Source organism: Phytoactinopolyspora halotolerans, from assembly GCF_010550675.1.
Lineage (GTDB): Bacteria > Actinomycetota > Actinomycetes > Jiangellales > Jiangellaceae > Phytoactinopolyspora > Phytoactinopolyspora halotolerans.
Map to the genome: position 1 here is coordinate 1 of NZ_JAAGOA010000014.1, position 115,343 is coordinate 115,343.

Below are 115,343 nucleotides of genomic sequence, written 5' to 3' on the forward strand. Positions count from 1 at the left end.
CATCCAGATCGATACGACGAATGTGTTGTTCATTGTGGGTGGGGCGTTTGCTGGGTTGGATGAGATCATTCAGCAGCGGGTCGGTTCGCGTGGGTTGGGGTTCGCGGCGGATATCGGTGGTAAGTCCGAGCGTGATGCGGCGGATGTGTTTTCTCAGGTGATGCCTGAGGATTTGTTGAAGTATGGGTTGATTCCGGAGTTCATCGGTCGGTTGCCGGTGTTGACGACGGTGAGTCCGTTGGATCGGGATGCGTTGATCCGGATCATCTCCGAGCCTCGCAACGCCCTGGTCAAGCAGTTCGAGGAGCTGTTCCGCATGGACGGTGTCGAGCTGGAGTTCACCGACGACGCGCTCGGCGCCATCGCTGATCAGGCGCTGCTCCGCCGTACCGGCGCGCGCGCCACCCGCGCCCTGCTCGAAGAGGTCTTGCTCAACGTCATGTACGAGGTGCCGAGCCGGGAGGACATCGGCCGCGTCGTCATCGACAGGGATACCGTCCTGGAGAACGTCAATCCGACCCTGGTGCCGCGAGGCCGGCGGATGCGGATGGGCGGCGCGCGCGAGGAGTCCGCGTAGGGACTTGACTCGGCTCCGGGGGTTTCAACCGGCCGCCACTGGCTACCGATATCAGCGTAGCCATTCGTCAGCCGGGAGGGAGCACCGATGAGCCTGCTTGTCGGTTCCAAGATAGACGAGGTCGACACCGCGATCGCCGCGCTCGTCGAACAGCGACTCAACTGCACGGACCCCGTTGATGCCTTGCTGACCACGGAGAGCATCGATCGGCTTCTGGATGACCGGCTCCAGCTCATGCAGGCCCAGGAGGACCATTGACCGAGCCGAGCGAGGACCGGCCGCGGGTGTCGGGCGAGGAGATGCCCGCAGCCGACGAGCGGCACCGTGACCCGGGCGCCGATCTCGAAGCGGAAGGGGTCCCGGACGTCGCGGACGATTCGACCACGGGCAAAGGTGAGGTACCGGAACCAGAGGAGCCGGTCGCGCCCGCCGAGATGCCGACCGTCCGCACCGCGCGGGAGATGAGCGCGCGGCCGGAGAACCCACCGCGTGGAGTCGAGGAGCACTGGGCCGCGGAACGGCCCGAGCCGGATTCCCGATCGGCCGAAGCCACACCCGAGGATTACCTGGACGTGGACCGTCCTGAGCCGGACACCCAAGTCGCCGGGGCGGAGGACGAAGGCAAGCCGGCCGAAGAGGCAGCTGTCCGGCTCGAGGAAGAGCCGGAGGAAGAGTGAGCTGAGCGGCTCGGGCGGCGCCGACCGGCTGTTTTATCCGGCGCGCGACACCAGCGTCGCCCGCCCCTCGTGCATCGACCGTTCCACCGCGTCGATGAGGTGCTGGATGTCGAGTCCACGATGCACGTCGCATGTGTGGGGTCGACCGTCGGCCGCCGCCGCAAGCGCGGATCTGATCGTCGCGTGGACCTGTGCGGGCTCGCCGCCGTCGACGTCGTACCGCTGGGCGCCGGCCGGCCCGAACAGCTCGATCTCGAAACGTCCGCGCTGCACGCCCACGGAACAGCTGATGCTGATATCGGATGCGGCTCCGCCATGGTGGTCGGCGTGGATGCCGAGCCAACCGCGCGAGGTACCCCGCGCGTGCACCCGCTCGATCGGGCCGACCGCCGCGGTGAGCAGGTCGAACACGTGTGGCCCCACGTCCAGCAGCGCGCCGCGCTCGCGCCGCCAGGCCGACTGTGCGAACGGTCCGTCCAGGAACGCCGGTGTGAGCATCGCGGCGCGAGCCCCGGCCACATCGATCGAGCCGGCCCGTTCCAGAAAGCTCTTCGTCTCGGCGGAGAACCGTGAGGTGAACATCACCAGAGAACCGATCCCGGCGGCATCGCAGGTGTCCGCCAGCGCCCGCGCGTCGCGCAGGGTATCGGCGATCGGCTTCTCCAGGACCAGGTGCCGGCCGGCCTCGGCGGCGCGGATCGCCAGTCCGGACTGGACGTCCGGGGGCACGCAGAAGGCGACCGCGTCGGAGCTCTCCAGCAGCTCATCGAATGAGGTGACGGCACGGGCTCCGTGTGCTTCGGCGACGGCGCGCGCGGCCTCCGGACGGCGTGCCCATACTCCGGACAGCGTGGTCTCCGGCCCGCCGGACCAGACCGGCGCATGGAACATCGACGCCCACGGGCCGGCGCCCACCAACCCGACTCGGAGCGCGGTCAACGATCGACCACGTTCACGGTGGGCCCGTCCGGTGCCACATCGGGCAGGCCGTAGCCGCCCATGATCTCCGCGTACGTTCCGTCGGCCGCCAGCGCGGCCAGGGCCTCGGCGAGCGGCTCGGCCAGTCCGTGCTGCTTTCCGGAGATGAATGCGGTCGCGCCCTGCCCGGTCACGTCACCGCCCAGGGTGAGGCCGGGTGTCTCGTCGATGAGGATGGCTCCGACGATCTCACCGGCCGGCGCCGCGTCGATCTCGCCGGCCGCGACCGCGTCGGTGGGGAAGTCGTCGTCGGTCGACTCGAATGGAACGATCTCCAGCGGGTCGCCGGCCGCGTCACATGCCGCGGAGACCTCGGCGAAGTAGGCGCCCAGAGCGGGTGACCCGTGCTCCGGCTGGTACTGCCCGACCCGCAGTCCGCACAGATCGGTGGGGTCGTCACCGATCTCCAGCCCTTCGCGGAGCAGAAATCTCTCGTCATACTCGGCGAAGGTGACCACATCGGCGTCGTCCACGGGGAATCCCCACGGCGAGGCCGCGACCAGGAACACGGCCGGCTCGCCGTCGATGTAGGAGTCGTGCAGCTCGTCCCCGCTTTCGAACGGGCGCTCCTGCGTCGGCAACCCGAGCCGGTCGGCCGCCGCCCGCACGAGATCCGGCAGCGGTCCGGTGACGGCACCGTCCTCCTCGCGCAGATAGTGGTCGGTGCGCATCTCCTCGGGCGGGATCGCCAGAATCAGCGTCCCTCCGGCCACGTCCTCCGGGAGTAGATGGCTCAGCGTGCCGTAGGTGTCCGGTCGCTCTTCGGCCGCCGTGGAGGCGTCGGCCGAGGGTGTCTGCTGTGCCTCGGCCTCGACCGGCGGGCTCTCTTTCGGCTGCGCCGATCCGCTCGGGCGCGCGGTCGCATCCTGGTCGTCGGCGGTCTCGTCGCCGGACGAGCAGGCCGCCGTGGCCAGGACGACTGCGGCGATGCACAGGGAGCGCAACGTGATCGGGGTCATGGGCCTTCCAGTGAGTCGGTACCGGTGGCTGGATCGTCCGGACACTGGAGTGTAACCAGGCCCGTCCGTTCTCCGGACGCGGCCTCCGCGGTGTCATGATGCGGGTATGGCGGACGTGGAGGAGCGGGACGGGGACGACGACGGCGCGGGTGCCGTGAGCCGGTTGCGCGATGCCTTCGACGACGGGGTGACCCGGCCGTTGCCATGGCGCGCTGATCAGCTGCGGGCGGTGGCACGGATGCTGACCGAGGGATCCACACTGCTGGAGCGGGCCCTGTATGAAGACCTCGGCAAACCGGCCGCCGAAGCACAGGTCACCGAGATCCGGGTGGCGGTGGCCGAAGCCACCCATGCCCTCCGGCACCTGCGCCGGTGGATGCGTCCGCGACGCCGGCGGCTGCCGCCGGTGCTGTGGCCGGCCCGGGGCTGGGTGGTGCGGGAGCCGCTCGGAGTCGTGCTGATCATCTCCCCGTGGAACTACCCGGTGCAGTTGTCACTCGTGCCGCTGGTAGGTGCGGTCGCGAGCGGCAACGCGGTCGTGCTCAAGCCCAGCGAACTGGCGCCGGCCACCAGTTCCGCGGTGGCCGGACTGGTGCGGCGGTTCATGGATCCGCGTGCGGTGGCGGTCGTCGAGGGTGGCCCGGAGGCCGCGTCGCACCTGCTGGAGGAGCGCTTCGACCACATCTTCTTCACCGGGAGCACCCGGACCGCGCGGATCGTGGCGGAATCCGCGGCCAAGCGGCTGACGCCGGTCACGCTGGAACTGGGCGGCAAGTCGCCGGTCTGGGTGGATCGCACGGTCCGGCTGCAGCCCGCGGCGGATCGCATCGCGTGGGGCAAGTTCGTCAACGCAGGACAGACCTGCGTGGCCCCGGATTACGTCCTGGCCACGCCGGACGTGGCCGATGCGCTGATACCGGCGCTGGGGCGGTCGATCAGGCGGTTCTTCGGGGACGACGCCGCCATCAGCCCGGACTATGGACGGATCCTGAACCACGGCCACCACGATCGGCTGGTCGGCCTGCTGGACGGAGCGTCGGTGGTGATCGGCGGCCGGCACGACCGTGCGTCCCGGTACCTGGAGCCGACCGTCGTCGATGACGTGACGACGGCGGATGCGCTCATGAGCGAAGAGATCTTCGGGCCGATCCTGCCGATCGTGCGGGTCCCGGATGCCGGGGCGGCGATCGAAGTGGTCCGATCGGGGCCCAAGCCACTGACGCTCTACGTGTTCTCCGACGACCGGGACGTCTTACGGGCGTTCGCGCACCGGACGTCGTCCGGAGCGCTCGGCGTGAACGTGCCCCTGGCGCATCTCGCCGCACCGGAGCTTCCGTTCGGGGGCGTGGGAGCGAGCGGCACCGGCCGGTATCACGGCGAGGACTCGATCCGCACGTTCAGCCATGAGCGCGCGATATTGTCCAAGCCGCTGGTGCCGGACACGGTCCGGATGGTCTACCCGCCCTACGGACGGCTGGCCGACTTCGTCGCACGCAGACTGATGCGGTGAGCAGGCCGGTCAGGGGTGGTGAGGATGTCTGGTCAGGACGTCTGGCCAGGACGTCTGGTCACGAGGTCGGCATGAGCTGCTCGGCGCGGCGCCATAGCTCCGGCAGCGCCGCCTCGGTACGGTCGGCCCGGCGCCTACGCTCATGGAACGTCGCCGCGCCGAGGTCGGCCAGCAGCGCGCGGAGTCCGGGTTCGTAGGAGGACGTCGCGACCCCGGCGGCGCTCAGCTTCGACAGGCAGCGGCAGTACGAGGCCACGATCCAGAAGACGGCTTCGCGGTGCTGCCCGTCGGCGATGAGTTCTCTGCTGCCCTCGATGGTCGTCGGTCGAGCCGTCTCGGTGATGTCGCTGTCGAACGGGTACGACGGCGCCTGTACCTGTGTGGCGACGGCGAAGACGGCCTCCAGCCGCTCCAGCTGATGTTCGACCTGTGCGCGGGTCAACCTGGCGCAGCCGAGCAGGTCGAGCAGACGCTCGTGGTAGTCGAGCTGCCCGTGCTCGGCCAGCAGCTCGCGCACCGCGGCGTATCTGCGCCGCACGGTCGGATTGCGCAAACCCGCCACAAGCAGCACGTGAGTGGTGACGCCGGTGCCGAACAGCCATGCCGTGGCCTGCTCCGCCAGCGGATCGGACTCGCGCATGCGCGCCAACCAGGCGCGGACCCGGTTCATCGCCTGGTTGCCGCGCGCGCTGACCCAGCGTCGCTGCGCGAAGGCGGCAGCCACCTGATGCTGGAGGCGGGTCAGGTGACCGCTCGGGTCGGCGATCACGGTCGGTGACCGGAAACAGCCGGCCAGGTGGTAGTCGCGTAACACGGACTCCGCCGACGCGAGTGCGTCCATCGGCATGAACGAGACCTCGAGCAGCGTGCCGCCATAGCGGAACTTGCCGCCCTTGGCCGGAGCGGTTGGGCCGTGATGTACCACCATCACGTCCACATCCGAGGTCGGCGGCAACACGTCGTCGTCCTGTGCCCATGCCGTGGAGCCGGTATGGAACGCCCCCGCGAAGCCGGTCAGGTGGGAACCGGTCTCGCGTATCCACGTGGCCGCGGCCTCCTTGCCGTGCCTGACCAGCATCGAGCCTCCCATCGCGGTGGGATGTTCGGCCATTGTGCCGCATCGTACGGCCCGGCGTGACCGGTTGGGAGGAAAACGAGCGTGTCGTTCGGCAGGCGGCGGCCGGGTCAGGGGCGGGCACGATCCGAATGACCGAGGCTGCGGCCGGGCGCGATCCGGTCCCGTACCATCCGTTTGAGCTCGACCAGTTCGGGGTGGCCGCCCTGGTCCTTGCGGGACCAGATCGTCTCGTCGTCGAGCCGCACGTCGAACACGCCGCCGGTACCCGGCACCAGCGCCACCTCACCCAGCTCAGCCTGGAACGTCGTCAGCATCTCCTGCGCCGTCCAGGCCGCACGCAGAAGCCACCGGCACTGGGTGCAGTATTCGATCTCCAACCGCGGCTGTCGCATCGTCACCCACTCAGTATGCGGTGCCGATCCACAAGGTCCGGCCGCGTGGGTGCCCGAGCGTTCTCTTGCTGTTCAGCTCCATGTTTGGGGCGAGTACGCTACGTGGGCGATGATCGCCTCACCACCAACCTGGTAGGAGAGGACCGCCGACATGTCCGCACCCTTGACCCGACGGGCCGTGCTCGCCGGAGCGTCCGCCGCCGGCCTGGCTCTGGCGGCACCGGGCCTGGCACTGGCACAGGAGCAGGCGTACGCGGCATTCCGGATCGTCCGGGCACGGCCCGATGAACCCGACCGGCCGGAGATCAGCGTGCCCGAGGGCTACGGCATCGTGCCCGGCGACCGGTATTCGGTGGCCAGCCGGGCCGAGTACTACACGTTCGTCCAAGGGCCGAGAAGCGCGGCCGGAATCGAGGTGGACGTCCGCTGGCCCGGCGTCACCGTGGAAGCCGTCATCCACCAGGAGAACCGGCTGGAGATCCGTCGTGACCCGGCGGAGCGCGACCGGTTCCGATTCACGTTGCCGATGACGCAGCCGACGATCGACGCGAACCAGCCGACCATCCAGGTCTGGAGCTATCCGGACATCTCGCCCGGCATGTACTGGCGTATCGAACACAATGACCCGGACCGTGTCGCCGGCCCGTGGACCACCGTCGCCTGGCCGGCCGGTCAGGTGCGGTCGGTGATCCACCAACTGGTCGCGACCCATGCCATCCTGCGGGACGCGGGACTGGTCACGACCGCCGCCGGCAAGGGGCACCGGTTCGTGCTGATGGGCTTCGAGACGAACAACACGTTGCACCCGGACAACCCGCCGCACTGGCACATCTCCTACAACTCCGGGCCGGACTTCGGTTCGCCCACGCACAACCCGCACTTCTGGTTCGATGCCGAAGGCCGCAACTACTACAACGGCATGGACGTGACCGGCCTGGGCAGGTTGAGACACTACGTCGGCGAGCCGGCCGGCATCTACGACTTCATCGGTGACGCGAACGGCGGCCGGGGCAACCTGGTCGTCACCATCACGATCCGCGAGGACGGCGGGCTGGACATCGAACCGCCGGATGGACCGGGCTACGCCATCGCCGCCGGGCGGGACGGCACGCTCCTGGAGGAGGTCACGGTGCTGCGCGGCGGTGACCCATGGCTCAGGGTCAGGACAACGGACCGGGTCCGGTTGGGCGTGCTCACCATCGGTGTGGACGGGCTGCACGATCCCGCCGAAGCCCGGGCGGAGGTGCAGCGGTACGACCGGCTGACCGGCGTGCTGCGCTGAGCGCGCGGCGCCGCCGCGACATGGGCGGCTCGAGGTGTTCGACCGGCCGCGCGCCCGACCTTCCGGTCCGCGATGTCCGGGCTCAGGGGACGAGCATGCCGAAGAATGCGCGGATGTCGGCAGCGTGGGCGTCGGGCACCTCCATCGCGACGAAATGATTGCCCGGATTCCCCTCCGGCCAGTGCACGACCCTGTTATCCCGCTCCGCCAACCGTCGCATCAACGCGGACCCACCGCCGTAGACGCCGGTGGGCACGAGATCCTGCCCGGTGGGCCAGGCGAAGCCGTCCTTCCCGAGCCCTTCGTACATCGGCCAGGACGACGAACCCACGGTGCCGGTGAACCAGTACAGGCAGACGTTGGTGAGGATGTGATCCCTGTCGATCACGTCTTCGGGCACGTCGGCCATCGGGGTGAACTCATTGAACTTCTGCAGCATCCAGCTCAGAAGCGCGACAGGGGAGTCCTGCCAAGCGTGGGCGAAGGTCTGCGGGGCGGCCCGGAGCAGCGTGTGGTGGTCGACGCCGCCGGTCATCCACTGCTGCATCATTGCGTACTCGGCTCGCTCGTCGTCGGACATGCCAGGCACGTCCGCCTCGGTGGGAAAGCCGATCCCACCGTCGATATGCACGCCGACGACGTGCTCGGGCGCGGCCGTCGCCATGGCCGGAGCGATGTAGGCGCCTAGATCACCACCCTGCGCCCCGTAGCGGTCGTAGCCGAGCCGGCTCATCAACTCGGTCCACATCCGCGCCACGCGCTCGACGCTCCAGCCGGTCTCGCGTGGCTTCGCAGAGAAGGTGAATCCCGGAACCGACGGCACGACGACGTGGAACGCCGGACCCGAGGTGACGCCGTATGCTCGCGGATCGGTCAGCGGGCCGATCGTCTTGGTGAACTCGACGAACGAGTTCGGCCATCCGTGTGTAAGCAGCAGCGGTAAGGCGTCCGGCTCCGGGGAGCGTACGTGCAAGAAGTGGACGTCGTGCCCGTCGATGGTGGTGACGTACTGCGGGAACCGGTTGAGTTCCGATTCGTGTGCACGCCAGTCGTAGCCGCTGCGCCAGTGTTGAACCCAGTCTCTGAGATAGCCGGTCGGAACACCACGACGCCAATCGTCGCCGGGAAGCTGTTCCACCCAGCGTGCCTGAGCGAGCCGCGAGTGGAGATCGTCCAGGTCGGTCTGCGGAATGTCGATACGGAACGGGCGGATGTCAGTGCTCATGATGCCTGCCTTCACGTGGGGCGGACGGACATGGTGCACGCTAGACGGCGAGTAGGTCAGGTCATGTCCTATATCACTGGCATGCTGAGTTCTGTGACGAATACTCCCGCGCGCCTGCTCAGGCTGCTGTCGTTGCTCCAGTCGCCCCGCGAGTGGCCCGGCAGCGAGCTGGCGGCGCGGCTCGGAGTGAGCACACGGACGGTCCGGCGGGACATCGACCGGCTGCGCGAGCTGGGCTATCCGGTGGAGGCCGCCATGGGTGCCCTCGGCGGGTATCGGCTGGTGGCTGGGGCCGCGATGCCGCCGCTGCTGCTCGACGACGACGAGGCTGTCGCCGTGGCGGTGGGCGTCCGTACCGCGGCGGGCCTCGCGGTGGACGGCCTGGGTGAGGCGTCGGTACGGGCCCTGGCCAAACTCGAGCAGGTGCTTCCCGCCCGACTGCGTTACCGGGTACGCATCATCAATGCGGCGACCGCGCCGCTGAGCGGGGACGGGCCGGAGGTGGACCCGGAGACGCTGACCGGGCTGGCGGCATCGGTGACGGCGGCTGAGCGGGTGCGGTTCAGCTACCAGGCCAACGACTCCACAGTGACGAAGCGGCTGGTGGAGCCGGCAGGACTCGTGGTGAGCGGCCGACGCTGGTACCTGGTGGGCCATGACCTCGGCCGTGCGGCGTGGCGTACCTTCCGGGTGGACCGGATCCGGGATGTTCACCGTACCGGCGTGCGGACCGCCCCGCCCGAGCTGCCGGCAGCCGATGCCGCCGCGTATGTGCAGGGCAGACGGTCCGACTGGGGAACGCCGACGGTCCACGTGCGGGTGACGTTCGATGCCCCCGTTCACGACGTGGCCGGCCGCCTGGGCGATGTGCCAGGGCAGGTGGTGGCCGTGGACGACCGCTGCTGTCGGCTGGACGGCCGGCGGGACGACTCCATGGCATGGCTGGCCGCTCGCCTGATGACGTTGGGGTGCGACTTCGTCGTGGAAGAGCCGCCGGAGCTGATCGAACAGGTCCGGGCGCTGGGTGCCCGAGCCCTGCGAGCGGCCGGCTCGCCGGGCACTCGGCCCGTGTGACCGGCGCGTGCGGCCCGGCCCAACGTGACCGGCGCGTGCGGCCCGGCCCAACGTGACCGGCGCGTGCGGTGTCACCGTACCGTCACGAGTTCGCAACGATGGGCCCCAGGTAGTGTGCTTTTGAGTCGTTTCAGATACGTTGCGGAGAGCGCTTTCCGAGGCGCTTCTCTCGTCACCGAGCGACATTCCCTACTTGGAGGCCAACTATGGTCCGAACGTTCACCAGGCGTTCTGCGATGGCGGGCGCCGGCGTCCTCGCCACAGCCGCGCTCGTCCTCTCTGCCTGTGGCAGTGACGACTCCAACGACGGCGACGCCGGCGGCGGCGACAGTGCCGCGCAGGGGTTCGACCCGAATGAGGAGGTCACCCTCAACTTCACCTGGTGGGGCAATGACGATCGGGCCGAGCGCTACAACCAGCTGATCGAGGCGTTCAACGAGGAGTACCCGAACATCACGATCAACGGCACGTTCACCGACTTCCCCGCGTACTGGGAGAAGCGCCAGACCGAGGCGGCAGGCGGGGGCCTGCCGGACGTGTGGCAGTTCTCGGATTCTTACCTGCGGCAGTACGGCGAGAGCGATCTGCTGCTGGACCTCGGGCCGTACGACGAGCACATCGACTTCAGCGCCTTCGACGACGGGCTGCTGCAGACCGGGCAGTTGGAGGGGACCCAGTACTCGTTGCCGACCGGTTACAGCGCGTGGGCGGTGTTCCAGAACGACGATCTGCTGACCGAGCTCGGCGTCGAGCCGTATGAAGGCGGCACGGACCACGCCACGTACGTCGACTGGATGGCCGACGTGACCGACGCCGGCGACGGCAGTGTGTACGGTGGCAGCGACTATACGCAGCGTATCCAGGGTCTTGAGATCATCCTGCGCCAGCAGGGCAAGAACCTCTACACCGAGGACGGCCAGCTCGGATTCACCGAGGATGAGCTGCGAGACTACTGGAACTCGACGGCCGACGTCCGCGACGGCGTCACGGTGCCGCAGAGCCAGCTGGAGGAGATCATGCCGATCTCCGGCTTCGGCGGCAACCTGACCGCGAGCGAGATGAGCTGGAGCAACTTCATCGGCGGCTATCTCGCCGACTCGGGGGCGAGCAGCATCACGATCGCCGCACCGCCGACCGAGAACCCCGACGCCAAGGACCTGTACCGGCAGGCGGGACTGCAGATGGCGATCTCGAAGTCGACCGAGCACCCGGAGGCGGCGGCGCTGTTCCTCGACTTCGTGGTCAACAGTGAACAGGCCGGCGAGATCTTCGGGACGACGCTCGGCTTCCCCGCCTCGTCCACCAAGCTCGCGGGCGCCACCCTGGAAGGGCCGGACGCCCAGGTCGCCGACTACCTCGATTCGGTCGCCGACCGCATCGGCGACGCTCCTCCGGTCCCGGTCGACGGCTACGGCTCGCTGGAGCAGACCTTCTGGGATCTCGGCAAGGCCATCGGCCTCGGTGCCATCTCGGTGGACGACGCGGTACGGGACTTCTTCGATGAGGCGTCCGTCGTTCTCGGCTGAGGTTGACGTGACGGATCAATCCGTGAGTACAGAGACGGGCGTGAACCTGTGAACACCACACGCTCCACTATCGACGCCCGGCCCGTGGACGCCGTCCGCGGGCCCGGCGGCGAGCCAGTTGCGCGGTCCCGGCGGCGGCGCTCCGAGACGATCGCCGGGTACGTGTTCCTCTCGCCGTGGATGCTCGGCTTCCTCGGCCTCACGCTGGGGCCGATGCTGATCTCGCTGTATCTGGCGTTCACCGACTACGACATCTTCACCAGCCCGCAGTGGATCGGCCTCGGCAACTTCGAGCGCATGATGGACGACCAGAAGTTCTGGGACTCCGTCCGCATCACGCTCATCTACGTGGTGGTCGGTACGCCGGTCAAGCTGGCCGCGGCGCTGGCTGTGGCGATGCTGTTGAACTATCGCAGCAAGGGCACCGGGTTCTTCCGTTCGGCGTTCTATGCGCCGTCGTTGATCGGAGCCAGTGTCAGCATCGCGATCGTGTGGCGGGCCATGTTCTCCACCGACGGCCCGGTGGACGGGACGCTGAGTTCGATCGGCATCGACGCCGGCGGATGGGTGGGTGATCCGACGCTGGTGATGCCGATGATGATCCTGTTGGCCGTCTGGCAGTTCGGGGCGCCGATGGTGATCTTTCTGGCCGGCTTGAAACAGGTTCCGGGCGAGCTCTATGAGGCGGCGGCCGTGGACGGTGCCGGCCCGTGGCGGAAGTTCCGCAGCGTGACGTTGCCGATGCTCTCGCCGGTGGTCTTCTTCAATCTGCTGCTGGAGATGATCCACGCTTTCCAGATCTTCGCGTCCGCGTACATCATCGGCTCCGGCACCGGGGGTCCAGCGGGTGCCACGAACTTCTACACGGTGTATCTGTACACCCGGGCGTTCGCGAACAACCAGATGGGCTACGCGGCTGCGATGGCGTGGGTGCTGCTGATGGCGGTCGGGGTGCTGGCCTTCATCATGTTCCGCACGTCCAAGGGCTGGGTGCACTACGGAGGTGACTCACGATGAGCGATCTCGCGGCCACAGCCACTGACACCCGGCCCGCCGCCGACACGCCGCCCCGTGCGCCCCGGCGGCCGCGCCGCAAGCACGTCACGACGGCCGTCTGGATCGTATGCCTGGTCGTCTTCACGGCGGTGGTGCTCTACCCGTTGGTCTGGATGGGCTTCGCGTCATTCAAGCCCAATCACGAGTTCGGTTCCAACTCCGGGCTGCTGCCCGACGACGCGACCATCGACAACTACGTCAAGGTGCTGGAAGGCGTCGCCGGCATTCCGCTGTCGCGGTTCTTCCTGAACTCGTTGATCCTGGCCGTCGGGTCGGTGATCGGCATCGTCATCTCGGCGTCGATGGCGGCGTACGCGTTCGCGCGGATCGCGTTCCGTGGACGTGGGCTGTTCTTCACAGTGATGATCGCCACGCTGCTGCTGCCGTTCCACGTGCTGATCATTCCGCAGTACATGATCTACCGGAACCTGGGCCTGGTCGACACGTTCGTGCCGCTGCTGGCCGGCAAGTTCCTGGCCACAGAGGCGTTCTTCGTCTTCCTGATGGTGCAGTTCATCCGGAACCTGCCCCGAGATCTCGACGAGGCGGCCCGTATCGACGGCTGCGGTCACCCGCGCATCTACGTCATGATCACGCTGCCGCTCATCAAGCCGGCCCTGATCACGTCGTCGATCTTCGCGTTCATCTGGAGCTGGAACGACTTCCTGGGGCCGCTGCTCTACCTGAACTCGCCTGAGAAGTACCCGCTGCCGCTGGCCCTGCGCATCTTCAACGATCAGACCAGCGTGTCGGACTACGGGGCCACCATCGCGGTGTCGGTGCTGGCGCTGCTGCCGGTGCTGCTGTTCTTCATGATCTTCCAGCGGTTCCTGGTGGAAGGCGTGGCGACGCAAGGGCTGAAGGGTTGACCGTGCTGTCTCGTTCATACGCTCGTCGGCCGACCGCCCGGGATCGCCGGGCGGCCACCGCCGACGGCTCGGCGCTGCGCTGGCCGGGCGCGGCCGACACCTTCGCACTCCTGGCCGAAGCGCTCTGGGTGGGTGTGCTCGTCACGGCCGTGGGGTTGCCGATCGTGACCCTGCCGGCGGCGCTGGCCGCGGGCGGCCGTCACCTCGGCCGGTTCATCCGGGCGGAGGACGCATCGCTGCGGCTGTTCTTCGCCGACCTGCGCGCGGGGTTGCGCGGGGGTGTCTTGGTGGGCTGCTGCGCCGTCGTCGCGGTGGCGGTGTTCGGGCTGGATCTGGTGATCGGGGCGTCCGGGGCGCTGCCGGGTGGCCCGTTGGTGCTGGCGGTAGGGACGGCCGGGCTCGTCGCGACCGGCGTCGTCGTGGTGCAGGCGTCGGCGTTGTGGCGACCGGAGACCGGTTGGACCGCGGCGATACGAGCCGTTCCGTCATCGCTGCGGGCCGACGTGTCCGGTGCGGCATTGCTGGTCGCGGCTCTTGGCCTCACAGTGCTGGCCGCATGGCAGCTGCCGCCGCTGATCGTGCCTGCTCTGGGTTGCCTGGTCTTCGCCGCGCAGGTATTGGGCGAACGTCGTGCTCTGCGACGCGACGCCGGCCGCGTTCGACGGGCGTCCGTCCATCGGCGGACAACCCGTAGGGACCCGGCATCCGACACGTCATCTGGGTGGGTGTGACCATCCTGACCAGCGTTCCCGAAACCAGATCGGCACATCGTCGAGCCCACCACACCCACCGGACATACCTACCGGTCGAGCCCGCCTGCCGCGCCGGGTGCGAGGAGACGCCGGAACCAGAAGCGTCGTGATCGAGTATCCACATTCCGAGCAACCCTATGAATCATGCCAATTAAGTAGGTTATGGTGTCGGGATGGACTTCGACCTGCCCATGGCCGTCGGCGCGTTCCTGGTGGCGATCGTCGTCGGTATGACCGGTATGGGCGGCGGCGCCCTGATGACGCCGATGCTGGTCACCTTCTTCGGCGTGCCCCCGCTGACCGCGGTCTCCAGCGATCTGGTGGCAGCCGCCGTCATGAAACCCGTCGGTAGCGTGGTGCATCTGCGTCGCGGGACGGTGAACCTCAGTCTGGTCCGTTGGCTGTGTGTGGGGTCGATCCCCAGCGCGTTCTCCGGCGTGCTGATTGCTCGAGCGCTGGGGCACGGCGAAGAAGTGGAGTCGGTCATCAAGACCGCGCTGGGCGTCGCACTGCTGATCGCCGCCGGAGGGCTCGCCGTCCGCGGATACCTGGCACTCGTGGACCGGGCCCAGCACCGGGTGGCCGACCGGAGAACCGCGGCGCCGGGAGAGCCGGCAGCTGTGCGGGCACCGGACGTGCAGGCCCGTCCCGTCCCCACGGTCATCGTGGGCGTCATCGGCGGCCTGGTGGTGGGGATGTCATCCGTCGGCTCGGGCTCGTTGATGATCGTCGCGCTGCTGGCGCTCTACCCGATGCTGCGCGCGAACCACCTCGTCGGAACCGACTTGGTGCAGGCGGTCCCGTTGGTCATGGCGGCCGCGCTCGGGCACATTCTGTTCGGCGACTTTCAGTTGGAGATCACCACGGCGCTGCTCGCCGGGTCGATCCCCGGGGTGTACCTGGGGTCTCTGGTCTCGTCCCGGGCGCCGGGCGGCCTGGTCCGGAGGGTATTGGCGTTCGTGCTGCTAGCGTCCGCGCTGAACATGTTCGGCCTGCCGAACGTCGCCGTGCTGTGGGCGATGCTCGGCTCCGTGGTGGGCGTGTCCGTGGTGTGGATGCTGCTACGCAAGTATCACGGACTGTCGCCCGTTCCCGAGCGCGGCGAGTCGCGGGACGACGAGCCGGAGGCCGCACGTCCCGCCCGGAACACGTACGTGAGGTAAGGGAGCTCGAACTCCGGTTTCCCGGCGAGATCCGGATGCTCGGCGCAGAAACCGCGTACCGCGGCGTCAAGCCGGTCCTGCTCATCCGGCGGGGAGACGAGGTAATAGGAGCGGGAGCGGATCAGACCGACCAGACCCTCCGGAGTCATCCGCACCGAGTGGGAGAACGCGGCTTGCTCCGGCACGTCGAAGAGCGGACCGAACGAGTCCACCAGTTCCAGTACGTGGCTGGACCCATCATGGCTGAGGTCCGCGGCCGCGGTGAGGGCCGTGACCCATGGAACACTCTCATCGCGGAGGTTCCACATCGGCGCGAAGACGCCACCGGGACGGAGCACCCGGGCGATCTCCGCGTGTGCCGCGTCGGTGCGGAACCAGTGGTAGGCCTGGCCCGCGACCACGGCGTCGACGGAACCGTCCGGCAACGGGATGCTCTCCGCCGAGCCGTTCACAGCCTCCACGCCGGGGGTGGCGGACACCAGGCGGGCGTGCATCTGCGCGTCCGGTTCGACCGCCACCACGTCATGGCCGAGCGCATCGACGATCCGGCTGAGAATCCCGGTTCCCGCGCCGAGGTCGAGCACGCGTCGAGGCGACGGGCCGAGTGCCCAGGTGACGGCTTCCGGCGGATACGTGGGACGGATGCGGTCGTAATCGTCGGCGATCTGTCCGAAGGACTGGGCACGATTCGCGGCGGACATGACCCAGAGCCTAGCGTTTCCGCCCACCACGGAATGATGGGAGCGTCAACGCGTCGTGAGTACACCAGCTAAGGAGCGTTCCGTGGCACAGCCTCCGGTCCCGGACCATCTGATCGAGATTCTGAAGAAGCCGAACCCCGCGGTCATGGGTACCGTCCGCCCGGACGGTACGCCCGTGACGGTGGCCACCTGGTACCTGTGGGATGACGGGCGGATCCTGCTCAACCTGGACGCCGGCCGCAAGCGGCTGGAACACATCAAAGCCAACCCGAAGGTCTCGCTCACTGTGCTGGACGGCGACTCGTGGTACCGGCACGTCAGCGTGCAGGGCACGGTGACGCTGCAGGACGATCCTGACCTGGTGGACATCGACCGGCTGGCGCAGCACTACGGCAATGACCGGTATCCGAACCGCGAACGGCCCCGGGTCAGCGCATGGCTGGAAATCGAGAGTTATCACTCCTGGAACGTGACCTGATACGGCTACGCCGCTACTGTGGTGCTGATCTGCTTCGCTGAAGGGGAGAACGGTGCGACGTTCCGGGGCTCAGCTCCGTCGCGGGTGGCCGGCATGCGCGGTCGCTGCCGTCGTGACGCTCGTGGCGGCCGTGGCGCCGGAGCTGTCCACCATGCCGGTCGGGGCGGTGACGGACGCGTCGCTGACGGACGTCGGCGTGGCCGGCGGCACGTGGCAGGCCGAAGCGATGCGCTTCGATCTGTTGCCGGGTGACCCGCCCGGCGACGGGGTGGAGATCGCCACCATCGAGAGGGGCGGCGTGGATGCCGATCACCCGTCCCTGGCCGGGGCGGTGCGGAACGGCCACCACGTCGACTATTGGAACCTGGCCGTGGACGAGCAGCCGACGGCCGTGTCCGCGCAGAACGGCGTCTCGGACCCGGCGGCGCATGCGACGGGCGTGGCATCGCTGATGGTCGGACAACCGTCCGGTGCGGTACCCGGGATCGCACCCGGGGCGACCGTCTACCCGATCAACATCGGCGATGGCCGCGAGGACGACATGATCCGCGGGATCATGTGGGCGGTCGACGCGGGCGTGGACGTCGTCAACGTCTCGCAGGTGCTGGGATGCAGCTCGATCCTGGTCTTCAGCAGCTGCCCGGGCGACGTCCGAGAGGCGACGGACTATGCCGAGCGGAACGGTGTGGTGGTGGTCGCCGCGGCCGGAAACAACGGCGGCGGCGACGGCTGTACCGGAAAGACCGATGCCGACCAGTGGCCGGCGGTTCTGGACACGGTGATCTCGGTCGGCGCCTATGAGCCCGGCGGGGAGGTGTGGCAGTGCACGCCGCGCCGCGCGGACGTCGACGTCTTGGCGCCGGGCGTGCGGCTGTTGCTGGCCGACGTCGGTGGCGAACACTCCATCGGAGAAGGGACGTCCTTTGCTGCGCCGCTGGTCAGCGGATTGATCGCGGTCATCCTCGCGGAACGCCCCGACCTGAACCCGGCGGAGATCCGGCGGTCGCTGCCGAACTGGCTCGGAGCCGACGGCCGCCTCGATGTGCCGGCCGCCTTGGCGGCGGCCGGCGTCCTCGAACCGGGCGAGCGCGAGCACGTGCGCTGACGGCCGATCGGGCGTGTGCACACGTACTGTCGATGTATGCCCTCCGTCGCCGCCACGCCGTGGAGTTCCGCCGCTGCCGACCGGCCCGCCGTGAACGACTGCGAGGTGTTCGGCGACGGCTTCTGGGGCCAGCCGGTCAACGCATTGACCAGCCTCGCGTTCGTTCTGGTCGGGCTCGCGATCCTGATCGGGTATCGGAGAGGGGGCGCGACCCGGGTTGTCTACGGCGCACTGGTGGCCGCCACCGGTGTGGGATCCGTCGTCTTCCATGGTCCCGCACCGTCGTGGTCCGGGCTGCTCCACGACGTTCCGCTGGTGGCACTCGTCGCGTTCGTCGGGGTGGACGCCGCCTCGGACGTGGCCGGCCGCAGACTGTCCCCGCTGTGGTGGGTCCTGCCGACCATCGTGGCCGTGACGGTGAGCGAGATCGCGGACGCAGCGCGACCGGCGGCGCAGGGGGCGGTCGCCGCGCTGGCCATCGGTGCATGCGTGGTGCGCTGGTATCGACGCCCATTGCTGCGCCAGACCATGGCGACCGCGCTCGCGCTACTGACCGTCGGGGCTCTGATCGGCACGCTGTCCCGGAGCGGCGGGCCGCTGTGCGATCCAGACAGCGTGCTGCAAGGCCACGCCTTCTGGCACGTGCTGGCCGCCCTCGCGGTGTGGACGCTGACGCCGGTGATCTCCGAGCGCACCGGCTCGGTGCAGGTGGTACCTCAGGACCGCTGACGAGGCGGTGTGTACAACGCACGACGGTGCGCGGTGGGGGTGGTCGACAGGACGCGGCGGAAATGCTGTCGCAGGGCAACGGCCGATCCGAACCCGGAGCGCCGCGCGATCTCGTCGACGGTGAGGTCGGTCGTCTCCAGTAGTTCCTGTGCACGCTGGAGCCGACGCCGGATCAGCCATTGCATCGGCGTGGTACCGGTGCGAGCGCGGAACCAGCGGTTGAGCGTCCGCACGCTCGTCGAGGACTGGTCGGCGATGGTGGCGAGACTCAGGTCGCGGTCGAGGTGATCTTCCAGCCAGCGCAGCAGCGGCTCGAGGCGGTCGCCGCGCTCCGCGGGCGCGTGGTCCACGATCTGCGCCTGGTCGCCTGAGCGGTGGAACGGCAGCAGGGCGTGCTGGGCCGTCTGTGCGGCCACCGCGGAGCCATGATCGTGCTGGACCAGATGCAAGCACATGTCGATGCCCGCGGCTCCGCCCGCTGTGGTGACGATGTCACCATCGTCGATGTAGAGGACCGCGGCGTCGACCCGCACCGCCGGGTACCTGGCCGCGAACTGCGCGGTGTGGGTCCAGTGGATCGCGGCGCGGCGGCCGTCGAGCAGACCTGCCTCGGCGAGGACGGCGGCACCGTTGCAGAACGACATGATCCGGGCGCCGCGTTCGTGTGCGCGACGGAGCACGCTCACGATCTCTGCGGGAATCGAGGACGTGAGCGTGGTCGGGCTGAGGACGGCCACCGTGTCCGCGTCCGCCGCGTCGTGCCACGTGTGCGTCGTCCCGACCGTGAGTGCGGTGGTGCCTCCCAACCACAGCGAGGGACGCGTGTCCGAACCGCCGCAGAGCCGGATGTCGTAAAGCGGCGCACTGCCGTCAGGGATGCCGAGCGGGTATGCGGACCCGAACACTTCGGTGACCACCGACAGGTCGAAACCGCGGACCGGATCCCAGATCAAGACCGCCAGCGTGGACATGGCCAGAATCTATCGAAGAGCGGCATCGCCGGTGATCGCCGCCGTCGCACGTCTCGGCGAGCATCGACGATGTGTCCGCGATCCTCGCCGTACTGGTCCCAGCCGCCGGCCTGGCTCTGATGGTCGCCGCCGGCCGGCTCGTCGACCGCGGTGTCAGCCCGTATGCACATCGGTGGGCCCGGGGCCTTCTCGCGCGTGCGCACGAACGAGACGCGGAGACCAGGAACGGTCCAGGCCGGGCGTCCGGGCGAAAACCGCTCGCGTGGCGCCAGCGGCGTCCAGCACACTTAGGCCCCATGACGGTTCGCATCCAATGCCTCTGCATCGACTCGCAGGATCCACGCCGCGTGGCCCAGTTCTGGCAGGACGCGCTCGGCTGGCGACGTACCTATGACTCCGACGACGAGGTGGCCCTCGAGCCGCCGGCCGGGAGCCGTGAGGACAGCGTGGTACCGGACCTGCTGTTCCTGCGAGTGCCCGAGTCCAAGACCGTGAAGAACCGGCTCCACCTCGATCTGCGCCCGGACGACCAGAACGCAGAGGTGGAGCGGCTCATCGGGCTCGGCGCCACCCGGGTGGACGTCGGCCAGGCGGACGACGTCTCGTGGGTGGTGCTGGCCGATCCGGAGGGCAACGAGTTCTGCGTGCTGGCGCCGCTGCGGCCCGAACACCAGGCCGAGTGGCGAGCGGCATACGAGTCGTACCAACCCGCTCCATGATCATGAACAGTAACCGTTCACGTGGCACGGTAACTGTTCATGATCATGGGGACTGTCAGCCTTTGACGGCACCGGAGACCAGGCCCGAGGTCATCCTGTTCTGAACGAACAGGAAGAACACGATCACCGGGATGGCGATCAGCGCGGATCCTGCCATGATGCCGGCCCAGTCGCTGGCGCGGTTGGCGTCGGTGAACGTCCGCAGCCACAACGGCAGCGTCATGTTCTCCGGGCGGGTCATGATGACCAGCGCGAGCGTGAACTCGTTCCACGCCTGCAGGAAGGCGTACACCCCGCTGGCGACGAGGCCCGGCGCCAGCAGCGGGAACGTGATCCGGAAGAAGGCCTGCGCCCGGCTGCACCCGTCGACCAGCGCGGCCTCCTCGAGATCCCGTGGCACGCCGGCGACGAACCCGCGCAGCATCCAGATGGTGAACGGCACGACCGCGGCTATGTACAGCAACGACAGCCCGACGACGCTGTTCAACAGCTGCCAGCCCTCCAGGAGCTTGAACTGGGAGATGAACAGCCCTTCGGCGGGGATCATCTGGATGACCAGCACGGCGAGGACGAAGGTCCGGCGCCCGCGGAACCTGAACCGGGACAGCGCCAGTGCGGCCAGGAACGCGAACAGCAACGCCGCCGCCACCGTGATGAGCGTGACCATCAGGCTGGTCCGGAGCGATGCGAGAAAGTCGCTGTCGAAGACTCGCTCGTACGCGGACAGCGTGCCGCCCAGCGGGATGAACGTCGGGTCTGGATTGCGGATCCGGTTGAACGGCAGGAAGGAGCTGTTCACCATCCAGTAGACGGGAAACGCCCAGATGAGCGCGAGGACCACCGCGAGCGCGTTCCACATCCGGCGACGGCGGCCCGCGGCGGTCTTCCTCGCTCTCAGCGCGGGGCGCTGCGTTGTCCAGGTGGCATCGTCGGTATGGCGGGTCGCGGCGGCCGGCCGGGTGCCGCCGGTGTCGAGCACGCTGCTGTCGGGGTGCCGTGTCGTCATCGCGTCAGCTCCTCGTCGTCGCGGATCAGCACCCGCACGTAGTACAGGCTCAGCCCGACCGTGATCAGCAGCACGAACCAGGAGGCGGCCGCGGCCAGCCCGAACTGTCCCTCGCCGAGACCCAGCCGGTAGATGTAGGTGCCGATCAGGTTCGTCTCCCGGGTGACGCCGCCCGCGTCCTGCAGCACGAAGATCTGGGTGAAGACCTTGAGGTCCCAGATGATCTGGAGCAGGCCGACGATCAGCAGGACCGGCTTGACCAGGGGGACGGTGATCAGCCGGAACCGTGCCCGCGCGGAAGCGCCGTCGATGGCCGCCGCCTCCTCCAGCTCGACCGGAACCTGCATCAGGCCGGCGTAGACGGCGAACGCCACGAACGGCACACTCATCCAGACCACGACGACGCCGGCGACGATGAAGAATGACAACGGCTCGATCAGCCACGAGTGCCCGGCGAAACCGTCCAGGCCGATGCTGGTCAGCAGCCAGTTGACGATGCCGTACTGGGCGTCGAACAGCCATTGCCACACGGTCAGCGACGCCAGGTGCGGCATCGCCCAGGCCAGCAGCAAGGAGATCTGCAGGGCCAGCCGGACACCTCGGCTCACCACGGTCATCAGGACCGCGAGGGCGGTCCCGATCACCATCGTGGTGGCCGCGACGAGCAGGCAGAACGCGATCGACCTGGCGATGACCGTCCAGAGGTAGGAGTCGCTGAGCAGCCGGGTGTAATTGTCGACGCCCACCCACTCCGGCGGCTGGCCGAACTGCTGAGCCAGGCCGTACTCCTGGAATGACATCACCGCCTGCCGGAACAGCGGGTATCCGAGCGCTGCCAGGAGCACGGCCAGAGCCGGGACGAGCAGGACGTAGGGCATCGTTCGGCGGCCGCTGCGGCGGCCCTTCCGGCGGGATGCCGTGCGTCGGCGGGCGGCGGTGGAAGGCCCCGGGTCCTCCCGCCGCCCGCCGTGGACGGTCACAGGCGGCGTCACGCCGTACCTCCACTGGGTTGACGGATCAGCATCCGGCCGCGTCAGTCGAGTTGCTCGGTGATGGAGGCGTCCGCATCCGCGGCCAGCTGCTCGACGTCGCCGCCGTTGGCGATCGCGACGAAGAGGTCTTCCAGCACCCGCGAGCCCTCCACGACCGCCCAGTTCGCTGCGGCCGGCGTGAGCTTGGCGTTGGTCACGGCCTCGATCGATGCGGTCGCGAACTCGTCGTCGCCCAGTCCGTCGGCGAGTGACATCTTGGCCGGGGTGAGCCCGTTCTCCGCGTACTGCGCCTGGAAGTCGTCGCTGAGGATCAGCTCGACGAGGCTACGGGCCAGCTCCTGATTCTGCGAATTGGCCGAGATCGCGATGTTCGATCCGCCGAGCAGTACGGGAGCGGGTTCGCCGTCGCTTCCCGGCATGGCGAATACGCCGACGTTCTCCATCATCTCCGGGCAGCCGATCTCCTCGTTGTCGATGCTCCAGCGCACCCAGCCGGGAGCGGAGAGCATGCCGACCTCACCGGCGCAGAACGGAACCTGGGGGTCGGCCTCGTTGCCGTCCTTCGGGGCGCCCGACGCCTCGGTGAACAGCTGCTGGGCGCGCTCCAGACCTTCGATCGACTCCGGCGTGGACAGGGCTCCGTGCCACTCGTCGCCTTCTTGCACAGCGAGCTCGCCGCCGGAGTCCCAGAGGAAGGTCACGCCGTTGCGCCAGTCCTGGCCGGGGAACCAGAACCCGGAGAAGTTCTGCATGTCGTCGTTGTCCTGCTTCAGCGTGACCGCGGCGTCGACGAACTCCTCCATGGTGGCCGGCACCTCGAGGCCGGATTCGGCGAAGAGGTCCTTGCGGTAGAAGACGTACTTCGACCCGGCGTACAGCGGTACGGCGTAGGTCTGGCCGTCGACGCTGCCGGCGTCGACGAAGCCTTGGAGTAGGTCGTCGCCGCCGAGATCGCCCAGCATGTCGGTGAGGTCGGAGAAGGCGCCCACCGTGGTGAATGTCGGTGCCTGCGTGTTGCCGATCTCCACGACGTCCGGTGTCTCCGAGGCGCTGCCGAGGGACGTGGTGAGCCGGTCGACCAGCCCTTCCCACTGCTGCTCCTCGATCACCAGCGTGGAGCCGGGGTTCTGCTCCTCGAAGGCCTCGATCAGCCAGTCGCGCATGGTATCCGGTGTGTCACCGCCGTTGAGCCAGAGCCGGATCTCGGCGGGCTCCGGCGCCTGTGCATCCTCACCGTCGTCGCCCGACGTGTCGTCGCCCGCGGCGGCCTGGGCCTCGTCGGTGGAATCCGTGTCGCCGCCGTCGTCCCCGCCGCAGGCGGAGAGTGCGAGCGCGGCCGTGGCGAGTCCGGTCAGCAGGATTCGTGTGGTCCTCATGGTTGGTCCTTCCGGGAGGTGTCGGGCATGAACCGGCACGTCAAGCACTACTGGAAAGATTCCTATCAGTAGTTGGACCTCTAAAGTAAGGTTTGTTTCCAGTTTTTCGCGTCACAGTTGAGTAACACCGGGTGTGCAGTGTGATCGGCCGACCTTGTCCGTGCCTGGGGTTAGCCTCGTGATCATGGCGGATGCGCGCTCGGGCCGGGCAACGTATGACGGGTGCCTGGTCTGGTATCGAATATCCGGCAGCGGGCCACCGCTGGTGCTGATCCGGCAGAACCGGGTTCCGAAGAATGACCAGCAGCTCGCTCTGTTCGCTGGCCGGTTCACCGCCATTCAGGTGACGCCGGTCGGCTTCGGGGCCAGTGACCGCCCGGTTGGCTATCGCCCGCCGGGTGGAATCGCACCGTCCATCCTTGCCGCACTTGACCAGGAAGGGATCGACCGGTTTGTGGTTCGGGGATATTCGCAGGGCGGAGCGATGGCGGCGGTGGTCGCTCAGGCGACACGGAGAGTGTGCGCGATGATCGCGGATGGCTCGCCCGTCATCGGGGTTCCCACGCCTGGAACACTTCGCCGGTTGGATAAGGAACCCCGGCTCCCGGTGGGGGCGCACGCGTTCTGGCACTACTACGCCGGCTTTGAATGGGATCGGGAGCTGACGACAATGGAGTGCACCAAGATCGTATATTTCGGATCGGAGGATCGATCCACGGCGAGCCAAGTCCGGCGGAGCCGGGAGCGATTGATCGCATGCGGCGTGGATGTCTTCGAGTTCTCCAGCCTTGACCATCGAACCTGTGGAAGCGGCACCGACGCGGAGCGCCGCGTCGTGCCGACGCTGCTCGACGCGCTTGATGCTGCTCTGCCTTCGGGCTGGTGATGACCTCCCTTGGGACCGTGCCCGAGCTCGGGTCAGCGCTGGTCGGCGAAGATGGACATGCGCGCCTTCTCTACGGCGGTGAGCGTGGCTCCACGCAGGACAGGGGCATCGGTCACGAGCGCGGGGACGACCTTGGGATGAACGGGCGCGATGTTCTGCACCGCGGTGGCGACCATGTCGCACAGTGGTTCGCCGCCGGCTGCGCCGACGTCACCGGCGACGACGACGAGCGCCGGATCGACCACCGCACACACCGCCGCGACGCCGAGCGCGAGCCGGTCGGCGAAGGCGTGTAGAAAGTCGTCGGCGGCCGTGTCTGACGTCCGCACGAGCGCGGCTCGCACAGCCTGGGCGGCGCCATCGGCGACCATGCCGTGCTCGCGGGCGAGGTCGGAGATGGCCGCTGCGCCGGCGAGTGCCTGGAACCCTCCCTTGGCGGGCACGTCGATGCTGGCCGGCGACGGTACGCCGGGCACCGGAAGGTAACCGATCTCTCCGGCCGCTCCGGTGGCGCCGCGGTGGATGTGCCCGCTCAGCGCCACCGCAAGGCCGACGCCGCGGCCGACCCAGAGCAGGACCATGTCGTCGACGTTGTGGCCGGCGCCTTCGGAGCGTTCGGCGACAGCGGCGAGGTTCACGTCGTTCTCGAACGTCAGCTCACACCCCAGGTCGGTGGCGAGGGTCTGGCGGAGTCCGTGGTGCCAGCCCGGAAGATCGAAGGAGAGCTCCACATCGCCGGTCACCGGGTCCACCACACCGGGAATGCCGATCACCACGTCGTCCACCTGATCCACGGTGATGCCGGCGTCCTCCGCGACCCTGACGACCGTCGTGTGGATCAGTGCCTGTGGATCGTCGGTGTCGCTGACCGCTCCGTCGATCCGTCCGACCACGGTGCCGGTGACATCGGCGACGGTGGCGCGCAGTCGGCCGGGGTTGAGCTCGACGCCGATACCGTAGGCACAGTCATTGCGCACCGCGTACAACTCCGCGCTCGGTCCACGCCCCGCCGACTGGCTGCCCACCACCTGGACGAGATGGCGTTCCTGTAAGCGGGAGAGCAGTTGCGAGGCGGTGACCTTGGACAGACCGGTCCGGCGACCCAGGTCCACGCGGGTGAGCGGGCCCTCCCGGAGCAGCAACTCCAGAGCGCTCTGATCGTTCAACGAGCGCAGAAGACTCGGGGTGGCGGGGCGTCGGGGCATGATGACTCCGTATTGGAAACAATATTTCCAGTAAGCTTCTCGTGGACAGAGTACCGCCTGCGGAGGAGGTTACGCGGCTTCGGCCATCCGAAGGCGGCTGCCGCGCTCGAATTCGGCGACGAACTCGGCGTCGCCGACGGCCTGCCGGATGCGTGCCGAGATGCGGTCGACGTCGAGCCGCTCACCCGCGGGCAGGGGAGCACCGACGGACTCCCGCGCGGCGGACGCGGCGCCGAGCAAGCGCGCGGCGTGTCGATGATCGCCGGCCAGCGAGGCCGCGCCGGCCAATCCCTCCAGGCTGAATGCCTGTGCTCGGATGTCACGGGAGGAGCGCGCCGCGGCGAGGCCCTGCTCGTGCAGCGCGCGGGCAGCGTCGGCGTCGCCGCGCAGCTCCGCGACGAAGCCGAGCTGAACCATGATCAATGTCATCCCGTAGTCCGCCTCGAAGCTGCGGTTCCAGTCGTGCCAGCGGCGCAGCAGCGCCTCCGACTCGTCCAGCCGCCGCTGGTGCCGGTAGCTGATCGCCAGGCCGATCTCGGCGAACTCCTGACCGGAGACGTTGGAGTGCTGGGCGGCGATCTCCCGGCCACGTTCGTGCAGCCGGTCCGCCTCCGGATAATCCCCCTCGAGCAGGGCGATCCGGCCCAGCCGGGACACCATCCAGGACAGCTCCGCCCACAGCTCGAAGTCCTCGGCGATCCGCACCCCTTCCCGCAGCACCTGCGTGGCGCGGGCGTACTCTCCGGTGATCTCGAGGTACGTGCCCAGCGACTCCAGTGCCTGTAAGCGTCCCCAGCGATCTCCCAGCGCGTCGAACAGTTCCAGGCTCTGCTCCGCGTGGCGTAGCACCGCGGGTAGATCGCTGCGGAAGATCGCTTGGTTGGCGTGGAGCGCGTGCGCCGCGGCGATTCCCCACCGGTCACCGAGCGCCTGGAAGCCGGCCATCGCCGCGTGGGTCAGCTCGGTACTCGCCTGGAGGTTGCCGAAGCTGAACTCGGCCAAGCCGAGCACCCACTGCGCCTGGGCGAGGCCGGCCGGATCGTCGGCGTCGTCGAAGAGCTTCAGCACCGCTTCGGTCGGCTCCACCCGCCGGAGGTCCTCCAGCAGTGTCATGCCGGCGTGCCAGCTCCGCGCTCGCGCCGTGACCAGAGCGGGCGACCGGCCGGGAACGGACAGCGCCCGCGCCAGCGACCGCCACGCCTCGCTGCGTCGGCCGCGCAGGAACCAGTACCAGGTGAGTGCGCCGGTGAGCCGCTGCGCTTGCTCGGCGTCGCCGATTTGGACCGCCGTGTCGAGGGCGCGTCGCATGTTGGCCGACTCCGTGTCCATCCGGTTCAGCCATTCCTGCTGCTCCGGGCCGCGCAGCCGGACCTCGGCATGCTCGGCGAGCTCGGTGTAGTACGACAGGTGCCGGCGGCGTGCATCTGCGGTCTCGCCGGCATCGTCGAGCCGGTCGAGCCCATAGGCCGCGACCGACTCGAGCAGCCCGTAGCGCATCTCGGCGGCCGGAACCGTCACCACCAGCGAGCGGTCGACCAGCCTGGCCAAGATATCCGCCACCTCGGTGCGCCGGACGCCGTCCCCGGCGCACACCGCCTCCGCGGCGGCCAGCGTGCAGCTGTCCGCGTGCACCGCGAGCCGGCGCAGCACCGCACGCTCCTGCTCGCTCAGCAGCTCCCAGCTCCAGTCGATCACCGCGCGCAGCGTGCGCTGGCGGGCCGGCACGCCCCGTTTGCCGGCGGAGAGCAGCTGGAACCTGTCGTCCAACCGGTGCGCCAGTGCACGCACGCCGAGACCGCGGACCCGGCTCGCCGCCAGCTCCAAGGCCAACGGGATTCCGTCCAAACGGCGGCAGACGTCCGCGACCGCGGACGCGTTGTCCGCCCCGAGCGCGAACCCGCCGGTGGCGGCCGCGGCGCGGGCGACGAACAGCCGCGCCGCGCTGGACTGGCGGACCGCCTCCGGGTCGTCGACGGCAGGCGGCAGGCTCAACGGGGGCACGGGCCATACGACCTCGCCGGACGCGCCGATCGGCTCCCGGCTGGTGGCCAGCACCCGTACCTGTGCCGCGGCGGAGAGCAGCTGCTCGACCGCGTCGGCCACCGGCTCGACGATGTGCTCGCAGTTATCGAGAACCAGGAGCATCCGGCTGTCTCGAACCGCGGCGATCAGCTTGTCGAGCATGCTCCCCGCCTGGCATGCGGGCGCGCCGGTGTCGAGGGCCTCGTCGGCGCCGGACGGATCGCGCCGGGGGGCCCGGCGGCGACGCGGCGGCGTGTTGCGCAGGCCGAGGGCGGCGGCGACAAGGTGCGCGACGTCGTCGATGACCGACGCCGCCGGCTGGTCCGTGTCGATCGACAGGCCGGAGAGCTCAACCAGCCAGACTCCGTCCGGCCACCTCGAGGTGTCGGTCCCGGCCGCGGCGGCGACGGCGAGACGGGTCTTGCCGACCCCGCCCGGTCCGGTGAGCGTCACCAGGCGATGTCTGCGCAGCAGCTCGTCGATCTCGGCCAGCGCGCCGTCGCGCCCGATCAGCTCGGTGGGCGGCGACGGCAGATTACTCCGCACCGCCGGCCGGGCCGGCTCGGCCGCAGGTGTCAGCGTCGCGGACTGCCGGAGGATGTCCTGGTGCAGCGAGACCAGCTCCGGGCTGGGGTCGACGCCCAGCTCATCGGCAAGGCGAGTGCGCAGCGCCTGGTAGCCGTCCAACGCCTCGCTCTGCCGTCCGGCCAGGTAGAGAGCGCGCATATGGGCGGCTCGCAGCCGCTCCCGGAGCGGGTACTGAGTGACGAGATCGCCTAGTTCCGCGATGACGAGGGCATGCTCGCCCACCTCGATCCGGGCCTCCGCGCGCTCCTCGACCGCGGCCAGCCGCTCCTGTCCAGCGGCCGACGCCGGCCTGCGCGAACGGCTCGTCCTCGAAGTCGGCGAGCGCCGGGCCGCGCCAGAGGTCCAGCGCCTGGGTGAAGTGGCCGGCCCGTTCCCAGGCGCGGGTGGCTGAGCGAGCCTGCGCGAGCAGCGCGGTGAAGCGGTGGGCGTCGACGGCGCTGGGTTCGATCTGCAGCTGGTACCCGGCCGGGCCATAGGCGAGCACGGGCGGGCTTTCCGGCTCGGCCGTCCGGAGCACCCTGCGCAGCTGGGACACCTTGGTCTGCAGGGCGTTGGCGGCCTTGGACGGGGGAGCGGCACCCCAGAGGTCGTCGATCAGCCGGTCCGCCGACAGCGGCCGCCCGAGGTGAATCAGCAGATCGGCCAGGAGCGCCCGGACCTTGGCCTCGCGCACCGCGACGGGACGCCCGTCGTCGGTGTGCACGGCCAGCGGCCCGAGGATGCCGAATCGCATGAGGTCACGTTAGTCCACCGCACCGACAGCCCAAGCCGCCTCGGGTTCCGCCAACAACCGGCGCATCCGCTCGCCGGTGTCCGTACCGACCCGCGGCACATACACGATGACATGCACGTCCGGAAGGTCCGACGGTGCGAGCCGGTGATGTTCGAAGACGAGGTCGCCGACGGCCGGATGCCGGAACGTCCGTTCGCGGGAGGCGAACCGCTCGACGCGATGCTCCGCCCACGCCCGCGCGAACTCCGGACTCCGCCCGAGCAGCCGGTCGATCAGCGCGACATGGACCGGGTGGCCCAGCGATGGCCCGGCCTCCGCCCGGTACTCGGCGAGGAAATGCCGGCTGGTGACCTCCCAGTCTGGAAGCATCCGGCGGATGGTCGGATCCGTGTAGATCAGCCAGAGCAGATTCCGGTCCTCCGCCGGCACGGTGTCGACGTTCGGGTAGAGCATCTGGTAGGCACGATTCCACCCGGCGATCGCCCAATCCGGCGGGATCGCGAACGCGGGCGACGCTCCCTGTGCGTCGAGCAGCCGCTGCAGGTGTGGCGGTACGGACGCGGCGTCGCCGGCGTCGTGGGCCTCACCGGTGTCGGGCGGACCGGTCGCGGCGTAACCGGCGAGGGAGAGGACGTACTCGTGCTCCGCCGCGGACAACCGCATGTTCCGCGCGATCGCATCGAGGACCTGCCGCGACGGGTTGGTCCGGCGTCCCTGTTCCAGCCACGTGTACCAGGTCACGCTGATCCCGGCCCGGTACGCGATCTCCTCGCGGCGCAGCCCTCGGGTCCGGCTGCGGCCGACGGGAGGCAGGTCGAAGTCGGCGCGGACGAGCTCCTCCCGTCGCTTGCGGAGGAACGCGCCGAGTTCCTGGCGGCGATCGGCGTCCTGAGCCACGGCTGAATTCTATTACTGGCACTACTAGTAGCAGTACCGTCTTCCGCGCGGATACCGGGCGATGCGCCAATGGTGTGCATGCCTGCACTCCGATCTCGGACCGTGACCCACGGCCGCAACATGGCCGGCGCTCGCGCGCTGCTCCGCGCCGCCGGCGTCGACAGCGCGGACTTCGGCAAGCCGATCGTCGCGGTGGCGAACAGCTTCGCCGAGTTCGTTCCCGGCCACACGCATCTGCAACCCGTCGGCCGGATCGTCTCCGCGGCCGTCCACGCCGCCGGCGGTATCCCGCGCGAGTTCAACACGATCGCGGTGGACGACGGGATCGCGATGGGACACGGCGGGATGCTCTACTCGCTGCCGTCCCGGGACCTCATCGCCGATTCGATCGAGTACATGGTCAACGCGCACTGCGCCGACGCGCTGGTGTGCATCTCCAACTGCGACAAGATCACCCCGGGCATGCTGATGGCCGCGATGCGGTTGAACATCCCCACGGTCTTCGTCTCCGGCGGGCCGATGGAGGGCGGGAAGGCGACGCTCGTCGACGGCACCGTCCGGACAGGGCTGAACCTGATCACCGTGGTGGCCGACGCGGCGGCTGCGACGGTCTCCGACGAGGACCTGGCGCGGATGGAGGAGAGCGCCTGCCCCACGTGCGGGTCGTGTTCCGGCATGTTCACCGCGAACTCGATGAACTGCCTCACCGAGGCGCTGGGGCTGGCGCTGCCCGGCAACGGCACCACGCTCGCCACGCATACGGCACGGCGCGAGCTGTACGAGCGCTCCGGCCGCCTCGTCGTCGATCTCGCCCGCCGGTACTACCACCACGACGACGACGGCGTGCTGCCGCGCGGGATCGCCACCCGGCGCGCGTTCGAGAATGCCATGTGCATGGACATCGCCATGGGCGGCTCCACGAATACCGTGCTGCATCTGCTCGCCGCCGCGCACGAGGCGGAGCTGGATTACACCCTGGACGACATCGACGAGCTCTCCCGCCGCGTGCCGTGCATCTGCAAGGTGGCGCCGAACGGTGCGTACCTGATCGAGGACGTTCACCGCGCCGGTGGCATCCCGGCGATCCTGGGGGAGCTGCACCGGGCGGGGCTGCTCAACACCGACGTGCACAGCGTCCACGCCGCCACCCTCGACGAGTGGCTGGCGGAATGGGACGTCCGCGGCCGATCCCCGTCGGAGGCGGCGCTGGAATTGTTCCACGCCGCGCCCGGGTGTGAGCGTTCCGCGCAGGCGTTCTCCCAGTCCCGGCGGTGGGCGGAGCTGGACGTGGACGCCGAACACGGGTGCGTCCGCGACGTCGCACACGCGTACTCCGCGGACGGGGGGTTGGCCGTGCTGCGCGGCAACATCGCCGAGGACGGGTGCATCGTCAAGACCGCCGGGGTGGACGAGTCGATCCTGACGTTCACCGGACCCGCCGTCGTCGTCGAGTCGCAGGAGGAAGCGGTGGAGGCGATCCTGGGCGGGCGGGTCCGCGCCGGCGACGTGGTCGTCGTCCGCTACGAGGGACCGCGCGGCGGCCCCGGTATGCAGGAGATGCTGTATCCGACGGCGTTCCTCAAGGGACGCGGGCTCGGTGCGGCGTGTGCGCTGGTCACCGACGGCCGGTTCTCCGGCGGAACCTCCGGGCTGTCGGTGGGGCATGTGTCCCCGGAGGCGGCGGCCGGCGGCGCCATCGCCCTGGTCGAGGACGGCGACGAGATCACGGTCGACATCCCGGGCCGCGCGATCACGTTGCACGTGCCTGATGAGACGCTGCGGGCCCGGCGGGACCGCCTGGAGTCTACCGGCGGCTACCGCCCCCGCGACCGGAAGCGCACCGTCTCGACCGCCCTGCGGGCGTACGCCGCCATGGCGACGTCGGCCGACAAGGGAGCCGTCCGCTCCGTTGGCGTGTCGGCGCTCACAGCGTGATGTCGACTCGGGGGACGGTGCCCTTGCAGGATCGTCTGACGACCATGTGTCGGGCTCACCGGGACGGGTGGTTGAATGATGAGTCGCGAGTACGTGCGTCAAGAACCCGAAGCGGGAGGTTGACGCACGACAAGGCTAGGTGGGTTCAGGCGCTTAAGTGCGGTTTTCTTCACGATCGGGTATGCTAACTACGATTTTCTTCACGGCTTGGGAAGGTTTTCGTGAATAGCGTCGACCCGATCGTCTTCAGCGCGGACCATCCGGCCTCGACCATCAGCAAGCGTGTCAGCAGGGGCGAACTCGTCCGGCTGGCTCGTGGCGTATATACAACGGCTGTTGAACGCGAACCGTCCGACGTCGTGCGAGAGAACCTCTTCGAGATCGTTGGACGGCTGATTCCGGGTGCTGTCATCACCGACCGTTCTGCTCGGACGGGTCTCCCGGTCGACGGTGTGCTCTATGTCGCGCACCCAGGTCGTCCGCGAACCCTTGATCTCCCGGGGCTTCGAGTGCGAGCGCGACGCGGCGCCGGTCCTCAACCTGATGACGTAGCGTTCCCCGGCGGTCTGCATCTGGCAAGCAGGCCACGTGGCCTGGCTGAGAATTGTGTACCGTCGCGCTCGCGCGGCGGTGAGGTTCGGCGTGCACTCGACGAGGCCGAGCTGGGCGACTGGGTCGACTACATCTGCCAGAACGACGGTCCCGAACGCCTGGCTCAGTACAGAGAGAGGGCCGAGGAGTTGGCCGACGCGCTCGGCATCGATCCTGCACACCTTTCGACGTTGCAGGCGCTCGTCGGGATTGCGCTGGGCACTCAGCCGGAGGCGAAGACCCGTTCTCCGTCGCTGACCTCGCGTCGCGTGGGGCGGCCAGTCGATCAGATCCGGGTGCACCGGTTCGAGGACCTTGCGCGAGGGCTGAGGGCTGCGGCACCGCAGAGTCGACCGGTAGACCCGTCCCGGCCGGAGAGGTACACGTATCTGCCTTTCTTTGAGGCATACTTCTCGAACTTCATCGAGGGAACCGAATTCGACGTGGACGAGGCCGCGCGGATCGTGTTCCAGGGAGAGATGCCCGAGGCACGTCCTGCCGACGCGCACGACATCATCGGAACTCATCGTTTGCTTGCTGACAGTGAACGGTTGCGGAACACCGGCACGGACGCTGACGACTTCATCGATCTCCTGAAGACCCGGAACGCACAGATCATGGAGGGCCGACCGGAGCAGCGGCCGGGGCTCTTCAAGCAGCTGGCCAACCGAGCGGGCAGCACGTATTTCGTCGATCCCGCTTTGGTGGAGGGGACTCTGGCCGCAGGCTTTCGGCTACGCGATGATCTGGACACGGCCTGGGAACGTGCCGTGTACATCGCATTCGTCGTGGCGGAGGTTCACCCGTTCAACGACGGCAATGGCCGAACCGCTCGAGCGATGATGAGCGCCGAACTTGAAGCGGGTGGGCAGTGCCACATCGTCGTGCCGACGGTCTTCCGCCAGGACTACCTCGATGGGTTGCGTTTGCTGTCACGCCAAGACGACCCATCTGTGTTGATCAAGGCCATGCGCTATGCGCATGACTTCACGGCGATTATCGACTTCTCCGACTACGCGGAGGCCAAACGCCAACTGCACGAGGCTCACGCATTCGAGGAGCCAGACAGCGCACGTCGGTTGCGCGTTCGGCCCCGCTGACGGCAGATGACGCGGGAAGCGGTGTCATCCGGCGAACATCGCGAACACCGCCACCAGGATGCGCGGCAGCACCAGGAACGACAACGCATAGAGCATGAACAGGACGACGGGGATGGCCGAGCCGCTGTCTCGGCCGGCCCGCTTCGACTTGCGCACGGCGATGTGTCCGGCCACGATCGCCAGCGGCCACAGCAGCGGACCGAGCAGAGCGAGAACGACGGTGGCCACGCCCCATCCACCGGTTCCCGACGGGGTCGGCGGCGCGGCGGACGAGGCCGCACCGGTCGGAGCGGAGGTGGACGAGCCGCCACGTGGCCCGCCGGGGGACGTCGACGGACCCTTGGCCGACGTCGAAGCCATGCCGGCCGGTGAGTCGGCCGATCTCCCCGGCGTCCGGACGCGCGTGTCCGTGGACGTGCGGGCGCCGACGGCTCCGACGGCGGCGTCGTACGCGCTGAGACGACGAGGGTCGAGCACGATGTCGCGGGCGCGGGTGAGGGCCCGAAATGTCGCGGCATCGCCCCCGTGGTCAGGATGGCCGCCGTTCATCGCTCGTCTGCGGAATGCCTGCCGTACCTGAGACGGCGTCGCTCCCCGCTGGACCCCGAGCAGGGCGTGCGGATCCCGCCCACCGAGCTCGTACACGTCACTGGCCATCCATCATCACCCCATGACTAAGACGGCTCGCCCGCGCCGTATGTGACATCGACGAACCCGCCAGGCGGTTTGTCCGGTATTCATGTCGCGTATCTCGTGTGGTCGATCGGGTCGGCTAGAAAGCTCCGAGCTGATCGCGTCCATAGGAGGTCGAAAAGTGCCGGTCTGGGTTCGGGGCACGATGCAGGGCAAGACGCGCGGGGCGCTGGCCGCGGTGGTGGTCGCACTCGTCGCCGCGTCGTCGGTGGCCGCGGCGAACGCCGGCCAGCCGAACGCCGGCCGGACGCCCGCCGACGCCGGGATATCGCGCGGCGACGGGTAGTTCCAGCGGGTCGCCACGATGCCGGTGTACCAGAACTCGTCCGTCGACGAGGAGACGGCGGCCGAGATCGCCGCGGCGACGCCGGACGGGCGGACTGTGGTGTACACGGACTCGCCGGGCGAGCGGATCGGTCTCGCCGCGGTCGGTGCGCGCGGGGCACTGAGCCCGCTGGGCGCCGTGCCGCTGGACGGTGAGCCCACGTCGGTGGGTGTGCTCGGCGGTTACGCGCTGGTCGCGGTCGACACGTCCGAGGCGTTCACCGATCCGTCCGGTGCGCTGGTGGTGATCGACCTGACGACGCGCGAGGTGGTCGCCGAGCACGACCTGGGCGGCCAACCGGATGCCATCGACATCTCCGACGACGGCCGGTACGCCGCCGTCGCGGTCGAGAACGAGCGGGACGAGGACCTCGGCGACGGCGGTCTGCCGCAGCTCCCGGCCGGGCACCTGTCCATCGTCGACCTGGACGGGCAACCCGGTGCATGGACGGTACGCAATGTCGACCTGACCGGCCTGGCCGACGTGGCGCCGGAGGACCCGGAGCCGGAGTACGTCGCCGTCAACGGGCGGAACGAGGTCGCGGTCACACTGCAGGAGAACAACCACATCGCCGTGGTCGACCTGGCCAGCGGTGCGGTGGTCAGCGACTTCTCGGCGGGCACCACGACCGTGGAGAACGTGGACACCGAGGACGACGGCCGGATCTCACCGGACGGCACGGTCAGCGGGCCGCGCGAGCCGGACGCGGTGGCGTGGCTGGACGACGACACGCTCGCCACCGCGGACGAAGGCGACTGGCTCGGCGGCACCCGCACCTGGACGGCTTTCGACGCCGGCACCGGAGAGGTGGTCTTCTCCTCCGGCAACGAGCTGGAGAACCTGGCGATCCGGAGCGGTCAGTACCCGGACGACCGGGCGGACAACAAGGGTGTCGAGCCGGAAGGCATCGCCGTGGCGGACTTCGGGCGGCATCGCTATGCGTTCGTCGGCCTGGAGCGCGCGAACATGGTCGCGGTCTACAACGTCGACGATCCGCAGCACCCGCACCTGGTGCAGGGGTTGCCGACGGGTGTCGCGCCGGAGGGCCTGCTGCCGATCCCGAAGCGGAACCTGCTGCTCGTCTCGGCCGAGGAGGACGACGCCGACGACGGCATCCGCTCCTCGCTGGCCGGCTACCGGTTCACGCATGCGTCGCACACCGCACGGCTGGCGCGCAACGCGGCGGCGCCGACGATCGTCTCCGCCGACGCCGAGGACGGGTCGCCGATCGGATTCGGCGCGCTCTCCGGACTGTCCGCGGTCCCCGGTGACGCGGGACGCGTGGTCGCGGTCACCGACAACGCGTACCAGCCGAGCCGGATCCTGACCGTCGACGTGGCCGCGGTGCCCGCCGTCGTCGAGGCGGAGCAGGTGATCACCAGCGACGGCGAGGCGGTGTCGTATGACCTGGAGGGAATCGCCGCCGTCGACGACGGATACTGGCTGGTCTCCGAAGGCAACCCGGGCGCGGGGGCCGAGCACCTGCTGCTCCGCACGGACACCGAAGGTGCCGTGCTGGAAGAGGTCCGCCTGCCCGGCGAGGTGTCGGCCGGCGCCTCCCGGTTCGGCTTCGAGGGTGTGGCCGTGCTCGGTGACCACGTGTGGGTCGCGGTGCAGCGCGAGTGGGCGGACAACGAGCGTGGTCAGGTCAGCCTGGCGCGATACACACCGGCGACAGGGGAGTGGGCGTTCGTCGCGTATCCGCTGGATGACGCGCCCGTCGGCGGCTGGGTCGGTCTCTCCGAACTGACCGCGGCCGGAGAGAGCGAGCTCCTGGTGCTGGAACGGGACAACCAGCGCGGTGCGACGGCCGCGACGAAGATGGTCTACCGGGTGGACGTGTCGACGGTGGATCCCGTCCCGGCGGGCGAACCGAAGCCGCTACTGGAGAAGGAACCCGTGACCGACCTGCTGCCCGCCCTTCGTGCCGGCGGGGGAGAAGTGGCGGACAAGGCCGAAGGACTGGCACTGATCGGCACCGCCGGCCGGTCCGGCAGGCAGGAGATGGTGGCCGTGGTCGACAATGACGGGCTCGATGACGCGCCGGGCGAGTCGATCTTCCTCCGTCTCGGGCGGCCGTAGCGATGCGCATGGTGGAGGCATCTGCGGGTGATCAGCTGATGGTTTCGGCGGTGAGCTCGTCGAAGTAGGGCTTCATGGCCGGGTAGTACTCGGTGAACTCCGGCTGCGGTATGCCGTCCCGCGCGGCGACGAGCTTGTCGAGGTAGTACTCCCAGCCCGGACCGATCTCGCCGAGCCCTTCGGCGGAGGTGAGATGCTGGATGAGTCGTAGCTCGGTCGTGTCGTCGGCCTCGGTCTCGGTGATGAGCAGCTCCATGTGCCAGGTGCCGGCCTCGTCGTTCATGGACACCGCCAACCGCGTCGGTGGTTCGCATGCATCGATGTACAGATCGGACCAGGACGCATCCTCCTCGAAGGACATCTGCACCTGGACGGTTCGGCCGGGGCCGGCGTCGCCCTTCCACGGTCCGAACCAACGTGCGGTGCGCTCGGGCTCGGTGACACTCGCCCAGACGTCGTCAGCGGACGCTCGGAAGGTGCGGGTGAGGGTCAGGTCGACCCCGTCGGCGGTGCGGAACAGGCGTCCGGATGGGGTGCGGTTCATGCGGTGTTCTCCTTGACGTCGTCGGAGCTGGACGGATGGCGCGTGCGGCGGTCGCGGCGCGTGCGGTATACCTCGGTCTCGAGCGCGTCCAGGTGGCGCTCCCAGCCGGCGGGCTCGCCGAACCGCGCGAGCCACTCGATGAGCTGGGTGAGCTTCTCCGGGTGCAGCATGTAGAACCGCTGTCGACCGACGAGCTCGTCGCTGACCAGGCCACTGCTTCGGAGGACTCGTAGGTGCCGGCTGACTGCGGGCCGGCTGATATCGAACTGTTCAGCGATCTCTCCCACCGAGCGTCGTTGTTGATGCAAGAGCTCGAGAATCTGTCGCCGAACTGGATCGGCGATCGCACCGGCGATCTCATCCACGGACAAAGGGTAACCAATTGGTTACGCATTGTCGAGTCCGCGCTCGCGCTTCTCCACGATTTGAGCAGGTCGTCTTTCGACAGGCCGCGATATGGTGACTGTGCACGCGGCATCGGGCAGTGCTGCGCGGCCGGAGGGGGAGGTTGGGATGTGGGGGAGGAAGACGTTCAAGGATCCCGTGCGGGGAACGGCGCGCGTCGTGTCGTCGTCGCAGGGGCCCAATAATTCCGCGTACGTTCCGCTGCGCGCGATGCTCGTCGTCGAGGCGCCGGGCATCCGGCCGACGTCGGTCGAGTATCGGAAGCGGATTGCCCGTCGGAGCAAGCTGCCGTTTCCTGGGCAGGTCATCCCGATCGAGGTCGACCGGGCAGATCCGACCCGAGTCCGGATCCTGTGGGATGAGATGCCGAAACAGCACGAGACCCTACGGAATCAGGGGCAGGCGCTCGCCGCGGCCTTGCGGGGTGAAGCCGACCCGCCGACCGGGCCGTCGGCCGCCCGGCCTGACCGGCCGAGCCAGGGTGATGAGGATCTTCCCGGACACGTATCGGGTGTCGTGGAACAGATTCGGCAGGCGTTCCCCGGCGCCACGGTGAACATCAAGGCCGGCGAGACTGTTTCCGGCGGCGTGGCGCCTGCCGGAGACGATCGGGTCAGCCAGCTGGAACGGCTGGTGAGGCTCCGCGACAGCGGCGTGCTCACGCCCGAGGAGTTCGCCCAGGAGAAGGCGCGCATCCTCGAACGTGAGTGACGCGGCGAGCCTGCTCGTTGTCTGGGTTCGGTCGAGTCGAAACTGGTCTCCCGTTTCGAAGCTCAATCTCTGGAGCCCGCTCCGAGCCCGCGGGAGGACGGCCGGGTGGAGATGGGGATCCACCGTGCCGACGCACTGCCGGCTTCAGAGCATGGATGCTAAGTCGACGAAAGGCGCCTCTTGCCTCGATGGTTTGGAGAGATTAGCGCATACCGAGGCTTGTTAGCCGCTGTTAGCCTCTTATGAATGTCAATTGTATCGTACTGGCATGCCTAGCCGGTCGAGTCCGCATGATGCGGTGTTCCGCCGGGTTCTTGGTGAGCCCGTCAACGCCGCATCACAGCTGCGCGGGATCCTGCCGGCCGCTCTGGTCGAGCGGCTCGACCTGGACCGGCTGACCCCCGCCGGCGGCAGCTTCATCGACCCCACCCTGCAGTGGCGGCACACCGACTTGCTCTTCACCGTGCCGTTGGACGGACATGAGGCGTTCGTCTACGTGCTCATCGAACATCAGAGCAGCACGGATGCGTTGATGCCGTTGCGGATGAGGTCGACCCGGCCACCGCCGAGGCCGCGGGGGAGTATCTGCCCCGGTTCCAGTTCCTACTCGACGATCTCGCCCGCCTCGACGAGGACACCTTGCGCAGCCGGCCGCTGACCCCACAGGCCCGCATCACCCTGTTACTACTCAAGATCGCCGCCGGCAATGCCCAGCTCGCCGACGACCTGAATACATGGGCCGACGATCTGCGCGCCATCCTGGACCGTGGCGACGGTATCGACGACTTCGTCGCGCTGGTGACGTACATTGAGAACGTCGGCGAGACACCCACCGACGAGCTCCACCGGCTGTTCGCAAAACTCGGGCCCGAAGCAGAGGAGGCATACATGACCACTGCAGACATGCTCCGCGCCGAAGGACGCGTAGCGACCGTGCTGCAGCAACTGAGCCTCAAGTTCGGGCCTCTCCCACAGACCACAGTCGACGCGGTGCAGAACGCTTCTGCCGAACAGCTCGAAGCCTGGACCGCCCGCGTCCTCACCGCTGACACACTCGACGAGGTCCTGCGCTGATCCACGCGCCATCCGCGACAGGGAGGACTACCAAGGTTCTGCCGTGGGGCGGATCCTGATCTGGTCGACGTGCGCCTCGCCGGACGCGCTCGGGTCTTGGTTGGCGATGTAGATCCGGACGTCGTCGCCCGTGTTGCTTGGTGCGGTGAACGTCACCGAGTGTGATGTCCAGCCGGTACTGCTGAACGGCTCGCTGGCGAGCACCTGCCCGGTGTCCAGGTTCTCCACATAGACCACGCCGGCTGCCGAACCGCCGTCCGTCTTACCGACGAACTCCACGGTGTACGACGTCGACGGGCTCCAGTCCTCCCACGGCTGGGATACCGATTGTGCGGTACCGCCAGTGGAGACGATGGTCAACCCGTAGTCGCCGGCGTAGGCGTTGGTGCTGTCGCGGTACGCCGTCGTCGAGGACGAGCCCACCCGGTACCACTGCGCCGCGTAGGTCGGGTCGAAGCTGGTCTCCAGCTCGAAACCCTGGTTGAGCAGCTTGGCGACGTCCCACGTCATGATGCGGGCCAGCGCCAGCATGTCGTAGCCGCTCTGCGCCGACGAGTTCCGGTACTGCTCAGCCACCACCCAGTACAGGCTCCGCTTCCACTGTGCGTACTGGGTCCACTCGACCAGATACTTGCTGAAGCTCGTGTCCCCGGATCCGTCGACGTACTTGGTCACCGCGGGCGACGTGGTCGAGCCGTTCCACATCCGGGTGGCGATCGTGTTGGTGAAGCGCTGCATGTCGGTGGCGTTGAAGACCACGCCGCGCTGATACATCTCCCGTGCCGCGCCCACGTCGAGATTCGCGTGCGACGTGTCCTCCGGCGTGCTCGTGTAGTACGCGTAATTCCAGATGTAGTCGTCGCCGCTGAGGGTCAGCGCGTTCTTGAAGTATTGCCCGTTTCGCTGCGCCCGGTCGAGGTACGTCGCGTCGCCGTTCACGCCGTGCAGCACCAGCAGCATTCGGGCGAACGCCAGCGACTGGTTGTACGGCAGATACGTCCAGCTCGCACTGTGCGAGAAGGCGTCGAACTGTGTGGACTGCTTGTAGGTGCCGGTACCGGACGACAGCGACGCCCACGTGTTCCCGATGTACGAGCTGGACTCCCACCGTGGGACGAGTTCGTTCTCCAGAAAGTTCAGGTAAGCATCCGCCTTGGTGGCATACGCGGCCTGTAGCGACGGCGTCTGCTCCACCAGCTCGATGAAATGCGCGATCGAGGTGCCGACCATCCCGTCGTGCACGATGTACGGGAACTTGCCGCTGATCTTCACGTCGTCGAAATACGCGCGCCCGCCCGAGACGGTGTAGTCCATATGGCCGAGCCACACCTCGAGGTCGTGCCCGGTGGCCGTGGGCGTCCGGCATTCGGTGCTGTAGTACTGCCAGGACGTGTCGTCCACCGTGATCGAGCACAGGATCTCGCCGGTCGTCCGGTCGTGCAGTTACGCGCGGCCTTGGGCGGCCGAGCCGTTGGTCTTCGCGTTGACCCGTAGCACGTAGACCGTGTCCGGCTCATAGGTGTTCATGTCCTGGTAGAGCTTGCGCCAGGCCTGACCGTCGGAGTCGATCCGCACCGCGTAGCCGCCGGTGCTGGCGTCGGTGGTGCGGAACGCGTTGGAGCCGGTGGTCTGGAAACGCGACCAATATCGCGGCAGCGTGGAGTCGCCGGGGTCGCCCGTCTCCATGCCGCCGTTGTCCACCTCGACCGGCGAGTATCGAGCCGTGCTCCAGCCCAGGTAGCCGTCGCCGTCGGCATCGTCCGCGTCGGCGATCATCCGGTCGACGTGGGTGACGAGCTTGTCCAGCCATGCGGTGTCCCGGCTGACCCGATAGACGTCGACGTAGCTGTCCAGCACGTAACTCTCGCTCCAGGCGAAGGTCGCGCTGTCGGCGGCGGTGTAGAAGTCGTCGCCGACGGCGGCCTCCATCGCGACGTACCTGTCGTACCAGGGGTTGCCCGGCGCCCCGGGGGGCCCCCACGGCCGTGAACGTCATGCCGACTCTTCCGTGTTTCAGGTGCGCCGACATGCCCGCTCCTACTGTCCGTTGTGCGCGGCGAGGAAGGCGGTGCTGAGCAGATATGACCCGAAAATCGGCTCAGGTTGTTCGCGGTTGAAGATCTCCCGGGCATGGTCGAAGATCCGCTCGTCCCAGCGGGCGAGGTTCACCCAACGGGGCGCTTGGAGGTCTTGCAGGCCGAGGTTGGCGGTCCCGTCGACGCGGTACCAGACGTGCGCCTGGCCATCGTCGCCGTAAGCCAGCATGTTGTCCGCGTACGTGGCGGCGAACCGGCGCATGTCGGTCTCGTCGAACACCATCCCCAGTCGGTAACCGGCGAGGGCCGCCTCGACGCTGATCGCGCCGTGTGATCCGTCCTCGATCTGACGAGCGCCGTTGTACGCGGGCGTCCACTCCGACACGTCGTCGTCCTGGGAGTAGCCGTTGTAGACGTGGCCCTTGGTCCACCAGTAGTTCCAGATGTAGCTGTTCCGCAGTGTCCGCAGGTCGTTACGGAAGGTGGTCAGCATCCGGACGGCGCGATCCCGGTACGGTCCGTCGTCGACCAGCGCGCCGAGGTGCGCCTGGGCGGTGGCCAGCGCCACGAACTGGTTGTGTGGCATCTCGCACCCGTCGAACGCCAGCGGCGTTCCCTTCTCCCAGATGTACCAGCCCTCGCCCTGGTCGTTCTGCCGCCACTCGTGGTCGTGGCAGGCGACGGCGTCACGGACCGCGCGCAGGTACGTGGCGGCCTTGGCGCCGTAGCGCGGCATCAAGGATGGGGTCTTGCGCACGATGCGGCAGAACTCGGCGATCGGCGCTGTGATCATCCCGGTGTGCACCGAGAAGGTCACGTAGTGCGAGGACATGGTGTAGGTGCCGGCTTGCGGGAGGGCCGGTGAGTTGTCCCCCCGCAGATCCACCGCGGTGGCGCGGGTCACGGTCGGGCTCGCGTCGCGGATCCGCGTCACCGCGAAGTCCGGGCTGGTGGCGTCCATGGTGAGATTCGCGAACGTGTCGCTGCGGTTGATCCGGGTGTCCGTGATGGTCACCGCGAATCGGTCCGCCGACTCGTGTGCCACGTCGGCGGTGACGCCGTCGGCGTACGCCTGCGCCGTGCGCAGCCGCAGCGACGGCGCGCCGTTCGGGCCCGGGACGTCGACCTCGCCCCCGGTGTACGGGTATCCGCCTCTCCAGACCGGCAGCGACTCTCCACGCCAGTCGGTCACCCCGCGTTCGCTATCCCTGATGGAGAGGATGGCGTCGATGTTGCGGCACAGCAGGTCGAGGTACCGCGTGTCGCCGAACGCCTCATACATGGTGATGTACGAGCGCAGTATGTAGGACTGGCCCCAGGCCAGGGATCCACGGTTCTCGTTCGGGACGTCGGGCTGGGCGTCGCCGTGCTCGGTGAAGTACGCCTCCGCCCAGTCGTACGTCGCCCGGAGCGCGTAGTCCCGTGTTTCCGCCCGGGCGGGTGCGGTGGTCAGAAGTCCGGTCGCGGTGCCGATGCCGAGTACGGCTCCGGCCTGCAGCAGTCGACGACGGCCGAACGAGCGGTGGCTGGACATGCGGTTCCTCCTGTTGATCGAGCGGGACGTGACGTGCGTACGCGGATCGGGACACGGAACAGGTGGGAGCGCGGCGGGATCTCAGCCCTTGACCGCGCCCTTCATGCCTTCGAGGATGTGGCGCTGCATGACGAGGAAGAAGACGAGGACCGGGATCAGCGAGATCACCGTGCCGGCCGCCAACGAGCGCACGTCGGTGCCGGTCACTCCGGTGAGGTAGGCGATACCGAGCGCGATCGGGTACTTGCTGGTGTCCTTGAGCACCACCAGCGGCCAGATGAAGCTGTTCCACACCGAGATGAACCCGAAGATGGCGAGGACGGCGAACGCCGGCTTCGCCGCCGGCAGCATGACGTGCCAGAAGACGCCCCACTCCTTACATCCGTCGATGCGGGCGGCGTCGTCGAGTTCCTGCGGCACCCCGGCGAAGGTCTGCCGGAGCAGGAAGATGCCGATCGCGGAGAGGATGCCCGGCAGCATCACACCTGCGTAGCTGTCCGCGAGCCCCAGCTCGGAGACCACCAGGAACCGCGGGATCAACATCAGCTCGCCCGGCAGGAACATGGTGGAGAGGAAGAGGAAGAACACGACTGTGCGTAGCCGGAACCGCATCCGGGCCAGCGGATACGCGGTCAGCGCGGAGACCGCCAGGTAGGCCGGCACCATCACGCCCACGTAGATCACCGAGTTGAGCAGGTACCGGGGAAAGTCGATCACGGTCCATGCGCGGATGAACCAGTCCACCACCGGCGGACGCGGAATGAAGTCCGGCGGGAAGGAGAAGACGTCCTGGGTGGCGGGTTTCAGCGATGACGACACCAGCACGACGAACGGTCCGATGAAGATGATCGCCAGGATGATCAGCAGGACGTAGTTGCCGGCGAGGGTCGACGTCCGGCGTCGGCGGGTGCGGGCCGTCATCGGCGCTCCTTCGTGAGCTGGTAATTGATCACAGCCAGGACGATCATGATGGCCCAGAGCACGAGGGCTATCGCGCTGGCGTAACCGAACTCGTAATCCTCGAACGCCTTGGACCACACGTAGTAGCCCAGGGTCATGGTGCTGTCCTGCGGGCCGCCGCGCGTCATCACGTAGACGGAGGTGAACACCTGCATCGCATCGAGCATCGCCATGGTGGACGTCACGGCGACGTACGGCACCATCAACGGTACGGTGATCTTGGTGAGCCGGTGCCAGACGCCGGCGCCGTCGATCTCGGCCGCCTCGTAGAGGTCAGAAGGGATGGCCTGCAGGCCGGCAAGGTAGATCATCATGTAGATCCCCATGCTCTTCCAGCCCTCGATGACGATCAGGCAGGGCAGCGCCCAGTCGGTGCTGAGCAGCCAGGCGGTGGGTTCGTCGGCGATGCCGAGGCTGGTGACGATCCAGCTGAGCACGCCCTCGGCGTCGAGCACGTATTTCCAGGTCACGGCGACGGCGACCATCGAGACGACGACCGGCATCACGATGGCGAGCCGGAACCCCTGGATGCCGGGGATCCGCTGATTGACCAGCACGGCCAGCAGCAGCGGCACGGCCACCGCGAGCGGGATCATGCCGAGCAGGAACAGGAACGAGTTGACCAGCGCCTCGTGGAACCGTGGATCGTCGAGCATCCGCTCGAAATTCGCCGTGCCGACCGCGATCGGCGCCGAGATCCCGTCGTATCGATAGAACGCCAGCTGTAGCGCCTGCACGGCCGGCCAGACGAAGAAGACCGCGAAGAGCGCGAGGCCCGGCAGCATGAACAGCCACGGGGACCAGAATGCGGGGCGATTCGCGCGGGCTCGCCAGGCCGGGCCGCGCGGTACCGAATCCGGCGCGCCCCGTCGAGGCGGATGCGGCGTCGTCCGTTCGGCCACGGGCGTCAGCTCGGGCACATCGCTTCCGGACTGCTGTGGCATCTCACCTCCGGGCGATCATCGGGAGTCAGATTGGGTCGCATAAAAATGGAACAGTTCGTGTCCTAAACGTGGCAGTGACTATAAGCCCAGTTATCTGGCGACGTCTACCCCCGAATTGTTGAGAAATGTGTCGCCGCTGTGACATGGATATTTTCGGAACAGCGCAGGAGTGGCGGGCATGTTGTGGGCATGTGGAAGGCCGCCTATTGACTTGGGTGGAGTTGTGTCCGAAACTGGTCGCCAACATTCAGCGGCGCCGAGTCCATGGCTTCGACACCTTCTTCCACTCAGGAGAGACCATGCGATCCGATCCCACCATCCACCGTCCAACGCGGCGCTGGCCGATGCTCACCGCGGCAGCGGTCGGGCTGGCCATGATCACGTCGGGCTGCATCAGCGGCGCCGACGCCGAGGAGGAGTCGGACGAGCAAGCTGAGCCCGAGTCCACCGAACTCGGCGGTGAAGTCGAGTGGTGGACCATCAACCTGCAGGCCAATTACTCCGACTACATCCAAGGGCTGATCGACACCTACGAGGCGGACAACCCCGGCACCACGATCAAGTGGGTCGACGTGCCGGGTGCCGACCTGGCCACCAAACTGCTCGCCGCGCTCGCCGCCGGAGAGGCGCCGGACCTGGTCAACATCGGATCCCCGGATCTGGGCCGGTTCCAGAACTCATTGACCGACCTCAACGACTACTTCTCGGCGGAGGAACTCGCCGAGTACCAGGAGTCGCTGGTCGAGCCGCTGACATTCGACGGCGCCGTGACCGCCCTGCCCTGGTACAACGGCGGCTCGCCGGTGGCGATGTACCGGCAGGAGGCGATGGAGGGCACCAGCTTCGATCCGGAGAACCCGCCGGTCACCTACGACGAGATCTTCGACGTCGCCGCCGAGGTCACGGACGCGCACGGGATCGCCGGGTTCAGCGCGATACCCGGACATCTCGTGTTGCCGTACTACGGCGTGCAGATGTTGAACGAGGACAAGACCGAGGCGACCTTCAACACCCCCGAGGCGGTGGCGGTCCTGGAGAAGTGGAAGGAGGCCTACGACGCGGGTGTGCTCGCGCCGGGCTCCGTCTCCAAGGATGAGCGGAACCTCCCGGAGAACCTGGAGAACCGCAAGGTCGGGTTCAGCATCAACGTGCCCGCCGCCCGGCTGGTCAACACGGAGGAGAACGCGCCCGAGGTGTACGAGGACGTGGTGGTGACACCGGGCGTGCGTACCCCTGAGGGGAAGTTGCTGCTGCAGGGTCAGCAGACGTTCGGGATCCCGGCCGACTCGGACAACAAGGCCACGGCCGCGGACTGGTTGAAGTTCGTCACCAACGCGGAGAACCAGTTGGAGTTCTGCAAGATCGTGGCGATCTTCCCGTCGACCAAGGCGACGTTGGAGGACCCGTTCTTCGACAGCCAGGGCGAGGAGCCCACCGACGTCGCACGCAACATCATCGTCGAGACACTGCCGGATCTCGAAGACGGCGCCCTGGGCACGTCGAAGGACTTCCAACTCGGCGAGCTCCTGGCCGAGCAGGTGCGCGCCTTCTTGCAGGGCGATGTCGACGCGCAGACCGCCCTGGACAACGCAGCCGAGCAGTGGAACACGGAGCTTCAGCAGCAATGACACGTACACAGAACGACGGCGAGACCCTTCGTATCGGCGTGGTCGGCGCGGGGATCATGGGCACCAGCAACGCCCGGGCCGTCAACGCGCTCGCCGGAGCCGAGCTGACCGCGATCACCAGTGGGACCCGTGAAAGCGCCGAGAAGCTGGCCGGTGAGTTCGGTGGGCGGCCGCAGGTCTTCGACGATTACGAACAGTTGATCGATTCGGGTCCGGTGGACGCGGTCGTGGTGGCGACGCCCGACCATCTGCACGCCGACGTCGTGGTGAAGGCCGCCGCAGCCGGAAAACACATTCTGGTGGAGAAGCCGTTCACGACGTCGGTGCAGGACGCCGACCGATGCGTCCGCGCCGTCCGGGAGGCCGGCGTGATCGCGATGTGCATCTTCAACCACCGCTGGGTGCCCGCCTACGCGCAAGCCAAGGACCTGATCGCCGGGCTGGGCAGCCCGGCGGTCGGGTACGCACGCAAAGACGACACCATCTACGTCCCGACCGAGATGCTCAACTGGGCGCAGAACACCACCTGCGCCTGGTTCCTCTCCAGTCATGACATCGACCTGGTCACCTGGTTCTTCGACGACGAGGTGGAGCAGGTGTACGCCACCGCTCGGTACGGCAAGCTGCGCTCGCTCGGCATCGACACGCCGGACGCCATCCAGATCCAGGCGCGGTACCGGCGCGGTGCCGTGGCGACGTTCGAGTCGGCGTGGATCTATCCGAACACCTTCCCCACCATGGTGGACAGCTACATCACCGCCATCTGCGACGACGGGGTCATCCAGCTGGACCGTCAGCAGGAGAACGTCGTGATGGCCACGCCGGACGGCGTGAAGTTCCCGCGGAACATGCTCAAACGCACAGTGCACGGCGTGCTGGCGGGCGCCTACCCGGACGCGGTCGCGCACTTCGTCGACTGCGCCACGCGCGGCGTCGAACCGCTGATCACGGTGGAGAGCTCACGGCACGTGACGGCGGTGCTGGAGGCGGCGCACGCGTCCATCGCCTCCGGGCAACCGGTGGCGGTGCCGGAGCCGGGGCGGACCGTCGGATGACGCGCTGGGTGGAGAGCCCTCCGCATGTCGACCACGCCCGGATGCGGCACATCACCGACGAGCATCTGGTGGACTCGCTCGACCTGACCGCCCCGGGGATTGAAGGCTTGGCCAGGGCCGCCGGCGACACGGACGCGGCGTTGCGGGAGTGGCGGGCGTACCGAGCGAGCGGCCGGGCCCCGCTGCCGGTGGGCGACATCGGCCGCTGGGCGCGGCGGCGCGAGGACCGGCCGTCGGCGCCGCGGGCCGGCCTGGTGCTGAGCGGCTCCGAGGGCGTGCGGCGCTTCTTCGGCGCCGCCGGCGTGCCCGACGGCTTCCTCGGCGCCGCGGATCTCCTGCTCGAGACGGAGGTCGATTTCCTCGATTCCAGCCGCGGACGCTCGGGTTTCTACGGGTTCCACTACCTGTACTGGATGCGGCCGTTGCTGGAGGCGTACGCGCTCACCGGCAAGGCGGATTACGCGGCCCGGTATGGCGAGCTGTTCTCACAGTGGTACGACGTGCGCGACGACGTGGCCGGCGACTGGCCCGGGTTGGACGTGATCTGGTATTCGCTGGGCGTCTGGAGCCGCAGCGGACTGTTCAACCAGGCGATCTCGCTGCTCTCGGCAGAGCCTGCGTTCACCGACGAACAGTGGCGGCGGACGATGAAATGCCTGCTCGGCGGCGCCCGATGGGCGGCCGAGGAACACAGCGCATTCCGCAACGGGAACTGGCAGCTGGCCTCGGTCTGCGAGCTGGCGCACGTCGCGTCGGTGTACCCGGAGTTCGGTGAGCGGGACGAGTGGCTGGGTGTCGCGCGGCAGCGCGTCGAGGATCACCTGGAGCTCGATTTCTATGCCGACGGGGGCCATTACGAGCGCTCCCCGTCGTACCACGCGATGTGCCTGCGCGCCCTGCACGTCGCCGCGCTGTCCGCCGATGGGGCGCAGTGGCCGCTGCTGGACCATCCCCGGCTGCGCGCGGCACACGACTGGCTGGCCGAGATGGCGCATCCGGCCGGGTGGGTGCCGCACCTGCAGGACTCACACATCGTCCGGCCGGCCGAGATGCTGCTGGTCGGCCATCACCTCTACGGTGTGCCAGAGTGGAAAACGCTGGTGGAGCGCTGGATGGGGGAGGAGCGCATCGTCGATCGGCTGGACTGGCTGGGTCCGCGCCCGGACGGCACGGACCCGGTCGAGTTCTTCTTCGCCGCACCGTCGGCGGAGCCCGACGGGAGCAGCACGCTGCTGCGATCGAGCGGCTACGCGATACTCCGGCAGGGGTGGACAGCGGCCGACCTGACGACGACCGTCAACCTGGGGCCGTATGTGGGGCATGAGCTGGAGCCGCACTCGCACCACGCCGCCCTGGACTTCGTCGCCTCCGGCTGGGGCGAGCCGTTGGCCTGGGAAGCCGGCGGACCGCCCAGCTACGACGACCCCGGCTACTACAGCTGGTATCAGGCGGGGCGTGGGCACAACAGTGTCACCCTCGAGGGTGAGCCCGATTCGGCCCAGCGGAACACCGTGGTCGAGTCGTTCTGGACGCTGGGCGTCGATGAGATGCGGGTTCAGGGCGCTATGACCCACCAAACCCGCATCCCATCTGAGCGCACTGGCGCATCCGACGGCGCCTCCGCAGCCGTGGGAGTCGACGTCGTGGTGGGCCGGCATGATGCGTACCGGCAGCGGCATCGTCGGCGGATCGTCTTCATCCGATCCGAACCGGCCTACTGGCTGATCACCGACGAGCTCGCCGACGACGAGCCGGTACGCTCCACCTGGACCGTCCACGGACGCTCGGCCTGGAAGGACGAGGGGGAGCACTGCTACGTGTCGTCCGAGGCGCCCGGCCTGGTCGTGGTGCCGCTCGAGCCGCCGTCGGAGGTCGAGCATGCTACGGGCCCGGCGCGGCTGCCGCACAGCCAGGTCGCAATCGACGCTGACGTCGCCGCCGCCGCTGATGCCGCCGCCGACGACGCGGACGCCCCCGTGAGCAGCGCGGATTTCGATGCCGGTGACACATCCGAGGCTCTGCGCGAGCGCCGCAGTCGGCCCGACCAGTACGGCACCATCCACGGACTGCACCTGGTCCACCAGCAGGCGAGGCTGCACACTGTGCTGGTTCCGTTCCGGCACCAGGCGCCCGCGGTGGATGTCGAGCGTGTCGAGGGTACGAAGTCCGCCGATGCGAAGTCCGCCGACGCGGAGGCGGCCGACGTGAAGTCGGTCGGCGCGGAGTCGGTGGTCGTGCGCATGCCGGGCGTCGTCGACACCATCGGCCCGTCCGGCTGGACCCGCACCCGTGCCGACGGCACGGTGGAGCGCGCACGCTGGGACCTGGACCCGGAGCGTCCGGACCGATCCCCGGACACGCCAGATGATGCCCGGCCGGACGCGCGCTCGGCTGACGGGCCTGCGCTCACCGGCCGTGGCGTACTCGCGTGGTGGTGCCGGACCGGCTCCGACGGCCTGACGGCGCAGCTGGTCACCGACCGTCGGGCGACCGTGACTGTGCACGGTCCGCTGGTCCGCGGTGAAAACGCGCGAGGCGCGCCCGCCGGCGACCGGGGAACTGGCAGCCCCGGCGGGCCTCGGGTCACCGTCAACGGGGTGCAGGTCGCCGTGGCGACGGGCGACGGCCCGGACACGATCACGCTGCCGTCCGAGGGCACGTGGACCGTCCGGATCGCGGAACGAGGGGTCGATGACTGAACACCAGCGCGGCATGTCCGAGCAACTGCGGCTGCTGGACGTCGCCGCATCGCTCGGCCGGCACCCGGCACACGAGGTCGGCAGCGGCAGTCCGGCCGCGATGATCTCCACGCTGGATCGGTACGGCATCGCGGAAGCCGTCGTCGCACACACCGTGGCCACGCACCACGAGCCGGCGGCGGGCAACGCCCGCGTGCTGGCGGAGGTGGCGGACGAACCGCGGCTGCGACCGTGCTGGACGGTGCTTCCGCCGACCTGTGGTGAGCTGCCCGGCGCGGCGGAGCTGGTGACGCAGGCGCGGGCCGGGGGCGTCGGGCTGTTCACGGTGCGGCCCGGGTCGCACGGTTTCGACCTGGCCGGACCGGACACGGCGCCGCTGCTGGAGGCCGCCGCCGAACACGGCATGCCGATCCTGGTGGACGCACCCGAGACGGACTGGGCCGCGGTGGAAGACGCGGCGGCGGCACACCCAGAGCTGTGGCTGATCGTCTCCGAGGTGGGGTACCGGGAGCTGCGCCGGCTGTGCGGGCTGCTGGAACGCCGGCCGCGCATCCTGCTGTGCACGGCCAACCTCTCCGGCCACCTGGCGCTGGAGTTCCTGGTGCACCGGTTCGGCTCGCACCGGCTGGTGTTCGGCACCGGCCAGCCGGTGCGCGACCCGGGTGAGGCGGTACTCCGCCTGCTCTGGTCCGAGCTGGACGACGCCGACGTGCGCGCGATCGGTGGAGACACCATGCGCGGCCTGCTGGCGACGTCCCGAACCACCGTGGAGGTAGCATGAACAGCCGCGCACCGGCCGGAGCCGTGCTCAGCCGGGAGCCCTGGCAGGGCACCCCGATCCTGGACGCGCATGCGCACCTGGGGCCGTACAACCGGTTCTTCATCGCCGACCCGAGCGGCGCGGCGATGCTCCGGGTGATGGACCGGTGCGGCGTCTCCGGCGCGATCCTGTCCAGCATGCTCGGGGTCGAGCTGGACGCGGACGCCGGAAACGAGGAGACCGCGGCGCTCTGCCTGGCACACCCGTCCCGGTTCGCCGGGTACGTGGTCGTCAACCCGTGGCAGGACCCGGCGGGGCAGCTGGAGCGGTGGCGCGACCACCCGGCCTTCGTCGGCGTCAAGCTCCACCCCGACCTGCACGAATATCCGCTGGACGGGCGTCGCTACCGGCCGGTGTGGGAATACGCGGAGGTCACCGGGCGTCCGGTGCTGACGCACACGTGGGCGGGCTCGCAGTTCGACGATCTGGACCACCTCGACCGGGTCGCGACCGACCATCCGCGGGCGCGGATCCTGGCCGGGCACGCCGGGGTGGCGCCGAGTTCGTTCGGGCGGGCGATCGACGTGGCCCGGCGGCACCCGCGGGTGGTGCTGGAACTGTGCGGGTCGCACAACCACGGCCGCGCGATCGCCGAGATGGTCGGCGCCGTCGGGCCCGGTCAGGTGGCGTTCGGCTCCGACTTCCCGTTCATCGATCTGCGGATGTCGCTGGGGCGGATGCTCTTCGCCGAGCTGGCCGACGAGGAGCGGGCCGCCGTGCTCGGAGGCACCATGGCGAGTGTGCTGTCGGCCGGACACGCAGGGGGTACCGCCCTGCTCGACCGTTTCCGGCGGGGTCCGGCACACTGACACCTGTGAACGACGACGCCTCCCAGCCGGCCGGGCCGTCCGCGCGCGCCGCCTCGCCCCGCGAGCATCTGTCTCAGGTTCGGGCGCCGGTGGCGGTCGGCGTCGTCGGCCCGCCGGATGTGGTGCAGAGCATCCTGAGCCTGGACGCGGCGGTGGGCGGCAACGTCCGGCTCATCGGCGCCGCGCACCACGTCGACTCGGAGCTGCTGACGCGGGCGCAGGCGGTGAGCGAAGACGCGGACATCATCCTGTTCACCGGGCCGTTGCAGTATGACCTGGCCGCGGACAAGCTGCCCATCCCGTCCACGTTCGTGCCGATCAGCGGGACGTCGCTGTTCTCGGCGCTGATCCGGGCGGCGGAGAACCCGGCGATCGAGATGGACCGGATCAGCATCGATTCGATCTCGCGCTCCGAGGTCGAGGAGGCCTACGCCGACATCGGCCGGAGCACCAGCGGGCTGCACGTCGCCCCGTATGACGGTCCGGAGTCGGTGGACGGCTTCAGCCGGTTCCACACCGAGCTGTACCGGGCGGGGGAGACGACGGCCGCGTTCACCACGGTGAAGTCGGTGGCGAACCGGCTGCAGGCGGACGGGATTCCGGCCGTGCGGATGGCGCCCACCACGGCCAATCTGCGCAGCGCGGTGATGACCAGCGCGCTGCTCGGTACCGGGTCGCTGCTGGAGGAGGCACAGCTGGTCCTGATGACCGTGCACGTCACGTCGCCGGAGGGCTCCGGTCACTGGGGATGGAGCAACTACCGGCTGCAGGGCGCCCGGCTCACCGTGCACCAGCTCTTGCTGGAGGAGGTCGAGGCCGCGGGCGCGGCGCTGCTGGCGTATGAAGGCATGACGTTCGGCATCACCGCCACCGCGGGCGCGTTGCGTCAGCTCACCGATAACCTGCACACCGCGCCCTTCGTGGACCGGCTGCAGGCGGCACTAGGCCTGCAGGCGTTCGTCGGCATCGGCAGCGGCCGCACCGTGCAGGAGGCGGATGCCCACGCGCAACAGGCGCTCGGACTGGCGCAGAGCCACGCCGGGCACCCCGCACAGGTGGTGGGGGCGGACGGCACCGTGGTCGGGCTGCCGCCGCGGTCGCGGCGGCGGGAACGTGTGGTGGCTGATGACAGATACGCGCACGAGCGGGAGATGCTGCGCCGGATCATCATGGCGCTGCCGGACACCGAGCCCGAGCCGCTGATCGTGGACGCCGCACGCGTGGCCGAGGCACTGTCGGTGACCCTGCGCAGCGCTCGGCGCATCCTGAACAGTCTGGTGGCGGCCGGCCTGGCGTGGACCATGCCGCCGGCGCCGTCACCCGGCGGCGGCCGGCCGCGGCAGCGTTTCCGGCTGCTGATCCAGCGCCTGGAACCGCGCTGACGCTGGCACGGGTGGCGCCTCTTCCTGTGTCTTTCCATCACGTCCTGGCCCACCACCACGTCGGTTGACCTCGACCGTCACGGCTGCGAGTGGGCGGACCGGCGGGTCTCGGACGGGGTGGCGCCGGTCTCCCGGACCAACACCCGGCGCAGCTGCACCGGTGTGCCGAAGCCGCTGGCCCGGGCGACCTGCGCCATGCCCAGCCGGGTCTCTTCCAGCAGCCGCTGGGCCCGGCGGACTCGCCGTTGGGTGACGTAGTCGCGGAAGGTGGTGCCCAGCTCGGAGCGGAACAGGTGCGAGACGTGGAACGGGCTGACGCCGACCGTGGCCGCCACACGTTTCAGCCGCAGGTCGGGGTCGGTGAAGTGTTCGTCCACGTGCCGGCGGATCAACTCCAGGGTTGGCGACCGGGTCAAGCCGCGCCGGTGCCGGAGCGCAAGGGCGTCGACCACGCGCTCCACCCAGGCCACCACGGCGCCCGGCTCGTGCAGGTCGGCCAGCTCGGTCAGGGCCGCGTAGGGCACCGCCTCGCAGACGGCCATCCAATCCGCCGCGGTGCCAACGCCGAGCCGCCCGTCCAGCGTGGCCGTGGTCGCCAGCACCTGACCGAGGAGCCAGCGGCGCACGAGCTCGTCGTCGCCGGAGGCCTGGGCGGTCGCGGCGGCGAACCAGTCGCAGAGCAGACGCCGGGCCCGGTCGGACTCACCTCTGCCGATGGCACGGGCCACCTCCCGGTGGGCATCGTGCGGCGCACGCGCATCAGGTGGACTCTGGCCGCTCCGGCTGGGGTGGCCGGCGGTGACATCGCCAGGGGAAGGCGCCGACGCCGGTATGACCCGGTCCGGTCCGAGGGCGAGCTTGGCCCGGTGCGCCTGGCGTGCCGAAGACGTCGCCACGGCGACGGCGTCCGCATCGGCGCCGGTGACGGCGACCGGAGCGCCGATGGCGACCGTGACCGTGACGTCGGCGGTGTGACGCGCCGCTCGGTGGATGCCGGCGGCGACCTCCCGAGCGCGGCGCTCCAGGTCGTCGGCGGCGGGGGAGGAGAGGGTCAACAGCCACTCATCCGGCGGAAGGTGTTCGACCCGGGCGTCGCCCAGGCCGCGCGCGTGTCCGGCGATCATGCGGTCGAGCGAACGGCGGGTGCGCTCCGCCCAGCCGTCCGGCGCGTCCGCCGCGCGCGACAGGAAGGCGTCGACGTCCACCAGCAGGCAGCACACGGCCGGCGGCGTCCGCGGCGGCCCGACGTCGGCGGAGGCGTCGAGGTTCGTGTCCCGTCGCACGTCCGGTCGATACGCGCCTGCCAGCATGACCACAGCATAGCGGATGAGTGGCCCGTTTGGGACGTCCTAAACATGCCAACCGACGGTGCATAAATAGGGTGACATCGCTGATGTCCGATTGCCGTTAACCCAACAGCACGCGGTTGCGGAGGGTGCCGAGGCCGGTGATGGTGGCATGCATCTCATCGCCGTCGGACACCGGGGCGATCCCGGCCGTGGTGCCGGTGGCGATGACGTCACCGGGCTCCAGCGTCATACCGTCGGTCAGGTCTTCGATGAGCCGCGGTATGCCGAAGACCATCTGCGCGGTCCGCGCGTGCTGGCGCACCTCGCCGTCGATGGTCAGGGTCATCTCCAGTCCGCTGGGGTCGGGCACCGCGTCGGCGGTCACCAGGTACGGGCCGAGCGGCGCGAAGCCGTCGAACGCCTTCGCCTGGTCCCACGGCACGTTCCGGCCGTGGTTGATCAGTTGCAGATCGCGTGCGGTGAGGTCGTTGACGATGGTGTACCCGGCCACGACGCGGCGCCACTCGTCGGCCGGAACGTCCCGGCAGCGGGTACCGATGACGACGGCCAGCTCCACCTCGTGCTCGACGTGCTTCGTCCGCGCCGGTGGGCGGATCTCGCTGCGGTGACCGGTCAGCGCGGACGGGGGCTTGAAGAACAGCACCGGGTCCGGCGGCACCTCCAGCCCGCTCTCCTCGGCGTGGGCCCGGTAGTTCAATGCCATGCAGCACACCTTGCTGCACCGGGCGACCGGCGGCTCGAAGGCGACCGACGCCTCGTCGAGAAGGTCATCGGCGTGCGCGTCGGCGTACGCGGCGCGCACCAGCTCGCCGGCGCCGTCCGTGCCGTGCCGGGCGAGCAGGTCGAGCGGGTCGGCGTCGACGTCCGGAGCCAGCCGCCGCAACGAGACAAGGCCGTGTTCGGGGTGCCAGGCGGCGAGCTCCACCGGCCCGCCTGGCGTCCGCCGGATGCGTCCGAGGTGCATGCGAGGTCCCTTCTCCAGATTCGGGGTGTACTCAGCGCAGCACGGCCCGGCGGGACCGGCAAGGACCCGCCGATGCGATCGGTGCACGGTTGTTGCGGACTTGGTTGACGTGGGCCGACGCCGCGGCCCTATGTTCGTCAGGACGGCACCGGATGTCCGCATCCGGCGACCCGGCCGAAAGCCGGGTACACAGCGGCGGCGAGTCCGTCCCGACAGTTCCGCCGGACGAGGTTGGAGGCCAGGAGTGGCTCGGAAGCTGGAACACAGCGAGGCGCTGTACGCGCGTGCTCGTCAGGTCATCGCCGGCGGCGTGTCCAGCGACGCGCGCCGTCTTCCCGGCACACCTCTCTACGTCGACCGGGCTCAGGGCAGCCGGCTGTGGGACGCGGACGGCAACGCCTACATCGACTACGTTCTGGGGCAGGGACCGGCGATCCTGGGACACAGCCCGGATGTGCTGGCCGATGCGGTCGCGGCACAGATGCGTCGTGGGGTGACCTATTCCGCGCAGCACCTGACGGAGATCGAGGTGGCGGAGCGGATCCGGTCCATGGTCCCGTGCGCGGAGCTGATCCGGTTCAACTCGGTGGGCTCGGAGGCCGCACATGCCGCGCTCCGGCTGGCGCGCGGGCACACCGGCCGGGACAAGGTCATCAAGTTCGAGGGCCACTACCACGGCTGGTTCGACCCGGTGTTGTTCAGCGTGCACCCGCCGCTGGACGCGGCCGGTCCCGCCGACCGGCCGGTCGCGGTGCCCGGCTCCGGCGGCCAGCTGCCCGGCCAGGCGGCCGATCTGGTGCTGACCCGCTGGAACGACCTGGACGCGTTGACCGACACCGTCGCCCGCCATCGCGGCGAGATCGCCGCCGTCGTCATGGAGCCTGTCCTGTGCAACTCCGGGGCGATCACCCCCGACGACGCCTACCTCAGCGCGGTCCGGCGGATCTGCGACGACGAGGGCATCCTGCTCATCTTCGACGAGGTGATCACCGGCTTCCGGGTGGCGCCGGGCGGTGCCCAGGAGCGGCTCGGGATCACCCCGGACATCGGCGTCTTCGGCAAGGCCATGGCCGGCGGGATGCAGGTCTCGGCGCTGGCCGGCAAGGCGGCGGTGATGGAGACGATCGCCTCGGGCAAGGTCTCGCACGCGGGGACCTTCAACTCGCATCCGGTCGCGATGGCCGGTGCACGCGCCGTCCTGGAGGTGCTCGACGAGAAGCGGGACGACATCTATCCGGAGATGGAGCGGCGGGGCCGGCGGCTGATGGACGGGTTCGCCGCGATCGCCTCGCGTCTAGGAGTGCCGATGCTGGTCCAGGGGACCGGGCACCTGTTCCAGACGTATCTGACCGGACGGCCAGACGTCAGGGATTATCGTGAGTTCGCGGCCACGGACCGGGCCACCATGGCGCGGCTGCACGGCCTGCTGCTCGAGGAGGGGATCAACATGGTCCCGCGCGGCCTCTGGTTCCTGTCCGCCGCACACACCGACGACGACATCGACGCGACCCTGGCGGCCTTCGAGAACGCGCTCGCCAAGCTCTCATGATCACCAGCGGTCGACCGTCATCGCCGTGGATCACTGGTGTGTCCACCCCGGCGATCCACGGCAATAGTGGCCGATCACTGATCCGGAGGAGACACCCATGGACGTGACCACCGATACGCTCGCGCTGCACGGCGGAACACCCGCGCTCGGCCCCGGCGACACCATCCCCGGCTGGCCGGAGCACGACGACGCGGAGGAGCAGGCCGTGCTGGGCGTGCTGCGGTCTGGGCGCTGGGGCAGCACGCACGGCGACGTCGTGGCCACGTTCGAGCGCGAGTTCGCCGACTACCAACAGGCGGCGCACGGGATCTGCCTGGTCAACGGGACCATGGCGATCGTGGTGGCGTTGCGCGCGTGCGGCGTGGGCATCGGCGACGAGGTCATCGTGCCGCCGTACACGTTCATCGCCACCGCGTCCGCGGCCCTCTTCATCGGGGCGGTGCCGGTGTTCGCCGACGTCCAGCCCGCCACCCACCTGCTGGATCCGGCCGCGGTGGAGGCGGCGATCACGCCGCGGACCAAGGCGATCGTGGCGGTGCATCTGGCCGGCCGTCCGGCGGACATGGACGCGCTCGCTGCGGTGGCCGCCAGGCATAGTGTCGCCGTGGTGGAGGATGCGGCGCAGGCGCACGGTGCGGAGTACCGTGGACGCCGCGTCGGCGCGATCGGCGACGTCGGCACGTTCAGTTTCCAGAGCAGTAAGAACATGACCGCCGGCGAGGGCGGCGCGGTTCTCACCGACGACGAGCGGGCGGCGAACGCGCTGTATTCGCTGGTGAACGTCGGCCGCGTGCGCGGCGGCGGCTGGTACGAGCACACGTCCGTCGGTTACAACCTGCGTCTGACCGAGTTCCAGGCGGCGATCCTCCGCGCCCAGCTGGCCCGGCACCCGGCTCAGCAACAGGTGCGCGAGCGCAACGCGACCCTGCTCACGCAGCTGCTCGGTGACGTGGACGGCATCGAGCTGGCGCAGCCGGACCCGGCGGTCACGGCGCACGGCCGGCACCTGTTCGTCTTCCGGGTGCCCGCACTGGGGGCCGCCGGCACGCGCGACGCGGCGGTGCGCGCGCTGGCCGCGGAAGGGCTTCCGGGGGCGTCGTCGGGATACGTTCCGCTGCACCGCAACGAGGCGTTGATGCGCGAGACCCGAGCGGTTGTGGACCGGCTCGGTCAGCCATACCCGGAGCCGGACTGTCCGGTGGCCGATCAGGTGTCCACGGACACGATCTGGCTGCCACAGCCGTATCTGCTCGGCGACGACGAGTTCACCCACCGCGTCGCGGGCGCCATCGCCAAGGTCGTCCGCGCGGCAGCAGCGCTGAAGTGAGCCGCGAGCCGCGCCTGGAGTGACCCGTGACCACTCCGCGGTGGGACACCGGCCGACCGGATATTCGGTTGCCTGACCGCCGGCCGGCACGACACCCTCGTGGATCGTGGATGATCGATACAGCGATGGGCGCGCCGGAATCGACGCGGTCCTGGTCAAGCGGCTGCTGAAGGCGCAGTTCCCGCGGTGGGCGGATCTTCCGGTTACTCCGGTCGAGTACGACGGCTGGGACAACCGCACCTACCGGCTCGGCGACGAGATGACGGTGCGGCTGCCGACGCACGAGTCGTACGCCGCGGCCGTCGAGAAGGAGCATCGCTGGCTGCCGGTACTCGAACCGCGGCTGCCGGTACCGATCCCGACGCCGCTCGCGCTGGGCGCGCCCGGCGAGGGGTACCCGCATCCGTGGGCGGTCCGGAACTGGCTGCCGGGGGAGACGGCACACCCGGAGCGCATCGCCGACATGACGGCGTTCGCCGTCGATGTGGCCGGGTTCATCCGCGCGCTGCAGTGCATCGACGCGACCGCCGGCCCGGTCGCCGGCGCGCACAGCTTTTACCGGGGAACCCCGCCGTCGTCCTACGACGACGAGACGCGTAGCTCTCTGGCCGCGCTGGGCGACCGCGTCGACGCGCGCCGGGCGATGCCGGTGTGGGAAGCCGCCACGGAGAGTACGTGGCCCGGGGACCCGGTGTGGTTCCACGGAGATATCGCCCAGGGCAACCTGCTGGTGCGGGACGGCGAACTCGCCGCGGTGATCGACTTCGGGACCTCGGGCGTCGGCGATCCCGCCTGCGACCTGGTGATCGCCTGGACGTTGTTCAGCGGTGCCAGCCGGGAGGCGTTTCGGGACGCGGTGGGGCAGGACGCGGCGACCTGGGCACGGGCGCGCGGCTGGGCGCTGTGGAAGGCGTTACTGGTGCTGGCGTTGAATCTCGACGCGGAGCCCGGCAGCGAGATCGTGCGGACGAACCGCAGGGTGATCGACGAGGTACTGGCCGATCACGAGCGGGCCGGCTGAGCCCGGACCTGCCGCCGGACGCGTCGCCGACGGCGTCGGCGGACGTAGGCCGAAAGATGTAGGCGGCACCTCGCCCACCCCGGAAGGTTCATCCCATCGGCCGATGCATCCCCGCCTGGCCACCACGGATAGTGGCATCGCACCTGTCGAGGGGACCACGGAGGAGAACACATGCGCGCGCTCGCGGACATCATCGGGATACTCCTGCTCATCCAGGGGATCGGCGGCTTGCTCGGCCCGCATGTCCCGGTCCTCGGAGATGAGTTCGGCCTGCTGCCGCACGTGGTCGACGGTGGAACCCTGACGGTGCTGCAGGCGGCGTGCATCGTCGTGGGCGTGGCTCTGGTCGGCCTGGCACGAATCGGGAACACGTCGGCCGGCTCGGCGTCGTAGCGACGCCTCCGCCGGCGCACATGAGTGCGCTGCCCAGGGTGCCGCGCGGTCAGGGTCAGCTGCGGCTCTTCTGAGTCCGTCGCCGGTTCTCCTTCTGGATCGCCTTGACCAACTCGTCCTTGGACATGTTCGAGCGGCCGGAGATGTCCAGCTTCTGGGCGGTCTCGTACAGGTCCTGCTTCGACGCGTTGGCGTCGACACCACCGGCGGTCTTGCGGTCTCGTTGTCGCGCGCCGCCCTTGGCCTGCTGATCGGAAGGCCCCTTGCCGTCCTTGGGCTCCCAGTGGTCGCCGACCTTCTTGAACTCGTGCTTCAACGCCGAGAAGGCGGTGCGGTGCGCCCGCTCGCCTTCGCCGTAGCTGTCCACGGCGGAGTCATGCGCCTTGGACCAGATCTCCTGCGCACGCTTGTTGGAGCGTTGAATGGTCGAGGGCATCTCTTCACGGGCTGGCATGGTTCTCACCCACCTCCCTGCGGTGGCTACTTCTTGCCCTGCCGTATACCCAGCGCCTTGCGTGGCTAACTTGTCCGTGAGCTGGGCGGTTCGAAAGCGCGAGCCATGGTCGCGCCGGAACGGGGTAGCCGATGTGGCCATGACTGACATCGCTGATAGCCGTGTGACCACCGTGATCATCACGCTCGACGGCGGCGACACGCTGACCCGGACGGTGCGGTGGCACCAGACGCCGGTGATCCTGATCGACAACGGGTCCGCCGACGGGGCGGCCGAGACCGCGGCTCGGGAGAACCCGCACGTGGAGCTGATCCGGCTCGCCTCCAATGTCGGCGCGCCCGCACGCAATCTCGGAGTCCGGCTCGCCCGCACGCCGTACGTCGCGTTCGCCGACGACGACTCGTGGTGGGCACCGGGCGCGCTCGACCGCGCGGTCGCCATCCTCGACGAGCATCCCGACATCGCGGTGGTCGCGGCGCGGGTCCTGGTCGGCGACGACGGCCGGACCGACCCGCTGTGTGCCGAGATGGCCGAATCGCCATTACCCGAGCGGCCGGACGTTCCCGGCCGCGCGATCGTCGGCTTCACCTGCTTCTCCGTCGTCGTCCGCCGGGACGCCTTTCTGGATGCCGGTGGATTCGACGACGTGATCTTCTTCAACGGCGAGGAGGAGCGGCTGGCCCTGGACCTGTTGGCGGCCGGCTGGGACCTGGTGTACGCGCCGGACGTGGTCGCGCGGCACGACCCGCCGCAGGACCGTGACCGCGCCGATCGGTGGCGGCTCGGCCTGCGTAACCAGGTGCTGACCGCCACGATGCGTCGCTCCTGGCCGATGGTCGCCCGAAACGTCTGGCAGGCGGCGCGCGAACCCCAGGGCCGGCGGGCGCTGCTGACCGTCGTGCCCCGCCTTCCCGCGGCGCTGCGCGGCCGTCGCCCCGTCCCGCCGCGTGTGGAGCGGCGTATGGCGGCGGTGGGCAAGTAGTCACGGCTCGCCGTGTCGTCCCTGGTCACGGTGGTGACGTCGGCCCGCCGGAGCGTTGCTGGCAGAAGCGCTTGCAGAAAGGAAGCGTTTCTCACCTGTCGAAGTGGGCACTTGTTGCAACCAAGCGGACTTTCCGAAACGACACTTCGCAGAACGGGGGATCGGTGGGTTGACACAGCATGTGCTCTGCGTACGGCTCGACAACGCCGGCGACGTCCTGCTGGCCGGTCCGGCGATCCGGGCCGTCGCGGACTCGGCGGCCGCGGTCACCGTTCTCGCCGGTCCCGCCGGTGCGGACGCGGCTCGCCTGTTGCCCGGCGTCAACGACGTGATCGAGTGGCGCTGCCCGTGGATCGACCTGGACCAGCCGAAGGTGGACCCGGGCGACCTGGCACTGCTGAAGGTGCAGTTGCTGATGCGCGGCATCGACGCCGCGCTGATCTTCACGTCGTTCCACCAGTCGGCGCTGCCCACGGCGCTGGTGCTGCGCACAGCCGATGTCGGCTGGGTCGGCGCGATCAGCCAGGACTATCCCGGCGCGCTGCTCGATCTGCGGCACCGGGTGGACGAGGACCAACCGGAGGCGGAACGCGCGTTGTCGCTGGCCGAGGCGGCCGGATACCGGCTCCCGGACGGCGACGACGGCGCTCTGCGGGTGCGCGGCCCGCTGCCGGACGTCGGCCGTCTCACCGGTGATACGCCATACGTGGTGCTGCATCCGGGCACATCGGCACCGGCGCGGGCATGGCCGGCCGAGCGTTACGCCGAGGCCGCCAAGCTGCTGCAGGCGGCCGGTTACCGGGTGGTGGTCACCGGTACCGCGAACGAGACAGCGCTGACCTGCACGGTGAGCGTCGGCGACGCGGTCGACCTCGGTGGGCGGACGACGTTCTCTGAGCTGGCCGCCGTGCTCGCCGGAGCGGACGCGGTCGTAGTGGGCAACACCGGCCCCGCGCACCTGGCGGCCGCCGTCCGCACCCCCGTCGTGTCGTTGTTCGCGCCGACGGTCCCGGCGGTGCGGTGGGCACCGTATGGCGTGCCGGCCGTGCTCCTCGGCGACCAGAACGCCCCGTGCCGGGACACCCGCGCGGTCAGCTGCCCGGTGCCGGGGCACCCGTGCCTGTCGTCGGTGACCGCCGACGAGGTGGTCGACGCGGTGGAGAACCTCAACGAGAACCCGGAGAGGGTGCAGATATGAAGATCGCCATGGTCTCCGAACACGCCAACCCGCTCGCCGTCATCGGCGGGGTCGACGCCGGCGGGCAGAACATCCACGTTGCGGCGCTCTCCGCCGCACTCGCCCGACGGGGCCACGACGTCACGGTGTTCACCCGTCGCGACGATCCGGCCGTTCCGACCCAGGTGCGCACCGCGGACGGGTACACGGTGGAGCACGTGCCCGCCGGTCCGCCGACGGACGTCCCCAAGGATGACCTGCTGCCGCACATGTCCGCGTTCGGCGACTATCTGGCCGAGCGGTGGGTGTCCGAGCCGTTCGACATCGCACACGCGCACTTCTGGATGAGCGGCCTGGCCGCCACCCGGGCGGCTCGCACGGCGGCGATCCCGGTGGTGCAGACGTTTCACGCGCTCGGCACCGTGAAGCGTCGCCATCAGGGCGCGAACGACACCAGCCCGCCGGAGCGGATCCACTGTGAGTCCGAGCTGTGCGCCGGCGTCGACCACATCATCGCCACCTGCACCGACGAGGTGAAGGAGCTGTCGGCGATGGGTGTGGACGACGGGTTGGTCAGTGTGGTGCCGTGTGGGGTCAACCTCGACCTGTTCCGCCCCAAGGCACAGCTCGACGCCGAGTTCGACGCCGAACTCGGGCAGAGCTGCCGGGTGCGGCTGCTCTCCGTCGGCCGGCTGGTCGAGCGCAAGGGTCTCGCGGACATCGTGGACGCGCTGCCCGACGTGCCTGAGGCTGAACTCGTGGTGGCCGGCGGGCCGTCGGCGGACGCGCTCTGGCTCGACCCGGAGGTGCAGCGGTTGACGGCGCGGGCGCAGGCCAACGGGACGGCGGACCGGCTGCGGTTCCTCGGGCGGGTGCGGCGAGAGCAGATGCCCGGCCTCTTCACAGCCGGCGACCTGGTGGTCACCGTCCCGTGGTACGAGCCGTTCGGCATCGTGCCGGTGGAGGCGATGGCGTGCGGCCGTCCCGTCGTCGGCTCGGCCGTCGGTGGACTGCTCGACACGGTGGTGCCGGGCGTGACCGGCGAGGTGGTGCCGCCGCACGATCCGGGCCGGCTGGCGGAGGTACTCCGGGAGCTGATCGACGACCCGGACCGCCGTCGCGCGTATGGGCACGCCGGTGTGGAGCGGGCCCGCAGCCGGTACAGCTGGCACACGGTCGCTCGCCGGACCGAAGACGCGTACGCGTGGGTGCGGTCGCGCACGTCCGCGGCCTCCCCAGCTCAGCACATGGAGGTGTGGCGATGAGTACAGCCGGGACGGAGCCGTCTCCGCCGGCGCCGCAGTCTCCGCCGGCGCCGCCGTGCGGCCACGACCACCTCGGCATGCTGGCCGACGCGCTGGCCGGCTCCCGGGAATGGGTGGACACCGCGCACCGGTGGGGCGGCGAGCTGGCGGGCGTGCTGGCCGGCGGTGGGCGGTTGCTGACGGCCGGCAACGGCGGCAGCGCGGCCGAAGCCCAACACCTCACCGCCGAACTGGTGGGGCGGTACCGGGATGAGCGGCCGCCGTTCTCCGCGATCTGCCTGAGCGCGGAGACATCGAGCTTGACCGCGATCGGTAACGACTACCCGGCGGCGGAGCTGTTCGCCCGGCAAGTCCAGGCGCACGGCCGCCGTGGCGACGTGCTGGTCCTGATGTCGACCAGTGGACGCAGCCCGAACATCCTGTCCGCCGCCGAACGCGGACGCGCCGCCGGGCTGCGGGTGTGGGCCTTCACCGGTTCTCGGCCGAACCCGCTGGAGGCGGTGGTGGACGAGGCGCTGTGCATCGACGCACCGGCGACCGCCACCGTGCAGGAGCTGCACCTGGTGGCCCTGCACATCCTGTGTGCCGGGTTCGACGCCGCGTTGCGGCGGTCGGACCAGAACGCTGCCGGCCGCGCTCCTCGGCGCGCCGGCAGGGAGATGGAGGTGACGCGATGAGCACCCGTGTGGTGGTGATCGGGGATGCACTGCTCGATGTCGACCTGGTGGGCGAGGCCACCCGGCTGAGCCCGGACGCGCCGGTCCCGGTGGTGGACGGCGTGCAGCGACATGTGCGTCCCGGGGGCGCGGCGCTCGCCGCGTGCCTGGCGGCGACGCGCGGCGCGGACGTCACGCTGGTGACCCCGCTCGCCAACGACGAAGCCGGCTGGCGGCTGCGTGAGCTGCTGGAGCCGGTGCTGACCGTGCACCCGCTGCCGTACGGCGGGAGCACACCGGTGAAGAACCGGATCCGGGCGGGTGAGCAGTCGATCGTCCGGCTGGACACCGGCGGAGAACCCGCCGAGGTGGAGGAGTTGCCGACCGCCGCGGCCCGTGAGCTGGACCGGGCGGACGCGATCCTGGTCTCCGACTACGGGCGGGGCGTCGCCGAGTCACTCGCCGTCCGGGAGGCCCTGGACGGCCTCGCGCACCGGCCGCCGGTGGTGTGGGACCCGCATCCGCGTGGCGCCCAGCCGGTTCCGGGTGTCCACCTGGTCACGCCCAACGCCCAGGAGGCATCCGCCTGGTTGCACCGGTGCGGCGTCACCGTGGAAGGCTCGGACAACGGCTGGACGGCGTCGTTGCGGAAGGCGGAAGCGCTGCTACACGTGTGGCAGGCCGGCGCCGTGGCGGTCACGTTGGGTGCGCAGGGAGCGCTGCTGACCTACGGGCAGGGCGCGCCGCTGATGCTCTCCGCACCGCACTCGACCGGAGGGGACGCCTGCGGGGCCGGGGACGCGTTCGCGGCCACCGCCACCACCCAGCTGGCCGCCGGCACCGTCCTGGGCGAGGCGGCGCAGCAGGCGGTGATCGAGGCGACCCACTTCGTGCAGGACGGCGGCGCCACCGGGTTCAGCCTGGATGGCCGGACCCCGTCGACCTCGCCGCCGGACGACGCGGTGCAACTCGCCGAGCAGGTCAACGCCCGCGGGGGCGTGCTGGTGGCGACGGGTGGATGTTTCGACCTGCTGCACAGCGGCCACGTCGCCTGTCTGCAGGCGGCCCGGCGACTCGGCGACGCGCTGGTGGTGTGCCTGAACTCGGACGAGTCGGTGCGCCGGCTGAAGGGCGACTCCCGCCCGGTGGTGCCGGCCCAGGACCGCGCCCGGATCCTGCTCGCACTGGAGTGCGTGGACGCGGTGCAGATCTTCGACGAGGACACGCCCGCGCAGGTGCTGCGGAAGCTGCGCCCGCAGGTCTGGGCCAAGGGCGGCGACTACTCCGGGACGGAGCTGTCCGAGAGCCCGGTCGTCGCCGAATGGGGCGGCCACGTGGTGACGCTGCCCTATGTGGGCGGCTGGTCGACCAGCGCGCTGGTGGACGCGGTCGCGAAATCGGCGGCCGACGGACGTTGACGCCTTCGAGGAGGAGGAACGGATGGATCTGACGACGGTGGCCGTGACCGGTGGAGCGTCCGGCCTGGGAGCGGCGGTGACCGACCTGCTGCTGCAACGCGGGGCGACACCGGTGGTGCTGGACCGGCAACCGCCGCCGGCCGAGGTCGACCACGAGGTGGTCGACCTCGCCGACCCCGGCGCCCCGGAGCAGGCCATCGCCCGGGTGGCGGACCGGCACGGCGGGCTGGACGCCCTGGTGACGTGCGCGGGTGTCGATTCGTGCGGGCAGCTCATGGACGTGCCCACTGACGAGTGGGAGCGGGTGATCCAGGTGAACCTGCTCGGCACGGCGCGCGTCGTCCGGGCGGCGCTGCCGGCTCTGGAACGCAGCCACGGCCGCGTGGTGACGGTCGCTTCGACGCTGGGCCTGCGGGCGGTCAGCGACGCGACGGCGTACTGCGCGTCGAAATTCGGGGTGGTCGGATTCACCCGTGCGCTCGCCGCCGAGATGGCCGGCCGGGTCGGCGTGACGCTGCTGCTGCCCGGCGGGATGGAGACACCGTTCTTCGACGGCCGGGACGAGCAGTACAAGCCGCCGCCGGACGCCAAACTCAACCAGCCCACCGACGTGGCCCGGGCGGTGCTGTTCGCGCTGGACCAGTCGCCCGGCTGCGAGGTCCGCGAGCTGCTGATCGCGCCGTCGATCGAGGGGTCGTGGCCCTGAGCGACCAGCCGGTCGCGCTGGCGTATCGCGCCCTGTACCTGGGTGACCTGCTGACCGCGGTGCCGGCGCTGCGCAGCGTGCGGCGGGCGCTGCCCGGGCACCGCGTCGTGCTCGCCACCCACGGCGAGCTGGACCCGTTGGTCCGGTTGATCGACGCCGTGGACCGGCTGTGGCCCGTCCAGGAGCTGCAGCCGCTGCACTGGGCCGGCCCGCCCGTGGACGTGGCGGTCAACATGCACGGCCGGGGACCGGAGAGCCACCGGGTGGTCGCGGCGGTCGAGCCGGAACGGCTGGTGGCCTTCCGGCACCCGGACGCCGGGGTGGACGGGCCGGTGTGGCAGCCCGGCGAGCATGAGGTGCGGCGCTGGTGCCGTCTGGTGCGCGAGTCCTTCATGGTGGCCGCTCCCTGCGACGACGTCACGCTGCCTCGCCCGGCCCGCCGGCCCACGGTGTGCGGGGCGATCGTGCTGCATCCGGGTGCGTCGGTGCCGGCGCGCCGGTGGCCCGCGGAGCGGTTCGCGGATGTGGCGCGGTACCTGGCACGGACCGGGCGTCCGGTCGTCGTGACCGGATCGAGGGCCGAACGCCCCCTGGCCGAGCGGGTGTGCGAGCTGGCCGGGCTGCCGAACAGCTGCTCGTTGGCCGGCGCCACCGGTCTGGACGAACTCGCCGCCCTGGTGGCGCACGCCCGGCTGGTGGTGTCCAACGACACCGGCGTGGCGCATCTGGCCACCGCGTTCGGCCGTCCGTCGTGCTGTTCGGACCGATGTCGCCGGCCGAGTGGGGGCCCATCGGGGGCGGTCCGCACGTCGCCCTGTGGCGAGAGGGCTCGGACCGGATCGCCGACCACGGTGGTGAGAGGCGCACCGATCCGCGGCGGAAAGCGCGCCATGCGGCGGACGTGGACCCGGCGCTGGACCGGATTCAGGTGGACGACGTGCTCCGCGCCGCCGAGTCGCTGCTGCGCGGCGCACCGACGTCGGCGTGACCGTCACCGTCACCGTCACCGCGAGCATGACCGTCACCGGAAGGGTGACCGTCACCGCGAGTGTGACCGTTGCGGCCCGCCCACAGCTCGGCGAACCAGGGGAGCGTCCTCGCCAGGCCGTCCGCCAGGCTGACCGACGGCTCCCAGCCGAGGGCCTGCCGGGCGCGCGAGATATCCGGCCGCCGCACCAGCGGATCATTCTCCGGTAGATCCACGAAGACGATCTCCGAGCGCGAGCCGGTGGCCTGGCGGACCAGCTCGGCCAGGTGCAGCACGGTGATCTCCTCGGCGCTGCCGATGTTCACCGGACCCGGATACGACGTCGTGGCCATCGCGAGCAGCCCACGGATCGTGTCGTCGACGTAACACAGCGACCTGGTCTGGCTACCGTCCCCGGCCACCGTGATGGGCCGGCCCGACAGCGCCTGCCAGGCGAACGTCGGGATGGCCCGGCCGTCGTTCGGCCGCATCCGCGGACCGTAACTGTTGAAGATCCGCACAATGCCGGTGTCCACCCGGTAGCTGTTCCGGTAGGCGCAGGTGAGCGCCTCCGCGTACCGTTTGGACTCGTCGTAGACGCTGCGCGGCCCGACCGGATTGACGTTGCCCCAGTAGTCCTCGCGCTGCGGGTGCTGCAGCGGGTCGCCGTATACCTCCGAGGTGGAGGCGAGCACGAACCGGGCACCCTTCTTCGCGGCCAGGTCCAGGGCATGCTCGGTGCCGGACGACCCGACCCGCATCGTCTCCACCGGCAGCCGCAGGTAGTCCGTAGGCGACGCGGGGCAGGCCAGATGGATGACGGCGTCGAGCGGACCGCCCACCCACGCCGCCTGCGACACGTCGGTGTCGATCAGCTCGAACCGTGGATGGTCACGGATGCCGGTCAGGTTGGCCGGTTCGGATGTCACGAAGTTGTCCAGGCAGACCACGTGTGCGCCGCGCTCCAGCAGCGCGGCGCACAGGTGTGATCCGAGAAAACCGGCACCCCCGGTGACGGCGGTGCGCATCGCCAGACCCATGCGTTGCCCTCCTGGTGTCGGTTACCTTCCGACTACCCCGTGCGCCGGTACTCACTCCGGCCGCGGCACTTCGCGTTCGGCTCGGCACTGATTGGGTACGCAACCGGAAGAGAACCCGTCCTGGAGTGTTGCCATGACGTTCCGAGACCGAGACGACGCCGGCCGGCAGTTGGCCGAGCGGTTGAGCGAGCAAGCGTACGAGAGCCCGGTGGTGCTGGCGTTGCCGCGCGGCGGCGTACCGGTGGCCGCCCACGTCGCCGCGGCCCTGAACGCACCGCTGGAGGTGTACGTCGCCCGGAAGATCGGTGCGCCGGGTCATCCGGAGTACGGCATCGGTGCCATCGCCGAGGGCGGCAATGAGATCGTGGTGACCGGGGCGGTCGACCAGCTGGGCCTCGGGCCGGAGCAGATGCGCCGGCTGGCGGACGACGAGCGCGCGGAGCTGGCGCGGCGGGTGTCGGCCTATCGGGGATCCACGCCGCTGCCACCGCTGGAGGGCCGGGACGTGATACTCGTCGACGATGGGCTCGCCACCGGCGTCACCGCGGAGGCGGCGGTGCGCACGCTGCTCGCACACCACCCCCGGCGGGTGGTGCTGGCCGTGCCGGTCTGCCCGCCGGACACGCGGGACCGGCTGTCGGGCATCGCCGATGAGGTGGTCGCGATCACGGTGCCGCCGGATCTCGGCGGGATCGGCGCGTGGTACCAGGACTTCTCTCAGACCAGCGACGACGAGGTGGTCGGCGTGCTGGAGCGGTTCCGGGCCGGAACAGGGCCGCGGGCGGCGCCGGGCGAGACGCCGTGAGTCACGGCCGACCGCCCAGACAGTGAGCGGGCATAGATCGTGAGCGGAATACACAGTGAGCGGAATACACGGAGGTAACGACCATGGCGGACTCGGAGACCCGGACCACGACCGACCACGAGGAGATCCGTCGCTGGGCTGAGGGACACGGCGGGACGCCCGCCCGGGTGCGCGGTACCGAGGCCGACTCCACCGGCGTGCTGCGCATCGACTTCCCCGGAGGTGCCGGGGATGAGAGCCTCGAGCACATCGACTGGGAGGACTGGTTCGCCACGTTCGAGAGCCGGGACCTGGCGTTCCTCTACCAGACCCAGAAGGCGAGCGGCGAGGACAGCACCTTCTTCAAGCTGGTGAACCGGTCCGAAGCCGGCTGACGGGGAAGCGGAGGGCGAGCGAACATGCCCGCCACAGACGGCACACCCGCCACGGGCCCCACATCGACGACGGTGAACGACATCCGGGACGCCGCCCACCCGCTGCACGCGACCGGCGACCTGGACCCGTTGCTCGCGCACATCGGTGACGCCCGGCACGTCCTCATCGGGGAGGCGTCCCACGGCACCAGCGAGTTCTACCGCTGGCGGGCTGAGCTGACCCGGCGGCTCATCGCCGAGGACGGGTTCTCGTTCGTCGCCGTCGAGGGTGACTGGCCGGACTGTCACCGGGTGCACCTGGCCGTCACCCGCACCGGCCAGCAACCGGTCGGCCCGATCGAGGCGCTGCGCGCCTATCGGCGCTGGCCGACCTGGATGTGGGCGAACGAGGAGGTCGCGGAGTTCGTCCGGTGGCTGCGGCGATACAACGACGAGTACGCCGGCGGCGCGCCCGCGGGCTTCCATGGAATGGACGTGTACAGCCTGTGGGACTCGCTGTTCGCCATCCAGGACTATGCGCGCGAGTATGCCCCGGACGCACTGGAGGCGGCGCAACGGGCGTACGAGTGCTTCGAGCCCTACCGCGAGGATCCGCACACATACGCCTGGGCCGGCGCCACGCTGCCGGACGGGTGCCGGGCGGATGTGGTGGCGCTGTTGGCGAACCTACGGGCGCAGGACGGCCGGGACACGACGCCCGCGGGCGCCCTGACCGAGCAGTTCGTGGCGGAGCAGAACGCCGCGGTGGTGGCCGAGGCGGAACGGTACTACCGCACCGTGGTCCGCGGCGGCGGCGAGTCGTGGAATGTCCGGGACCATCACATGGTGGACACCTACGACCGCCTGCTGCGTGCGTACGGACCGCAGGCCAAGGGGGTGATCTGGGCGCACAACACACACCTCGGTGACGCCCGGTTCACCGACATGGCCGCGTCCGGCATGGTCAACGTCGGTCAACTGATGCGCCAGCGGCACGGCCCCGACGGGGTGGTCCTCGTCGGCATGGGCACGCACCGTGGGACGGTCACCGCCGCGGACCGTTGGGAGGCGCCGGCGCGGACGCTGGATGTGCCCCCGGCGCGGGACGGAAGCGTGGAAGCCGAGGTGCATGGGGCACTCGGCGACCACGGGGACAGTCTGTTCGTCTTCTCCGACCCGGCCGAGCAGCCCCGCGACTCGTGGCTGCGCCGGGTGTACGGACACCGGGCGATCGGCGTGGTCTACGATCCGGCGCGCGAGCACCGCGGCAATTATGTGCCGAGCGTGCTGGGGCGCCGCTATGACGCGTTCCTCTACCTCGACCGGACCTCCGCGCTGCACCCGCTGCGGCCGGCGGACCAGCGCACCGGTGAGAAGGAGGCCTACCCGACCGGCGTCTGAGCCTGGTCGTCTCCGGTGCGGAACGCCGGGTGCCGCGACGCCACCTTTCTGGCCAGGGTGAGATGGCCGCCCAGGTAGCCGGCACCGGATGCGACCACGCCGCCGGCCAGCGAGAGCAGTACGCCCGCGGCGTGCCGGTCCCGGCGCCGGGCGGACCAGGAGGCGGCGTAGAGGCCGAGCGCAGCGCTGTTGCCCAGCGCGTGGACGAAACCGACCCGGCGGTCGCGGTCGCTGGTCTCGGCCCACTCGGCGACGCCGGTCAACGCGGTGGGGACGGCGGTCAGCACTCCGAACGCGATCAGTCGGCGGCTCGCCGGGCGGCAGCGCCGGCCGCCGATCAGGTCCAGCACCGTGCTCGACGTCCACGCCCCCAGCGGCAGGTCGGTGAGCAGCGGATGGGCGGCGTGCCCGAGCCAGCCGGTGCCGTGCAGCATCGTCCGGTTGCGCGGTTCGGCCACCAGGCGCTGCGCGAGGCGGTGCACGGGCTCTTGCACGCGGTCGATGACTCGCGTCCGTTCCAGGGCCTGCGTCCAGCGCACCAGCGCAGGTTTCTCGGCCGCCGCCTGGTCCGGCCCGGTCGGGCGGAACGGGTCGGGCGCGTTCGCCGTGGGCTCGGAGTCCTGGTCGTGGTACTCGTCCGTGCGCGTCGTGGTTCGTTGCGTCGTGGCGCGTTGCGTCGTCGTCATAGCTGTCGCGTACCCGCCGACGCACGGGCCATGCCTGTCGCGCGTACCGGCCCCGGTCCGGCCACCTCACGGGCAGGCCGGCGGTCAGAACTCCACGGCACGAGGTGGCGGTACCGCAGCCAGCCGCGCGCGGTGTGCCACGTGGCGGCGGGTGGGATCAGCACGCTGGTGACGACCATGCGGATGACCTCGGCAGCGGTGCGCGGACCCGGGCCGATGCGGGTCGCGGCGAACTCCGCGGTGCTGGCCCCCCAGGCCAAGGCGGCGGCCAGGGCGGCGCGCCGGCGCCCGGCGGCCGCGAGTGCGACAGCGAGACCTCCGGCGGCGGTGATGGCCGCATGCCTGCCCTTGCGGCCCCGGCCGGCCTGTGCCCGGTCCCGCCAGCCCGGTCCGTGCAGCCGCCGCATGAGCATGTCGTCGGCGTTGCCGGCCTGGCTGCGGACACTGCTGAAGAAGCCGGAGGGGCGGACCGGGTGCACGATCCGCCGCCCGCCCCGCACGATCCGGCCGCCACGGGCGATGATCCGCAGGGCGATGTCGGCGTCCTCGCGGTAGGCGCGGTGGAACCGCTCGTCGAAGCCGTCCACGGCGGCCAGAGCGGAGCGGCGGTATGTCATGTCCGCCGTGATCCACGCGGCGTGCTCCAGACCGGCGGTGCCGCGCTCGTCGTCGGTCGGCCGTCGATGCCGCGGCAACGGCACCCGCACCCGCCCCTGAGACCCAGCCACGTCGTCGTCCACGGTGCCCAGGTCGTGTCCGAGGTCGGCGAGCCACCCGGCGTCGGGCTCGACGTCGTCGTCGAGAAAGCTCACCCAGGGCGTCCGCGACGCCCGCCAGCCGACATTCCGGGCCGCCGCCGGGCCGCGTCCGCCGGAGCGCAGCACACGGACCCCCGGCGGGACATCGAGCGGCGCGGACCCGTCAGCGGACCCGTCAGCGGATCCGTGGCCAGGGCGGTCGTCGACGACGAGGATCTCGGCCGGCTGCGGCGTCGCGCCCGACAGCACCCGCAGCAGGCGGTGCAGGCTGGGACGACCGACCGTCGGAACGACGACGGTCGTCGGCAGCGGACTCACAGGGCGCCTCGCCGCACCACGTACGGGCCGAGCACGAGCAGATCGACAGGGGTGGAGCCGAAGCACTCGAGGGCGTCCCGCGGAGAGTCCACCATCGGCCGGCCCGCGGTGTTCAGGCTGGTGTTGACCACGACGGGCAGCCCGGTGCGCCGTTCGAACTCGTCCAGCACGCGGGCGACGAGCGGCTCATCGGCGCGGTCCACCGTCTGGATCCGCGCCGTGCCATCGACGTGCACGACCGCCGGGATCCGGTGCCGCCACTGGCTCGCCACGTCGTGCGTGAACAGCATGTACGGCGACGGGATCGGCCCTCGGGAGAAGATCTCCGCGGCCCTCTCGGCCAGCACCATCGGGGCGATCGGGCGGAACTGTTCGCGGCCTTTCACGTCATTGAGCCGATGGATGTTGTCCTGGTGACCGGGGTGGGCCAGCAGGGAACGGTGTCCGAGCGCGCGCGGGCCGTACTCGCTGCCGCCCTGGAACCAGGCGACGACGCCGTTCTCGGCCAGGCAGTCGGCGGCCGCGACGGCTACGTCGTCCGGGCGCTCGTACGGCAGCCTGGCCTTGTCCAGCTCGGCGGCGAGCTCCGCGTCGCTCCAGGAGCGGCCCAGGCCGGCCCCGCGCATCGGCTGTAGCGTGTCGCCGCCCGCCTGGGCGAGGTGCAGCGCCGCGCCGAGTGCCGTTCCCGCGTCGCCGGCGGCCGGTTGGATCCAGACGTCCCGGTAGCCGCTGCGGCGGGCGATCTCGGTGTTGGCGACGCAGTTCAGCGCCACGCCGCCGGCCATGGTGAGGACGTCGCCGTCGGTCTTGTTCCGCAGCCACGCCGCCAGCTCCACCAGCACATCCTCCAGGTGGCGCTGCACGCTGGCGGCCAGATCGGCGTGGTCGGCGGTCCAGTCCTGGCCGCGGAGGCGAGCCGGTGCGAAGGTGGACCAGTCGATCTCCTCGGTCCGGAAACCTCCGTCGCCGGTGGCGTAGACGGCGTCGGCGAGGGCGTCTGAGAACCGCGGTTGCCCGTACGAGGCCATCGCCATCACCTTGTACTCGTCGCTGCTGCGCAGGAAGCCGAGGTGTTCGGTCATGTCTTCGTACATCAGGCCGAGCGAGTGCGGGAGTTCCTGGGTGGCCAGCACCTTCAGCGCACCGGTGTCGTCGTACTGGCCGGCCAGGTGGCTGGCACGTTCGCCCCGCCCGTCCAGCACGAGCACGTCGTTCGCGCTGTGGGGAGCAGCGAGGCCGGCCGACGCGGCATGTGCCACGTGGTGCGCCACGTACTGCACATCGGCGGCGTGGAGACCCGCCAGTGCGGTGGCGATGAACCGCGGCGCGGCCTCGGCGTACATGCGGCGCAGGTAGTCCCACGGGTCGTGCAGGCCCATCTCGGACGTCGGCAGGGTGAGCTCCGGATCGAACGAGTACCCGACCGCGTCCAGCTGCCGCGGTTCGATGCCGGCGGTCTCCAGGCACCAGCGGGCGGCCCGTTCGGGTAGCTCCCAGGCCGAGAACGGCACCGGGCGCTTGCCGTGTTTGCGCCGGCTGAAGCGCTCCTCCTCGGCGGCGGCGACGATCTCGCCGTCGACGACGAGCGCGGCCGCCGGGTCGTGAAAGATGGCGTTGATGCCGAGCACCTTCATAGATCGTGTCCTCTGCCTGTGATCGCCCGACTCGTGCGGGCTCTGACTCCGTCGTTGCCCTGCCTGTGCCCACTTCGAGAGAAGAGAAACGCTCGAGCCGGGCCACACGGGGCGCCGCGCCACACGGGACGCCGCGCCACACGGGCATGGCACGCTGTATGCCTCCACAAACGGCGCGAAACGGACGCGTTCGCCGTCCCTCAGCGTGCCGTCCATACGCATCGCCGACGGGTGCGAGGGTTGGTGATCATGGGATCGGGGAACCGGGGCGGCATGCGGATTCTCGTCTGGCACGTGCACGGCTCTTGGATGACGGCGTTCGTGCACGGTGGGCACGAGTACATCGTTCCGGTGACCCGGGACCGGGGGCCGGACGGGCTGGGCCGGGCGCGGACCTTCAGCTGGCCGGAGAGCGCCGTGGAGGTGCCGCTGCACCAGCTCGCCCAACGCGACCCGGAGGTCGTGGTGCTGCAGCGCCCGGATGACATCGAACTGTGCCGACGGTGGCTGGGGCGGGAACCGGGGCGCGACGTCCCGGCGGTGTACGTCGAGCACAACACGCCGCCCGGCGGGGTGACCACCCGGCATGCGCTGGCGGACCAGCAGGACGTCGCGATCGTGCACGTCACCCATTTCAACCGGCTCGTCTGGGACAGCGGCGAGGCGCCGACGACGGTCGTGGAGCACGGGATCGTCGACCCCGGCTACCGGTATACGGGGGAGGTGGCCGCCGCGGGTGTTGTGGTGAACGAGCCGGTCCGGCGGGGGAGGGCGGTCGGCGCCGATCTGCTCGCGCCGCTGGCGGACGCGGTCCCGATCGACGTCTTCGGGATGGGCGTTGACCGGCTGCCGGACGCGTACACGTTCCCGGCCGGACGTTGCCGGACGTTCCCGGACCTGCCGCAGGATCGGATGCACGACGAGCTGGCGCAGCGCCGGGTCTACGTGCACACGCACCGGTGGACGTCGCTCGGGCTGTCGCTGCTGGAGGCGATGCACCTGGGCATGCCGGTGGTGGCGCTGGCCTGCACCGAGGTGCCGGTGGCGGTGCCGCCGGAGGCCGGTTTCGTGACCACCGACCCGGCGCGCCTGGCGGAGGCGGCCGTGCGGTTCCTGGAGGAACCCGGCGGCGCCCGAACGGCCGGTCTGGCCGCGCGGGAGGTGGCGCTGAAACGGTACGGCCTGGAGCGCTTCCTCAGCGATTGGGATGCGGTGCTGGAGAACGTCGTCGCTGGGTGACGTGCGGCCGCCGGGCATGGCATTCACACGGTGAGCGGCCGTCGTGCTGTGGTCGGTCCGTCGTCAAACCTCGATCATTGCACGTTGAGAGATATCACCGCAGCTACTCGTAAGGAATCAGGCGTGTTCGCGGGTAGATGAACGTCAACAGGTAGTGATCCGATCGTGTGTTCGATAGCATGTGGTCATGTCTACCTCTGCTTCTGACTCGCAACCGCCGTCCGGCACGCGCGGCTTGGCCGCGACTGCGCCTGGCCCTGCGTTGGGTCTGGCGTTGGAGGAGTGTCAGCCGCGACAGCTGGACGACTATGACGTGGTCGACGCGATCGTGGCGTGCGAGCGGCAGATGGCGCATCTTCAGGCGGTGCAGGCGCGGATGGTGCAGGAGTTGTCCGGGCGGGAGAACTACGCGTTCTGCGTGGCGTGTGAGGACACCGAGGTCGACAACGCGTTCCACACCCATGACCGGGCCGACGCCGTGGGTCAGGAGCTCAGCCCTGCCCTGACCTGGACGCCGAACGAGGCGAAGAATCATGCCGGGCTGGCGATCGAGCTGGTCGAGGAGCACCGGTCGGTGCTGCGTGCGCTGGAGCAGGGCCGGATCAGCTGGAACAAGGCGCGCATCATCGTGCGCGGTGTGGCCTGGCTGCACGATGCGTGGTTGCAGGCCGAGGTCGAGGATCGGCTGTTGGAGGACGCGCCGGGGATGACCGAGCGGCAGCTGCATCGGCGGTTGAACCGGATGCTGTCCGAGGCCGACCCGGACACGGCGCGCAAGCGCCGCGCGGAGGGACGCAAGAAGCGCCGGGTGTGCCCGCCGGTACCGGACGACGATGTGACCGGGATCGCGTCGATGACGCTGGTGGGTCCGGCCGAGGACCTGGCCGCGTTGTACACCGCTGTCGACGCGGGCGCGCGTGCGCTGCGCGCGGCAGGCGACTCGCGCAACCTGGACCAGCTCCGCTTCGATCTGCTGTGCCAGGTCGGGTGGAACGCCTTGGCCACGGGTGTGCTCGCCGGGCCGGAACAGGTGCGGCTGGCCCACCGGCACGGCCGTCCGGCCACGGTGAACGTGACGGTGCCGATCACCACGTTGGGTACGGGCCGATCCCCGCCGAGGCCGCGCGCCGTATCGCCGAGGACGCGGTGTTGCGCCGGTTGCTCACCGACCCGGTGGACGGGCGGTTGCTGGAATACGGCAGAACGACGTATTCGCCGCCGCGTGCGCTGAAGGACTTCGTGCTCGCCCGGGACAGCCGGTGCGTCTTCCCCACGTGTGACACGCCGTCGGATGTCTGCGACATCGACCACGGCGTCCCGTGGGAGGACGGCGGCACGACGGGCGCGTCGAACAACCATCCGTTGTCCCGCGGATGTCACGTCGCCAAGACATTGCACGGCTGGAGCATCGAGCACCTGGACTGGGGCGGCTACCGATGGCGAAGCCCGGCCGGACACACCTACACGGTTCCGCCGGAAGCCGTCGGACCCATCCGCCACCTCGCCCGACCGGAGCGTCGGCGTCCCCGCACCGATCCCGATGCCGACACCGAGACGCCGCCGTTCTAGCACCCGCTGAACCGATCCGGTGCCGGCGACGTGGTCGCAACTTCCGTAGTACGGCTTGACCTGGTGCCGCAACCCGGGATGTACGCGAAGTGTCATCCCTGGCCGGACGACATCGACCCTGCTCACACGCGACTCTTGGGAGAGTCCGAGCAGTGCGGCCCTCGCGCTGCTCCTGTGTTGAGGAGGTTCGATCGTGGCGACCATGACATCGCCGACCGGCACCAGCCGACTGCAACGGTTGGCCGGATGGTCCCAGCGACACCACTGGCTCGCCCTGGTGGTGTGGGTGTTGGTGCTGGTCGGAGTCACCGCCGCGTCGCAGGCCGTCGGTAGTGACTACCACGACGACCACACGCTTCCCGGCACCGAGTCGCAAGAACTCAACGATCTGATGGAGGAGAACGCCCCGGAGCAGTCGGGCGACTCCATCCAGATCGTCGTCCACGACGAGGCCGGGCTGGCCGACGACGCCACCCAAGACCGGATCGCGTCGATGCTCGACGAGGTCCGCACGCTGCCGCACGTCGTCGGCGTCACCAGTCCGTACGAGTCCCAGCAGGCCCTCTCCGCCGACGGCACGATCGGTTACGCCACGGTGGCCCTGGACGCCGGCGCCACCGACGTGCCGACCGAAGCGGTCACCGACATCATCGACACGGCGCAGGCCGCCGGCGGCGACGGCCTTCAGGTCGAGCTGACCGGCGATGCCGTCCGCGGTGCCGAGGAATCCGAGGGCGGCGCGGCCGAAGGAGCGGGGATGCTGGCCGCGCTGGTGATCCTCGTCTTCATGTTCGGTTCCTTCCTGGCGGCGACACTGCCGGTGATCACCGCCGTCTTCGCGGTGGGCAGCACACTCGGGGTGGTGATCCTGGCGTCCAACCTCACCACCATCGCCAGCTACACCCCACCGCTGATGATGCTGGTCGGACTCGGTGTCGGCATCGACTATGCGCTGCTGATCTTCGCCCGGTACCGGACCGAGCTGCTGCGCGGTGCGGACCGTGGGCAGGCGGTCCGGATGGCGCTGGACACGGCTGGGCGATCGGTCATCTTCGCCGGCGTCACCGTGGTGATCGCCCTGATGGGTCTGTTCGCTCTGGGGCTGGGGTCGCTTCAGGGGGTCGCCTTGGCGGTGGCGCTGACCGTCCTGGTCACCATGGCGGCGTCGCTGACGCTACTGCCGTGCCTGCTGACCGTCTTCGGCCGGCGGATCGAGCGACGCGTGATCAAGCACGCCGAGCGGACCGGGAAAGACGAGGGACATCGTTGGCGGCGCCTGGCCGAAGCCGTCGCACGGCGCCCGTGGGCTCCGCTGACCGCCGCCGTCGTCGCCCTCGCGGCCTTGTCCATCCCGGTGCTGGACATGCGGCTGGGCTTCGCCGACGCGGGGAACGACCCGGAGTCCTCCACCAGCCGGCAGGCCTATGACCTGCTGGCCGAGGGGTTCGGCCCGGGTGTGAACGGTCCGCTGTTCGTGCTCGGGCAGGGCGTCGACGAGCAGAACGACGACGCCGTGCGGCAGGCCCTGGCGAGCACGCCAGGCGTCGCCGGTGTCACACCCGTGCAGCACATTCCGGACTCGGAGCTCGCCACCACCATGGTCTTCCCGGCGAGCGCACCGCAGGACGAGGAGACCAGCGAGCTGGTCACCGAGCTGCGCGAGGACGTGCTGCCCACGCTGGCGGAGCAGACCGGCGGCCGCTACCTGGTCGGTGGCTCGACCGCCGCGGCCGAGGACTTCTCCACCGCGGTCAGCGATCGGATGCCGCTGTTCCTGCTGGTTGTGGTCGGACTGTCGTCGCTGCTGCTGATGGCGGTGTTCAGGTCGGTGCTCATCCCGCTGAAGGCGGCGATCCTGAACCTGCTCACCATCGGAGCCGCGCTGGGTGTGGTCACGATGGTCTTCGGTGAAGGCATGTTCGGCGTGCCCGCAGGCCCGGTCGAGGCGTTCGTACCGGTGATGATCTTCGCCATCGTCTTCGGGCTGTCCATGGACTACGAGGTCTTCCTGGTCTCCCGGATGCACGAGGAGTGGCGCCGTTCCGGTGACGCGTTGCGGGCCATGCGCGAGGGCCTGGCCACCACGGGCGGTGTCATCACCGCGGCGGCGTTCATCATGATCGTCGTCTTCGGGGCGTTCGTGCTGAGCCCGGACCGGATGCTGCAGCAGTTCGGGCTGGGGCTGGCCGTCGCCGTCTTCCTCGACGCCATCGTCGTGCGCTGCCTGGTGGTACCCGCGGTGATGCGCGTGATGGGGGAGCGGGCATGGTGGCTACCGCGCTGGCTCGACCGGATACTGCCGCGCATTCCGTTGGAACGCGACGACGTGGTCGCCGCATCCGCACCGGCGACCCGCGAGCTGCGTGAGGAGAACGCGAGATGAGCTGGGAACACGAGAACAACGGCGCAGACTGGGGCTCGCGTCCCGGGCGCAGCGTCAGCACGGCGGCGAGGGTGCGGCTCGTCGTGCTGATCGTGGTGGGTGTCGTGGCCGGGGAAGCGCTCGGGCTGGCGTTCGCCGACTCCGACGACGGCCGCGGATGGCTGCGCCCGATCCTGATCGGCGGTTGCGTCGGCCTGGCCGTGCTGCTGGAGTTCGGCGTGCTCCGGCGCCTGGGCCGCCGCCGGTGACCGAGCGGCTCACCAGATGACACCCGAGACCGTGGAGCTGGCCCGGCTGCAGTTCGCCCTGACGGCCGGCGCGCACTTCGTCTTCGTTGCGCTGACGCTCGGACTGGCCACCCTCGTGGCCTGCCTGCAGCTGCGGGCCACTTTCTCGCGCCGCCCGGTGCACGCTCAGATGGTCCGGTTCTGGGGACAGCTATACGTCATCAACTACGCGATGGGCATCCTGACCGGGCTGGTGATGGAACTCCAGTTCGGGCTGGCGTGGAGCGGCCTCACGCACTTCGCCGGGAACGTGTTCGGCTCCGCCTTGGCGATGGAAACGCTGGTGGCGTTCTTCATCGAGTCGACGTTCCTGGCCCTGTGGATCTTCGGCTGGGGCCGCCTGAACCGCTGGGTGCATCTCGCGGTGATCTGGGTGGTGACGTTGACCGCGTACGCGTCGGCGTACTGGATCCTGGTGGCGAACGGCTTCATGCAGAACCCGGTCGGTGCCGAGCTCGACGGGGACACCCTGGTGCTGACCGACGTCGCAGCGGTGCTCTCCAACGACAGCACCATCGGTGCCTTCTGGCACATCCTGGCCGGCGCGCTGGTGACCGCCGGGATACTCGTCGCCGGGGTCAGCGCGTACCACCTGCGCCGGGGTACGCCGCACACCGAGTTGTTCGGCCGATCGTTGCGGATCGGCGTGTACACCGCCCTGCCGGCCCTCTTCGTCGTCGTGGTCAGCGGTGGGATCCAGCTCAGCGGGCTGGACGACATCCAGCCGATGAAGGTCGCGGCGTTCAGCCACGATACGGCGCGGATCGGGGCGCTGGAGCTCGAGCTGGCCGAGCGGCTCGGGCCCGGGGAGTACGCGCCGCCGGGGCTGGCGCGAGCGGCCGCGCTCGTCATGCTCATGGTGTTCGTGCTGCTCTTCCTGCTGCTGGGGTTGAACGCGCTGCTGGCTTCGTCACGGTGGCTGATCGTTCGGGCGCGCGCCTGGCACCTGCTGCTGATGGCCATGGTCCCGCTGCCGTACGTGGCGATGATCGCGGGCTGGGTGTTCCGGGAGATGGGCCGCCAGCCGTGGGTGGTCTACGAGATGCTGACGGTCTCCGACGCCGTCTCGGACATCCCGGACTCGGCCATGCGGGCGTCGCTGGTGACGTTCACCGCCCTGTTCGGTGTGCTGATCGCCGTCACCGGATGGCTGATGGTGCGGCATGCGCGCAGTGATCCGGCGACGGTCGCGCTGGGGAGCACAGCTCCGACGGCCTTCGCGCCGGCCGACGGTACCGGTGCCGGGCGGGACGAGCGGCCGGACCCGTCGGCCGCCGTACTGACGTTCGTCGGGAGGTGATCGATGGTGGAGACAGCGGCCGTCGTCGTGCTGGCGTTCTACGCGATCGGCTATTTCGTGCTCGGCGGGGGCGACATCGGGGTCGGCATGCTGCTGCCCTTTCTGGCCGGCGACGCCGGTGAGCGGCGCCTGGTGGTGGCCGCCATCGTGCCGTTCTTCCTGAGCAATGAGGTCTGGCTGGTGGCCGCGGCGGGTGTGTTGATCGGGCTGTTCCCGTCACTGGACGGTGACCTGCTCGGCGGTCTGTTCCCGCTGATCGTGGCGATACTGGCCGGGTGGATCCTGCGGGATGCCGGCGTGTGGTTCCGCGGCCGGCTGGGCGGCGACGAGAGAGCGGCCAGGACATGGCGGGCGACCTGCGATGCGGCGGTGACGGCCGGCAGCTGGGTGGTGGCGGCCGGCTGGTCGTGGGTTCTGGCCGGCTGGCTGAGCGGTAAGGCCGACGGCGTGCTGACCGAGCCGCAGGTGGTGGCGGCGATCGTCGCCTTGCTGACGCTGTTCGCACTGCATGGCGTCGCGTTCTGCGGACTGCGGCTCGACGGCCCGGTGCGGGAGCGCTGCGCGCGATGGTTCGGCGGTGCGGCGGAGCGGCGGACGTTCGTGCTGACCTCGACGGTGCTCGCGGCCGTGGTGGTGGTCGCGGGTAGCGCCCTGCCGTTCGCCGAAACCGTCGGGGACGGCCGCACGTTGGACGTGCTCCTCCCGGCCGTCGTCGCCGTCACGCCGGTACTGCTGGCCGCGCAGGTGTGGGTGTGGCGGGTGTTCGGGCGCCGCGTTTCCGACCCACGCCACGACCCGCGCGGCCGGATCGCCATGACACCCTGACCGAGCCTCCTCAGCCCTTGAGACCGCCCGAGGTCAGCCCGGCGACGATCCTGCGCTGGAAGACCAGTGCGACGATGATCATGGGGATGACCACGACGACACATGCCGCGGTGATGGTGCCGATGGGTCGTTGGAACTCGACCTGGCCGGTGAACGCCGCGATCGCCACCGGCACCGTCTGCGCTACCTCCGGGTTCCGCGGGGCGAACGTGTTCGCCAGCAGGAACTCGTTCCATGCCGTGACGAAGATGATGATCGCCGCCGCGAACACCCCCGGTGCCGCCAGCGGGAAGACCACCTTGTAGAAGGCCTGGAACGGCGTGGCCCCGTCGACCCGCGCCGCGTCTTCCAGGTCTTTCGGAATCGAGGCGTAGAAGGTGGTCAGGATGAAGATGGTTAACGGCAAGGTGAAGGCCGTGTAGGGAAGGTACAGGCCTTCCCAGGTGTTCAGCAGGCCTACCGTGCGCCATACCTCGTACAGCGGTGGGACAAGAGCGACGGGCGGAAACAGCGACACGGCCAGCACCCCGGACAGCAGCAGGATCTTCCGCTTCAGCGGCAGCCGCGCGAGCGCGTAACCGGCGAGCGAGCCGATGATGATGCAGATGATCGTCGTCATCCCGGCGATTGCCAGTGAGTTGCGCAGGTTGAGGTGGAAGTTCTGGTCGAAGACGTTCTCGTAGTTGCCCAGTCCGAACGGCCCCTGGAAAATGTCCGGGCTGTTCAATGCCCGGTCGCCTTGCTTCAGACTGGTCATGATCAACCAGAAGAACGGGAACAGGCACCAGAACAGTACGGCGGCCAGCCCGACGACCTTCACCACGGTCCGGCCCACCGACCGCGTCCGGACGGCGCCCTGCTCGCTTCGCAGCCACGCCAAGCTGCCCGGGTGCTTCCGTCGGCGCTGCTCGGGGGAATTCTGCTCGGCACTCATCGTTCCGTCGTCCTTTCCAGAACGAGTTCCCGGCCCAGCAACGAGACGAAGATCATCCCGATGCCGAGGATCACCACGAACGAGATGGTCGACAGCGCCGCGCCGTAGCCGGGGTCGGGCGTGCGGACGACGTACTGCTGCACGAGGATCGATAGGGATTCGGTGTCGAACGCTCCACCCGTCATCACCTGCGGCAGGTCATAGACGCGCAGGGCCTCGACGGTGCGGAAGAGCAGCGCGACCAGGATCGCGGGCCGCAGCAACGGAAGGGTGATGTACCACAACCGTTGGAACGGACCCGCTCCGTCCACCACACCGCTCTCGTACATGTCTCCAGGGATCGTCTGCAGCCCAGCGAGCAGCAGCAGGGCGACGAACGGCGATGTCTTCCAGACATCGGCGAAGATGACGGCGAACGTCGCCCAGCCCTCCTGCCCGAGCCAGTTGAAGTTGCCCAGCCCGAACACGGTGTTGATGAAGCCGGGCGTGACGTTGAACATGAAGAACCACATCTGGGCGGCGATCACGGTGGGGATGACCCACGGGATCAAGATCGCCGCCCGAGTCAGGCCACGTCCTCGGAACGCCTGGTTCATGATCAAGGCAAAGCCCAGCCCGATGAGGAACTCCGCGGCGACCGAGGCGACGGTGAACAGCAATGTGAACCACAACGCACCCCAGAAACGATCGTCGGCGAAGGCATCGGCATAGTTCTGTAGCCCCCCGAAACCTTCACGTTGCCGCCTGGTGTAGTCGTACAGGCTGAGGACGAACGCGTAGATCACGGGAAACAGCGCAACGGCGGCCATCAACAGGATCGACGGTGCGACGAACAGCCGACCGAGTGCGCGTTCCGACAGTCCGCCACGCTTCGGCCGCGGGGGCTTGTCTCCGTTGACCAGAATTCCGCCGTCATCATCCGCGGTGGCACGATGGTCGGCCACGATGGTCTCCCTTCGTTATCGCGGCCTGCTCATTGCACCGTCCCCTCCAGATACGAACGCACGCTCTCGACGGCGCTCTGGACGTCGGCGTCACCGTTGACCGCGGGGAACAGCGACTGCTGCATCTCCACACTGATCTGGTTCCACTCCGGCGCCGGTGGGCGAGGCCTGGCGTCCGGAAGGATCTCACCGAGAACCTGCATCACCGGGTCGTCGCTCAGTTCCTCATAGACCGACTCCAGGGTGGGCGGGACGGAACCCTCGGTGGCCAGCATCGTCTGGGCCTCCTCGTTCGTGGCCGCCCAGACGACGAAATCCTTCGCCGCCTCCGTGTTGTCCGAGAAGGCGCTCACGGCGTTGTTGAAACCGCCGAGCGCGGAGACCGTCCCCTGGCCGGTGAACGTGGGCAGCGGCGCGATGTCGAAGTTGCCGTTCGCCGGGCTGCCGTCATCGCCGGCCACCTGCGAGTACACGTACGGCCAGTTCCGCAGGAAAGCGACGTTCCCCTGCTGGAACTCGTTTCGGCCTTCCTCCTCGCGGGCCGTGTTGAACCCCGGCGCGTAACAGCCGTTCTCCATCGCGTCCGCCATGAACTCGGTGGCTTGCGCGGCGATCTCGGTGTCGAACAAGACCTCGGTCTGATCCTCGTTGTACAACTCGCCCCCGGCGCTCCAGTAGTACTCCAGCCAGTTCACGACGAAGCCCTCATAGCGGGCACCCTGGCCGAGGAAACCCCCGATGTCCTCCGACTGGCTGACCTCGACCGCCTGGTCACACAGCGCTTCCCAGGTGTCCGGCGGTTGATCGACGAGGTCCGTGCGGTAGTAGAGGAAGCCCGCGTTCGTGTTGTACGGCGCAGCCCACAGCTCGCCACCCCAGGTGGCGGACTCGAAGGCACCGGGAATGGACGCCTCCTCGATCTCGCCACGAACGTCCTCCAGGCTTTCGACCCATTCGTTCTCGGAGTACTCACCGGTCCAGATCACGTCTACACCGAGGACGTCGAAGTTGCTCCCTTCGGCCTGCAGCTCCAGGGCCTGCTGCTCGCGTTGCTGGTCCGCCTCCTCGGGCAACTGTTCGATCCGCACCGGGTTGTCGGGGTTCTCGTCGTTCCAGAGTTCGGCGACACTCTGGTGAACCCCTCCGGGCTGAGCTTCGGCACCGCCGATCGCCCACACGATCTCGCCACCCTCGCCGTCGCCGTTGTCATCGTCGCCGGGCGTACACGCCACGCCTACCAAGACGAGCGCTCCGGCTGCTGCTACGTATGCTCTGCCATCCCGTCTCATCTCAGCCGTCTCCTTTGCCAGCCGGGACCGTGTGGTTGTCAGGTCGACTAGTTCCCGAAAGAGACACCTCAAAACAAGGCGTTGCAGAACCGTTTCTAGGCAGGCCAGGGGAGCGCGGCGGTGAGGACGTACCCGCCGCCGTCCGTCGCCGCATGGGCGAGCGTGCCACCGGCGAGCTCCACGCGTTCGGTGAGGCCCACCAGACCGGAGCCGGTGCCGGGGATGCGCTCGGCGGAGACGGTCCGGCGAGGCGGAGCGGCGTTCTGCACGCGAACAGTGAGGCCGTGGCCGGGTGCACCGCCCAGCCCGACGGTGACCGGCGTGCCCGCGGCGTGCTTGAGGGCATTGGTGAGACCCTCTTGGACGACGCGGTACGCGCAGCGTGTGATCGCGGCCGGCAACGTCTCGCCGCCCTGTTCACGGCTGTCCTCGATGGTGACCTGCATGCCGGCACTGCGGCACTCCTCGACCAGCGCCGCCAGGCTGTCCAGGGTGGGCGCTTCGGGTTCGCCCTCCGCGCTCGGCGCCCGCAGCACGCCGATCACCTCGCGGAGGTCTTGCAACGCTTGGTGAGCGCTCTCCCGGATGACGCCGGAGGCGCGGGCGACGTCTTCGGCCGGGGCGTCCGGCCGGTAGCTCAGGGCGTTGGCGTGCACGCTGAGCAGGGAAAGCCGATGTGCGAGCACGTCGTGCATCTCCCGGGCGATCCGTTCCCGCTCGCGATGCCGGGCCTGCTCGATCCGCAGGTGCGCCTCGGACTCCGCCTGCACCGCACGTTCACGCAAGGAGAGCACCAGCTGACGGCGGGCTCGGACGAACATGCCACACAGCGCGACGGCCGTGATCAGCAGCACGACGAACGCGACGGATCCGGCGTAGGGGAGTTCGTCGTCCGGGTAGATCGCGAAGTAGAGCATGCCGACGCCGATGTTGGCGACGGTGACGACGGCGGTGGGCGCGAGCCTGCGATGCACGGCGACGGTGAACACCGCGATCAGCACGGCACCGCCGGCCGACGTCGCGAATACCGAGATGGCGGTGATGCCGAGCGCGATCTGCATCGGCCGGCGCCGGCGCCACCAGAGGCTGATGCAGGACGCGGACCCGGCGACCAGGTCGAGCACGCGCAGCGGTGTCCATCCTTCGTCGAGCAGCAGCTCGACGTACCCCCATGCGCCGATCCCGGCCGCGATCAGGAAGCACAGGACGTCGACGACCCAGTCCCGGGCGGACCGTCGCGGCGCGACCGGCTGAGAATCGTCGTCGGGGTCGGCCGCCAGCAGCCCGGGTAGCAGTGCCCGCAGCTCGGGGGAAGCGGGGCGATGCCCGGATGCCGCGGTCACAAGGTGTAAGGGTAGCGACGATCGGCGTTCGGCTCGCGGGAACTTGCGGCACTGCGCGAGGCGGAGCCGCGGCCGCGCCGCCGAGAGAAGACCCGACGTCGTCGAGGTCATGACCGCGACAGTGTCGATACTTCTGGGGGAAAGGCTTGCGGCCTCAGCTGCCGGGCTCGACCCGGCGCAGCGCCACTCCGTTGATGCAGTACCGCTGATCCGTCGGGGTGGGGAAGCCTTCGCCGGTGAAGACGTGCCCGAGGTGGGAGCCGCAGCGTGCGCACCTCACCTCGGTGCGGACCTGGCCGAGGCTGCGGTCCTCGATGTACTCCACGCGGTCCTCGGCGAGCGGGGCGTAGAAGGCCGGCCAGCCGCACTGCGCGTCGAACTTGGTGGCGGTCTCGAACAGCTCCGCACCACAGGCGCGACACTCGTAGACGTACGCGCGGTCGTCGGCGTGCTCGAGCGGGCTCGTGCCGGCGCGCTCGGTGCCGGCCTGCCGGAGCACGTAAAACTCCTCCGGCGACAGCTCCGCGCGCCACTCCTCGTCGGTCTTCTCTACCTCATACGGCATACATCCAGCCTATCCGCACGCTGTGCCCGCATGCCCCGATCCGCGGCCGCGGCCGAACCTCACGCCTCCGGCTTGCGGGCGCGGCTGGGCTGCACCCGGGGCGGTTCGCCGGGCATCTTCGGGTAATCCGGGGGATAGGGCAGCTCACCGAGGCCGTGGTCACGCTCGTCGCGTGCGGACATCTCCAGCAGCGGCTCGATCGAGAAGGCCTTGTCGTGCATGCCGGCGTGCCGGTCGCCCACCTGGGCGAACCGGTCCGGCATGGACGCCACGTCGAAGTCCTCCGGCGCCACGTCGTCCAGCTCATCCCAGTCCAGCGGAGCCGAGACGGTCGCCCGCGGCTTGGGTCGCACGGAGTACGCCGAGGCGAAGGTACGGTCCCGGGCAACCTGGTTGTAGTCGACGAAGATCCGCTCGCCCCGATCCTCCTTCCACCAGGACATGGTGACCAGGGACGGTGCACGTCGCTCCAGCTCGCGGCCGAACGCGATCAGCGCACGCCGCGCCTCGGTGAACTCCCAGCGCGGCTCCATCGGGACGTAGATGTGCACACCGCGGCCGCCGGACGTCTTGGGGAAACCGGCCATACCGAGCTCGTCCAGCAGCGCGCGGACCTCCCAGGCCACCTTGACCGCGTCCGCGAAGTCGGTGCCGGGCTGCGGATCGAGGTCGATGCGTAGCTGATCGGGCCGGTCCGGATCGGCGCGCCGCACCGGCCACGAGTGGAACGTCAGCGTGCCCAGGTTGGCCGCCCACGGAATGACGGCGAGCTCGGTCGGGCAGACCTCGTCGGCGGGACGGCCGCTGGGGAAGGTGATCCGGACCGACTCCACCCAGGACGGCGCGCCCTTCGGTATCCGCTTCTGGTAAAAGGCGTCGCCGCGGTTGTCCTGCCGGGTGGACAGGCGGGCTCCCTCGAACACCCCGGACGGCCAGCGTTCCAGCGTCGTGGGCCGGTCTCGCAGCGCATTCAGGATCCCGTCGCCGACGGCGATGAAGTACTGCACGACGTCGAGTTTGGTGAACCCGCGCTCCGGGAAGTACACCTTGTCCGGGTTGGACACGCGCACCTCACGGCCGTCGACATCCAGGAAGACCGGTTCGCTCACAGCGTGTTCATCCCCTACGTATCGGTCCCGTCACCGTTGTGGTGCCGCGCCTCCGACTCCCAGTCGGGTTCGGACTGAGCGAGCAGGTGCAGCACTGGAACCTTGAGCTTACGCCGTGCGCGCGTGGTCCAGTCCACGTGGAAGAACTCGGCCACCAGATGCGGCCGGGTGAGGATGATGACCTCGGCGGCGCCGCACTCCTGTACCAGGGCGTACAGCCGCTCGAGTGGGTCGGTCGCGGTGACCTCCCCGGTGACACGGACGTTGAACGCCTTGAACGCCTGCACGGAGTCTTCGAGCGCCTGCCGGCTGGCGGCACGGATCTCCTCGTGCACCCGTTCCAGGTCGCTCTCGTCCAGGTAGAGCGCGGCGGTGCCCATCACCTCGCTGGCGGCCAGCGAACCGATGGTCGCCTCGACCCTGCTCGCGGCGTCCTCCACCGGGATGAGCACGTAATAGTGGATCGGTTCGGAGAAGTCGCTATGCAGCGCGACGATCTGCCGGGCGTCCCAGCTGGTGACCGGCTCCTCGACCAGTACGACGACCTTGTACGACATGGCGACCTCCCCGGCTGTCGGGCGACGCGGTGTGTCGTCGTTCCGCAGTTCCATACGTCATGGTGACACCAAAGTGTGCCGGATGGTCGGCGCCGTGACCACCGCGTCGGCGTCTGTAAGGAAATCGAGACCGGTTGTCGACCGGCCGTCGACCGGCCGTCGACCGGCCGTCGACCGGTTGTCGCCGCACACCTGTCGGCGGTCGCGGGTAGATTACGAGGCGTGCAGTTACCAGTGATGCCGCCGGTGGCCCCGATGCTGGCCAAGGCCGCCAAGAAGATCCCGTCCGGCCAGCTCTACGAGGGCAAGTGGGACGGCTTCCGGGCCATCGTCTATCGCGACGGCGACGAGGTGGAGATCGGCAGCCGGAACGAGCGTCCGATGACGCGGTATTTCCCGGAGGTCGTGGAGGCGGCGCTGGAGCACCTGCCGCCCCGGTGTGTCGTCGACGGCGAGCTGATCATCGTCACCGATGACCATCTGGACTTCGAAGGGCTGCTGAACCGTATCCACCCGGCCGAGTCGCGGGTGCGAGAGCTCGCGGAGCGGACGCCGGCCAGCCTGGTCGCGTTCGACCTGCTCGCCCTGGACGACACCGACCTGATGGGGCAGCCGTTCCGGCAGCGTCGGGACGCGCTGGTCGGTGCGCTCGCCGACGCCGGACCGCCGGTGTACGTCACGCAGATCACGGACGACCTCGCCGAGGCGGAGCAGTGGTTCGACCAGTTCGAAGGCGCCGGCCTGGACGGCCTGATCGCGAAGAAGCCGGATGAGACTTACCGGCCTGGCGAGCGCGTGCTGACCAAGATCAAGCACGATCGCACCGCCGACTGCGTCGTCGCCGGCTTCCGCTGGCACAAGAGCGGCGGCGTGATCGGTTCGTTGCTGCTCGGGCTGTACGACGACGCCGGAACGCTGCACTTCATCGGGGTGAGCGCGTCGTTCCCGATGAAGCGCCGGGCGGAGCTGGTCGAGGAACTCGCGCCGTATCGGATGGGGGACGAGGTCTTCACCGACCACCCGTGGGCGGAATGGGCGCGCGAGGAGGCGCACATGGAGACCCGGCTGCCGGGTGGACAGAGCCGGTGGAACGCCGGGAAAGACCTGTCCTGGGAGCCGTTGCGTCCCGACCTGGTCGTCGAGGTCGCCTACGACCACATGCAGGGCACTCGGCTCCGGCACACCGCGCAGTTCCGGCGGTGGCGGACGGACCGGGATCCGCGCAGCTGCACCTACGATCAGCTCGAGGAACCGGTCAGCTACGACATCGCATCCGTCCTGTCCGGCGCCTGAGACCGGTCGGCCAGCCAGCGGGTGATCAGCGTGCTGTCGTCCTCGATGAGGTGCGCGAGCGCCCACCGGCTGTGCTCGATCGGCGCGCCGTCCAGGATGTGTGTGGCGTAGCCGCCGGTCAGCATCGGGGTGACGGTGACGCAGAGTTCGTCGAGAAGGTCGGCCCGCGCGACGTGTGCCAGCAGTTGCGGCCCACCCTCGCAGAGCACCCGGCGCAGCCCGCGGGCCGCCAGGTGCTCCAGCGCGGCCGGCATGTGCACGTCGTGGTCCCCGGCGACGATCACGTCCGCGACCTCTTCGAGCGCGCTCCGGCGCTCCGGCGGCGCGGACTCGACGGTGAACACGATCGTTCGCTGGTCCGCGCCGGTCATCTCGGTGGCGTGGGTGAACAGCGGTGACGACGGGTGCAGCTCGAGGCGGCGGCTCACCACGGCCATCGGCGCGGCGGGTGGCTGGCCGTTCCGTTTGCGCAGCTCCGCGTAGTCGGGATCCGGCTCGACCGGCCCGTACCGCTCCGCCCGTGCGGTGCCGGCCCCGACCAGGACGACGTCGGCGAGGGCGCGCAGTAACGCCAGCACGCGCTGATCGGACGGCGTCGATAGCGTGCCGGAGCGGCCGTCCGGCCCCTGCGCCGCGCCGTCGATGCTGTTGACCATGTTGGCCCGCAGCCAGACGCCGTCGCCCGTGTCAGGGTAGGCGTACGCCGCCGCAAGGTCCGCTGCGTTGCCGAGATCGCGCGCGCCGTCGGCGGCCGGATCCGGTGTCGGGTAGATGAGCTGCACAGGACGATTTCACCAGACGCGAACCGCGCGCGGTGCGGCCCGTATCCTTGACGGGTGCCCGACCAGCTGGTGAACCGCCGCCCCGAGGTACCGGCGTCGCGGCTGATCGCGGAGATGGTGCCGCCGCCGCGCTTCGGCCAGGTCAGTTTCGACTCCTACATCCCGGACCCCGCACAGCCCTCGCAGCGGCACGCCGTCGCCACCCTGGACGCGTTCGCCCAGACGGTCGCCCCGGCGCAGCGCGGCCGGCGTCGCTGGTTCGGCTTGCGGCCGGGCGCGTCGGCGGGCGGTACGGCGGATGAGACTCGACCGGGCGTATATCTCGACGGCGGCTTCGGCGTCGGGAAGACGCACCTGCTCGCGTCGCTCTGGCACGCGGCGGACGTGCCTGCGGAGCAGAAGACGTTCTGCACGTTCGTCGAGCTGACGAACCTGGTGGGCGCGCTCGGTTTCGGCTCGACGGTGCAGGCGCTGTCCGAGCGGCGGCTGGTCTGCATCGACGAGTTCGAACTCGACGACCCGGGCGACACCGTGCTGATCTCCACCTTGCTGACCCGCCTGGTGGAGGCCGGGGTGAAGCTGGCGGCGACCAGCAACACACTCCCGGACAAGCTAGGGGAGGGGCGGTTCGCGGCGGAGGACTTTCTCCGCGAGATCCAGGCGTTGTCCGCCCGGTTCGCCGTCCTCCGCATCGACGGCGAGGATTACCGGCACCGTGGCCTGCCGGATGCGCCACCTCCGCTCAGCGACGATGAGGTGACGCGGCTCGCCGACGACGGGCTCGGTCGGGTCGCCGACGGCGGGCACGAGCGGCTCGCCGATGAGCGCCCGTCCGGGACCGGCACGGCGACGCTGGACGATTTCGACGCGCTCTGCGCGCACCTGGCGACCGTCCACCCGTCGCGCTACGGGCCGATGCTGGACGGCGTGTCCCGGGTGCATCTGCGCGGTGTGCGGACGATCGACGACCAGAACGTCGCGCTGCGGCTCGTGGTGCTGGCGGACCGGCTTTACGATCGCGACGTCCCGGTGGTATCCAGCGGCGTGCCGCTGGACCGGCTGTTCACCGACGACCTGCTCAAGGGCGGCTACCGGAAGAAGTACTTCCGTGCCGTGAGCCGGCTCGTCGCGCTCGCTCGCGACGGCGGCGACACCGCGCGTCCGTGAGTCGTGTCTGAGTCGCCATCGGCTGCCGGGTGGCGATTGATGCCTGAGGCGGACGATTGCTGCCATAGGCGACATCGATGGCAGACTTAGGTCCGGCAAGCGGTTGCGCGAGCATCCGTCGTCCAGGAAGGCAGGGATGGTCGGCAAGCAGGGCAGATCGATGCCCACCATCTATGACGTGGCTCGCGAATGCGGCGTCGCGCCGTCGACCGTATCCCGGGCCCTGTCGCGGCCGGGCCGGGTGAGCGCGCGCACCAGCGAGCGGATCCACGAGGTCGCCGCGCGGATGGGATACCAGCCCAATCCGCTGGCGAAATACCTGCCCACCGGACGGACCGAGACGGTGGTGCTGATCGTGTCCGACATCGCCAACCCGGTCTACTCGCCGATGATCCGTGGCGCCGAGCAGGCCGCCGCCCAGGCCGGCTACACCCTCGTGCTCAGCGACATCGACGAGTCGCCCGACCGGGAGCGGGACGTGATGCAGAAACTGCTGCGCACGGTCGACGGGTTCGCTCTCGCCACGTCGCGGCTGTCCGACGCGGCGATCCGGACCATCGCCCGGCAGCGCCCGATGGTGACCATGAACCGGGTGACGCAGCAGGTGCCGAGCGTGGTGCCCGACAACGATCAGGGCATGCGTGCCGCCGCCACTCACCTGGCCGACCTCGGCCACGGCCGGGTCACCTACATCTCCGGGCCGGCGACCTCCTGGGCCAACGTGGTGCGCTGGCGGGCGCTGCGCGCCGTCGGCGAGCAACTCGGCATGAAGATCCGCCGGATCGGACCGTACGCGCCGACCGTCGCCGGCGGCTGGGCGGCCGCGGCGGATCTGCTGAAGCCGGCGCCACGCACCCGCACCGGACGCGGCAGCGCCGGCCCAGCCGCGGGCCGCACGGCGACGGCGACCACGGCGGTGATCGCGTACAACGACCTGCTGGCCATCGGTGCCATGCAGGGCCTGTCCGACCTGGGCCTGTCCGTGCCGGGCGACATCAGCATCGTGGGCTGCGACAACATCCTCGGCGCGGACTGGTGCACGCCGCCGCTGACCACGCTCGCGGCGCCGCTGCGCGAGCTGGGTGCGACCGGGATCCGCAACCTGCTGGCGATGATCAAGGGTGCCCAGCCGCGCAGCCGTCGACCCGTGGTGCTGCCGTCGCAGCTGATCGTGCGCGAATCCACCGCCCCGCCGCGCGCGTAGCGGCGGGGGTACGTGTCGGTACGAGCGAAGTGTACGGGTGCATCTCGGCAAGTGCTGGCAACCGCTTGTCGCGGCCGCGCATCCGCCCGGAGCATGGCGGTATGGCCGACGACGACCTCGCGCGCCCGGATTCGGGCCCGCGCACAGTCCGGAACACGCATCCTGCACAGCGCCCGCATCCGGACCGGCTGTTGCCCACCGAACCGCGCGTCCGGGACATCGCCCGCGGTCTGTACGCGCACGTGCGCGACCGCCCGATCGTGTCGCCGCACGGCCACGTCGACGCGCACCTGCTCGCGCGGGACGAACCGTTCTCCGACCCTGCGACCCTGTTCATCACCCCGGACCACTACGTCACCCGGATGCTGCACGCACACGGCGTCGGCCTGGACGAACTCGGCGTCGGGCGGGAGGCCCTGGACGAAGCGTCGGCGCGTGCCGTGTGGCGTCGGCTCTGCGAGCACTGGCCGGCCTTCCGTGGCACGCCGATCCGGTACTGGCTGGACGTGGAGCTCGCCGAGATCTTCGGCGTCGAGCAGCGGCTCTCTCTTCAGACCGCGGACGAGACCTATGATGCCGTCGCCGCTCGGCTGGCCGAGCCTGAGTTCCGGCCGCGGGCGTTGTACCGGCGGTTCGGAATCGATGCGCTGGCCACCACGGATGATCCGTGCGACGATCTGGCCAGCCATGCGGAGCTGCGGGATGATCCGAGCTGGCAGGGCCGGGTGCTGCCGACTTTCCGGCCGGACGCGTACCTGGAGCCGGCGGTCCCGGACTGGCCGCAGCGGATCAAGCGGCTGGGTGAGGCGGCCGACGTGGACACCGGTTCCTACGACGGTTACGTGGCGGCGTTGGAGGCGAGACGCCGGTATTTCATCGAACACGGAGCGACCGCGACGGACCACGGCCACGCCGACCTGGGGACCGAACCGTTGCAGACGGCCGAGGCGCGCCGGATCTACGCGGCGGCACTCGCCGGGGCGGCGACCGAGGCCGAGGCGACCGCGTTCCGCCGCCACATGGTGACCGAGATGGCCCGCATGTCCTGCGACGACGGGCTCGCGATGGCACTGCACCCGGGGATCGTGCGCAACCACCATCGGCCCACGCTGCGGCGCTTCGGCCCGGACACCGGGCATGACCTGCCGGTACGGCTGGAGGTGGTGCGGGCGCTGCGGCCGCTGCTGGAACGGTACGGCACCCATCCGGGGTTCCACCTGATCCTGTTCACGGTCGACGAGACCGTGTACTCACGCGAGATCGCGCCGCTGGCCGGCTTCTATCCGAGCGTCTACGTGGGTGCGCCGTGGTGGTTCCTGGACACCCCGGACGCCATCCGCCGGTTCCGGCGTGCGGTGACCGATTCGGCCGGGTTCGGCAAGACCGCCGGGTTCGTCGACGACACCCGCGCCTTCTGCTCGATTCCGGCGCGGCATGACCTCTCCCGGCGGATCGACGCCGGGGTGCTGGCGGAGTTCGTCGCTGAGCATCGCCCCGACGAGGAGGAGGCCGCCGAGGTCCTGGTCGAGCTGGTGGAGCGGCAGCCACGGGTGGCGTTCAAGCTCGGTGACGTGGCCGGCGCAGGGGCGACGACATGAGTGGCGGCATGAGTGGCGGCGGCATCAGGGGCGACGTCCGCCCGGTCCGGCTGGCGCATCTGGGCTTGGGCGCCTTCTTCCGCGCGCATCAGGCCTGGTATACCGCGCACGCACCGGATGCCGAGGCATGGGGGATCGCCGCGTTCACTGGCCGCCGCCCGGACCTGGCGGTAGCGCTGAACGCGCAAGACTGCCGGTATACGCTGATCGAGCGGCACGCCGACGGCGACCGGGCGGAGATCGTCTCCAGCATCGCCGCCGCATATGCCGGGACTGACCTCGAGGCGTGGCGGACGACGATCGCGTCACCCGAGGTGGGGGCCATCACACTCACGGTCACGGAAGCGGCGTACCCGGCGGTGCCGGAGCGGGACGACGCGCTGCTCGCGGACGTCCGGCGCTGGCCGGAGGGTGCGCCTTCGACGGTGACCGGCCGGATCCTCGCCGGCCTGCACGCTCGTCGTGCCGCAGACGCCGGTCCGCTGGCCCTGGTCTCGTGCGACAACCTTCCGGACAACGGCGCCGTGCTCAGACATGCGGTGCGCTGGGCGGCGGGGGAGGTGGACAGCGGTCTGGCCGGGTGGATCGAGCGGCACGTGTCGTTCGTATCCACCGTGGTGGATCGCATCACCCCGGCGAGCACCGACGAGGACCGCGCCGCCGCCAAGGAGCTGACCTGCTGGGCGGATGCGAGCCCCGTGGTCACCGAGCCGTTCTCCGAGTGGATCCTCTCGGGCGACTTTCCCGCCGGCCGGCCCGGCTGGGACGGTGCTGGGGCGCGTTTCGTCGATGATGTCGAGCCGTTCGTGCGGCGCAAGCTGTGGTTGCTGAACGGTGCGCATTCGCTGCTCGCATACGCTGCGGCCACCCGCGGGCACGAGACCGTCGCCGACGCGGTGCACGACGAGGTCTGCGTTGGCTGGATGGGCGAGTGGTGGGACGCCGCGCAACGCCATCTGGGCCTCGACGCCGCGGACGTGCTGGAGTACCGGAATGCGCTGCGGTACCGGTTCGCCAACCCGCGGATACGGCATCGGCTGGCGCAGATCGGGATGGACGGATCGCAGAAGCTGCCGGTTCGGGTGTTGCCTGTGCTGCGTGCCGACCTCGCGGCCGGTCACTCACCGGTCGGTGCCGCACGCCCGATCGCGGCCTGGATCCGGCACCTGCGGGGTGAGACCTTTGAGGTCCGCGACCCAGCGGCGGCGACGTTCACGGCGGCGGCGAGCGGACCGCCGCGCGATGCCGTGCGGGCGGTGGTCTCCCTGCTCGACGAGGACCTGGCGGAACAACGGGACCTCGTCCGCCTCATCGAGGGCCTCGTGCGGGACCTTGGCTGACGGCGAGCTCGGTCGGGACCTCGGCCGACGGGGAGGAGCTCGGTCGTGTCTTCGGCTGACGGGGAGGAGCTCGGTCGTGTCTTCGGCTGACGGCGGGCACCACGTCGGCGACCTCAGCTGACGACGCACGTCCGGATGCACCACGCACTTCGCGATGATGCCGGGCTACTCCAACCGTGTAGTTGGTCGTGCGGGGTCTGGCCGCTTGGGGCCGTGCCGTGTGGTTGGTCGTGTGGGGTCTGACTGCTTGGAGGCGTGCCGTGTGGGTCGTCGTGTCGGGTCTGGCCGCTTGGAGGCGTGCCGTGTGGTTGGTCGTGTGAGTATGAGCTGCATATTCGCGTGTGTTAGCGGACGTGTTCTCGGTCGTGCGAGGTCTGACCGCCCTATGCGGCTCGAGTTCCCACGGCTCAATTCACAACCCTCGCCACCGGCTGATAATCACACAACTGTGCGCACGATCCGCTGTTGCCGGGCCGGGCGGCGAGCAGGGGTCGGGCCAGCAGGACTCAGCAGGAGGGCTCGGGCCAGCACGGGTCAGGCGAGTAGGGGGTCAGGCGAGTAGGGCTCGGGCCAGCAGGACTCTGGCGAGCTGGGATCAGGCGAGTAGGGGTCGGGCGAGGAGGGCTCGGACGTGCAGGCTCGGGCCAGCAGGACTCAGCAGGAGAGCTCGGGGCAGTAGGACTTGGGCCGGCTCGACACAGGTGAGCTGCGGGCAGTCTGGTTGGGCCGCGAGTCGTGGGAATCACCCGGCTGAGAAGCGGCTGGTTGACGGACGGATGGCTGGATGCGAGCCCGGCGCGATTGCCCACGCGGGATTGACCCAGCGCGATCGACCGGCGCGATCGACCCAGCGCGATTGCCCGCGCGAGAATGCAGGCGCTGTGAGCGCGGCGCGATCGTGGTCGGCGGGCAGCTCAGGGTGCGTGAGTCTCGGCGAGGGCGCCCAGCTCGATGGGCAACTCCCCGGTGTGCACGACACCGAGGCGCTGCGTCGGCCGGGTGACGGCGACATACAGGTCGGTGGCGCCGCGCGCCGACGCGGCAACGATGCCTGCCGGCTCGACGACGATCACCGCATCGAACTCGAGACCCTTGACCTGGTCCACGGTGAGCACGGCGATCCGGGCGTCCAGCGCCGCCGCACCGTCCCCGCCGAATGCCACCGACCCTCGCGCGCCGTCGTCCGACAGATGCGTCCGCAGCTCCCGTGCGATCTCCGCGGCGCGCTCGTCCGGCGCGATGACGGCCAGCCGCCCCTCGGCGTCCCGGCTGAGCTCGGCCCGCACGGCGCGTGCCGTCTCGGCGGCCAGTTGCCCTCCGTCGACCCGCCGTGACCAGGGCTGTTCTCCGGACGAACGGACCGATTCCGGCGGTTGCAGGGACGGATCGATGGTGCTGAGTACGCCGGCGGCGATCGCCATGATCTCCGCGGGGGTGCGGTAGTTGACCGTCAGGGTCTCCAGACGCCAGCGCCCGTCCACGTGCGGTTCCAATACGGCGTCCCAGGACCGGGCACCACCCGCCGCGGACGTCTGTGCGATATCGCCGACCACCGTCATCGACTTCGACGGCACCCGGCGCAGCACCATGCGCCACGCCATCGGCGACAACTCCTGCGCCTCGTCCACGATCACGTGCCCGTACGCCCACGCCCGGTCCGCGCCGGCGCGCTCGCGCACCGTCGCGCGGGCAGGCGCGCCGCGATACCGGTCGGCGACCTGCCCCGCATCCACCGGGAAACCCAGGTCGAGTTCGGAGAGCAGCTCACGGGCGAACCGCTCCTCGGCCTCGCGTTCGCGTTCCTCGCGCCGGGCGGCGGCGAGCGCCTCCTCGTCCGGGATCTCGCCGAGCAGTTCCATCGCCTCATCCAACAGCGGGATGTCCGCCGCCGACCACGGCCCCTTCGGCAGCCGGGACGGGTCGGCCAGCCGTTCGCGCTCGGCCGGTTCGAGAGCGCGAGTTGCCGCTCGGTGCACCTTCGGATTGGCGAAGACGGCCGCGACCAGCTGCTCCGGTGTGAGCTGCGGCCACAGGTCATCGAGCACCGCACGCACGCCGGCATCGTCCATCAACTCGGCCCGTGTCTCGGCGATGTCCTCCTCGTCCGCCACCTGGCCGGAGCGTTCGAGGTAGTCGCGGGCCAAGCCGGTCAGCAGGTCGCGGGCGAAGACAGCACGCGCGGCATTGTGCGGGCGGCGGGAACGCCGGGCGCGGGTACGGGCGGCGCGGATCTGCTCGGTGGACAGCTCGAACCCGATGCCGTCGACCTGCACCGGCACCGGCCGGCGAGGCAGCCGCTGGTGCTGGCGGAGCGCCGCGGAGACCACACCGGCCATCCGGACGTCGCCCTTGAGCACGGCCAGGTCGTCCAGGTCCCGGACGGATACCTCCGCCCCGGTCACCAATCCGGCCACCGTCGTCATCGTCACACCGGTCTCGCCGAGCGACGGCAGCACCTGGTCGATATAGCGCATGAACGTGTCATTCGGCCCGATCACCAGCACGCCGCTGCGTTCCAGCCGTTCCCGGTGGGTGTAGAGCAGGTAGGCGGCCCGGTGCAGCGCCGCGACCGTCTTGCCGGTGCCGGGTGCGCCCTGCACGACCAGCACGCCGGCCATCGGCGCGCGGATGATCCGGTCCTGCTCGGCCTGGATGGTGGCCACGATGTCCGACATCCGGCCGGTGCGGTGCGCGGTCAGCGCGGACAGCAGCGCTGCCTCGCCGTGCACAGCGCCGAGCGTGGCGTCGTCGCCGGTGAACACCTCGTCGTCGATGCCGGTGACCTTGCGGTGCCGGACCTGGATATGCCGCCGCCGCGCAAGATTCCCGGGATTAGCGGCGGTGGCCCGGTAGAACGGCTCGGCGGCGGGTGCCCGCCAGTCGATCAGTAGCGGGTTGTAGTCGTCGTCGGCGATGGCCATCCGGCCGATGTGTGCGACGTCGCCGTCCACCGTGTCCAGCCGGCCGAAACACAGTCCGCGGTCGACGCCGAGCAGCCGCTCCATCCTTTCCACCTCGCGGTCGACGAAGGCTTCGCGCTCCCAGACCGCCTGGTGGTTGAAGCCGGGCTGCTTGTACAGCTCGGCCAGCCGTTCGCTGGTGCGCTGGCGGAGCCGGTCAAGACGCTCGTAGAGCATCGAGATGTACGCCTGTTCCTGCTCCAGGGCGCGTGCCCTGGTGTCGGTGCCGTGGTCGCCCGGATCGGATTCCGGCACTCAGTCAGTCTCCTCGTCCAGCGGCGGGTAGGCGAACGAGATCGACGCCATCTCGGCCGCCTCCTTGACCAGGGGGGCCACCTCGTTGAGCCGCTCATGGTCGAACCGATACGACGGGCCGGAGAGCCCGATCGCCGCGATGACCGAATCGTCGGGACCGAAGACCGGCGCCGCGGCCGCGCTGAGTCCTTCCTCGAACTCCTCGAACGACGTGGCGTACCCGTTGGAGCGGACCTCATCAAGCTCTGCTGCCAGCCGGCCGGCGTCGACGATGGTGTGCTCGGTGTAGCGCTCGTGCGGGCCGGCGACGATCGCCGAACGCTCCGCCTCCTCCAGGTGGGCCAGGAAGACCTTGCCGGGGGAGGTGCAGTGCAGCGGGGTACGACGGCCGAGCCAGCTGCGGCTGGCGACTGTCGAGGTGGAGAGGATCTGGTCGATGGTGACCGATTCGTTACCTTCAAGTACCGAAAGCGTGACCGTTTCCTCGCTGTTCTCGGCCAGCCACTCGCAGCCCGCCTGGGCCTGCCGGGTCACATCCGGCCCCACCGTCACCGAATGCGCCAGATGGACCAAGCCAAAGCCGAGCCGGTACTTGCCGGTCTGCAGGTGCTGCTCCACGAGCCCTCGGCTCTCCAAGGTGCTGAGCAGGCGGAACGCCGTGGATTTGTGGACGCCCAAGACATTGCCGACGTCCGTGACACCAGCCCAATCGGTGCGGGCGAGGAACTCCAGAATAGCGATCGCGCGTTCCACGGATTGGACGTGACCGGCCGATCGGCCATTGCTGGTTGACTCCACGTGAGGTGAGTCTACCGACCAGTACCTGAGAACGCGGCGACGCCCGTGCGGCGCCGCGACACTACTGGGCACGGCGATGGATCTCGTCGACGACGGCCGGAACGATGTCAGCGACGTCTCCGATCACCGCGTACGTGGCGCGCTTCACCATGGGTGCGTCCGGGTCGGTGTTGATCGCGAGGATGGCCTTCGAGCTCATGCACCCGACCCAGTGCTGGGTGGCGCCGCTGATCCCGCACGCGATGTACAGGTCGGGGTTGACCTTGGTGCCGGTCTGCCCGACCTGGTCGCTGTGGGGACGCCAACCGTTGTTGGTGACCACGCGCGAGCATCCCACCGCGCCGCCGGTCAGCTTGGCCAGCTCCTCCAGCGGGCCGAACCCGTCGGCGCTGCCGACGCCACGCCCGCCGGAGACGACCACCCGCGCCGTCGCCAGGCTGACGCCTCCGTCGCGCGTGGTCCTCCCGACCAGCCGGCTGGCCACGAACCGGTCGCCGAACTCCGGCTCGAACCGCTCGACGGCGACCGCCGGCACGTCGGACTGCATCTCCGGCACGTCGGCAGGCTCCGCCGCCGCATTCGGTGCGGCTGTGGATTCCGCCGCGCCCGGTGCCAGTGTGACGATCGCGATCGGTGCGGTCAGCTCCGCGTCTTCGAGCAACATTCCACCCTGACGGATCCTGGCCAACCGCCAGCTGCGGCCGTCCGGTCCGTCCGGGCCCTCGGCGCCCGGCGCCCCGGACCGTTCGAGCTCCGTGCAGTTCACCGCCAGTGGCAGGTCCGCACGGGCGGCGGCCTGCGCCATCGTCTCGGTGCCCCGCTCGGTGCCCGCGGCCACCACCGCCGTCGGACGCAGCCCGGCGATCAGCTGGGCCAGCGACTCGCCCCAGCGTTCGGGGGAGTAGTCCGCCAGCTCCGGGTGGGTGATGGTGTGCACCGTCGACACCTCGTGCCGGGCCAGCTCCGCGCGGAGCGAGAGGTCCACAAGGGGATCACCTGGCGCTGCCGGCGGTATCGTCCCCGATGCGAAGACCGCCGCATGGAGGGGTTCGCCCAGTTCCCTGGCGATGGGGTGTGCCCACGCGAGCGCCTCCAGCGACCCTGGGGCGACTCCGTGCTCGTCCAGCTCGACCAGTACCAACACCGTGATTCACCTGCCTCGATAGAACGCCCTTCCGCACGATCCCGTGGTGCGTGAGGGCAGAGCTGTTCGGCCATGACTCGTCCGAGGCTCGCGCATGGCACGGTGAAGGACTGCCGAGCGGCGAAGAATGCCCGATATGCGGAGTCGCTCAGCGTGCCATGGCCGCGGATACCTCATTCAGACCACGTCCAGCTCTTCCAGAATGTCGACGACGGCCGGAGCCGCCTCGGAACCATGACCCAGCAGGACGGTCTCGGACTGCGTCTCCGCCGGCCGGCGTAGCCGCAGCTTGCGCAAACCGCCCCGGTGCACGACGAGCTCTACGGGTTCGCCCGCGCCGGGACCACCTTCCGTGTCCGGCGTGCCCGGCGTGCCGATGCGGGCCCGGAACTCGGCCAGTTCCGCTTTGCGGGCGCGCAGCCGACCGCGCATGCTCGGATAACGGGGGAGGTTGAGGCCCTCCTTCACCGCCACGGCCGCGGGCAGCGTCACCTCGTAGGCCTCCACTCCGTCCGCGACGCCGCGGTGCAGCGTGGCCGTGCCCGCGTCGTCGTCGATGGTGATGCCCTTGACCCCGCCGACGATGGCGCGTCCCAGCGCGCACGCGACCCGGATGCCGACCTGGTAGTTGCCGGCATCCGGGGACTCGTTGCCGAACATGATCAGATCGAACGGCCCGCCCTCGGACTCGAGCTGCCGGATCGCCGCGGTGAGAGCGGACGCGGTGGCCTGCGGGTCCAGCTCGTCGGCGCCGGAGTCGACCAGCACCCCGCGGTCCGCGCCCATGGAGATCGCATACCGGAGCTGCTCCTCGGCTTCGGCCGGGCCGACACTGAGCACCGTCACCGCACCGCCGTGCGTCGCGACCAGGCTGATCGCCTCCTCGACGGCGCACTCCTCGTGCGGGCCGACGGTGAACGCCAGGTTCCGGGTGTCGACCCGCACCCCATCGTCGGTCAGCTGCGGCGTCCCGCCCGACGCGGGGACCCGCTTCACGCAGACCAGTACCTGCATCGCCGTCAACCTCCCTACGCCTTCATCCGGGAGTCATCCGGGTCGAACAGCGGCGTGCGGCCGACCCGCGCCACCGTCACCGGGTAGCGCTCGCCCATGTACTGCACGAGCAGCCGGTTGCCCTCATCGGCGACGTCGACGGGCAGGTAGGCCATCAGCAGGTACGCGCCCACCGACGGGCCGGCACCGGCGCTGGTCACGTACGACGGCCGGCCGAGCCGGTCGACGATACGGTCCCCGCCGGGGGACAGGATCGGTTCGCCGCCCTGGGGGAAGCGCCGCATCCCGGACGAGTCGCGGTGGTCGTCGAGCGTCAACGTGCACATCTCGGCGACCGGCTCCTGCTCGCGTGCGCGGACGTAGCCTTCCTTGCCGATGAAGTCGTGCTCCTTCACCTTCTTCAGCGCCAGGCCGGCATCCACCGGTGTGTACTCGGAGGTCAGCTCGGCGCCCATCAGCCGGTAGCCCTTCTCCATCCGCCCGGTGGTGCCGTACACCCCGATCCCGGCCGGCAGGATGCCATGCGGCGTCCCGGCCTCGGCGATGGTGTCCCACAGCAGCCGGCCCTGCTCGAACGGTGCATGCAACTCCCAGCCGAGCTCCCCGACGTAGGAGACGCGCAGCGCCAGCACCGGCACGCTGCCGACGGTGATGTACTGCGCGGTGGCGAACGGGAAACCCTCGTTGCCGACGTCGTCGTCGGTCACCGAGGCGAGGACGTCGCGCGCCCGCGGCCCCCACACCCCGAGGGTGCAGTTCGCCGAGGTCAGGTCAGCGAAGGTGACCGACCCGTCGGCGGGCAGGTGACGACGGAACCAGTTCGCGTCCCGGGCGCCGTCGGCACCGCCCGTGATCACCCGGTACCGGTCCTCGGCCATCCGGATCACGGTGAGGTCGCTGCGGAAGCCGCCGTTCGGCGCCAGCACCGGCGTGTAGATCAGCCGTCCCACCCGCCGGTCCGCGTTGGCCATGATCATCCGCTGCATATAGTCGACCGCGCCGGGGCCGGCGATGTCGAAATGCGCGAACGCGGACAGGTCGATCATCGCGACCCGCTCCCGCATCGCCAGGTGTTCGGCGTTGGTGATCGGCGACCACCAGCGACGGTCCCACTCGTGCGGGCGGTCGTGCACGAACTCGGCGCCGTACCCCTCCATCTCCTGCAGCAGCGGGCGATTCGACGCGTACCACTGCGGCCGCTCCCAGCCGCCGGCCTCGAAGAACTCCGCACCGAGTTCCCGTTCCCGCTCGTAGAACGGAGAGATCCGCTGCGGTCGCGAGGAGAGCCACTGCTCCCGCGGGTGGACGATGCCGTACGTCTTGTTGAACCCTTCCGAGGCGCGTGCGCGGACGTGTGCGCGGCCACGCTGGCTGGGGTAGAAGCGGTTGATGTCCGCGCCGTGCAGGTCGATCTCGGCAGCGCCGTGGGTCATCCACTCGGCGAGCATCCGGCCGACGCCGGGACCTTCCTTGATCCACACCGCGGCGGCCGACCACAACCCGTTGACCTCCGGGGCCTCGCCGAGCACCGGCGATGCGTCCGGTGTGATCGAGAGCAGCCCGTTGATGGCGTGCCGGATGCCGGAGTCCTCGCGGTCCAGGATGCTGCCGAACAACTCCAGCGCATCCTCCATCTGCTTGTCGAAGTCCTCGGCGGTGAACGGCAGCTGGGTGGGGGAGAGCTGGGCCGCGGCCAGGGACGGAATGTCGTCCGGGTCGTGCAGGATCGGCCGGTGCGCGTAGGAGCCCACCTCCAGGTCGGCCCCGCTCTGCCGCTCGTACATCAGGGCGTCCATGTCCCGGATGATCGGGTAGGCGATCTCCGCGCCCGTCTCGGCGAGCTCGGGGATCGGTCCGACGTCGATCATCTGGTGCACCGCCGGGGTCAGCGGGATGCGCGCGCCGGCCAGCTTGGCGATCCGCGGGCTCCACACGCCGCAGGCGACGACCACGGTCTCGGTCTCGATGTCGCCCTTATCCGTACGTATTGCACGGACGGCCGGCTGCCCGGACGGGCCGGTGACGGTGTCGATGCCGAGCACCTCGGTGTTCGCGGCCACGGTCAGGTCGGCGCTCGCCGCCGTCTGCTCGCGCATCAGGGCACCCGCCTGCAACGGGTCGACCACCGCGACCGACGGCGTGTAGAAACCGAGCCGGATGACGTCGCGGTTCATGAACGGCATCAGCTCCACCGCGCGGTCGGGGCCGATCAGCTCCGCGTCGATGCCCCAGGCCGTCGCCGACGACATCCGCCGGCGCAGTTCCTCCTCGCGCTCATCGGTGCGCGCGATCTCGATTCCGCCGCAGGTGGTCAGCACACCGAGCTGCTCGTACTGGCGCATCGAGTCCAGGGTCAGGTCGGTGATCTCCTTGGAATGGTCCACCGGGAAGATGAAGTTCGACGCGTGCCCGGTGGACCCGCCCGGGTCGGGGAGCGGGCCCTTGTCCAGCAAGACGATGCTGGACCAGCCCTGCTGAGCCAGGTGGTACACGAGCGAGTTTCCGACGATGCCGGCGCCGATCACCACCACGTCGGCTCGGTCCGGCAGTGTGTGCGTATTCATGACCATGACGACCTCCTCGTCGTCGGCCCGGGATCATCAACAGTTGAACCGGCTTCTACCGGCTGAACCGTTGATGATCCCGGGGGAGTTCATCTCAGGCCCACGATCTGGCCGTGTTCGTCGATGTCGATCTGTTCCGCCGCCGGTGTCTTGGACAGCGCCGGCATGGTGCGCATGTCGCCGCAGATCGGGTAGACGAACCCGGCGCCCGCCGATGCGCGCACCTCGCGCACCGGCAGCCGCCATCCGGTCGGGGCGCCCTTGAGCGCAGGATCGGCGGACAGCGACAGGTGGGTCTTGGCGATGCAGACCGGGAGACGGCCGAACCCAGCCTTCTCGTAGGTCTCCAGCGCTCGGGCGGCGGCGGGCAGCACGTCGATACCGTCCGCGCCGTAGACCTGCCGGGCTATCGTGTCGATCTTGTCGGTCAGTGAGAGATCGTCGTCGTAGAGGAAACGGAACTGCGACGGCTCCTCGCAGGCGTCCGCCACCGCCTCCGCCAGCGGTACCGCACCCTTCCCGCCGTCGGCGTAGTGGGTACTGACCGCCGCACGGACCCCTTCCTCCGCGGCGACGTCCAGAATGGCCTGCCGCTCGCTGGCGTGGTCGGTGGGGAAGGCGTTCAGCGCCACCACGGGGGTGACGCCGTGCAGGCGCACGTTGGCGATCTGCTTGCGCAGGTTGGCCGCGCCGATGCGCACGTCGTCGGGGTTCTCCTCGAACAAGTCGTCCGGGAGCGGGCGCCCGGCGACGATCCGGTACTTCCCGGAATGCGCCTTGAGTGCACGCACCGTGGCGACGATGACGGCGGCGTCCGGAACCAGGCCGGAGGTGCGGCACTTGATGTTGAAGAACCGCTCGGCACCCATGTCGGCGCCGAAACCCGCCTCGGTGACCAGGTAGTCCGCGCCGCGGATGCCGATCCGGTCCGCGACGATGGACGAGTTGCCGTGTGCGATGTTCCCGAACGGCCCGCAGTGCACCAGCACCGGTGTCTGCTCGACGGTCTGCATCAGGTTCGGCTTGATCGCCTCGGACAGGATGACCGTCATCGCCCCGGCCGCACGCAGCATCTCGGCGGTCACCGGCTCACCTTCCCGGGTATAGCCGACGACGATGCGGCCGATGCATTCGCGCAGGTCTTGCAGCGACGACGAGAGCGCCAGCACCGCCATGACCTCGCTGGCCGCCGTGATGTCGAACCCGCTCTGCCGCGGGGTGCCGTCGGTGCGGCCGCCGAGGCCGGTGACCAGGTTGCGCAGCTCGCGGTCGTTGACGTCGAGCACCCGTCCCCAGGTGATCGCGTGCGGGTCGAGCCCGAGCTGGTTGCCCTGGTGGATGTGGTTGCCCACCATCGCGGCCAGCAGGTTGTGCGCCGCCGTGACCGCGTGCATGTCGCCGGTGAGGTGCAGATTGAGCGCTTCCATCGGCGTGACCTGTGAGTAGCCGCCGCCCGCCGCGCCACCCTTGATGCCGAACGTCGGCCCCATCGAAGGCTGCCGGATGGCCACGACGCCGCGCCGGCCGAGCACGCCGAAGGCCTGCCCGAGGCCGACCGTCGTCGTGGTCTTGCCCTCGCCGAGCGGAGTCGGCGTGATCGCGGTGACGACGACGTAGCGGCCGCGCGGCTCGTCGTCGAGCTCGCCGATGGCATCCAGCGAGATCTTCGCGGCCGCCTTGCCGTACGGTTCGAGCAGATGCTCGCCGATGCCCATGCTCGCGGCGATGCGGTCCAGCGGTAACAGGGGCGCACTGCGCGAGATCGTCAGATCGGACGGCATCGTCATCTCATGCCCTTCCCCTCGTGCTCCGCCGCCGCCCCGGATTCCCGCCAATCCAGGTGCTCCAGGCTGCGCAGGGTGGCGGCGACCTCGTTGAACGTGTAGATGTGCAATCCGTGCAGGGCCGGCACAGGCTTGGGACGCGGGCTCCACCGGCCGCGGGCGGCGTCCAGGACGTACTGTTCCTCGCCCGGCTCGGCGAAGCCGTCCACCTGGTGCGCGGCGAGCTTGCGCACCAGCGCCTCCGGCCGGTAAGGCGCACCGAACAAGCGGCGCAGGATGGCGCGGTTGCCGCGGACGAACCGCAGCGAGTCGCCGACGCCGATCCGCGCGCCGGTGCGGACCAGTTTCGCCGCGCCGACGACCCCCGGGATGCCGGCCACGATGGGCAGCGTGACCCCGCGCTCGCGCGCGGCGAGGACGAACCGGGAGATGGTGTCGGCGTCGAAACACATCTGGGTGACGATGTAGTCCGCGTAGGCCTGTTTGGAGACGAGCGTCTGCCACAGCGTCTCGTCGTCGATGGCGGGGTGGCCCTCGGGGTACGCGGGCACTCCCACCCGGGCGAACTCCCGCCCCCGGGCGTCGATCGCCTTGAGCAGGTCGAGACCGTCGCCGAACATGCCGGCCGGGGTGGCGGCGTCCCCGCCGACGACGAAGATGTCCGCGACGCCGGCGCGCTCCAGCCGGGACAGCACGTCGTGCAGCTGCGCCTCGTCGATGAACTGGCGCGCCGCCAGGTGCGGCACAGCCGCGTACCCGCGAGCGGCGAGGCTCTCCGTCAGCGCGACGGTTGCGTCGATGCCGCGCCGCGGGGACGCGGTGACGGTCACCGTCGTACCTGTGGGTAGCTGATCGACTCGTGTCTCCGCGTCGCGCAGCGGGAGGATCTCGAACCGAGCGTCGGCGAGCAGCCGCAACCGCTCCTTCCGGTAACGCGTGCCCGGGATGTGGGGCTTCATGGTGGCTCCCGGCATTCCTCGCGCCGCCTTACGACCGGGGGGTCCGCTTGGTCGGGTCGATGAACGGCTTCTCCACCACCACCGCACCGCGCGGCCCGGTGGGCGTCTCCACCACGACGTTGGTGCCCAGCTGGGTGTATTCGATGGCCAGCATCGCCAGCCCGATGTTGCGCTCCAGCCGCGGCGAGTGGCAGGCGCTGGTCACCCGGCCGACCGTCTCGTGGTGGGTGGCCGACGGAGCGAGCACCTCGAACGGCTCGATCATCGACCCGTCGTTGTAGGAGCCGAGTGGATCGCCGTCGATCTCGACGCCCACCATGAGCCGGGAGATGCCGCTGGACTGGATCCGGCGCAGGGCCTTCTTCCCGATGAAGTCGGCCTCCTGGTCGAGATCGACCATCCACTTATAGTCGTACCCGACCTCCATCGGGTTGGTGTCCAGGGTGATGTCGCTGCCGTAGGCGAGCATGCCGCCCTCGATGCGCCGGATGTGGCAAGGTCCGATCACCCGCATGTCGTGCGGCTGGCCGGCCTGCCAGACGGCGTCCCACAGCCGGCTGGCGTTCTCGGTGGCGTTGTACAGGTAGATTTCGTAGCCGATCTCGCCGCTGTAGCCGGTGCGGCTGACCACCACGTCCATCCTGTGCAGCTGGTAGGCATGCAGGTAGTAGTAGGGGATGTCGAGGATCGACGGGCCGAACAGGTCGACCATGACGTCCTTGGACCGCGGTCCCTGCACCTGCACCGGTGCGACGTCGACCTCCTTGATCTCGACGTCCCAGCCGCCGGCGTGCGCCAGCCCCATCGCCCAGAGCCCGACGTCGCTGTCCGCCAGCGAGAGCCAGAACCGGTTCTTCTCGACGCGGAGCAGGATCGGGTCGTTGATGATGCCCCCGTCGGGAGCGGTGATGAAGACGTACTTGCACTGCCCGACCCGGCACTTGGTCAGGTCGCGCGGGATGAGCATGTTGGTGAAGTCGAACGCGTCCGGTCCGGAGATCTCCAGCTGCCGCTCGACGCCGACGTCCCACAGGGTGACGCTGTTGAGCAGGTGCCAATACTCGGCGACCGGATCGCCGTAGTGGCGCGGGTGGTACGTGTGGTTGTACACGCTGTACATCGCGACGCCGTGTGCCCTGGACTTCCAGAAGTACGGGGACTTGCGCAGCCGCGTATACAGCATCACCTCCGGGTTTCGCGCCGGCGTGGGTGTGCTGGTCTGCGGTTCGCTGACCGCACCCTCCGTGAGCTGGGATCCGAGTAAGTCGGTCATGGTCGCCCCCTTTCTTCTGTGATCGGGCGTGGGATCCGCTGTGCTGATGTGCGTTGATCGCGATGTGCGAGAGACCTACGGGGGAGAGGGGCTCGATGGTGTTTCTTCTCGAGTACCCAGTTGCGGCATGAACAACCGTTGCTTTTTACGCAACCCCAGTCTTGCTCGGATAACGATTCGGCGTCAAGAGTGTCGCGCACGGTGTTCGGATGAACGTGTTTGTGAGCGCTCACACCCCCCCACCACCCCCATGATCATGAACAGTTCCCGTTCACATGGCACGGGAACTGTTCATGATCATGGGGTGGGGCGGTGGCTGCTCGGTCGGCTAAGGGTTGGAAACAGCTGCACAACATCCATTGACAGCGGAACCTACCGGCGAGTAGGAACCTATGCACCACGAACCGATCGGTGGGGGTCGAGCGGAGGGTGGCGACGGCGGTCAACGGTGACCGCGATGACGGAGGCGGGGCGTGTGCTGGCGGTCAACAACCTGGACGTTGTCTACGAGGACGTCATCCTCGTGCTCAAGAACGTCACGCTGGAAGTGCCTGCCGGGGCGATCGTGGCGCTGCTCGGCGCCAATGGGGCGGGCAAGACGACCCTGCTACGCGCGGTCACGGGTCTGCTCGACGTGCACCGCGGCGCCGTCACCCGGGGCAGCGTGACCCTTGACGGGCAGCCGCTGCATCATCTCGACGCGCCGCGCACGGTGGCCGCGGGCATCGGCCAGGTGATGGAGGGGCGGCGGATCTTCACCGATCTCACGGTCGACGAGAACCTCCGCATCGGCGGCCACGCCGCCGACCGCGCCACCGTCGCCGCAGGCCTGGACCGCGCATACAGCCTGTTCCCGGTGCTCGCCGATCGGCGGCAGCAGCCCGCGGGATACCTCTCCGGAGGGGAGCAGCAGATGCTCGCCATCGGCCGGGCCCTGATGTCGCAACCGGCATACCTGCTGCTGGACGAGCCCAGCCTCGGGCTGGCGCCGCGCCTGGTCCAGCACATCAAGGAGCTGATCGTCGAGATCAACCGCCAAGGCACCGCGATCCTGCTGGTCGAGCAGAACGCCAGCATGGCGCTGTCCATCGCTTCACACGGCTACGTGCTGGAGACGGGGAAGGTCGTGATGGACGGCGCGGCGGCCGAGCTGCTCGCCAACGACGACATCCGCGAGTTCTACCTCGGCCTGTCCGAGGAGCGGGACCTCTCCTTCCGCGACGTCAAACACTATCGACGACGGAAGCGGTGGTTGTCGTGACGGCGGCACCGGGTTCCTCGGCCGCGCCCGGTTCCTCGGCCGCGGCGTCGGGCTCCGCGTCCACGGCGGCGGGCTCCGCGGCGGAGCGATCCGTGCAGCCGTTCCTGCACGTGGCCGACCTGTCGCTGCGCTTCGGCGGCACGACCGCGATCCGGGACGTCGGGTTCGAGCTGGACGAGGGGAGCCTGCTCGCGATCATCGGACCGAACGGCGCTGGGAAGACGTCGATCTTCAACTGCCTCTCCGGTGTCTACCGCCCGCAGCAGGGCAGCATCCGGTTCCGCGGCACCGACCTGCGGGGTCTGCGGCCGGACGCGATCGCCCGGCTCGGCGTCGCCCGGATGTTCCAGAACATCGAGCTCTTCGACAACCTCACCGTGCTGGACAACCTGATGCTGGGACGGCACCGCCACCTGCGGTACTCGACCCTCTCCGCGCTGCTCTACGACCGGCGGGCGCGGCGCGCCGAGGTGGCCAACCGGCGGGTGATCGAGGACATCATCGACTTCCTGCAGATCCAGGCGATCCGCCGCAGCATGGTGGGCATGCTGCCGTACGGGCTGAAGAAGCGGGTCGAGCTGGGCCGGGCACTGGCCATGGAGCCTGCGCTGCTGTTGCTCGACGAGCCGGTGGCCGGCATGAACGCCGAGGAGACCGAGGACATGGCCCGCTTCATCCTGGATGTCCGCAGCGAGCTGGGGGTGACCATGATCATGATCGAGCACGAGATGGGCCTCGTCATGGACATCGCGGACGAGGTGCTGGTGCTCGACTTCGGCGAACGGATCGCACACGGTCCGCCGGCCCAGGTCCAGCGCGATCCCGCGGTGATCAAGGCATACCTGGGCGAGGCGTCATGACCGTCACCGCGGCGGCCGCGGCACAGACCTGCCGCACCATCCCGAACCGGGTCCGCGAGCGCGCCGAGCGCACCCCGGATCGGATCTGCATGCGGCAGAAACGGTTCGGGATCTGGCAGGGGATCACGTGGCGGGAGTACTGGGAGCAGGCCGGCCTCGTCGCGCACGGGCTCGCCGCGCTCGGCATCGGCGCAGGCGACCGGGTGGCGATCCACTCCGAGAACCGGCCGGAGTGGCTCTACACCGACGTGGGCGCGGTGGCCATCCGTGCCATCAGTGTCGGCCTGTACGCCACGAATCCGCCCGCCGAGGTCGCCCACCTGTTGCGGGACTCCGGCGCGCGGGTGCTCGTTGCCGAGGACCAGGAACAGGTCGACAAGGCACTCGCCGTGCTGGAGCAGTGCCCGGACCTGGAACGGATCGTCTATCTGGAACCGCGCGGCGTCCGCGAGTACGGTCACCCCGCGCTGATGCCCTTCTCCGAGCTGCTCGATCGTGGACGCGAGCACGCGCGCAGCCACCCGTCGTTGTTGGACGAGGCGGCCGCCGGCGCCACCGCAGACGACGTGGTCACATTGATCTACACCTCGGGGACCACCGGGCCGCCGAAGGGTGCCATGCTGACCGCACGCAACGTCGACTTCGCCACCCAGGTGCTGGCGCTCGGTCCCGGCCTGTACGACCCGCCGCCGGACGAGTCCGACGTGACGCTGTCCTACCTGCCGCTGTGCCACGTCGTAGAACGCGCGGCGACCATCTGGGTGAACGCCGGCGCCGGGACCACGGTGCACTTCGCGGAGTCGATCGACACCGTGGTCAGCAACCTCCACGAGGTGCAGCCGACGCTGTTCTTCGGCGTGCCGCGGATCTGGGAGAAGATCCACGCGGCGATCCACAGCCGGATGGGCGGCGCGTCGCCCGGTAAACGGCTGGCCTTTCGGGCCAGCATGGCGCTGGCCCGGCGGATCGGCGACGAGCTGGTCCGCCACGACGGCACCCACACGGCCCGCAGCCGCGCACTGTATGCGCTCGGATACCCGTTGCTCTTCCGGGCGCTGCGGGACCGGATCGGGTTGCGCAAGGTGCGCGCCGCGGGTTCCGGCGCGGCGCCGGTGGCACCGGAGGTGCTGAGGTTCTTCTTCGGCATCGGCGTCGTCATCCGGGAGGCGTACGGCATGACCGAGAACTCCGCCGTCGCCACCGGGAATCGTCGCGGCCGGGTCAAGCTCGGCACCGTCGGCGAGCCGCACGACGGCACCGAGCTGCGCCTGGCCCCGGAGACCGGCGAGATCCTGACCCGGCATCCCGGCAATTTCGCCGGCTATTGGAACCGGCCGGACAAGACCGCCGAGGTCCTCGAGCCGGACGGCTGGCTGCACACCGGCGACGTCGGCGAGTGGGTGGACGGCAGCCACGTGCGCATCGTCGATCGGATCAAGGACGTCATCATCACCGCGGGCGGGAAGAACGTCGCGCCGTCGGAGATCGAGAACGCGCTGAAGGCGTCGGCGTTCATCAAGGAGGCCGTCGTCATCGGGGACCGTCGCCGGTATCTGACCGCGCTGATCGGCATCGAGCTGGACTCGGTGGGGGACTGGGCGCAGCGGCGCCGCATCCCGTACACCACCTACCGCGACCTGACCGAGAAGACGGAGGTGCTCACGCTGGTTCAGGGCGTGATCAAGGAGGTCAACACGGGGTTCGCCCGGGTCGAGAACGTCCGCAAGTTCCGGATGCTGCCCAAGGAGCTGGATCACGACGACGGCGAGCTCACGGCCACCCAGAAGGTCCGGCGCGAACAGCTGCAGGACCGGTTCGGCGAGCTGATCGAGGACATGTACAACGACACCACGAAGTTCGCCGGCGGCGACCTGACGGGGGTGCACTCGTGACCGAGCTGATCTCCTCCGGACTGGTACGCGGGCTCGGCATCGGCAGCACCTACGCACTGCTCGCGGTCGGGTTCGTCATCATCTACCGGGCCACCGGGGTGATCAACTTCGCGCAGCCCGCCTTGATGATCCTGGGCGCGTACGCGACGTCGGTGCTCGCCACCGGGGCCGGGCTGCCGTTTCCGGTGGCGGTGCTGGCGGCGATGGCGGTGCTCGCCGCGGTCGGGATGGCTACCGAGCGGGTGGCGCTGCGGCCGATGGTGGGCCGGCAGCCGTTCGCCGCGGCCATGGTGACGGTCGGGGTGCTCACTGTGCTGTTCGTGGTGGCGCACCGGTTGATCGGTACCCAGGTGCGCACCGTCGGCGACCCGTGGGGGCTGCAGCGGGCTGAGCTGTTCGGGGTGTCGGTGGCGCAGGTCGACTTGGCCAAGATCGTGGTGTCGATGGTGGCCATCGGGGCGGTCGGGCTGTTTCTGGCGCGGTCCCGGCTCGGTCTGGCGATGCGTGCGACGTCGATGGACCAGGAGGTGGCGCTGGCCCAGGGCGTCGACGTGGGACGGATGTTCAGCCTGGCGTGGGGGATCTCGGCGGCGCTCGCGGCGCTGGCCGGGATGTTGATCGGCACCTCGGCCGGCGGGTTCGAGGCCATCACGGCGCTGGTGGCGCTGAAGGCGCTGCCCGTCGTCATCGTCGGAGGGCTGGACTCGATCAAGGGTGCGGTCTACGCGGGCCTGCTGATCGGGGTCGCGGAGGCGTTGACGCGGCTCTACCAGCCGCGGTACGCGGAGTGGCTGGGCGCCAACGTCGATGTGGTGGTGCCGTACGTGATCATGATCGTCGTCCTGGTGGTCCGCCCGTACGGCCTGTTCGGCACCCGGGAGGTGGAGCGGGTATGACCGTGGACACCGGCGTGCCGTCCGGACGCGAGCGTGCCGAGCGCGAGACTGGCCTGCGCGTACGTGGCCGTGGCCGTGGCTTGCGCGTACGTGGGCGTGGCGTGCGCGGGCGACCGCTGTTGTACACCAGTTACGCCGCGGACCAGGCGATCTGGAACACGCCGGCCAAGCGCGGGTGGACGCTGGCGCTGGTGGGCGCGGTACTGGTGCTGCCGTTCTTCCTCAGCCGCGACCTGACCAGCCTGGTCACCACGGTGTTCATCTTCGCCATCGGTGGCATCGGACTGAATCTGGTCACCGGTTATGCGGGCCAGGTCTCGCTCGGGCATGCGTTCTTCATGGGGCTGGGCGCATACACCGCGGCGGTCTTCGGCGGAGCCGGGAGCGACCAGGTGATCGGCTGGGGCCTGGACATGGCGATCTGGCTGCCGATGGCCGGCGTCGTCCCGGCGCTGGTGGGGCTCGTGGTGGCTCCGTTGGCGGTGCGCGTGCGCGGGCTGTACCTGGCCGTGCTGACACTCGGGCTGGTGTTCATCGGGGAACACGTCTTCAAGGAGGCCCGGTCGATCACCGGGGGAGCGGGCGTCGGCCGGGCGCCGGCCGAACCTGTGCTGTTCGGCATGGACCTGCGCGAGCGCTACCACCTCTTCGGCTACATCCTCTCCCGGGAGGCGGTGTACTACTTCGTCTGCTTCGCGATCTTCGTGGTGCTGGCGATCGCCGCCCGCAACCTCACCCGCTCCAAGCCGGGACGGGCGTTCGCCGCGGTGCGGGACCGGGACGTGGCCGCGTCGATGATGGGTATCTCGCTGCGCCGGACCAAGACGCTGGCGTTCACCGTGTCGTCGTTCTACGCCGGCGTGTCCGGCGCGCTGCTGGTGATGGTGATCGGGCGGGTGACGCCGACCAACTGGAACCTGTTCCTGTCCATCGACCTGCTCGCCGTGATCCTGATCGGAGGGATCGCCACCATCAGCGGCTCCATCCTCGGCGCGGCGTTCGTGGTGTTGATGCCGAGGATCGTCTCGGAGTTGGCCGACGTGGTGCCGTTCATCTCCACCAGCCCGTCCGGCGGGTTCCTGTCCGTGTTCCAGCTGCAGACGATGCTGTTCGGGGCGCTGATCGTGCTGTTCCTGGTTCTCGAGCCGCGTGGGTTGTACGGCCTGTGGGTCCGGGTCCGGAACTACTGGAAGGCCTGGCCTTTCTCCTATTGAGATCCGTAACCAGAGAAGGAGAGTTCAATGAGGAGCAATCCTGTACAACGACGCGGCCGGCGCGGTGGAATGCGCCGCGGAGTCGCCATCGCCGGAGCGTTTGCGCTGCTGGCCACGGCATGTGCGGTCGACGACGACGATGAACCCGACGACACGTCGACGGACGTCGCCGAAGGAACCGAGGACGCCGAGGGCACCGACGACGGCGCCGCGGGTGAGGACGGCGACGACGGTGCGGCCGGGGACGTGAACGTCGATGTCGGCGTCACCGAGGAACCGTGCCCGGAGGCGGTCAACCCGGACAACGGCTGCATCTACCTGGGTGTGCTGTCCGACCTGAGCGAAGGTCCGTTCGCCGCGCTCGGTATCCCGCTGACCGCCGGACAGGAGGCGTTCTGGCAACGTGTGAACGACGAGGGTGGCATCGGCGGCTACGACGTGGACATCTCCACCTACACCCGGGACACGTTGTACGACCCGCAGGAACACAGCGCCCGGTACCGGGAGATCGAGCCGAACATCCTGGCGCTGGCGCAGACGTTGGGCACCGAGCCGACCGAGGCGATCCTGCCGGACATGGACGCCGACAACGTGATCGGCGCTCCTGCCACGTGGTGGTCCGGGTGGGCGTTCGAGGACAACGACTTCGGCCTGATCCTGGAGTCGGGGTACTCGTACTGCCTGGAGTCGCAGATCGGCCTGGA

At 69.6% G+C, this 115,343-nt stretch carries 105 protein-coding genes and 2 pseudogenes (1 of these 107 running past the window's edge); 61 read left to right on the forward strand and 46 right to left on the reverse strand.

Annotation, left to right across the window (positions count from 1 at the left end; genetic code table 11):
• From G1H10_RS18960 to G1H10_RS18970, 3 genes are all read left to right on the forward strand, one after another.
• On the forward strand, positions 1–577 hold a 577-nt coding region (locus G1H10_RS18960), incomplete at its 5' end, for a ClpB D2-like domain containing protein (RefSeq protein WP_163740679.1).
• Between the two features lie 87 nt (positions 578–664).
• Positions 665–835: a hypothetical protein gene (locus G1H10_RS18965; RefSeq protein WP_163740681.1), complete on the forward strand. Its 171-nt coding sequence runs from the start codon at positions 665–667 to the stop codon at positions 833–835.
• The gene (locus tag G1H10_RS18970) at positions 832–1,254 is read left to right on the forward strand and encodes a hypothetical protein (protein ID WP_163740683.1); all 423 of its coding nucleotides are present in this window, start codon (positions 832–834) and stop codon (positions 1,252–1,254) included. Before G1H10_RS18965 ends, G1H10_RS18970 begins: the two co-directional genes overlap by 4 nt.
• A 33-nt stretch (positions 1,255–1,287) precedes the next feature.
• Here the strand turns inward: G1H10_RS18970 and G1H10_RS18975 are convergent, their stop codons facing one another.
• Positions 1,288–2,193, reverse strand: a complete 906-nt coding sequence (locus tag G1H10_RS18975) for a Gfo/Idh/MocA family protein (RefSeq protein ID WP_216853424.1) — start codon at positions 2,191–2,193, stop codon at positions 1,288–1,290.
• Positions 2,190–3,191, reverse strand: coding sequence for a type 2 periplasmic-binding domain-containing protein (locus tag G1H10_RS18980; RefSeq protein WP_163740685.1), 1,002 nt, complete (start codon positions 3,189–3,191; stop codon positions 2,190–2,192). Before G1H10_RS18980 ends, G1H10_RS18975 begins: the two co-directional genes overlap by 4 nt.
• Positions 3,192–3,297: 106 nt before the next feature.
• Between G1H10_RS18980 and G1H10_RS18985 the strand changes: the two genes are divergently transcribed.
• Positions 3,298–4,701, forward strand: a complete 1,404-nt coding sequence (locus tag G1H10_RS18985) for an aldehyde dehydrogenase family protein (RefSeq protein ID WP_163740687.1) — start codon at positions 3,298–3,300, stop codon at positions 4,699–4,701.
• A gap of 58 nt (positions 4,702–4,759) precedes the next feature.
• On the opposite strand, the gene G1H10_RS18990 is transcribed toward G1H10_RS18985, so the two are convergent.
• Together G1H10_RS18990 and G1H10_RS18995 are read right to left on the reverse strand one after the other, a co-directional pair.
• On the reverse strand, positions 4,760–5,812 hold the full coding sequence (locus tag G1H10_RS18990) for a hypothetical protein (protein ID WP_163740689.1): 1,053 nt from the start codon (positions 5,810–5,812) through the stop codon (positions 4,760–4,762).
• 74 nt (positions 5,813–5,886) lie between these two features.
• Entirely contained in the window at positions 5,887–6,171 is a 285-nt protein-coding gene (locus tag G1H10_RS18995; RefSeq protein WP_163740977.1) for an Rdx family protein, read from the reverse strand.
• A gap of 151 nt (positions 6,172–6,322) precedes the next feature.
• Between G1H10_RS18995 and G1H10_RS19000 the strand changes: the two genes are divergently transcribed.
• On the forward strand, positions 6,323–7,453 hold the full coding sequence (locus G1H10_RS19000; RefSeq protein WP_163740691.1) for a hypothetical protein: 1,131 nt from the start codon (positions 6,323–6,325) through the stop codon (positions 7,451–7,453).
• 82 nt (positions 7,454–7,535) lie between these two features.
• Here G1H10_RS19000 and G1H10_RS19005 read toward each other — a convergent pair whose 3' ends face one another.
• A complete protein-coding gene (locus G1H10_RS19005; protein ID WP_163740692.1) occupies positions 7,536–8,678 on the reverse strand; it encodes an epoxide hydrolase family protein in 1,143 nt (380 codons plus the stop codon).
• A 93-nt stretch (positions 8,679–8,771) separates the two neighbouring features.
• On the opposite strand from G1H10_RS19005, the gene G1H10_RS19010 reads away from it, so the two are divergent.
• The 6 genes from G1H10_RS19010 (at position 8,772) to G1H10_RS19035 (ending at position 15,118) form a co-directional block, all read left to right on the forward strand.
• Positions 8,772–9,752: a helix-turn-helix transcriptional regulator gene (locus G1H10_RS19010; protein ID WP_216853425.1), complete on the forward strand. Its 981-nt coding sequence runs from the start codon at positions 8,772–8,774 to the stop codon at positions 9,750–9,752.
• 206 nt (positions 9,753–9,958) lie between these two features.
• On the forward strand, positions 9,959–11,278 hold the full coding sequence (locus G1H10_RS19015) for an ABC transporter substrate-binding protein (protein ID WP_174264503.1): 1,320 nt from the start codon (positions 9,959–9,961) through the stop codon (positions 11,276–11,278).
• Positions 11,279–11,347: 69 nt separating this feature from the next.
• Positions 11,348–12,295, forward strand: coding sequence for a carbohydrate ABC transporter permease (locus tag G1H10_RS33120; RefSeq protein WP_376778640.1), 948 nt, complete (start codon positions 11,348–11,350; stop codon positions 12,293–12,295).
• Complete coding sequence (locus G1H10_RS19025; RefSeq protein WP_163740696.1) at positions 12,292–13,203, forward strand: carbohydrate ABC transporter permease; 912 nt, start codon at positions 12,292–12,294, stop codon at positions 13,201–13,203. The genes G1H10_RS33120 and G1H10_RS19025 overlap by 4 nt, the downstream gene beginning before the upstream one ends.
• Positions 13,204–13,205: 2 nt before the next feature.
• Entirely contained in the window at positions 13,206–13,934 is a 729-nt protein-coding gene (locus G1H10_RS19030; RefSeq protein WP_163740698.1) for a hypothetical protein, read from the forward strand.
• Positions 13,935–14,128: 194 nt separating this feature from the next.
• Positions 14,129–15,118, forward strand: a complete 990-nt coding sequence (locus tag G1H10_RS19035; RefSeq protein WP_174264504.1) for a sulfite exporter TauE/SafE family protein — start codon at positions 14,129–14,131, stop codon at positions 15,116–15,118.
• Here G1H10_RS19035 and G1H10_RS19040 read toward each other — a convergent pair.
• The gene (locus G1H10_RS19040) at positions 15,028–15,819 is read right to left on the reverse strand and encodes a class I SAM-dependent methyltransferase (RefSeq protein ID WP_163740699.1); all 792 of its coding nucleotides are present in this window, start codon (positions 15,817–15,819) and stop codon (positions 15,028–15,030) included. The genes G1H10_RS19035 and G1H10_RS19040 overlap by 91 nt on opposite strands.
• An 82-nt stretch (positions 15,820–15,901) precedes the next feature.
• On the opposite strand from G1H10_RS19040, the gene G1H10_RS19045 reads away from it, so the two are divergent.
• From G1H10_RS19045 to G1H10_RS19055, 3 genes are read left to right on the forward strand one after another with little or no spacing between them, the layout of a single operon-like run.
• Entirely contained in the window at positions 15,902–16,297 is a 396-nt protein-coding gene (locus G1H10_RS19045) for a PPOX class F420-dependent oxidoreductase (RefSeq protein ID WP_163740701.1), read from the forward strand.
• A 52-nt stretch (positions 16,298–16,349) separates the two neighbouring features.
• Positions 16,350–17,402 carry a S8 family peptidase gene (locus G1H10_RS19050; protein WP_163740703.1) on the forward strand — a complete coding sequence of 351 codons (1,053 nt, stop codon included), beginning with the start codon at positions 16,350–16,352 and terminating at the stop codon, positions 17,400–17,402.
• 36 nt (positions 17,403–17,438) lie between these two features.
• The gene (locus G1H10_RS19055) at positions 17,439–18,131 is read left to right on the forward strand and encodes a hypothetical protein (RefSeq protein ID WP_216853427.1); all 693 of its coding nucleotides are present in this window, start codon (positions 17,439–17,441) and stop codon (positions 18,129–18,131) included.
• Here the strand turns inward: G1H10_RS19055 and G1H10_RS19060 are convergent.
• Positions 18,119–19,102, reverse strand: coding sequence for a GlxA family transcriptional regulator (locus tag G1H10_RS19060; RefSeq protein WP_163740706.1), 984 nt, complete (start codon positions 19,100–19,102; stop codon positions 18,119–18,121). The genes G1H10_RS19055 and G1H10_RS19060 overlap by 13 nt on opposite strands.
• 296 nt (positions 19,103–19,398) lie before the next feature.
• Between G1H10_RS19060 and G1H10_RS19065 the strand changes: the two genes are divergently transcribed.
• On the forward strand, positions 19,399–19,821 hold the full coding sequence (locus G1H10_RS19065) for a VOC family protein (RefSeq protein WP_163740708.1): 423 nt from the start codon (positions 19,399–19,401) through the stop codon (positions 19,819–19,821).
• A gap of 55 nt (positions 19,822–19,876) precedes the next feature.
• Here the strand turns inward: G1H10_RS19065 and G1H10_RS19070 are convergent, their stop codons facing one another.
• Genes G1H10_RS19070 through G1H10_RS19080 form a run of 3 tightly spaced genes read right to left on the reverse strand, consistent with a single transcriptional unit; the run spans position 19,877 to position 23,195 of the window.
• A complete protein-coding gene (locus tag G1H10_RS19070; RefSeq protein ID WP_216853428.1) occupies positions 19,877–20,827 on the reverse strand; it encodes a carbohydrate ABC transporter permease in 951 nt (316 codons plus the stop codon).
• Positions 20,824–21,819, reverse strand: a complete 996-nt coding sequence (locus G1H10_RS33125; protein ID WP_216853429.1) for a carbohydrate ABC transporter permease — start codon at positions 21,817–21,819, stop codon at positions 20,824–20,826. Before G1H10_RS33125 ends, G1H10_RS19070 begins: the two co-directional genes overlap by 4 nt.
• A 41-nt stretch (positions 21,820–21,860) precedes the next feature.
• Entirely contained in the window at positions 21,861–23,195 is a 1,335-nt protein-coding gene (locus tag G1H10_RS19080) for an extracellular solute-binding protein (protein WP_163740710.1), read from the reverse strand.
• A 184-nt stretch (positions 23,196–23,379) separates the two neighbouring features.
• Between G1H10_RS19080 and G1H10_RS19085 the strand changes: the two genes are divergently transcribed.
• Positions 23,380–24,081: an alpha/beta fold hydrolase gene (locus G1H10_RS19085; protein WP_163740712.1), complete on the forward strand. Its 702-nt coding sequence runs from the start codon at positions 23,380–23,382 to the stop codon at positions 24,079–24,081.
• 32 nt (positions 24,082–24,113) lie between these two features.
• On the opposite strand, the gene G1H10_RS19090 is transcribed toward G1H10_RS19085, so the two are convergent.
• The 4 genes and pseudogenes from G1H10_RS19090 to G1H10_RS19100 all read right to left on the reverse strand — a co-directional run bounded on the left by G1H10_RS19090 (position 24,114) and on the right by G1H10_RS19100 (position 29,526).
• Positions 24,114–25,286 (reverse strand): ROK family transcriptional regulator, encoded by a 1,173-nt coding sequence (locus G1H10_RS19090; protein WP_163740713.1) that lies wholly within the window; start codon positions 25,284–25,286, stop codon positions 24,114–24,116.
• Positions 25,287–25,355: 69 nt separating this feature from the next.
• Positions 25,356–27,431 carry an ATP-binding protein gene (locus G1H10_RS19095; protein ID WP_512700316.1) on the reverse strand — a complete coding sequence of 692 codons (2,076 nt, stop codon included), beginning with the start codon at positions 27,429–27,431 and terminating at the stop codon, positions 25,356–25,358.
• Positions 27,405–28,629, reverse strand: a pseudogene (locus G1H10_RS35280) (AfsR/SARP family transcriptional regulator); the annotation flags it as partial. The pseudogene G1H10_RS35280 and the gene G1H10_RS19095, both read right to left, overlap by 27 nt.
• Before the next feature lie 9 nt (positions 28,630–28,638).
• Positions 28,639–29,526 carry a helix-turn-helix transcriptional regulator gene (locus tag G1H10_RS19100; protein WP_163740715.1) on the reverse strand — a complete coding sequence of 296 codons (888 nt, stop codon included), beginning with the start codon at positions 29,524–29,526 and terminating at the stop codon, positions 28,639–28,641.
• Between the two features lie 78 nt (positions 29,527–29,604).
• Between G1H10_RS19100 and ilvD the strand changes: the two genes are divergently transcribed.
• Positions 29,605–31,461, forward strand: coding sequence for a dihydroxy-acid dehydratase (gene ilvD / locus G1H10_RS19105; protein ID WP_163740717.1), 1,857 nt, complete (start codon positions 29,605–29,607; stop codon positions 31,459–31,461).
• Between the two features lie 200 nt (positions 31,462–31,661).
• Here the strand turns inward: ilvD and G1H10_RS19110 are convergent, their stop codons facing one another.
• On the reverse strand, positions 31,662–32,234 hold the full coding sequence (locus G1H10_RS19110; protein ID WP_163740719.1) for a hypothetical protein: 573 nt from the start codon (positions 32,232–32,234) through the stop codon (positions 31,662–31,664).
• Between the two features lie 9 nt (positions 32,235–32,243).
• On the opposite strand from G1H10_RS19110, the gene G1H10_RS19115 reads away from it, so the two are divergent.
• A complete protein-coding gene (locus G1H10_RS19115) occupies positions 32,244–33,152 on the forward strand; it encodes a Fic family protein (protein WP_163740721.1) in 909 nt (302 codons plus the stop codon).
• 24 nt (positions 33,153–33,176) lie between these two features.
• On the opposite strand, the gene G1H10_RS19120 is transcribed toward G1H10_RS19115, so the two are convergent.
• Positions 33,177–33,809 carry a J domain-containing protein gene (locus tag G1H10_RS19120; protein WP_163740723.1) on the reverse strand — a complete coding sequence of 211 codons (633 nt, stop codon included), beginning with the start codon at positions 33,807–33,809 and terminating at the stop codon, positions 33,177–33,179.
• 157 nt (positions 33,810–33,966) lie between these two features.
• Between G1H10_RS19120 and G1H10_RS19125 the strand changes: the two genes are divergently transcribed.
• Positions 33,967–34,131, forward strand: coding sequence for a hypothetical protein (locus G1H10_RS19125; protein ID WP_163740725.1), 165 nt, complete (start codon positions 33,967–33,969; stop codon positions 34,129–34,131).
• 18 nt (positions 34,132–34,149) lie between these two features.
• Entirely contained in the window at positions 34,150–36,252 is a 2,103-nt protein-coding gene (locus tag G1H10_RS19130; RefSeq protein WP_163740727.1) for an esterase-like activity of phytase family protein, read from the forward strand.
• 31 nt (positions 36,253–36,283) lie between these two features.
• Here the strand turns inward: G1H10_RS19130 and G1H10_RS19135 are convergent, their stop codons facing one another.
• The gene (locus G1H10_RS19135; RefSeq protein ID WP_163740729.1) at positions 36,284–36,796 is read right to left on the reverse strand and encodes an SRPBCC family protein; all 513 of its coding nucleotides are present in this window, start codon (positions 36,794–36,796) and stop codon (positions 36,284–36,286) included.
• Positions 36,793–37,161, reverse strand: a complete 369-nt coding sequence (locus G1H10_RS19140; protein WP_163740731.1) for an ArsR/SmtB family transcription factor — start codon at positions 37,159–37,161, stop codon at positions 36,793–36,795. Before G1H10_RS19140 ends, G1H10_RS19135 begins: the two co-directional genes overlap by 4 nt.
• Before the next feature lie 148 nt (positions 37,162–37,309).
• Between G1H10_RS19140 and G1H10_RS32455 the strand changes: the two genes are divergently transcribed.
• The 3 genes from G1H10_RS32455 to G1H10_RS19155 all read left to right on the forward strand — a co-directional run bounded on the left by G1H10_RS32455 (position 37,310) and on the right by G1H10_RS19155 (position 38,986).
• On the forward strand, positions 37,310–37,912 hold the full coding sequence (locus G1H10_RS32455) for an SHOCT domain-containing protein (RefSeq protein WP_216853431.1): 603 nt from the start codon (positions 37,310–37,312) through the stop codon (positions 37,910–37,912).
• A gap of 268 nt (positions 37,913–38,180) precedes the next feature.
• Positions 38,181–38,570, forward strand: coding sequence for an Rpn family recombination-promoting nuclease/putative transposase (locus tag G1H10_RS19150; protein ID WP_163740733.1), 390 nt, complete (start codon positions 38,181–38,183; stop codon positions 38,568–38,570).
• On the forward strand, positions 38,552–38,986 hold the full coding sequence (locus G1H10_RS19155) for a hypothetical protein (RefSeq protein WP_163740735.1): 435 nt from the start codon (positions 38,552–38,554) through the stop codon (positions 38,984–38,986). Before G1H10_RS19150 ends, G1H10_RS19155 begins: the two co-directional genes overlap by 19 nt.
• A gap of 27 nt (positions 38,987–39,013) precedes the next feature.
• On the opposite strand, the gene G1H10_RS34620 is transcribed toward G1H10_RS19155, so the two are convergent.
• The 5 genes from G1H10_RS34620 to G1H10_RS19180 form a co-directional block, all read right to left on the reverse strand.
• Complete coding sequence (locus tag G1H10_RS34620; RefSeq protein ID WP_163740737.1) at positions 39,014–40,387, reverse strand: carbohydrate binding domain-containing protein; 1,374 nt, start codon at positions 40,385–40,387, stop codon at positions 39,014–39,016.
• 42 nt (positions 40,388–40,429) lie between these two features.
• Positions 40,430–40,915 carry a hypothetical protein gene (locus G1H10_RS19165; protein ID WP_163740739.1) on the reverse strand — a complete coding sequence of 162 codons (486 nt, stop codon included), beginning with the start codon at positions 40,913–40,915 and terminating at the stop codon, positions 40,430–40,432.
• A 108-nt stretch (positions 40,916–41,023) separates the two neighbouring features.
• Positions 41,024–42,556, reverse strand: coding sequence for a hypothetical protein (locus G1H10_RS19170; protein WP_163740741.1), 1,533 nt, complete (start codon positions 42,554–42,556; stop codon positions 41,024–41,026).
• Positions 42,557–42,637: 81 nt separating this feature from the next.
• Complete coding sequence (locus G1H10_RS19175; protein ID WP_163740743.1) at positions 42,638–43,477, reverse strand: carbohydrate ABC transporter permease; 840 nt, start codon at positions 43,475–43,477, stop codon at positions 42,638–42,640.
• Positions 43,474–44,460 carry a carbohydrate ABC transporter permease gene (locus G1H10_RS19180; RefSeq protein WP_163740744.1) on the reverse strand — a complete coding sequence of 329 codons (987 nt, stop codon included), beginning with the start codon at positions 44,458–44,460 and terminating at the stop codon, positions 43,474–43,476. Before G1H10_RS19180 ends, G1H10_RS19175 begins: the two co-directional genes overlap by 4 nt.
• Before the next feature lie 299 nt (positions 44,461–44,759).
• Here G1H10_RS19180 and G1H10_RS19185 point away from each other — a divergent pair, with 299 nt between their 5' ends.
• Genes G1H10_RS19185 through G1H10_RS19210 form a run of 6 tightly spaced genes read left to right on the forward strand, consistent with a single transcriptional unit; the run spans position 44,760 to position 52,853 of the window.
• Complete coding sequence (locus G1H10_RS19185; RefSeq protein ID WP_163740746.1) at positions 44,760–46,088, forward strand: ABC transporter substrate-binding protein; 1,329 nt, start codon at positions 44,760–44,762, stop codon at positions 46,086–46,088.
• A complete protein-coding gene (locus G1H10_RS19190; protein WP_163740748.1) occupies positions 46,085–47,143 on the forward strand; it encodes a Gfo/Idh/MocA family protein in 1,059 nt (352 codons plus the stop codon). The genes G1H10_RS19185 and G1H10_RS19190 overlap by 4 nt, the downstream gene beginning before the upstream one ends.
• Positions 47,140–49,842 carry a heparinase II/III family protein gene (locus G1H10_RS19195; protein ID WP_163740750.1) on the forward strand — a complete coding sequence of 901 codons (2,703 nt, stop codon included), beginning with the start codon at positions 47,140–47,142 and terminating at the stop codon, positions 49,840–49,842. The genes G1H10_RS19190 and G1H10_RS19195 overlap by 4 nt, the downstream gene beginning before the upstream one ends.
• A complete protein-coding gene (locus G1H10_RS19200; RefSeq protein WP_216853432.1) occupies positions 49,835–50,623 on the forward strand; it encodes an amidohydrolase family protein in 789 nt (262 codons plus the stop codon). The genes G1H10_RS19195 and G1H10_RS19200 overlap by 8 nt, the downstream gene beginning before the upstream one ends.
• On the forward strand, positions 50,620–51,471 hold the full coding sequence (locus tag G1H10_RS19205) for an amidohydrolase family protein (protein WP_163740752.1): 852 nt from the start codon (positions 50,620–50,622) through the stop codon (positions 51,469–51,471). The genes G1H10_RS19200 and G1H10_RS19205 overlap by 4 nt, the downstream gene beginning before the upstream one ends.
• A 5-nt stretch (positions 51,472–51,476) precedes the next feature.
• The gene (locus tag G1H10_RS19210; protein ID WP_163740754.1) at positions 51,477–52,853 is read left to right on the forward strand and encodes a hypothetical protein; all 1,377 of its coding nucleotides are present in this window, start codon (positions 51,477–51,479) and stop codon (positions 52,851–52,853) included.
• Positions 52,854–52,930: 77 nt separating this feature from the next.
• Here the strand turns inward: G1H10_RS19210 and G1H10_RS19215 are convergent, their stop codons facing one another.
• A complete protein-coding gene (locus G1H10_RS19215) occupies positions 52,931–54,163 on the reverse strand; it encodes a helix-turn-helix transcriptional regulator (protein WP_163740756.1) in 1,233 nt (410 codons plus the stop codon).
• 97 nt (positions 54,164–54,260) lie between these two features.
• The gene (locus G1H10_RS19220) at positions 54,261–55,127 is read right to left on the reverse strand and encodes a fumarylacetoacetate hydrolase family protein (RefSeq protein ID WP_216853433.1); all 867 of its coding nucleotides are present in this window, start codon (positions 55,125–55,127) and stop codon (positions 54,261–54,263) included.
• A 244-nt stretch (positions 55,128–55,371) separates the two neighbouring features.
• Between G1H10_RS19220 and G1H10_RS19225 the strand changes: the two genes are divergently transcribed.
• The 4 genes from G1H10_RS19225 to G1H10_RS19240 all read left to right on the forward strand — a co-directional run bounded on the left by G1H10_RS19225 (position 55,372) and on the right by G1H10_RS19240 (position 59,417).
• On the forward strand, positions 55,372–56,676 hold the full coding sequence (locus G1H10_RS19225; protein WP_163740758.1) for an aspartate aminotransferase family protein: 1,305 nt from the start codon (positions 55,372–55,374) through the stop codon (positions 56,674–56,676).
• 97 nt (positions 56,677–56,773) lie between these two features.
• Positions 56,774–58,003, forward strand: a complete 1,230-nt coding sequence (locus tag G1H10_RS19230; RefSeq protein WP_163740759.1) for a DegT/DnrJ/EryC1/StrS family aminotransferase — start codon at positions 56,774–56,776, stop codon at positions 58,001–58,003.
• A gap of 103 nt (positions 58,004–58,106) precedes the next feature.
• A complete protein-coding gene (locus tag G1H10_RS19235) occupies positions 58,107–59,024 on the forward strand; it encodes an aminoglycoside phosphotransferase family protein (protein ID WP_163740995.1) in 918 nt (305 codons plus the stop codon).
• A 171-nt stretch (positions 59,025–59,195) separates the two neighbouring features.
• The gene (locus G1H10_RS19240; RefSeq protein WP_163740761.1) at positions 59,196–59,417 is read left to right on the forward strand and encodes a hypothetical protein; all 222 of its coding nucleotides are present in this window, start codon (positions 59,196–59,198) and stop codon (positions 59,415–59,417) included.
• Positions 59,418–59,472: 55 nt separating this feature from the next.
• On the opposite strand, the gene G1H10_RS19245 is transcribed toward G1H10_RS19240, so the two are convergent.
• Complete coding sequence (locus G1H10_RS19245; protein WP_163740763.1) at positions 59,473–59,871, reverse strand: ChaB family protein; 399 nt, start codon at positions 59,869–59,871, stop codon at positions 59,473–59,475.
• 139 nt (positions 59,872–60,010) lie between these two features.
• On the opposite strand from G1H10_RS19245, the gene G1H10_RS19250 reads away from it, so the two are divergent.
• The 7 genes and pseudogenes from G1H10_RS19250 (at position 60,011) to G1H10_RS35075 (ending at position 67,063) form a co-directional block, all read left to right on the forward strand.
• The gene (locus G1H10_RS19250; RefSeq protein ID WP_163740765.1) at positions 60,011–60,853 is read left to right on the forward strand and encodes a glycosyltransferase family 2 protein; all 843 of its coding nucleotides are present in this window, start codon (positions 60,011–60,013) and stop codon (positions 60,851–60,853) included.
• A 169-nt stretch (positions 60,854–61,022) separates the two neighbouring features.
• Positions 61,023–62,051, forward strand: a complete 1,029-nt coding sequence (locus tag G1H10_RS19255; RefSeq protein WP_163740767.1) for a glycosyltransferase family 9 protein — start codon at positions 61,023–61,025, stop codon at positions 62,049–62,051.
• Positions 62,048–63,295 carry a glycosyltransferase gene (locus tag G1H10_RS19260; protein ID WP_163740769.1) on the forward strand — a complete coding sequence of 416 codons (1,248 nt, stop codon included), beginning with the start codon at positions 62,048–62,050 and terminating at the stop codon, positions 63,293–63,295. Before G1H10_RS19255 ends, G1H10_RS19260 begins: the two co-directional genes overlap by 4 nt.
• Before the next feature lie 77 nt (positions 63,296–63,372).
• Positions 63,373–63,972, forward strand: a complete 600-nt coding sequence (locus G1H10_RS19265) for a D-sedoheptulose-7-phosphate isomerase (RefSeq protein ID WP_163740997.1) — start codon at positions 63,373–63,375, stop codon at positions 63,970–63,972.
• A complete protein-coding gene (locus G1H10_RS19270) occupies positions 63,969–65,369 on the forward strand; it encodes a PfkB family carbohydrate kinase (protein ID WP_163740771.1) in 1,401 nt (466 codons plus the stop codon). The genes G1H10_RS19265 and G1H10_RS19270 overlap by 4 nt, the downstream gene beginning before the upstream one ends.
• A 22-nt stretch (positions 65,370–65,391) precedes the next feature.
• The gene (locus tag G1H10_RS19275) at positions 65,392–66,075 is read left to right on the forward strand and encodes an SDR family oxidoreductase (RefSeq protein WP_163740773.1); all 684 of its coding nucleotides are present in this window, start codon (positions 65,392–65,394) and stop codon (positions 66,073–66,075) included.
• Positions 66,072–67,063 (forward strand): annotated as a pseudogene (locus G1H10_RS35075) (glycosyltransferase family 9 protein). Before G1H10_RS19275 ends, G1H10_RS35075 begins: the two are co-directional and overlap by 4 nt.
• On the opposite strand, the gene G1H10_RS33145 reads toward G1H10_RS35075, so the two are convergent.
• Positions 67,000–68,082, reverse strand: a complete 1,083-nt coding sequence (locus G1H10_RS33145) for a UDP-glucuronic acid decarboxylase family protein (RefSeq protein WP_246219692.1) — start codon at positions 68,080–68,082, stop codon at positions 67,000–67,002. The pseudogene G1H10_RS35075 and the gene G1H10_RS33145 sit on opposite strands and share 64 nt — an antisense overlap.
• 133 nt (positions 68,083–68,215) lie before the next feature.
• Between G1H10_RS33145 and G1H10_RS19290 the strand changes: the two genes are divergently transcribed.
• From G1H10_RS19290 to G1H10_RS19300, 3 genes are all read left to right on the forward strand, one after another.
• Positions 68,216–68,887: a phosphoribosyltransferase gene (locus tag G1H10_RS19290; protein ID WP_163740775.1), complete on the forward strand. Its 672-nt coding sequence runs from the start codon at positions 68,216–68,218 to the stop codon at positions 68,885–68,887.
• Between the two features lie 83 nt (positions 68,888–68,970).
• Positions 68,971–69,261, forward strand: coding sequence for a hypothetical protein (locus tag G1H10_RS19295; RefSeq protein ID WP_163740777.1), 291 nt, complete (start codon positions 68,971–68,973; stop codon positions 69,259–69,261).
• 24 nt (positions 69,262–69,285) lie between these two features.
• Positions 69,286–70,641 (forward strand): erythromycin esterase family protein, encoded by a 1,356-nt coding sequence (locus G1H10_RS19300; protein WP_163740779.1) that lies wholly within the window; start codon positions 69,286–69,288, stop codon positions 70,639–70,641.
• Here the strand turns inward: G1H10_RS19300 and G1H10_RS19305 are convergent.
• The 3 genes from G1H10_RS19305 to G1H10_RS19315 are packed head-to-tail and all read right to left on the reverse strand — an operon-like array spanning position 70,623 to position 74,037.
• The gene (locus G1H10_RS19305) at positions 70,623–71,327 is read right to left on the reverse strand and encodes a DUF2231 domain-containing protein (RefSeq protein ID WP_163740781.1); all 705 of its coding nucleotides are present in this window, start codon (positions 71,325–71,327) and stop codon (positions 70,623–70,625) included. The two genes, G1H10_RS19300 and G1H10_RS19305, sit on opposite strands and share 19 nt — an antisense overlap.
• Positions 71,324–72,403: a glycosyltransferase family 2 protein gene (locus G1H10_RS19310; RefSeq protein WP_216853437.1), complete on the reverse strand. Its 1,080-nt coding sequence runs from the start codon at positions 72,401–72,403 to the stop codon at positions 71,324–71,326. The genes G1H10_RS19305 and G1H10_RS19310 overlap by 4 nt, the downstream gene beginning before the upstream one ends.
• Positions 72,400–74,037 carry a carbamoyltransferase family protein gene (locus G1H10_RS19315; RefSeq protein WP_163740783.1) on the reverse strand — a complete coding sequence of 546 codons (1,638 nt, stop codon included), beginning with the start codon at positions 74,035–74,037 and terminating at the stop codon, positions 72,400–72,402. Before G1H10_RS19315 ends, G1H10_RS19310 begins: the two co-directional genes overlap by 4 nt.
• 273 nt (positions 74,038–74,310) lie before the next feature.
• Here G1H10_RS19315 and G1H10_RS19320 point away from each other — a divergent pair, with 273 nt between their 5' ends.
• From G1H10_RS19320 to G1H10_RS19350, 7 genes are all read left to right on the forward strand, one after another.
• Complete coding sequence (locus G1H10_RS19320; RefSeq protein ID WP_163741003.1) at positions 74,311–75,276, forward strand: glycosyltransferase; 966 nt, start codon at positions 74,311–74,313, stop codon at positions 75,274–75,276.
• 187 nt (positions 75,277–75,463) lie between these two features.
• Positions 75,464–76,507, forward strand: a complete 1,044-nt coding sequence (locus tag G1H10_RS19325) for a DUF222 domain-containing protein (protein ID WP_163740785.1) — start codon at positions 75,464–75,466, stop codon at positions 76,505–76,507.
• Positions 76,426–76,845 (forward strand): HNH endonuclease signature motif containing protein, encoded by a 420-nt coding sequence (locus G1H10_RS19330; RefSeq protein WP_163740787.1) that lies wholly within the window; start codon positions 76,426–76,428, stop codon positions 76,843–76,845. The genes G1H10_RS19325 and G1H10_RS19330 overlap by 82 nt, the downstream gene beginning before the upstream one ends.
• Positions 76,846–77,047: 202 nt before the next feature.
• Positions 77,048–79,228, forward strand: coding sequence for an MMPL family transporter (locus G1H10_RS19335; protein ID WP_163741005.1), 2,181 nt, complete (start codon positions 77,048–77,050; stop codon positions 79,226–79,228).
• On the forward strand, positions 79,225–79,476 hold the full coding sequence (locus G1H10_RS19340; RefSeq protein ID WP_163740789.1) for a hypothetical protein: 252 nt from the start codon (positions 79,225–79,227) through the stop codon (positions 79,474–79,476). The genes G1H10_RS19335 and G1H10_RS19340 overlap by 4 nt, the downstream gene beginning before the upstream one ends.
• Positions 79,477–79,492: 16 nt before the next feature.
• A complete protein-coding gene (locus G1H10_RS19345) occupies positions 79,493–80,815 on the forward strand; it encodes a cytochrome ubiquinol oxidase subunit I (RefSeq protein WP_163740791.1) in 1,323 nt (440 codons plus the stop codon).
• A 3-nt stretch (positions 80,816–80,818) separates the two neighbouring features.
• Complete coding sequence (locus tag G1H10_RS19350) at positions 80,819–81,640, forward strand: cytochrome d ubiquinol oxidase subunit II (RefSeq protein WP_174264506.1); 822 nt, start codon at positions 80,819–80,821, stop codon at positions 81,638–81,640.
• A 10-nt stretch (positions 81,641–81,650) separates the two neighbouring features.
• On the opposite strand, the gene G1H10_RS19355 is transcribed toward G1H10_RS19350, so the two are convergent.
• The 7 genes from G1H10_RS19355 to G1H10_RS19385 form a co-directional block, all read right to left on the reverse strand.
• On the reverse strand, positions 81,651–82,574 hold the full coding sequence (locus G1H10_RS19355) for a carbohydrate ABC transporter permease (RefSeq protein ID WP_163740792.1): 924 nt from the start codon (positions 82,572–82,574) through the stop codon (positions 81,651–81,653).
• A complete protein-coding gene (locus tag G1H10_RS19360; RefSeq protein ID WP_163741009.1) occupies positions 82,571–83,383 on the reverse strand; it encodes a carbohydrate ABC transporter permease in 813 nt (270 codons plus the stop codon). Before G1H10_RS19360 ends, G1H10_RS19355 begins: the two co-directional genes overlap by 4 nt.
• A 164-nt stretch (positions 83,384–83,547) precedes the next feature.
• On the reverse strand, positions 83,548–84,807 hold the full coding sequence (locus G1H10_RS19365) for an ABC transporter substrate-binding protein (protein WP_163740794.1): 1,260 nt from the start codon (positions 84,805–84,807) through the stop codon (positions 83,548–83,550).
• 95 nt (positions 84,808–84,902) lie between these two features.
• Positions 84,903–86,150 (reverse strand): sensor histidine kinase, encoded by a 1,248-nt coding sequence (locus G1H10_RS34625; RefSeq protein ID WP_216853441.1) that lies wholly within the window; start codon positions 86,148–86,150, stop codon positions 84,903–84,905.
• A gap of 154 nt (positions 86,151–86,304) precedes the next feature.
• Positions 86,305–86,715, reverse strand: coding sequence for a peptide-methionine (R)-S-oxide reductase MsrB (msrB, locus tag G1H10_RS19375; protein WP_163740799.1), 411 nt, complete (start codon positions 86,713–86,715; stop codon positions 86,305–86,307).
• A gap of 59 nt (positions 86,716–86,774) precedes the next feature.
• Complete coding sequence (gene ligD / locus G1H10_RS19380; protein WP_163740801.1) at positions 86,775–87,824, reverse strand: non-homologous end-joining DNA ligase; 1,050 nt, start codon at positions 87,822–87,824, stop codon at positions 86,775–86,777.
• A gap of 14 nt (positions 87,825–87,838) precedes the next feature.
• Positions 87,839–88,381, reverse strand: a complete 543-nt coding sequence (locus G1H10_RS19385; protein ID WP_163740803.1) for a putative universal stress family protein — start codon at positions 88,379–88,381, stop codon at positions 87,839–87,841.
• Positions 88,382–88,603: 222 nt separating this feature from the next.
• On the opposite strand from G1H10_RS19385, the gene G1H10_RS19390 reads away from it, so the two are divergent.
• Positions 88,604–89,674 carry an ATP-dependent DNA ligase gene (locus G1H10_RS19390; RefSeq protein ID WP_163740805.1) on the forward strand — a complete coding sequence of 357 codons (1,071 nt, stop codon included), beginning with the start codon at positions 88,604–88,606 and terminating at the stop codon, positions 89,672–89,674.
• On the opposite strand, the gene G1H10_RS19395 is transcribed toward G1H10_RS19390, so the two are convergent.
• Positions 89,641–90,456, reverse strand: coding sequence for a pyrimidine reductase family protein (locus tag G1H10_RS19395; RefSeq protein WP_216853442.1), 816 nt, complete (start codon positions 90,454–90,456; stop codon positions 89,641–89,643). The genes G1H10_RS19390 and G1H10_RS19395 overlap by 34 nt on opposite strands.
• Positions 90,457–90,510: 54 nt before the next feature.
• Here G1H10_RS19395 and zapE point away from each other — a divergent pair, with 54 nt between their 5' ends.
• From zapE to G1H10_RS19415, 4 genes are all read left to right on the forward strand, one after another.
• Entirely contained in the window at positions 90,511–91,623 is a 1,113-nt protein-coding gene (zapE, locus tag G1H10_RS19400; protein WP_216853443.1) for a cell division protein ZapE, read from the forward strand.
• Positions 91,624–91,759: 136 nt separating this feature from the next.
• Positions 91,760–92,827 (forward strand): LacI family DNA-binding transcriptional regulator, encoded by a 1,068-nt coding sequence (locus G1H10_RS19405; RefSeq protein ID WP_163740807.1) that lies wholly within the window; start codon positions 91,760–91,762, stop codon positions 92,825–92,827.
• A 101-nt stretch (positions 92,828–92,928) separates the two neighbouring features.
• A complete protein-coding gene (uxaC, locus tag G1H10_RS19410; protein WP_163740809.1) occupies positions 92,929–94,425 on the forward strand; it encodes a glucuronate isomerase in 1,497 nt (498 codons plus the stop codon).
• Positions 94,422–95,765, forward strand: coding sequence for a mannitol dehydrogenase family protein (locus tag G1H10_RS19415; protein ID WP_216853444.1), 1,344 nt, complete (start codon positions 94,422–94,424; stop codon positions 95,763–95,765). Before uxaC ends, G1H10_RS19415 begins: the two co-directional genes overlap by 4 nt.
• Positions 95,766–96,679: 914 nt before the next feature.
• Here the strand turns inward: G1H10_RS19415 and G1H10_RS19420 are convergent.
• From G1H10_RS19420 to G1H10_RS19455, 8 genes are all read right to left on the reverse strand, one after another.
• On the reverse strand, positions 96,680–98,980 hold the full coding sequence (locus G1H10_RS19420) for a HelD family protein (RefSeq protein WP_216853445.1): 2,301 nt from the start codon (positions 98,978–98,980) through the stop codon (positions 96,680–96,682).
• Positions 98,981–99,733, reverse strand: coding sequence for an IclR family transcriptional regulator (locus tag G1H10_RS19425; RefSeq protein WP_216853446.1), 753 nt, complete (start codon positions 99,731–99,733; stop codon positions 98,981–98,983). It abuts the gene before it with no gap.
• Between the two features lie 106 nt (positions 99,734–99,839).
• Positions 99,840–100,922, reverse strand: a complete 1,083-nt coding sequence (locus G1H10_RS19430; RefSeq protein ID WP_163740813.1) for an electron transfer flavoprotein subunit alpha/FixB family protein — start codon at positions 100,920–100,922, stop codon at positions 99,840–99,842.
• Positions 100,923–101,099: 177 nt separating this feature from the next.
• Positions 101,100–101,936 carry an electron transfer flavoprotein subunit beta/FixA family protein gene (locus G1H10_RS19435; RefSeq protein WP_163740815.1) on the reverse strand — a complete coding sequence of 279 codons (837 nt, stop codon included), beginning with the start codon at positions 101,934–101,936 and terminating at the stop codon, positions 101,100–101,102.
• Positions 101,937–101,950: 14 nt separating this feature from the next.
• Complete coding sequence (locus G1H10_RS19440; protein WP_163740817.1) at positions 101,951–104,500, reverse strand: GcvT family protein; 2,550 nt, start codon at positions 104,498–104,500, stop codon at positions 101,951–101,953.
• A gap of 89 nt (positions 104,501–104,589) precedes the next feature.
• Entirely contained in the window at positions 104,590–106,287 is a 1,698-nt protein-coding gene (locus tag G1H10_RS19445) for a formate--tetrahydrofolate ligase (protein ID WP_174264507.1), read from the reverse strand.
• A complete protein-coding gene (locus G1H10_RS19450; protein ID WP_163740819.1) occupies positions 106,284–107,243 on the reverse strand; it encodes a methylenetetrahydrofolate reductase in 960 nt (319 codons plus the stop codon). The genes G1H10_RS19445 and G1H10_RS19450 overlap by 4 nt, the downstream gene beginning before the upstream one ends.
• A 28-nt stretch (positions 107,244–107,271) precedes the next feature.
• Positions 107,272–108,426, reverse strand: a complete 1,155-nt coding sequence (locus G1H10_RS19455; RefSeq protein WP_376778642.1) for a glycine cleavage T C-terminal barrel domain-containing protein — start codon at positions 108,424–108,426, stop codon at positions 107,272–107,274.
• A gap of 565 nt (positions 108,427–108,991) precedes the next feature.
• Here G1H10_RS19455 and G1H10_RS19460 point away from each other — a divergent pair.
• From G1H10_RS19460 to G1H10_RS19485, 6 genes are all read left to right on the forward strand, one after another.
• The gene (locus tag G1H10_RS19460; RefSeq protein WP_163741021.1) at positions 108,992–109,777 is read left to right on the forward strand and encodes an ABC transporter ATP-binding protein; all 786 of its coding nucleotides are present in this window, start codon (positions 108,992–108,994) and stop codon (positions 109,775–109,777) included.
• A 92-nt stretch (positions 109,778–109,869) separates the two neighbouring features.
• Entirely contained in the window at positions 109,870–110,637 is a 768-nt protein-coding gene (locus G1H10_RS19465; protein WP_163741024.1) for an ABC transporter ATP-binding protein, read from the forward strand.
• A complete protein-coding gene (locus G1H10_RS19470; RefSeq protein WP_163740823.1) occupies positions 110,634–112,529 on the forward strand; it encodes an AMP-dependent synthetase/ligase in 1,896 nt (631 codons plus the stop codon). Before G1H10_RS19465 ends, G1H10_RS19470 begins: the two co-directional genes overlap by 4 nt.
• Positions 112,526–113,425, forward strand: a complete 900-nt coding sequence (locus G1H10_RS19475) for a branched-chain amino acid ABC transporter permease (RefSeq protein ID WP_163740825.1) — start codon at positions 112,526–112,528, stop codon at positions 113,423–113,425. Before G1H10_RS19470 ends, G1H10_RS19475 begins: the two co-directional genes overlap by 4 nt.
• Complete coding sequence (locus G1H10_RS19480; RefSeq protein WP_163740826.1) at positions 113,422–114,639, forward strand: branched-chain amino acid ABC transporter permease; 1,218 nt, start codon at positions 113,422–113,424, stop codon at positions 114,637–114,639. The genes G1H10_RS19475 and G1H10_RS19480 overlap by 4 nt, the downstream gene beginning before the upstream one ends.
• Positions 114,640–114,666: 27 nt before the next feature.
• A protein-coding gene (locus G1H10_RS19485) for an ABC transporter substrate-binding protein (protein ID WP_163740828.1) crosses the window boundary here: on the forward strand, positions 114,667–115,343 show its beginning. The gene runs 745 nt beyond the window's last position; 677 of the gene's 1,422 nt are visible here — the first part of the coding sequence; its start codon is at positions 114,667–114,669; its stop codon lies off the right edge, out of view.

Coding starts and splice junctions, on each gene's coding strand:
- G1H10_RS19135 (WP_163740729.1), bottom strand. CDS start 36,796: ATGAACCGCACCCCATCCGGACGCCTGTTCCGCACCGCCGACGGGGTC.
- G1H10_RS19170 (WP_163740741.1), bottom strand. CDS start 42,556: ATGTCCAGCCACCGCTCGTTCGGCCGTCGTCGACTGCTGCAGGCCGGA.
- G1H10_RS19230 (WP_163740759.1), top strand. CDS start 56,774: ATGGACGTGACCACCGATACGCTCGCGCTGCACGGCGGAACACCCGCG.
- G1H10_RS18990 (WP_163740689.1), bottom strand. CDS start 5,812: ATGGCCGAACATCCCACCGCGATGGGAGGCTCGATGCTGGTCAGGCAC.
- G1H10_RS19240 (WP_163740761.1), top strand. CDS start 59,196: ATGCGCGCGCTCGCGGACATCATCGGGATACTCCTGCTCATCCAGGGG.
- G1H10_RS19300 (WP_163740779.1), top strand. CDS start 69,286: ATGCCCGCCACAGACGGCACACCCGCCACGGGCCCCACATCGACGACG.
- G1H10_RS19190 (WP_163740748.1), top strand. CDS start 46,085: ATGACACGTACACAGAACGACGGCGAGACCCTTCGTATCGGCGTGGTC.
- G1H10_RS19015 (WP_174264503.1), top strand. CDS start 9,959: ATGGTCCGAACGTTCACCAGGCGTTCTGCGATGGCGGGCGCCGGCGTC.
- G1H10_RS19080 (WP_163740710.1), bottom strand. CDS start 23,195: ATGAGGACCACACGAATCCTGCTGACCGGACTCGCCACGGCCGCGCTC.
- G1H10_RS19040 (WP_163740699.1), bottom strand. CDS start 15,819: ATGTCCGCCGCGAATCGTGCCCAGTCCTTCGGACAGATCGCCGACGAT.
- G1H10_RS19215 (WP_163740756.1), bottom strand. CDS start 54,163: ATGCTGGCAGGCGCGTATCGACCGGACGTGCGACGGGACACGAACCTC.
- G1H10_RS18995 (WP_163740977.1), bottom strand. CDS start 6,171: ATGCGACAGCCGCGGTTGGAGATCGAATACTGCACCCAGTGCCGGTGG.
- uxaC (WP_163740809.1), top strand. CDS start 92,929: ATGGCCGACGACGACCTCGCGCGCCCGGATTCGGGCCCGCGCACAGTC.
- G1H10_RS19290 (WP_163740775.1), top strand. CDS start 68,216: ATGACGTTCCGAGACCGAGACGACGCCGGCCGGCAGTTGGCCGAGCGG.
- G1H10_RS19180 (WP_163740744.1), bottom strand. CDS start 44,460: ATGCCACAGCAGTCCGGAAGCGATGTGCCCGAGCTGACGCCCGTGGCC.
- G1H10_RS19005 (WP_163740692.1), bottom strand. CDS start 8,678: ATGAGCACTGACATCCGCCCGTTCCGTATCGACATTCCGCAGACCGAC.
- G1H10_RS19320 (WP_163741003.1), top strand. CDS start 74,311: ATGCGGATTCTCGTCTGGCACGTGCACGGCTCTTGGATGACGGCGTTC.
- G1H10_RS19335 (WP_163741005.1), top strand. CDS start 77,048: ATGACATCGCCGACCGGCACCAGCCGACTGCAACGGTTGGCCGGATGG.
- msrB (WP_163740799.1), bottom strand. CDS start 86,715: ATGCCGTATGAGGTAGAGAAGACCGACGAGGAGTGGCGCGCGGAGCTG.
- G1H10_RS19350 (WP_174264506.1), top strand. CDS start 80,819: ATGGTGGAGACAGCGGCCGTCGTCGTGCTGGCGTTCTACGCGATCGGC.
- G1H10_RS19275 (WP_163740773.1), top strand. CDS start 65,392: ATGGATCTGACGACGGTGGCCGTGACCGGTGGAGCGTCCGGCCTGGGA.
- G1H10_RS19060 (WP_163740706.1), bottom strand. CDS start 19,102: ATGTCCACGCTGGCGGTCTTGATCTGGGATCCGGTCCGCGGTTTCGAC.
- G1H10_RS19085 (WP_163740712.1), top strand. CDS start 23,380: ATGGCGGATGCGCGCTCGGGCCGGGCAACGTATGACGGGTGCCTGGTC.
- G1H10_RS19445 (WP_174264507.1), bottom strand. CDS start 106,287: ATGACGATGCCGTCCGATCTGACGATCTCGCGCAGTGCGCCCCTGTTA.
- G1H10_RS33145 (WP_246219692.1), bottom strand. CDS start 68,082: ATGGGTCTGGCGATGCGCACCGCCGTCACCGGGGGTGCCGGTTTTCTC.
- G1H10_RS19305 (WP_163740781.1), bottom strand. CDS start 71,327: ATGACGACGACGCAACGCGCCACGACGCAACGAACCACGACGCGCACG.
- G1H10_RS19345 (WP_163740791.1), top strand. CDS start 79,493: ATGACACCCGAGACCGTGGAGCTGGCCCGGCTGCAGTTCGCCCTGACG.
- G1H10_RS19070 (WP_216853428.1), bottom strand. CDS start 20,827: ATGACGACACGGCACCCCGACAGCAGCGTGCTCGACACCGGCGGCACC.
- G1H10_RS19205 (WP_163740752.1), top strand. CDS start 50,620: ATGAACAGCCGCGCACCGGCCGGAGCCGTGCTCAGCCGGGAGCCCTGG.
- G1H10_RS19405 (WP_163740807.1), top strand. CDS start 91,760: ATGGTCGGCAAGCAGGGCAGATCGATGCCCACCATCTATGACGTGGCT.
- G1H10_RS19365 (WP_163740794.1), bottom strand. CDS start 84,807: ATGAGACGGGATGGCAGAGCATACGTAGCAGCAGCCGGAGCGCTCGTC.
- G1H10_RS19130 (WP_163740727.1), top strand. CDS start 34,150: ATGCCGGTGTACCAGAACTCGTCCGTCGACGAGGAGACGGCGGCCGAG.
- G1H10_RS19095 (WP_512700316.1), bottom strand. CDS start 27,431: ATGCTCCTGGTTCTCGATAACTGCGAGCACATCGTCGAGCCGGTGGCC.
- G1H10_RS19480 (WP_163740826.1), top strand. CDS start 113,422: ATGACCGTGGACACCGGCGTGCCGTCCGGACGCGAGCGTGCCGAGCGC.
- G1H10_RS18965 (WP_163740681.1), top strand. CDS start 665: ATGAGCCTGCTTGTCGGTTCCAAGATAGACGAGGTCGACACCGCGATC.
- G1H10_RS19035 (WP_174264504.1), top strand. CDS start 14,129: ATGGACTTCGACCTGCCCATGGCCGTCGGCGCGTTCCTGGTGGCGATC.
- G1H10_RS19055 (WP_216853427.1), top strand. CDS start 17,439: ATGCCCTCCGTCGCCGCCACGCCGTGGAGTTCCGCCGCTGCCGACCGG.
- G1H10_RS19260 (WP_163740769.1), top strand. CDS start 62,048: ATGAAGATCGCCATGGTCTCCGAACACGCCAACCCGCTCGCCGTCATC.
- G1H10_RS19315 (WP_163740783.1), bottom strand. CDS start 74,037: ATGAAGGTGCTCGGCATCAACGCCATCTTTCACGACCCGGCGGCCGCG.
- G1H10_RS19385 (WP_163740803.1), bottom strand. CDS start 88,381: ATGTCGTACAAGGTCGTCGTACTGGTCGAGGAGCCGGTCACCAGCTGG.
- G1H10_RS19435 (WP_163740815.1), bottom strand. CDS start 101,936: ATGCAGGTACTGGTCTGCGTGAAGCGGGTCCCCGCGTCGGGCGGGACG.
- G1H10_RS19415 (WP_216853444.1), top strand. CDS start 94,422: ATGAGTGGCGGCATGAGTGGCGGCGGCATCAGGGGCGACGTCCGCCCG.
- G1H10_RS19325 (WP_163740785.1), top strand. CDS start 75,464: ATGTCTACCTCTGCTTCTGACTCGCAACCGCCGTCCGGCACGCGCGGC.
- G1H10_RS18980 (WP_163740685.1), bottom strand. CDS start 3,191: ATGACCCCGATCACGTTGCGCTCCCTGTGCATCGCCGCAGTCGTCCTG.
- G1H10_RS19150 (WP_163740733.1), top strand. CDS start 38,181: ATGCCTAGCCGGTCGAGTCCGCATGATGCGGTGTTCCGCCGGGTTCTT.
- G1H10_RS19270 (WP_163740771.1), top strand. CDS start 63,969: ATGAGCACCCGTGTGGTGGTGATCGGGGATGCACTGCTCGATGTCGAC.
- G1H10_RS19360 (WP_163741009.1), bottom strand. CDS start 83,383: ATGGCCGCCGTTGCGCTGTTTCCCGTGATCTACGCGTTCGTCCTCAGC.
- G1H10_RS19440 (WP_163740817.1), bottom strand. CDS start 104,500: ATGAATACGCACACACTGCCGGACCGAGCCGACGTGGTGGTGATCGGC.
- G1H10_RS19265 (WP_163740997.1), top strand. CDS start 63,373: ATGCTGGCCGACGCGCTGGCCGGCTCCCGGGAATGGGTGGACACCGCG.
- G1H10_RS19185 (WP_163740746.1), top strand. CDS start 44,760: ATGCGATCCGATCCCACCATCCACCGTCCAACGCGGCGCTGGCCGATG.
- G1H10_RS19120 (WP_163740723.1), bottom strand. CDS start 33,809: ATGGCCAGTGACGTGTACGAGCTCGGTGGGCGGGATCCGCACGCCCTG.
- G1H10_RS18985 (WP_163740687.1), top strand. CDS start 3,298: ATGGCGGACGTGGAGGAGCGGGACGGGGACGACGACGGCGCGGGTGCC.
- G1H10_RS19470 (WP_163740823.1), top strand. CDS start 110,634: ATGACCGTCACCGCGGCGGCCGCGGCACAGACCTGCCGCACCATCCCG.
- G1H10_RS19195 (WP_163740750.1), top strand. CDS start 47,140: ATGACGCGCTGGGTGGAGAGCCCTCCGCATGTCGACCACGCCCGGATG.
- ilvD (WP_163740717.1), top strand. CDS start 29,605: ATGCCTGCACTCCGATCTCGGACCGTGACCCACGGCCGCAACATGGCC.
- G1H10_RS19165 (WP_163740739.1), bottom strand. CDS start 40,915: ATGGAGGCCGCCGTCGGCGACGACTTCTACACCGCCGCCGACAGCGCG.
- G1H10_RS19450 (WP_163740819.1), bottom strand. CDS start 107,243: ATGAAGCCCCACATCCCGGGCACGCGTTACCGGAAGGAGCGGTTGCGG.
- G1H10_RS19090 (WP_163740713.1), bottom strand. CDS start 25,286: ATGCCCCGACGCCCCGCCACCCCGAGTCTTCTGCGCTCGTTGAACGAT.
- G1H10_RS19295 (WP_163740777.1), top strand. CDS start 68,971: ATGGCGGACTCGGAGACCCGGACCACGACCGACCACGAGGAGATCCGT.
- G1H10_RS19000 (WP_163740691.1), top strand. CDS start 6,323: ATGTCCGCACCCTTGACCCGACGGGCCGTGCTCGCCGGAGCGTCCGCC.
- G1H10_RS19355 (WP_163740792.1), bottom strand. CDS start 82,574: ATGAGTGCCGAGCAGAATTCCCCCGAGCAGCGCCGACGGAAGCACCCG.
- G1H10_RS19175 (WP_163740743.1), bottom strand. CDS start 43,477: ATGACGGCCCGCACCCGCCGACGCCGGACGTCGACCCTCGCCGGCAAC.
- G1H10_RS32455 (WP_216853431.1), top strand. CDS start 37,310: ATGTGGGGGAGGAAGACGTTCAAGGATCCCGTGCGGGGAACGGCGCGC.
- G1H10_RS19025 (WP_163740696.1), top strand. CDS start 12,292: ATGAGCGATCTCGCGGCCACAGCCACTGACACCCGGCCCGCCGCCGAC.
- G1H10_RS19455 (WP_376778642.1), bottom strand. CDS start 108,426: ATGCTGTATACGCGGCTGCGCAAGTCCCCGTACTTCTGGAAGTCCAGG.
- G1H10_RS19200 (WP_216853432.1), top strand. CDS start 49,835: ATGACTGAACACCAGCGCGGCATGTCCGAGCAACTGCGGCTGCTGGAC.
- G1H10_RS19065 (WP_163740708.1), top strand. CDS start 19,399: ATGACGGTTCGCATCCAATGCCTCTGCATCGACTCGCAGGATCCACGC.
- G1H10_RS19220 (WP_216853433.1), bottom strand. CDS start 55,127: ATGCACCTCGGACGCATCCGGCGGACGCCAGGCGGGCCGGTGGAGCTC.
- G1H10_RS19245 (WP_163740763.1), bottom strand. CDS start 59,871: ATGCCAGCCCGTGAAGAGATGCCCTCGACCATTCAACGCTCCAACAAG.
- G1H10_RS19250 (WP_163740765.1), top strand. CDS start 60,011: ATGACTGACATCGCTGATAGCCGTGTGACCACCGTGATCATCACGCTC.
- G1H10_RS19340 (WP_163740789.1), top strand. CDS start 79,225: ATGAGCTGGGAACACGAGAACAACGGCGCAGACTGGGGCTCGCGTCCC.